Consider the following 115,343-nt stretch of genomic DNA (forward strand, 5'->3'; position numbering starts at 1 on the left):
TGGTGTTAAAACAGTATGAACAATACGTTCAAGATGCGAACAACTAAGTTAAAAATAGTCATTAATTGCATATTTTTAATGAGGTTTGATACAAAATTACGCGCCCAGCGCAAGCTGTGCAACTAGTACGGTTCAGGATAGCGCAAGGCTATGTTGGATTTTTTTTAACCTAACCCAGTTTGATTCACCTGAGTCTTATTTAATAAGCCGCTTGTGCAACGAACTGCTTACTACCTACAAATCACATTATGGCAACAGTATTTATGTCGCAAGACCACGCTACCGGTTCCGATAGCTTCGCAGCTCTGTTTGAAGAGTCCCTGTCACGTCAAGATATGCGTTCTGGCGAAGTTATCTCCGCTGAAGTGGTTCGCATTGATCACAACTTCGTTATCGTTAACGCCGGTTTGAAATCCGAAGCGTTCATTCCTCTGGAAGAATTCAAAAACGATCAAGGCGAATTAGAAGTAGTTGTTGGCGATTTCGTTTCTGTAGCGATTGATTCGCTGGAAAACGGCTTCGGCGACACTATTTTGTCACGCGACAAAGCCAAGCGTTTAGCGTCTTGGTTGGCACTAGAAAAAGCCCTGGAATCAGGCGAAATCGTTATTGGTACAGTTAATGGCAAAGTTAAAGGCGGTTTGACTGTCTTGACTAACGGAATTCGTGCCTTCTTACCAGGTTCTTTGGTTGACACACGTCCGGTGAAAGATACAACACCGTACGAAGGCAAAACCATGGAATTCAAAGTAATCAAGTTAGATCGCAAACGCAACAACGTTGTGTTGTCACGCCGCGCTGTTGTAGAAGCGTCAATGGGCGAAGAGCGCGCTAAATTGATGGAAACATTACGCGAAGGTACAGTTGTTACCGGCGTGGTTAAAAATATCACCGACTACGGCGCGTTCGTGGATCTGGGCGGCATCGATGGCTTGTTGCACATCACCGATTTGGCATGGCGTCGTGTACGTCATCCGTCAGAAGTATTGACAGTTGGCCAAGAAGTGACTGCAAAAGTATTGAAATTCGACCAAGACAAGAACCGTGTTTCATTGGGTGTAAAACAATTGGGCGACGATCCTTGGACAGGTTTGTCACGTCGTTACCCACAACACACTCGTTTGTTCGGTAAAGTAACTAATTTGACCGACTACGGTGCGTTCGTTGAAGTTGAACAAGGTATCGAAGGTTTGGTTCACGTTTCCGAAATGGACTGGACTAACAAAAACGTGGCTCCAAACAAAGTGGTTCAATTGGGCGACGAAGTTGAAGTCATGGTTCTGGAAATCGACGAAGAACGTCGTCGTATCAGCCTGGGCATGAAACAATGCAAAGCAAATCCTTGGGATGACTTTGCTGTGACCCATAAGAAAGGTGACAAAGTTCGCGGCGCGATCAAATCGATCACCGACTTCGGCGTGTTTATCGGCTTGTCTGGCAACATCGACGGTTTGGTGCATTTGTCTGATTTGTCTTGGACAGAAACAGGCGAAGAAGCAGTTCGTCGCTTCAAGAAAGGCGATGAATTAGAAGCCATCGTGTTGGCAATTGATGTTGAACGTGAGCGCGTTTCGTTGGGTGTTAAACAACTCGAAGGCGACCCATTCAATAACTACTGCGCAATGAACGACAAGGGTGCTGTTGTAACTGGTACCGTTAAATCAGTGGAGCCTAAAGGCGCAGTGATTCAATTGTCAGACGAAGTTGAAGGCTACTTACGTGCTTCAGAAATCTCACGCGACCGCGTTGAAGATGCTGGTACACATTTGAAAGTTGGCGACAGCGTTGAAGCATTGGTATTGAACATTGATCGCAAAGCTCGCAGCATTCAATTGTCCATCAAAGCAAAAGATAGCGTTGATACAGCAGATGCAATGCAAAAAATGACCGCAACTGACTCGAGTGCAGCATCAGGCACAACAAGTTTGGGTGCGTTGTTAAAAGCTAAACTTGATAGCAAAAACTAATCACTTTATTCATTAAGTGGGTAATTTTAGGGGCAACATTGGTTGAAGTCGTAGTTGATCAATGTTGCTCACTTGCTAAAAAGTGAGGTTTCCTAATGACAAAATCAGAGTTGATTGCTTGTTTGGCTGAGAAGTATCCGCAACTTGTTGCAAAGGATGCCGATTTCGCAGTTAAAACCATTTTGGATGCAATGTCCGAAGCCTTAGTAGTTGGGCAGCGGATTGAAATAAGAGGGTTTGGTAGTTTTTCTCTTAACAGTCGCCCACCCAGAATCGGTCGTAACCCTAAATCTGGCGATAAAGTGATGGTGCCTGAAAAACGTGCGCCGCATTTCAAACCTGGCAAAGAGTTGCGCGAACGAGTAGATGCGATGGTTGGTCAGCCCATTAAAAATGACTAGTAATTAGCGAATGTGATTTGGAAGACGGTATATTGGGTAACTAATATGCCGTTTTTTTATTAGATTAGGCCTTGATAATCGATAAAAATAAATAAAAGTGATCAAGACGGCAAGACAGTTTAACTGCTGTTTCACGTACAATGCCGGTTGCTTATAAAAAGTTTTCGTCGAAAAGGTATGCCATGAAAATTATTTCGAAAATCGTCGCCATATTATTGTTTGTCGTATTTTTTGGTTTTGCCTTAAATAACACGGAGACCGTGACGCTGCGATTTTTCTTCGGCTACGAGTTTCCCGGCCCGCTGGTGTTGATGCTGTTAATCTTTTTTATTGCCGGAATTGTGTTGGGTGTGTTTGCCATGCTTCCAACCGTATTTAGACATCGCCGCGATTTGTCCAAACATCGCAAAAACGTTTCCGCGTTGGAGCAAGAAGTAGCAAAATTGCAGAATGAAAACAGCCGTCCGCCGCAGCCAGACAGCGTGTAATACATTAGGTGCTCTTCCTTTCTTATTCTTCTTAAAAACTAAAAGATAAACTCAAATGGAATTTGAAATTTGGTGGTTGTTATTCATCCCAGTATTCTTTGTGCTGGGCTGGATTACCGCGCGCGTTGATATTAAACAGTTATTGTCCGAATCACGCAGTTTGCCGCGTGGTTATTTTAAAGGCCTTAATTTTCTGCTCAACGACCAACACGATAAAGCGGTTGATGCCTTTATCGAAGTCATGCAATTGGATCCCGAAACAGTAGATTTGCATTTTGCCCTTGGTAATTTGTTCCGTCGTCGAGGCGAGATCGAACGCGCCATTCGGGTGCATCAAAATTTATTATTGCGTGGCGATTTACCGATTGAGCAGCAAGGTCATGCCCAATTTGAACTGGGACATGATTACCTCAAAGCGGGTTTATTGGATCGCGCCGAGGAAACGTTTGGGCTGCTGCTTAATTCAACTTATAGCGTAGACGCGCGTCGCGCCTTGCTAGAAATTTATCAGCTTGAGAAAGAATGGTTGCGTGCCATTGAAGCGGCACTTGCTTTACAAGAATCGGGCGCTGGAACGCGGCAAAAGCAGATCGCTCAGTTTTATTGCGAATTAGCTCAAGATGAAATTCTCAATGCGCGTAACGATGCAGCAATTGAGTTGCTCGATAAAGCACATGCCGTTGATCGCAGTAACGTGCGCGCCACGATTCTACGCGGCGATATTTATTCCGCTCAAAATCAACCCGAATTGGCAATGCAAACTTGGCGTCGGGTTGAGCAACAAAGCGTGCCACACGTATCTCTCGTGGCGCAGCGTTTAATGGATGCGTATAACTCATTGCAGCGCTCGCAAGAGGGCATTAATTTGCTCAAAAATTATCTTGAACAAGCACCGTCAATTGACTTACTCGAAGTGCTGTACCAAGCGAGTTTAGAAGTCGAAGGCCGTGAAATTGCGACCCAAATTGTGTTGGAAGAAGTGCGTCGCACACCAACACTGCTGGGCTTGGACAAGTTGCTCGATGCGCGCATGCTGTACGTCGCTCCCGATCGGCTGCAAGAATTAGCGATGGTGAAAAATTTGGTGCACGGTTACGCCAAAAAATTGGCGCGCTACCAATGCTCCCATTGCGGATTTAAAGCGCGTCAATTCTATTGGCAATGCCCAGGATGCAATCGCTGGGAAACCTATCCTCCGCGCCGCACCGAAGAATTAAATGTGATGAACTAGCCGAACTGTTGAGCCAAATCGGCATCAATTGTGCCCAGTACTTTTTAGCTTACAGCGATCGATTAGATTGCTAGCTTCAAGGCAATTGGGCATGGGTTTAAAGTGATAAATGAATTAGGAAAAAAATGAAAATTACGATTATTGGAACTGGCTATGTTGGTTTGGTTACTGGAGCTTGTTTAGCGGAGCTGGGTAACGATGTGCTGTGTCTCGATCTGGATGCAAACAAAGTCGCTATTTTAAATAATGGCGGTATCCCAATTCATGAACCTGGCTTAGATGTGATCGTCGCCAGCAACCGCGCAAATGGGCGCTTAAAATTTACCACCGATATTGAGCAAAGCGTTGCTCATGGCGATATTCAGTTTATTGCGGTGGGAACCCCACCGGATGAAGACGGTTCAGCCGATTTGCAATACGTTTTGGCAGCCGCGAAAAATATTGGTAAATACATGCATGGCTTTAAGGTTGTCATCGATAAGTCAACCGTCCCAGTGGGAACTGCTGAAAAAGTAAGCAAAACAATTGCTAGCGAACTGCAACAACGTAAGCTCGACACAGCCAGTTTCTCCGTAATCTCTAATCCAGAATTCTTAAAAGAAGGTGCCGCAGTCGAAGATTTTATGCGTCCTGATCGGATTGTCATTGGCAGCGATAACGATGCCTTGGGCCTAAAAGCCAAAGCGGTGATGAAGCAACTATACGCGCCGTTCAACCGCAATCGTGAGCGCACTTACTGGATGGATGTGCGCTCCGCAGAATTCACCAAATACGCCGCCAACGCCATGTTAGCGACTCGGATTTCATTCATGAATGAGCTGGCTAACTTGGCTGATCGTGTTGGCGTCGATATTGAAGCCGTGCGTCATGGCATAGGCTCTGATCCACGCATCGGGCATAGTTTTTTATATGCTGGTTGCGGGTACGGTGGTTCTTGTTTTCCAAAAGATGTTCAGGCGTTGGAGCGCACCGCGCGCGAATACGATCAAGATTTGCTGATTTTGCGCGCCGTGGAATCGGTCAATGATCATCAAAAACAGGTACTCGGCAAAAAGGTCGTTGCCCGTTTTGGTGCCGATTTAACAGGCTTACATTTTGCGTTATGGGGCTTGGCATTTAAGCCGAATACCGACGATATGCGCGCCGCTTCTTCCCGCGTTTTGCTGCAAGAGTTGGTTAGTCGTGGCGCAACGATTGCGGTACATGACCCAGTCGCTATGGATGAGGCACGTCGCGTGTTGGCGCTCGATTTTGCTGCAACACCAGATCAATTGGCCCAAATTCATTATGTTAAACATCCAATGGATGCCCTTGATAATGCGGATGCGTTATTAATTGTGACCGAATGGAAGGCTTATCGCAGCCCTGAGTTTTCGCAATTAAAAGCCAAGCTCAAAAATCCAATCATCTTCGACGGCCGTAACCTGTTCGATCCTATCGACATGGCCGATGCGGGCATTGAGTATCACGGCATTGGCCGTTCAGTGCTTACCCAAGTTGAATAGCCTTTTATAGTTAGTTCATCACTTAGTTAAATTTATGAATAAATTAGCTGCTTCAAGTATGTTGGTCGTCGGTGACGTAATGTTGGATCGCTACTGGTTCGGTGAGGTCAATCGTATTTCTCCAGAGGCGCCAGTGCCGATTGTGCGGATTGATCGCCGTGAAGAACGCTTGGGCGGCGCGGCCAACGTAGCGCGGAATGCGGCTGCGCTTGGCGTAACAACTTCATTGCTGGGCGTGGTGGGCAAAGACGAAGCCGGAAATATCGTTGAAGATTTGCTGCGCGAATCAAACATCAACAGCTATTTAAACCGCGATAGCCACATCTCGACAATTATTAAATTGCGCGTCATTGGACGACAGCAGCAATTGATTCGGGTTGACTTCGAAGAAGCACCAACAGAAGACGTGCTGCGCGATAAATTAAGCCAGTACAACACCTTGTTGCCGAATCATAGCGTAGTGATTTTGTCGGACTACGCTAAGGGCTCATTAGTCAATGTGCGCGACATGATTGGTGCTGGCATCGCGTTGAAAAAAACGATATTGGTCGATCCAAAAGGCTCCGATTTCACACGCTACACCGGCGCGTCGCTGTTGACGCCAAACAAATCGGAGTTGCGGCAAGTGATTGGCGAGTGGAAGACGGAAGCGGAATTGACTGAGAAGGCGCAGAATCTGCGTCGCGACTTGAAGTTACGCGGATTATTGGTGACCCGTTCCGAAGAAGGAATGAGCTTGTACACCGAAGAATTCGTGCATCACGTCCCCACCATGGCGCGCGAAGTTTTTGATGTCTCCGGTGCTGGTGATACGGTGATTGCAACGTTGGGAGCGATGTTAGCGGCAGGCAAAGACTTAATCGAATCCGTCGAAATCGCAAACCGTGCCGCTGGAATTGTCGTGGGTAAATTAGGAACAGCAACCGTCACATACGATGAATTATTTTCACATAATGCTTAAAAATCAACTTCTCTCGTTTGACTGTGTTAAATTTGATAACGCAGTTGAAGGTGTAGTTGAAGTTAGTTTTTATCTTTATTTGAGGAGTCTCTTATGTTGAAAAAGTTATTTGTTGCCTTTATCGGTTTGATTGTAGCAGTCAGTTTTGCTGTGGCCGCGGTGGTTGATGTGAATAAAGCTGATCAAGCCGGTTTGGATGGTATCAAGGGAATTGGCCCGTCGCTATCCAAAGCAATTCTGGCGGAACGCGCCAAAGGTGAATTTAAAGACTGGGCTGATTTGCAAAGCCGCGTTAAAGGCATTGGCGAAAAAAATTCCGTTAAATTCTCGGCCGAGGGTTTGGTTGTTAATGGTCAACCAAAAGCAGGTGCGGCTCCAAAAGAGTCAGCAAATTCCAAAGCGGCTGCGGCTGCTAAGGCTCCCGCAGACAGCACAACTAAAAAATAATTGGTAGAATTGTCGCAAAGTAAAACCCCAAGGTAAGCCTTGGGGTTTTTGTTTGATTTCAAGTTTATCGATCAAGTTGGTCACGCTTGGATTATTGATCGCGCAGCAAAGGAAAAATATGTCATACATGACGATAGAAGATACGGTTGGGAACACGCCGCTAGTGCAATTAAAACGCCTCCCAGGGAGCATAGCTCAACAACGTAATAACATCATTCTCGCCAAGCTAGAAGGCAATAATCCAGCCGGTTCGGTAAAAGATCGGCCAGCCTTATCGATGATCTTAGGTGCCGAAAAACGCGGTCGTATCAAGCCCGGCGATACATTAATCGAAGCTACAAGCGGTAATACAGGCATTGCATTGGCCATGGCTGCTGCGATGCGCGGATACAAGATGGTGCTCTTGATGCCAGAGAATTTGAGCGTTGAGCGTCGCCAAAGCATGGCCGCTTATGGTGCTCAAATTGTCCTGACTCCTAAAACAGGCGGCATGGAATACGCCCGTGATTTGGCGGAAAAAATGCAATCCGAAGGTCAGGGAATTATCTTAGATCAGTTTTCAAATCCAGATAATCCATTAGCGCATTACACCGGAACCGGTCCCGAAATTTGGCGCGATACCAACGGCACCGTGACGCATTTTGTGAGTGCGATGGGAACGACTGGCACGATTATGGGCGTATCGCAATTTCTTAAAGAAAAAAATCCAGCGATTCAGATTATTGGCGCGCAACCGGAGGAAGGTTCGCAAATTCCAGGAATTCGGAAATGGCCAGAGGCGTATCTACCTAAAATATTTGATGCAGCGCGTGTTGATCAAACTATTTCTGTCAATCAAGCTAATGCCGAGCACATGGCGCGCCGACTGGCGATTGATGAAGGAATTTTTTGCGGGGTTTCTGCGGCGGGTGCTTGCGAGGTGGCGCTCAAAATGTCCGAAACCGTTGAGAATGCAACGATTGTTTTTATCGTTTGTGATCGCGGTGATCGATACTTGTCTACCGGAATTTTCCCGGCGTAAATCTCACTCCAATGTTTCGACGCTGTAAACGAAATAAGCAGACTTTAAGTCTGCTTATTTGTTATTGGCAACATAAAAACTAGAATCAATCTGTGCCGTCAGCTTTTGGCTTGAACTGCTTGTCGCTAATACGGAATTTAGCGCGGCGATCGCCCATCAGAGCACGTAAGTCTTTGATGCTTAAATCGCTGATTTCGTGCATACGGATTAGCAATGATGCGCCAACAGGCAAACGACGGTGACGGATTTTACTAATGACCGGCGGAGCAACTTCTAATGCACGCGACAACGCTGCATCATTTTTCAAATGCAATTGTTTAATCAGTGTATCTAAAAGATTGTTTGGATCGTAATCAATCTCGTCTGACTCAAGTTCTAAAAGGTTAGTCATAATCGTCCTATCTGTTGTTTATTAAATTTGTTGACAAAATCTGCATTTCCAATTTTCTGTTAACAATTGGGTAATATTATATATTGTTTTTACAATATATTGATCAGCTAAAAGGAAAACAATTGCTAAAACATCTTGCTCTTCTATTTTTCAGCGGCAATTAAATATGATTTCAATAATAAGGTAGGAGATTTTATTTATAAATGCAAACTTTTATGTGCATTATTTTTTACGCAGAGCATTATTTTTTAGTTTCTTTGGCGCAATCTCTGTTAACTATTATAACTAAATAAAATTTAATTTCCACCAACTTCATTTCTTTTTAGAAATTTATTTTAATAAATAAATCTCCATGACGGTAAAGCAACATAAATGATGTAATTTGGCAACAATTATTTTTATGAACACGTTCCTTTTAAACTTCTCACGTGGCAAACCGCTTTTCCTAGCTCAATTACTGACATTGCGTAAAAGTAACTACGGTTGTATTTAGTTATAGCAAAGAAATTTTGTGTCGCCAACCAATATTCCGTAGGATTTTCACCATTTTGTAAATCAATTAAGCCGTAGAGCAAATCTGGCGGAGTAACTTTGTCGCTGGGCTGGGCTACTTCAGCCAATTGGGCGAGCGTATACGTCGCGTTTAATTCCTTCGCCAGCATTGCATCTGGGTTGCCATTAACGATGGTGGCGGGGTATGCGAAAGGCTGACCGCTCACCCAGCCATGTTGCGATAAGAAGTTGGCGACGCTGCCGATTGCATCTTCGGGCGATTTGCGTAGATCAATCTTGCCGTCCCCGACAAAATCAACGCCATATTGCCGAATACTGGACGGCATAAATTGCGGCCAGCCAATTGCGCCGGCGTATGAACCTGTCAGCGTAAATGGGTCGATGCCGGATTCACGTGCTAACAGTAAGCTTTGCTCCAATTCTCCGCGGAAGTACGCCATGCGACTTTCTCTAGTTGGCGTGTCGGGATAACCGAATCCGAGCGTACTTAATACATCGATGACGCGGAAAGTACCGACTTGTTTTCCATAAATAGTCTCAATGCCGATAATGCCGACGATGATCTGCGCTGGGACGCCATAGAGTTTTTCGGCGCGCACTAATTCAGCTTGGTATTTGTTCCAAAATTCGACACCGGCCTTGATGCGGCGCGGTTCAATAAATCGAGCGCGATAGACTTGCCAATTTTTGGGCTTGGTGATCGGGGCAGGTTTGATTAGTTGAATGGCTTTGTCACTAAACTTCACTTGGCTAAAAATCTGCTCCAGCTCAACGCGCGCAAAGCCATGGCGCGTGACCATGTAGTCGATGAACTCGTTGACTTCTTTGGAACGTTGAAAGTCAACTGCTTCGACTTCGGATTCAATGACCACTGGTTTGGCATCTTGCGCATGGACAGCCGAATTGATTAGCCCGGCGCACAGAAAACAGAGCGCGATTTTGCCGCAGGCTAGGATGAAACGGGAACGATGTTGAGTTGCATGCATAAGCGTAATAAATTTTTCAGTGATTGGTATTGCTCCGAATTGTAACCCTTACCGTATTTGCATCGGCTATATAAGGCTAAAAATGTATTGATCTCCTGAGAATGGTGCAACGCCTTTGATAAACGCTGGGCATAATCTAGCGCACCTTCATTCGGTAGTCTCGGATAGCCTTGATTTTCCATGCGCTTGCAAAAGCGCAGGTAAAGTTTATCCAAATCGCTAACGGGTTCTTTTTTATTGAGTAGTAATAAGGACAGAATGGCGACCACAAAACTCGCCGCAATCATCATCGCCACACCGATGTCGGCGGCTTGGAGATTCTGAATTCCAGTAATCGATGACAGCAGATTTTTTTGCTTGTCGAGGTTGTAATTGAGCGCCCATAAATTCCATGCGCTGTTAACGGCATCCCAGCGCGAGCGCAATTGTTGACCGAGGTTGGTAATCCAATTTTGACGCTCAAGCCCTAAAAAATTACCAATGCCACGGTTCGGAAAACTGCTGGCAATTCCTCGTTCAACGCGGCTCGGTGCAACGGCTGCGGTTGGATCAACGCGTATCCATCCTTGTTGATCAATCCAAATTTCTGCCCACGCGTGTGCGTCGGCTTGGCGCACGGTTAGTAGCCCGTCGACCGAGTTGGTTTCGCCACCTTGATAGCCTGTCACGACCCGCGCCGGTATATGCATGGCGCGCATAATGACAACGAAAGCGCTGGCGTAATGTTCGCAAAATCCAGCTTGCGTTCCAAACATGAAATCGTCGATTTGATTCACCCCCAAAGGTGGCGGCGATAAGGTATACCGGAACGGTTGTTCGTGGAAAAAGCTCAATACTCGATTCGTGAGTTCAATCGGATTATTTGATGCTTGGCGCAATTGTTGGGCCCAGTTGAGCGTCATCGGGTTGAAGCCAATCGGCAGTGGAAGGGACTTTTCTTGCGCTTCTAGTCGCTCTAACTTTGACACTGGCCGTGGGTTATTTTTAGCTAATGGAACGATTAAATCACTGGTGATCGTGTACCGAATACGTTCTTGAATAGGTGCTCCAGCGCGCATTTCTCCGTGCTGCGTGACAAAACTTCGTAGCTCATTTCCAGCCGTGGAGTTTGTCACCTCGATTGGACGATCTAAACCGAATAACCAAGTTTGATCGTGCGGCTCCATGATGATTTCTTGCGAGAGTAGGGCGCCAGTCGCGGGAGCGCTGTCCACGGTAGGAGCACTTTTGGCATCGGTAGTCCAGCGCCGACCATCGAATTTGTCTAACACAACCGCACGCCAATACAACTGGGATGGTGCGGGTTTTATACCGTTAAATTTAACCCGAAACGCGATTTGATCCGACAGCGCCAAATCGGCCACATTGCCCATTTCCATGCTATCCGATAAGCCTGTGGTAGCGTTCGAGCCGCCGGGCTTGCCCCATAGCGGTGATTGAATTCGGGGGAATAGTAAAAAGAAGATCAGTGCTAACGGAATCGCTAACCCAATCACTTTAAATCCACTAAAAAAACGGGTTAAAAAACGTGGCGCCATTTGCTGGTATTGCAGCGCTAGTTGGGTGCTGACTAATACGCTAATGCAAACCAATAAATAGATCGCGCTGAGCAGACTTTGTGAATACAGTAGCTGACCAATGAGTAAAAAATAGCAGACAAAAACGACCGCCATGCCATCGCGGCGCGCATGCATTTCGAGCATTTTTAAACAAGCCAAAATCACTAAAAAGGCAATGCCCGCGTCTTTGCCTAACCATGTGTGAAAGTGCAAATAGACGCCGCCAACCAATACGGCGGTAATTAAAGTCAGCAGCCATTTCGCTGGCTGAGCCTGGCCTTGCAGCGTAATCCAGACACGCCACGCAACAACTAATGCAGCGCTTAAATTTAACCATAAGGGATTGTGTTCCGCGAATGGCAGCAGGACTAAAACGCATGAAAAAACTAATAGCAGCGTGTCGCATTTATCGCGCGGTAAATCGTTCAGGCGATGCATAAAACTGGGAGTTGATGCGGCCATCATGATTGATGTGCTCCCAAAGGTGTATTTTGCAGATTGGATAAACCATACAATGCTAATGTTTTCAGGCAGGCTTGCTGGTGATCGTCGCCCGAATTTTGCGCCAGATGAGTGTGTTCGATTTTTAGCGAGTAACGCACTTGGTCTTGTTCGGCTTTGATAATCCACGCGCACAAGCGCGAAAGTTTTTCTTCAACACCTAAATGATTGGGCAGCGCGGCGAAATCAAGGACGCAAACCTGCCGCTCGCCACCTTCAAAATTCTTGCTTAATAAAACCTGATTATCGTCGCTGCTTTGTCGTGCCATTTGACGCCAAGCTAATTGTTTTAATGAGTCGCCCGCTTGGTAATTGCGCACGCCACTAAATTCTTCTTGCCCTGCTATATGCTCAATGCCGCTGCCGCCGTCGCTCGCGTAGGGCAGTGGTGGAGGATGTTTTTCCGGCGAAGGGTAAATCAAAATTTGTTGTGCGGTTTGCCAATAAGACCACGCCGTTAATAAACCAAACGGAAAAGTCGTCTCGATCCGAATTCGAGGACACGTCATCCAGCCACGCTGCAAGGCTTTGCTCGCTAACGATAAATTATGGTTACTGTTCGGTGCGACATCGAAAAATTGCATGGCGCTGTTAGTAAAGCCGATCTGGATGGCATAGCGAAATCGTTTGGTGTAATTGGCGACGTGAATATTAAAGTGCGCCAATTCACCCGCAAAAACCGAATTACTGGGCGATGCGCTTAACCCGAGTCCGGATAAATTTCGATAGGTAAAGTTAATGCCCAACCAGCCGCTGCTGACCAAAATAAAATTCAGAGCATAACCGAGGCTGAGGCTGTAATTAATCGAGGAAATAAAGATCGTCAGCAAAAGAGCTGCGTACACAAAGCCGGTTTTATTGGGCAAGGTATAAATACGGCGACGATCTAAAATCAGTTCTGTTTTACTGGGCGCTGGATGCTGCCAAAAACTGATTTTACGTTTGATTAGTGTCCACATTAGCTTCAACACTAAACGGCGACTTGTTGAAGTAGTTTAGCCAGTAATACCTGGCTTGATAAAGTATTGCCCGAGGTCGACGCCAAAGGATGTAGCCGATGCGCTGCCACTGGAATAAATACCGCCTGCACATCTTCAGGAATCACATGATCGCGCCCCTCAAGTGCAGCCCAAGCGCGGGCGGCTTGCAGCAGAGCTAATCCAGCGCGGGGACTTAAGCCGGTATTGAATAATCCATTGCGACGCGTTTCTTGCAACAGCTTTTGCAAATAATCCAGTAGCGACGGGGAGCAATGAATTTGTTTGATCGCTTTTTGGGCTTCGATTAATTCACTCACTTGCATCACCGTTGGCAAGGTTTGCAGCATCTGGCGACGATCATTGCCCATCAATAATGCGCGTTCGGCGGCGGCATCGGGATAGCCTAACGAGATGCACATTAAGAAGCGATCGAGTTGAGATTCAGGTAAGGGAAAAGTGCCCACTTGGTTTAACGGATTCTGGGTTGCCAATACAAAAAAAGGATGGGGCAGGGGATAAGTTTTACCTTCAGCAGTGACTTGACGCTCTTCCATTGCCTCTAACAAAGCGGACTGGGTTTTTGGCGTGGCGCGGTTAATTTCGTCGGCTAGTACAACTTGTGAAAAAACGGGGCCGGGGTGAAATACAAATGCGTTTTTCTCGCGCTCGTAAATCGAAATCCCAATCACGTCCGCGGGCATTAAGTCGCTCGTGAACTGCAAGCGGTTCATTTTTAAGCCCAAGGTGATGGCTAAAGCATGGGCTAGTGTGGTTTTACCGACGCCGGGTATGTCCTCGATCAATAAATGTCCGCCGGCTAACAGGCATACTAAAGCCTGTCTGATTTGACGCGGTTTGCCGACGATTACGTTATTGAGTTGTTCTGCTGCGTTATGTAGCTTAGAAAACATAGAAGCGCCTTATCGGTTGAATTTGGCACATTTTATGCGAAAATCATTCTTTACTTCATCACGATCTCTATAAAGCGAGCTTTTCATGACCACAGCGATATATACCCATCCCGCTTGTAAGCTGCATGAAATGGGCTGTGATCATCCCGAGTCGCCCGAACGCTTGATCGCTATTGAAGATCATTTGATTGCCAGCCGGATTGATGATTTGCTCACGCACTGTGTTGCGCCACTCGCCTCAGAAGAACAATTAGCCTCAGTGCACACGCCCGAAGTGGTTAGTCGGATTAAAGACCTCACACCGCAACAAGGCTATTACCCGCTGGATGGCGATACCTTGCTCAATCCGTCGAGTTGGACCGCTGCGCGCGCTTCGGCGGGTGCCGCTATTGGTGCGACTAGCGCCGTCTTGGGTGGTGAAATTGAAAACGCGTTTTGCAGTATTCGCCCACCCGGACACCACGCCACGCCTGACGAAGCGATGGGATTTTGCTTATTCAATAACGTTGCGCTGGCGGCTAAATACGCCTTGGATGTGCACGGACTTGAGCGCGTAGCGATTGTGGATTTTGATGTGCATCATGGCAACGGCACCGAAGAAGTGTTTAAGAGCGATCCCCGCGTGCTTATGGTGAGTTTTTTTCAGCATCCGTGTTATCCCTATTCGGGTCTCGATCATCCTGCTCCCAATATGCACAATTTGCCCGTTCCAGCGTACACGGATGGCGCTCTAGTGCGCGCTCTGGTGGAGCAGCATTGGCTTCCCGCCTTGCATGCACATCAGCCGCAGATGATTTTTATTTCGGCAGGATTCGACGCGCACCGCGAAGACGCGATCGGGCAGATGCGTTTGGTGGAGGCCGATTACGCCTGGATGACGTCGCAAATCATGTCGATTGCCAAACAATATTCCAAAGGGCGGATTGTGAGTTGCTTGGAGGGCGGATATAGCCCGTCAGCGTTAGGACGCAGTGTCGTCGCGCATGTCAAAGTACTGGCTGGCTTGGATTGATGTGACTAAATTTAACTAAATTGCCAACAAAATTGCGTTACAAATAAAGTGCTTCTCGTTATTATTCGCACATATTGGTTTAGTAGAATGCTGGCTTTCTATATTGGAAATCTACTAATTTTTAAGGAGAAATGCATGTCCTACCTGAACACCAAAGAACGTTACGGCACCTTGTCGATTGCATTGCACTGGCTGATGGTGCTGTTGTTTATTGGCGTATATGCGGCCATTGAGTTCTCAGATTCGTTCCCTAAGGGAAGCGAGACACGTGGGCTACTGAAAAGCTTGCATTTCTCGTTTGGTATGAGCATCTTGATTTTAGTTTGGCTGCGATTAATTGCTCGCTTGATTGCCCCGACTCCAGATATCGTTCCCGCGATTCCGGCTTGGCAGCATATGTTATCTAAGCTAATTCACCTCGTTTTGTATATTTTTATGATCGCCATGCCATTTGCAGGTTATATCGGTCGGATGCTGGCGGGTAAAGTGACGTATTTATTTGGAATTGCTCTGCCAGTTTTCTTGGACGTGAATAAAGACTTGGCAGAAAATATTTTTGACGTGCACGAAACCATCGGCAATATCGGCTACTTCTTGATCGGCTTGCATGTGGTCGCTGCATTATTTCATCACTACTTTATGCGCGACAACACGCTAACCCGGATGTTGCCTAAACGCGCATGAACTCTAGGTCGTATTAATCAACGTTTTAGCTAGGTACGAATGCAAATGCCCCTTGGATTAGCCGCAGGGGCATTTTTTATGCTCAGTCAAATTCTCGCCGTAGTTCAATTTGTCGTCAGAAAGTAGCCATAACGTTAATTTTGATGCAAAAAAGTCTTTAAAAATGCCGATTTTGCTGGCATTTTCCCGTCAAAAAATCAAACAACAGCCGCGATTTGACGATAAATCCGTACAATAGCGGTTTGATTTTTGCCAGTAAAGAAACGCATGTCCATACAATGGTTCCCCGGTCACATGAACGCCGCCCGCAAAAAAGCGGCGGAAACCATGGAGAACACCGATCTCGTCATCGAAGTCCTTGATGCGCGGATACCGCAAGCCAGTTGCAACCCGATGGTTGAGCAGTTGCGCAATTTTCGCCAACGCCCTTGCTTAAAAATTCTCAACAAAAGTGATTTAGCTGACCCAGAAGCAACCGCCGCTTGGTTAGCGTTTTATAACGCGCAAAAAGGCGTTAAGGCAGTCGCACTGAGCTGCAAAAAACCGTCTGACGTGAACAAAATTACCGGCTATTGCCAAGCCTTAGCGCCGCATCGTGGCGTGCCGACCAAGCCGTTACGCATGATGATTATGGGAATTCCCAACGTCGGTAAATCGACGATGATGAACGCCTTGCTGAAAAAACGTGTTGCACCGGTGGGCGATGAACCAGCCGTCACCAAAGTACAGCAACGTTTGTATCTCGGCAAAAACATGATTTTGACCGACACGCCCGGTATGCTGTGGCCCAAAATCGCCCACCCGACTGACGGCTTAATGTTGGCTGCCAGCCATGCGGTTGGTGTGAATGCCTTGATCGAAGAAGAAGTCGCTACATTTTTGGCTGATATGTTGTTGCAACGTTATCCGCAGTTTTTGCAAAACCGGTACAGCATTAATGCGGAAGGTATCGACGCGGTGAGCGTGATCGAAGGCGTCGCCAAAAAGCGCGGTTATCGTCTTAAAGGCGGTGAATGGGATTTTGAGAAAGCTGCACACACTCTATTGCTTGATTACCGCAGCGGCGCATTGGGTCGCGTAAGTTTAGAGACGCCACAAAGCCGCGAGATTTTATTGGCGAATTACGTGCCTCCGGTGTTGCTTGGTCAGGGTAAAGTGACCGATACCGAAGTCGGTGAGCAGGGCAAAGATACGATTTTTACAGATTCTGGTCGCGATTAATTAGCCGTTTCGTCGCATTTGTTGGCTCTATAAAGTGCCGATAAATTCGCGTAAAATGGCGCAAAAATTTCAACGAATGGTGGGGAATAATGAGTATTAAATCAGATGCATGGATACGCCGCATGGCGCAAGAAACCAAGATGATTGAGCCGTTTGAACCGGGGCAAGTACGTGTTGAAGGCGGCAATAAAATCGTTAGTTATGGCACCTCTTCCTACGGTTACGATATTCGCTGCGCCGATGAATTTAAAATTTTTACCAATATTAATAGCACCATTGTTGACCCGAAAAACTTCGATGAAAAATCATTCGTCGATTTTAAAGGTGACGTTTGCATCATTCCACCAAACTCGTTTGCCTTAGCACGCACGGTTGAATATTTCCGCATTCCGCGCAATGTGCTCACCATTTGCTTAGGTAAATCAACTTACGCACGCTGCGGCATTATTGTTAATGTGACGCCGTTTGAGCCAGAGTGGGAAGGTTATGTCACCTTAGAGTTTTCCAACACGACGCCATTGCCAGCGAAGATTTATGCTGGTGAAGGTTGCGCGCAAGTGCTGTTTTTTGAGAGCGATGAAGTGTGCGAAATGTCCTATAAAGACCGCAACGGTAAATATCAAGGACAAGTTGGCGTGACATTGCCTAAGGCTTAATCTAAGTCATTTCTGCTTAACTAGAAGGCGTTAAAAAATAAAAAACCAACCGATACAATCCGGTTGGTTTTTTTATTTCAACAGACCAATCTCAAGCGAGAGAAAATTAAGCCAAGCTCAATGTAACGTCGATATTGCCGCGTGTGGCGTTGGAATATGGGCAAACTTCGTGCGCTTTGTCGATTAAGGTTTGCGCTGCCGCTTTATCTAAGCCTGGCACGTTCACCAATAAATCGACTGCTAAACCAAAACCACCTTTATCGTTCGGACCAATTCCTACGGTCGCCGAGACCGTCGCATCTGCGGGTACGGCGATTTTCAATTGGGTCGATACAAACTTCATCGCGGATAAAAAACATGCGGAATAACCCGCCGCAAATAATTGTTCTGGATTGGTTCCTGCGCCGCCCGCGCCGCCTAATTCTTTTGGTGTGCTCAACTGCACGTCTAAATGTTGATCGCTGCTGGTAGCGCGGCCTTCGCGACCGCCGGTTGCTGTTGCTTTTGCTGTGTAAATGATCGCCATGTTAGTTCTCCTTGAAAGAAGACGGAAATCCCCGTCAGTGAAAACATTGTAGCTAGCAATTAAATTGTACGCAATTTAAATTTTTAAATTAACTCGATTAGGAAAAACTATTTATTGGTATTAATGCATGAAATAAGGATGAAACGAATTGAGTGAGATCAGTTTGTCGCGAGATGGGCGTGCAAAGCACCCCGAACATCATTGAGTTGGCTACGCAGGTTGAGCAGCGCTTCGGGTTGCAAACCGCTGGCGCACATGATTTGCAGTGGTATTTCTAGCGCTTTGGATTTTAATTCTTGCCCGATTGGTGTGAGAGAAATCGTCACCTGGCGTTCATCTTCCATACTGCGTTGGCGCGTGATGAAGCCAGCCGCTTCGATCCGTTTGAGTAGCGGAGTGAGCGTGCCAGAGTCGAGAAATAGCTTTTCGCCGATTTGATTAACCGACAAACCGTCTTCTTGCCAAAGTACTAGCATCACCAAGTACTGCGGGTAGGTCAGGCCAATTTTTGCGAGCAAAGGCTTGTACATTTTTGTCATCGCCAGCGACGTTGAGTACAGGGCGAAGCAAAACTGATTATCAAGGGCGAGCGGGTCAAAAGGCTTGTTGGACATGATGATTTTGTTAAAAAAGCGTTAAATTGTGTCGAGATGAATTCATTATCGTGGCTACGCATGGGATAATCAACCACCACAAAATAGGAACGGAATAATGCGTCAGTATTGGCTACTTTTGATCACCGCGTACAGCTTATTTTTTGCGCAGCCAAGCTTGGCGCAAGAATTACCCGCCAATGTTATCCAAGCCTTACAAAAATCCAAAGTACCGTTAAATGCCGTTGGTGTGTATGTTCAAGAAGTTGGTCCATCCAGCGCCGCTGCGCAAGCAGTGCTGACTTGGCAGGCCGATCAAGCGATGCAACCCGCCTCCACAATGAAGCTGGTGACGACTTACGCAGCACTGGATATGTTGGGAGCTGCCTACCGTTGGAAAACGTCCGTGTGGATGACCGGTCAGCTCGATGGTGAGGTATTGCGTGGCGACTTGATCGTGCGTGGCGGGGGCGATCCGCGCTTAGTTCTTGAAAATTTTTGGTTGTTATTGCGTCAAATTCGCGCGCAAGGAATTCGTGAAATTCAGGGAAATTTGATTCTGGATTCATCGTGGATGGAGCCGCAATATTTTGATGCTGCCGCGTTTGATGGCGATCCAACTCGCCCTTACAATGTTGGCCCCGATGCATTGCTGGTCAATTTTAATGCACTCAATTTGCAATTGCAGAAAACCGAGCAAGGTTTGCAGGTGACGACCTTAACGCCGCTGGCGCTGCAAACAACGGTGAGCGTCAAGTTGACCAAAGGCGCCTGCGGTACTTGGCGCGATAAACTCACGCCGAGCTTTAGTCTGGTGCAGCAGAAAGTAAATCTGACCTTAACAGGCACGTATCCAACTAGCTGCGGCACGCAAACATGGTTGTTGCAACCTTATCCGTTGTCGCATGCTGATTACGTAGGGGCCTTATTTCGCCAATTGTGGAGCGAACTTGGGGGTCAGTTTAATGGCGAAACTGTGTCGGGCGTGGTTCCACCGAACGCTGGATTAGTCACCGAAATGGCGTCGGCTCCGCTGCCTGATATTTTGCGTGACATGAATAAATACAGTAACAACGTGATGTCGCGTTTGGTGATGTTGACGATCGATAAGGAAGCCAATCAAGCACCGGCAAACGCGACTCGCGCTGCGCAAATTGTTCAAGCGTGGATGAATCGCAATGGAATTAGCACCACTGGTTTGTTGCTCGAAAATGGCAGTGGTTTATCGCGTGTTGAACGCATCAGCGCCGCGCAAATGGGGCAGATCTTGCATCATGCTTTTGACTCTGCGGTGATGCCAGAATTGATGTCGTCATTACCGGTGTTGGGCTTGGACGGCACGATGAAAAAGCGCGCCATCAATCAAGCTGTGGCTGGTCACGCGCATATTAAAAGTGGCAGCTTAGAAGGTGTGCGGGCGATAGCCGGTTATGTGTTGGCAGCGTCCGGTAAGCGATATGTCGTGGTGTGTCTCATCAATCATAAAAATGCCGAACAAGGCAGCGTAGCGCAGGATGAATTGCTAGAGTGGGTATTTGAGCATGGTTAGGCGCTTTGAAGCTGACTTAGAAATAATGGATATAGCATGAAGATTGATAGCATTTTGTGGGATAACGACGGTGTGCTTGTGGACACCGAACGACTATTTTATTTGGCTAATCAGCAGTTGTTTTCTGAGTTTGATATTACGCTGACTGAACAACAGTTTTTCGATTGGTTCTTGGTTAAAAATATCGGCGCGTGGCATTTGTTGGAGCATCATTCGGCGCAAGAAATAGCGCAGTTAAGAGCGCGTCGAGATCGTATCTACACTAACTTATTACACGCTAGCGCAGGACTTGCGATGACCGGTATGCAAGAGGTCGTTGAGCAATTAGCAGCGCAGCGTCCGATGGGAGTTGTCACTTCAGCGCGCAAAGAACATTTTGATTTGATTCATGCGCGTTTGGATTTTGTGCGGCATTTTCAATTTGTGCTAACTGATGAAGATTACAGTGCAAGTAAGCCTTCACCAGAGCCCTATTTGTTAGGTGCGAAGACCATGCGCACGCCAGTTGAAAATTGCTTAGTCGTCGAAGATTCGCCGCGCGGATTGCAAGCGTCACGCGCTGCAGGAATGCCGTGTATCGTTTTACGCCATCCAATAATGGCAAATTACGCCTTTGATGGCGCATACCGAGTAGTCGATTCGGTGCAAGAGTTAGAGCACGAAATCAATAAATTACTGTAATTATTTTTAAAAAAAAGGATATTCATGTCGACCTCACACCCAATTATCCAAAGCGGAATTCTTCAAGCTATTCCAGCGCACGCTAATTTCTTGTCGTTTAATTTAAAACCAAACGCCGATTACGCCACAGCACTCAATAAATTAGTGGCTTTGGTCGATGGCGATAAAGTCGTGTTGGGTATCGGCGCTAGTTTAGTAACTGCATTGAATAAGGAAATCGCTGGATTGCGTGATTTTCCTGTTTTCGACAAAGCCAAAGTCGCTCTGCCGGTCAACAAAGCAGCACTGTGGATTTGGTTGCGCGAAGAGCAGCGCGGCGCATTGGTGAAGCAATCGCAGCGCGTGATCAATGCGATTGGCGATGCGTTTGAATTAGAGCAAAGCATCGATGGGTTTAAATTTGATACCGGGCGCGATTTGACCGGCTATGAAGACGGCACCGAAAACCCGCAAGACCAAGCGGCGGTTGAAGCGGCCATCGTAGATCATCACGGCGCGGGTTTGGACGGCGGCAGCTTTGTCGCAGTTCAGCAATGGCTGCACCACTGGCATAAATTTTACGCGATGAGCACCGATCAACAGGATAATGCGATTGGGCGTCGAATCAGCGACAACGAAGAACTTGACGATGCTCCCGAATCTGCGCATGTTAAACGCACAGCGCAAGAAAGCTTTGACCCCGAAGCCTTTGTAGTACGTCGCTCCATGCCTTGGTCACAGGGTGAGAAATCAGGTTTTTATTTTGTGGCTTTTGGTCGCACGCTGGATGCATTTGAAGCCCAACTAAAACGCATGTCGGGCGCGGAAGACGGTATCGCGGATGCGTTATTCAAATTTAGCCAGCCGCAAACGGGTAGCTATTTTTGGTGCCCGCCTATGCGCGCTGGGCAGATCGATTTGTCGCGCATTTTGGCGTGAAATGCCGATTTGATTTTTCAATAAAAACTGATTTTAGCGAATCGGTTTTCGTATTTTAAACAGAACATAACTAGCACTGCGATGACTTCCGTGACTACTACCTATATCTCAAAACTCAATCAAGCTTGGTCCAACAATAACTCGCTGTTGTGCGTCGGATTAGATCCTGATTTAGCCAAATTGCCAGCGCAATTTCAAACGAGCCCGAATGGCATTTTTGACTTTTGCCGCGCCATTATTGATGCCACTGCCGATTTGGCCTGTTCATTTAAGCCACAAATTGCGTATTTTTCGGCGCTACGAGCTGAACCGCAATTAGAGCAAATCTGCGCCTACTTACGTGATAATTATCCGCATCTGCCAATTATTCTCGACGCCAAACGTGGCGACATTGGCGCCACAGCCGAGCAATACGCGCGCGAGGCATTTGAGCGCTACGGCGCCGATGCCGTGACGGTGAATCCTTACATGGGTTTCGACTCGGTCGCGCCGTATTTAGAGTGGAAGGACAAAGGCTGCATCGTGTTATGCCGCACCTCGAATGCCGGCGGTTCAGACCTACAATTTTTACAGGTAAATGGACGCCCGCTGTATCAGCATGTAGCCGATCTGGTTGCCAATAAATGGAATAGCAATGGCCAATGCAGTTTGGTGGTCGGTGCCACTTTCCCCGAAGAGATTAAACAAGTACGCCATATCGTGGGCCAGATGCCGCTGTTGGTGCCGGGTATTGGTGCACAGGGTGGCGATATCGCGGCGACGGTAGCCGCCGGTAAAACGGCAAATGGTGGAATGATGATTAACTCGTCGCGCGCGATATTGTTTGCAAAAACTGCTGAAGGTGAAGATTTTGCGCAAGCGGCGCGTCGGGTGGCTCAGCAAACTCGTGATGAGATTAATTTGTATCGTTAGTCGATACGGCGCCGTGCTTAGATAGAACCTCAAGAAATGCAATTACTGGATCACGTATCGATAACCGTTAAAAGCTTAGCCGCTGTTAAACCGTTTTATCGGGCAATCATGCATGTTTTGGGTGCAGAGTTGGTGTATGACGAAGCCGACGCAATTGGCTTCGGAGAGAGGAACACAGCGTTGAGTGATCGGCATTCTTATTTAAGTATTTTTGAGTCTGAGCATGCAAGCGTTGATCCGCGTCGCCATTGGTGTTTTCGTGCCAGCTCGATTTTCCAGGTGGATGAATTTCATGCACTTGGTTTGAGTCGTGGTGGAAGCGATGCTGGCCTACCGGGATTGCGCGATTATCATGCTGGCTACTATGCCGCCTTTTTATTTGATCCCGAAGGCAATAAAGTCGAAGCAGTTTTTCATTGTGTCAAATAATTTGTCTACATTTAACTGAAAGGAAACTCGCCATGCCGCTCGTCACCATCACTGTAAAAAAGCCAAAAACCGCTCAATTTAAATCCACCGTTTTGGATGCTGTGCATTCGGCCTTAGTCGCTGCTGGCGTTCCCGCAACGGATCGTTTTCAACGGGTATTGGAATTGGATGCGGATGATTTTCGTTATGACGCGGGGTATCCCGATGTGCAGGGTGCGCGTGATGATAATTTTGTGTTGATCGAAATTTTATTTTCGGTTGGGCGCAGCGTGAAAGTGAAGAAAAGTATTTTGGCGCATTTGATGGAGCAACTGAGTGTAGCGCAGTTTAATCCCGAAAACGTCATGGTCTGCTTCAAAGAAACTGCTTGGGAAAATTGGTCCTTTGCTGGCGGTCGGATTATTCACGCGCCTTAATGCTGTAGCTTGTTATGTTATGGCGAGCAAGTTAGTCATTTTCTTAGTTCGGGTAACTTGCTCCGCGTCCCTTTCGATTTAACCATCGCACTGAAACCTTCGTCACTCCTACTTTTTAGCTCGGTTACAAAGCGCGGTTGCGTTCGCAATCGCACCTCCTTTATGATGTCTTTTTAGTTAATTATTTATTAATTTTAACGCGCTGCTTTGGGGCCTGAGGTCTGAATTTAAGCGACACGTTATTACCTAAAAAGGAGCCATCATGTCACCAAAATTTTCGTTGCGGATTATTCCATCCATGCTTTTGTTGTGTGGAATGTTGTCCTCGTTTAGTGTGATTAGCGCTGCATATTCAGCGGATTATCTCAGCGATGCCAGGTCTGCCAATGCCGCCAAGCCCGAGTTATTGTTGGCGCAGACCTATCGCGCTAATGTTGATCTCGCCGCCTATTTGGTGAGTGAAAAGCTCGACGGCGTGCGTGCGATCTGGGACGGCAAGGTTTTGCGTTTTCGTAGCGGCAAACTTATTCCCGCACCCGCATGGTTTAGCGCTGGCTTTCCAGATCATCCCATGGATGGCGAATTATGGATGGGGCGGGGCCGATTCGATCAGGTATCAGCCGCAACACGGCGCGAGATTCCTTCCGATGACGAATGGAAGCAGATCAGTTATCAAGTGGTCGAGTTGCCGCGCGGGCAGGGTAGTTACAACGAACGACTGTCTAGCTTAGCAATATCGATTACGAGTGCAAAAGTCCCTTGGCTGCAATTGCTCGATCAATTTCAGGTGACCGATGAGGAACAATTGCAATCTACGCTGAAAAATATCGTGCAGAACAAAGGCGAAGGCTTGATGCTGCATCGCTCGGACGCGCTTTGGCAAACCGGTCGATCCGACGTGTTGCTGAAACTCAAATTACAATCCGATGCCGAAGCGACGGTGATCGGCTATGTGCCTGGCAAGGGCAAATATCTTGGCCTAACGGGCGCTTTGCTTGTCGAGATGCCCAATGGCACGCGGTTTAAACTTGGCAGTGGCTTGCGCGACGAGATGCGTCGCAATCCTCCGGCGGTTGGCGCCATTGTCACTTACCGCTATCGCGACATTACACCAAAGGGCATCCCTCGGTTCGCCAGTTTTTGGCGGGTTCGGGAGGATGAGTAAATTTGTCGCCTAGGACGAGCGGGCGACTTCCGCGCAAATGCCCACGGTAATTGTTTTACAGCAGTGGCTTGATAGACACGCGCGACTTTATTTCTGCTCTAGGTTGTTTAGACGCTAAATTAGTTGATTGATCGTCCGTGTTTGATCCGCTCTCCGTTCCGGGGAGCTGAGAATGAATTATTGTTAATGAGATCGTTGCCAAGTGATTTTTAGAATCAATTTGCTTCACAATCACAACGCCTTTGCGCTGCTGTTCTGATAGTTCTAGCGTGATTGCGTTATTCGATTGTTCTATGCTGTTGATGATCGTTTGGGCGATTTTTGTAGCGTCTGAGGCTTTGGTGTTGGACTTGTGTTGCTGAACCGAAGTGATAATTTGTTCTTTTAATTTCTCGGAATCAACTTGGTTTAAAAAGTAAATGATTTGTTGTCTGGCAGCTTTTTCGGCTCTGTTGCTTGCTTGCATTTCTGCGGCAGCCGAAATGCCATGAATCCTCAGCGTTACCGATGTGGTGAGGCGCGTCCACTTGCCGCTTAACTGATCGAATTCAATATCCAATTGTTCCTGCGGCTCCTCCCCGACTACTGTCACTGAGTTTTTTGATGCCAGATTATCTGGATTTTCCGTCATCTGTGTGAACAGGGCTGATATCCAGCCATGTTGGATGATTAAGAACGCGAGGCACAGAAAAATTGCCAGCGCTGCATAGATTAGATTTTTTTTCATCGATGATTCGAGCTTTGCAAAAAACGTTAAGCGTGCACAGCCCAATGTTGGTGGTTTAACACTCCATTCCTGTTCGCGCATGTTGAGCAGAAAATTGTATCCAGTCGAGCGATACAAAAATCCCACGCGCAACCTTAATTTGCTTTCCAGCTTTTTTGTATCGTCTATTTGGACTATTTTTGTGCGATAGAGCGCAACAGCTTGAAATTTTGATCACAGTGTTATGTGAGGCATTAATGTTGAAGGCCGTCTTAGATGTATAGAAATTCAACAATGGTAGAAGCGGCACGCTGAATTCGCATCGGACTATGGAGCATAAATGGAGAACTTCCGATAACTGCAAATCGGCCCGGAATCCTTGCATGTGGTGATCCACGATGCTTTGAGCATTTGGGTCAAGCGATGGATGAATGTGTTTGGAACGGGGAGTAAAACTTAATTGGCGTAAGCCTAAGTGGTATTGTTTTTTTGAATTGGCAATAAAAAAACCGCAACGTACACATTGCGGTTTTTTGTATCGAAACGGGTAGAGCAGAATTGCCAGAATAGTTCAAAAATCTTGCAGAGCCATTCCGGCAATCTAGGCAATTACATCATGCCATCCATACCGCCCATGCCGCCCATACCACCCATGCCGCCCATACCACCGCCGGCTGGTTTTTCTTCGGCTAATTCAGACACCATGCAATCGGTAGTCAACATTAACGAAGCGATAGACGCCGCGTTTTGCAATGCTGAACGAGTTACTTTTGCTGGATCCAATACGCCCATTTCAACCATGTCGCCATAAGTGCCGTTGGCTGCGTTGTAACCGAAGTTGCCTTTGCCAGCCAACACTGCTGCTACAACAACAGATGCTTCTTCACCAGCGTTTTGAACGATCATGCGTAATGGCTCTTCCATTGCGCGCATAACGATCTTGATACCAGCGTCTTGGTCTGCGTTGTCGCCTTTAACGGTAACTGCTGCACGAGCGCGTAACAGAGCCACGCCGCCGCCAGGAACGATACCTTCTTCAACTGCTGCGCGAGTTGCGTGCAATGCGTCTTCAACACGTGCTTTTTTCTCTTTCATTTCAACTTCAGTAGCAGCACCAACTTTGATCACTGCAACGCCGCCAGCCAATTTCGCTACGCGCTCTTGCAATTTTTCACGATCGTAGTCAGAAGTCGCTTCTTCGATTTGAACGCGAATTTGTTTTACGCGTGCTTCGATAGAAGTTGTTTGGCCTGCGCCGTCGATAACGATGGTGTTTTCTTTGCTCACTTCGATACGTTTAGCTTGACCTAAATCTGCCAAAGTTACTTTTTCCAAAGTCAGACCAACTTCTTCAGCGATCACTTGGCCACCAGTCAAGATAGCGATATCTTCTAACATCGCTTTACGACGATCACCAAAACCTGGCGCTTTGACTGCGCAAGTTTTCAAGATGCCGCGGATGTTATTGACCACCAACGTTGCCAATGCTTCGCCGTCGATATCTTCAGCAACGATCAACAGTGGGCGACCAGCTTTGGCCACTTGTTCCAATGTTGGGAGCAGATCACGGATGTTGGAGATTTTTTTGTCGTACAACAAAACAAATGGATTGTCCAAAATCGCGACTTGTTTTTCTGGTGTGTTGATGAAGTATGGTGACAAGTAACCACGGTCAAATTGCATACCTTCTACGATATCCAATTCGTCGTTCAATGATTTACCGTCTTCAACAGTGATCACGCCTTCTTTACCAACTTTGTCCATCGCTTCAGCGATACGGTCACCGATTGATGAATCGCTGTTAGCAGAGATCGAACCAACTTGAGCGATTTCTTTTGTTGTTGTGCATGGCTTAGCGATTTTTTTCAGTTCTTCTACAGTTGCTGCAACCGCTTTGTCGATACCGCGCTTCAAATCCATTGGATTCATGCCGGCAGCAACGTATTTCATTCCTTCGCGCACAATCGCTTGCGTCAATACAGTTGCCGTAGTTGTACCGTCACCTGCGTTATCGCTAGTGCGTGAAGCAACTTCTTTTACCATCTGTGCGCCCATGTTCATGAGCTTGTCTTTGAGTTCGATTTCTTTAGCAACCGAAACACCGTCTTTAGTTACGGTTGGCGCGCCGAATGAACGCTCTAACACAACGTTACGGCCTTTTGGACCCAAAGTAACCTTAACTGCGTTAGCCAGAATATTTACGCCTTCAACCATCTTAGCGCGCGCTGCGTCGCCGAAAATAACTTCTTTAGCTGCCATGTGAAACTCCTAATTTGTTAAGAAACTGCTTGTGCAGTGTTCTGAATTTGGGTGTTGGTAAAACTGGGGAGCAGATTACTTCTCAACGATTGCCATGATGTCTTCTTCGCGCATCATCAACAATTCAACGCCATTGTCTTTGAATGCTTGGCCTGCATATTTGCCAAACAAAACGCGGTCACCAACTTTAACTTCTAATGGACGTACTTTGCCGTCATCTAAAATTTTGCCTTTGCCTACAGCCAAAATTTCACCTTGATCTGGTTTTTCAGCAGCGGCCTCTGGAAGCAAAATGCCAGATGCTGTTTTTGTTTCTTGATCCAGACGCTTAACGATAACGCGATCGTGCAAGGGACGAAGGTTCATACACACTCCTCAATATAAGTTCAATGGGTTAAAAAATTTGGAACAGGATGCAAAAGCAAATGGAGTTAAGCCGTTTCAACGCTGCTTCAACGTTTAAGAGACTTTAAAAGGCATTGTTAGCACTCTATCCTGTTGAGTGCTAATTATATGGGCGCAGGTCAACTTTTTCAAGGATGGGGGATGAAGTTAAATTTGAAATGTCGCTAACTTGTTGATTGTGAACAAATTAGTGCTAATTTAAAAAATCATCCGACATAGTTTGATTTCTAAGTGGAAATTAGAGGATAACCTTTAAATTGTTGTTATTTGGTAATCCGTCATCGTTTGGTAATAAGTAATTCGCATACTTCGGCCGCGAAGGAGCGAATTGTCGACGCGTATTGCGTTGGGCACCTAACGGTAAGAACGGTTAAGACCAAATTCAAACAATGTAAAGGGAATCTATGAAATTGCATCAACTAGCATTGGCATGTGCCGCGCTTGGACTTCTGAGCGCATGCAGCGGCAGTGGGAGTTCATCGTCCACTCAAATTATGAACATGAGTGGTATCGCCTCAGTTGGCGCTCCGCTGGTCGGTGTGGTTGTCACTGCAACGGATGCAAATGGCAACGTAACGCAGTCAACGACGACAGATTCGACTGGTAAATTTTCAATGACGTTAACGGGTCATGGTCCGTTTATCTTGACCACGCCGATTAATGATGCCGACGGAAGTCCAGCGACGTTGTCGTCTGTTTATGCTCCTAAAGCTAATTTTGCAGGGTCAGTGCAAGCCAATATTAACCCGCTGACCTCGTTAGTCACCGCTCGGGTATTGGGGACGATTCCAACTGGCTCGCTAACGGCTGCCCAAATTCAAAGCGCCAATATCACTCCGGCAACAGTGGTTAGCGCTGAACAAGATTTGGCGACATTGTTTCAACCGGTGTATACCGCTTTATCGATTCCAGCCACCGAGTCTGCCGATCCAATTGGCTCAACCACCTACAAAGCGGCCAACACCGACCCGTTGGATAATTTCTTTAGCACTGCGCATTTTATGGTGCATACCGGACAAGTTATCATTGGCTCCGACGCTAATCGCAGCGTAGTTACGGTACCAACGGCTGGCCCGATCACAAGCACGATCCCGGCTGCCGCTGTGACTTCGTTGGTCGCACTCAATACCGGCGCAACGACTACTCCGATTACTAACGTCATTGTTGTCATTGGTGAGAATCAAACATTCGATGCGGTATTCGGTGCCTACCAAGCACCTGCTGGCCAAACGGTAAATAACTTGATTTCGAAGGGAATCATTAATGCCGACGGCACTCCGGGGCCTAACTTTAGCTTAGCGTCACAAAGTCAAGGTACTTCACAAACTGCGTACACGATTAATCCAACTCGCGCTGCGCCTTACGCAACGTTACCGCAGCCATTGCAAATTGGTGAGTTGACGCCGTATTTGCAAACCTTGGGTGGCACGCCTGATCCGCATTTTCCGGCTACTTTGGCCAATGGCCCGTTCCAACTTACTAAATATGTTCCTTACGCTGTGACGGCCACTAATCCAATCGGCGTGACGACCGGTGATCCGGTGCATCGCTTCTTCCAGATGTGGCAGCAAACTGGCGGTAACAACGCCAAGTTGGATATGTACACTTGGGTTGCGGACACGGTTGGACAGGGCGGCGATACCACCGGCATTACGCCTGCCAATCCCTCTCAAGGCGGCGAATTGATGGCGTTTTTGAATGTGAATACCGGTGATGCACCATTTTTGAATTCATTGGCGCAGAAATATGCGATGAGCGACAACTATCACCAATCTATTTTGGGTGGCACTGGCGCTAACTTCTTTACCATCGCAACAGCGGATTTGCCGGTATTTAACACAGCCGGTGCTGTCGCAACTCCACCAGCCAACCAAATCGAAAACCCAAATCCAATGGCCAATACGCCGAACTTCTATACCCAAGATGGTTATAGCGGTGGTTCGTATGTCAATTGCTCGGATTCGACTCAACCCGGCGTTGCCCCAATTTTGTCGGCATTAGCTATCGTAAACGTACCTAGCAACTGTGCAGCGGGTGCGTATTATCTTGTTAATAATTACGCTCCGGGTTACGACATGAATGGTAACGTTCAACCGATCGGGCCGAATAACTATAACTATCCACCGCAAACAGTGCCAACAATTGCCGAATCATTGGCTAACAAAGGCGTATCGTGGAAGTGGTATACCGGTGGACGTGAATTGGCTGACGTAGCCGCTGATGCCGCAGCATTTGGAATTCCCGCTGTGTACGCGCAAGCAGCGCAATACAATGCAATTGGTGACCCACTGGTTGCATCGTCTAAAGTCATGACGACACCCGCACTCAAAGCTGGCTTGGCAGGCTTAACAACGTTCTTTAACGACGTTAAAAACAGCACATTGCCAGCGGTATCGTTTGTGGTTCCGAAAAATTTGGATAGCGGACATCCAGGTTATTCGGTCGAAATGAAATACGAGTTATTCCTGCAAAACTTAATCGCGAAAGTGCAAGCCAATCCAACTCTGTGGGCTCACACGGCCATTATTATTACTACCGATGAAGGTGGCGGTCATTTCGATACTGGTTCGATTCAAAACCAAGACTTCTTTGGTGATGGTCCACGTATTCCGTTGATCTTGGTGTCGCCGTATGCCCGCACTAACTATATCGATCACACTTACCATGATCATGCATCGGTATTGAAGTTTATCGAACGTAACTGGAAGTTGGCACCGTTATCAGCTCGTAGTCGCGACAACCATCCAAATCCTGTGACGACCTCGGCGAATCTCTACAAGCCAGTCAATGCAACGCCAGCCTTGGGTGATTTGATGACCATGTTTAATTTTTGATTTGTTGTAAATAGCTAGTCGTTTTGTTTGACGGAGTAGGCAGGCGCGAATTGGATTCCTGCTTATTCCGTTTTTGCTTAAGAATTTTAAGATCGGTAGTGAAAATGCAGCGTCGGGTTAATTTTGCGGTGTTATTGGTGTTATGTGGTGTGTTGGTGAGTGTGGTGGCGTGCCAAAAAAAGGAAGCGGCGTCGCTTGAACAAGGCAAGCCCGCTGCCGCAGTTCCACATAAAAAAAATGCTTGGGTCAACTATCCCAAACAAGCTGCAAAATTAAGTCCGCAGGCCGAACTTGGGCGACAGTTGTTTTTCGATACCAATCTATCCGCCTCCGGCAAAATGTCCTGCGCCACTTGCCACCAGCCCGACCACGCGTATGCGCCAGCTAATGATTTGGCGGTGCAAATGGGCGGTGAAAAAATGGATCAGGCTGGAACGCGCTCTGTTCCATCGTTACGTTATTTAAGCTACACGCCTTTATTTACTCGGCACTTTTATTTCCCGACCTCCGAAGGGTTGGAAGACGAAGGACCTACAGGTGGATTTACCCACGATGGCGCGGTCGCAAGCTTGCACGAACAGGCCAGTGTTCCACTTTTGAGTGCTAACGAAATGGCTAACGCGAGCGCACAAAGCGTGGCACAAAAAGTGCAAGCCAGCGCTTACGCAAAACAATTTCAGCAAGTATTTGGCGAGCAAATTTTTAGTGATCCGAACCAAGTAGTAAACCAAGTTGGGCTAGCGCTAGAAGCGTTTCAGTTGGAAGAGGTGAGCTTCCATCCATACACCAGTAAATTTGATACCGTGATTTCTGGCAATACTACTTTTTCCGAACCTGAATTACGTGGCTATCGGGTATTTAAAGATCCAAGCAAAGGCAATTGTGCTAAATGCCACGTGGATAATGTTGGCGCTGGTGGCAAGCCCGCTCAATTCACGGATTTTGAATTTGAGGCCATCGGCGTTCCACGCAATCCAGCTATTGCGGCGAATAAAGTCGCGAGTTATTTTGATTTAGGATTGTGCGGACCGTATCGGCATGACTTGAGTAAAGAAACCAATTTTTGCGGCATGTTTAAAACACCCACATTACGCAACGTCGCCACGAGAAAAGTGTTTTTTCATAATGGGTTTTTCCACAATCTAGACGATGTGATGCACTTTTATGTGGAGCGCGATAGTCAGCCGCAAAAATGGTATTCCAGCAAAAACGGCAAAGTGCAGATGTACGACGATTTACCCAAGCAATGGCGCAGTAATGTGGATCACATCAATGCACCATTTGATCGCAAAAAAGAAGCAGCCCCAGCGCTGACCGAAGCAGAAATCAAGGATTTGATTGAGTTCTTAAATACACTCACCGATGGCTACAGCAAAACGCCGGGCGGAGAATAACTGTTGGGTGATGTTGCGTGGACGCTGTCGGCGGAACTGAGTTATTCATTCTAATTTGCAACAAACTTCGCTCGGCGCGTATGATCGAAGGTATTGCAACTTGACTTAGCTCATGCAGCTAACAGACTCGATGAAACTTTATTCTTATTTTCGCTCATCTGCCTCTTTTCGCGTCCGAATTGTCCTTAATTTAAAGCAACTTCCTTATGAAACTGTTCCAGTACACCTCGTCAAAAATGGCGGCGAACAGTTTGCTCCCGCCTACTTGGCATTAAATCCACAAGGTGTGGTGCCTAGTTTGGAAAACGATGGCGAAATACTTCTTCAATCCAGCGCAATTTGCGAATACCTCAACGAACTGCAACCGGAACCTGCCTTATTACCCTCCGATTTAGCCCAAAGGGCATGGGTGCGTTCGGTATGTAATATGGTCGCTTGCGACATTCATCCGGTCAATAATCTGCGCGTATTAACTTACTTAACAAAAACGTTGGGACACAGCGAGGAGCAAAAAATGGCGTGGTATCGCCATTGGATTGCCCAAGGATTTGACGCTCTGGAAAAAGTGTTAGCGCAAAAAGCAGGGCGCTATTGTTGGGGCGATACCGTGACGTTGGCTGATGCATTTGTCATCCCGCAAATTTGGAATGCCAATCGGTTTGCCTGTCCTTTGGATGATTTTCCGACGCTGCGTCGTGTCTATGAAAATGCAATGATGTTGCCGGAGTTTGTGCAAGCCGCTCCCGCCTCGCAACCGGACGCTGAGTGACATTGCGCGTGTTATTATTGCCACTTTGGCAGGTGAACGCCATTCTTAGCAGTCAGTTTTGGATAAACTTCTTGAATAACGCGTGTCATAACTACCGATCACAATAATTGAACTTCAACGATTTACCATTTTTTGAAATTTAGTCAGGAGAAAACATGAATAAACTTTACCCAGATGCCAAAACGGCGCTGCAAGACATCGTTGCAGATGGGCAAACGATTGCGGTGGGTGGTTTCGGATTATGTGGTATTCCAGAAGCCTTAATTGCAGCGCTGCGGGATTCAGGCGTGCAAAATTTAACGGCTATCTCCAACAATGCCGGTGTGGATGGTTTTGGGTTGGGCCAATTACTAACTACCCGTCAAATCAAAAAGATGATCTCGTCCTATGTTGGCGAAAACAAGGAATTTGAGCGTCAGTATCTGGCAGGCGAGTTGGCGTTGGAATTTACACCGCAAGGCACCTTGGCCGAAAAATTACGCGCTGGTGGCGCCGGCATTCCGGCATTTTTTACTAAAACTGGCGTCGGCACGATCGTGGCTGAAGGCAAAGAAATCCGCGAGTTCGACGGACATAAATACGTCATGGAACGTTCGTTGGTCGCTGACGTTTCTTTGGTTAAAGCGCTCAAGGCCGATAAAGCTGGTAATTTGGTCTATAACAAAACGGCGCGTAACTTTAATCCTAATGTCGCAATGGCCGGAAAAATTACCGTGGTTGAAGTCGAACAAATCGTTGAAATCGGTGAGCTTGATCCCGATGAAATTCACACGCCAGGAATTTACGTGCATCGCATCGTGCTCAACACGGCCCCAGAAAAACGCATCGAGCAACGCACAATCACAGCAACTAACAAGGCAGGAGCATAACCATGGCATGGACTCGCGATGAAATGGCTGCGCGTGCAGCTTTAGAATTACAAGACGGTTTTTACGTCAACTTGGGAATTGGACTGCCGACAATGGTCGCCAACCACGTGCCGGCCGGTATGGAAGTGTGGCTGCAATCGGAAAATGGTTTGCTTGGAATTGGCCCTTTCCCGACCGAAGACCAAGTTGATCCTGATTTGATTAATGCTGGTAAGCAAACAGTCACCACCTTGCCAGGATCTTCGATTTTTAGCTCGGCCGATTCATTCGCCATGATTCGTGGCGGCAAAATTAATCTGGCGATTTTGGGTGCGATGCAAGTCAGCCAATTTGGTGATCTGGCCAACTGGATGATTCCCGGAAAAATGGTCAAAGGTATGGGCGGCGCGATGGATTTGGTTGCCGGCGTTGGTCGAGTCGTGGTGTTGATGGAGCATGTAGCTAAAGGCGACGCGCACAAAATCCTCAATAACTGCAATTTGCCGCTGACCGGTGTTGGCGTGGTCAACCGCATCATTACTGATTTGGGTGTGCTCGATATCACCCCGAACGGCTTAAAGCTGGTTGAGCTAGCGCCAGAAGTCAGCTTGGATGAAATCATTGCCAAGACTGAAGCAGCGATTGATGTCAGTGCATTTCATTAACGAATTGGAGCTTTGCGGGCAACTCATTTGAAGCTGCCCGCGACGTGCAAATAAATGTTTGCTTTAAACCTGATCTAAATCAATGCGCTGCATCCCTAAACATCCCATTCACTATGTACTATCATTTTGGAGTGAACTGCTAGGTTCCCTCGTCATGGAAGATTGAAAGGTCTTGACTATCTCGATGGTGACTTTAGTCGAGAAAACGGAATAAATTCATGTGTTTTAGTCCTCTACGATCTCTAACATTACGTTTTTATTTTCATTTTTTTAATAAAAGTCGCTATTATGTTAACTTAAAGTAATCATTCTGATTACTTGTGTTGGTGAGCTCTTCGTTAATAATTTAAATGTTTTGGTATTAATTCCATTGGCTAGGCGGTACAGCTTTTGCCTTTGATGGTTTTGCTAAAACGTTATCACATAGGAATCAAGATGATACGAAAGTCTGCCCAGGTTCGCAGCGAGTCAGTTCAATGCCTCTCTCCCGAAGGCCTTCATACGATGGCTTACAAGGATTGGGGGGAGGTCGATAATCCCAATGTTTTAGTGTGTGTGCACGGTGTCACCCGGGTCTCGGATGATTTTGATGATTTAGCGCGCGAGCTGTCGTCGCAATACCGTGTAATTTGCCCTGATATTGTTGGGCGAGGCCGATCTGGTTGGTTGAAAAATCCCCAGTACTACCAAGTGCCGCAATATGTGAGTGATATTGTCACGCTGCTAGCGCGGATTAATGCCCCAAATGTGGCCTATCTTGGGACATCGATGGGCGGCTTAATAGGAATGGGTTTGGCTTCGTTGCCAGAGAACCCGATCAAGCAGTTAATTTTGAATGACATCGGTCCGGTACTCAACATTGAAGCATTGAGTAGAATTGGCACTTACATCGGTCAGCCGATGCGCTTTGCTAAATTAGAAGACGGGGAAGATTTTGTGCGCAGTATCTCGCTGACTTTTGGAGAACACACTCCCGAGCAGTGGCATAAATTTTGCAGGGATGTGTTGAAGCAAGATAAAGACGGTATGTGGATCAGGCATTACGATTTAAAAATCGCGATGTCCTTTCAAGCGATAAATCCCGATATCGCCCAAGCGATGCAGGTGATGATGTGGGCGGCATATGACGCCATTACTTGTCCTACTTTATTATTGCGCGGGGCCGATTCGGATTTATTTCCAAAGGAGACGGCTCTAGAAATGACCCATCGTGGTCCCAAGGCTAAGATTGTTGAATTTAGAAATGTAGGACATGCGCCCACTTTGGTGCACCAAGATCAGATTGACGCGGTTAGAAATTTTTTAGTTGGGTAATTTGTTTAATTTTAATTAAGGAATGTAATGCAGAATCACGAAATAAAGCGCTTTCATGTTGGACCTCGGATATCAGAAATGGCCGTATACAACGGTACTGTGTATTTAGCAGGTCAAGTTACAAGTGACGAAAATTTAGATATCACCGGTCAAACGCAGAATGTATTGGATCAAATTGACAGTTTGCTAGCGCAAGCTGGAACCGATAAATCGCACATTTTAATGTGCCAAATATTTATTTCTGATTTGGCCAATTTCCCCGCAATGAATCAGGTTTGGGAACGCTGGGTTTCCGCCGGCCACACACCGCCACGTGCCACAATACAGGCACCATTGGCCAATCCGAAATGGTTAGTTGAAATTGTTATTACCGCTGCGCTGAAAGCGTCCTAACGCCACATGGTATCAATCGCCGCCGCTAATAGTGAAAATCTAGATAATTTGGTTGCAGGTCTTTCACAAGAGGACGCGCAACGGGTATTGTCTGCGCTCGAATTTGTCGCGCCGCATTACGATGGACAGGAATTAATCACCGGTCAAAATGCGCTGCAATTTGTGCGTGGCGTGGCGGCGACTTTAGGCGCCTTGCGCAGCGATGCCGATACGCGAATTGCGAGCTTGTTGTTCGAATTGCCCCAGCTTGATCCGGTGGTGGCAAAAAGTATTGAGCCGCGCTTTGGCAAAGAAATCCTCGATCTGGTTGGCGGTGTGCGCGGCCTCATGCGACTAAGTGCACTGCATCTGATGCAACAAGCAGCGCAGCCAGAAGCGGTGCGTAATAAGAACGCTGCCCAACAGGCATCAACCCAATTAGAAACGCTGCGCAAAATGTTGTTGGCGATGGCGTCAGATATGCGCGTTGTCTTAGTTCGGTTAGCGTCACGGCTAACGACGCTGCGCTATTTCGCCGAGCAAAAGCGCTTCGATGAAACCAGCCGCCAATATGCGCGCGAGACATTTGATTTGTACGCGCCGCTAGCAAATCGGCTCGGCGTTTGGCAAATGAAGTGGGAACTCGAAGATTTATCGTTCCGATTTCTTGAGCCAGATTCTTATATCAAAATTGCCAAAATGTTGGAGGAAAAACGTGCCGAGCGCGAAGAATTTATCGCGAAATCTATCGAGCGGCTCCAACACGAAATGAATGCCGTCGGCATTAAAGCCGAAGTGTACGGACGGCCAAAACACATCTACAGCATCTGGAACAAAATGCGCGGCAAGTCGATTGATTTCGATGAGCTCAATGACGTGCGCGCCTTCCGAATTATTGTTGACGACATTAAAGCTTGTTATACCGTTCTTGGAATTGTTCACAATATTTGGACACCAGTCACCGAAGAATTCGACGATTACATTGCGCGCCCCAAACCAAACGGCTACCAATCTTTGCACACCGTAGTGATTGCCGATGATAATCGCGGCTTTGAAGTCCAAGTCCGCACCAAAGAAATGCATCACTTTGCCGAATACGGTGTGGCAGCGCATTGGCGTTACAAGGAAGAAGGTAATTCCAATTTCGCAGGCCAAGAGTACGATGAAAAAATCGCTTGGTTGCGCCAGTTATTGGCCTGGAAAACAGATATTACTGAGGCGGTTGTCGCTGACGATGATGTGCAGCGTGAATGGGTAGAAAAACTGAAATCCACCACCTTGGATGATCGGATTTATGTCCTTACGCCGCAAGCTCGCGTCATCGAGTTACCCAATAATGCAACTCCCATCGATTTTGCCTATCACCTGCACACCTCGGTCGGCCATAGCTGTCGTGGGGCGCGTGTCGATGGCGTGATGGTGCCACTGAATACTCCACTGAAAAACGGTCAAACGGTCGAAATTATTACCGCTAAGGCCGGAGCCGACACGGGACCATCGCGTGATTGGCTTAGCCCAGAATACGCGGCCGGTACACGTACGCGCTCAAAAATTCGGGCTTGGTTTAATGCCTTAGACCAGCAAGAGACGCTCAATAAAGGGCGCGCACATGTAGAAAAAACATTGCAGCGCGAAGGTAAAACCGCCTTCAATTTAGATGAGCTGGCACGTAAATGCGGCTTTGATAAAGTCGATGAATTGTTTTTGTCGGTCGGCAAAGAAGAATTTAGTTTGCGCCAAGTCGAACACGCCTTGCATGATGAGGTAGTGCCGCCAGTCTCGGACGAAGTGTTAATCAATAAAAGCCGTGCATCCAGTGTAGTCCAGGGCGCGAAGTCGGGCGTGCTCGTGGTTGGTACGGAAGGTTTGCTCACGCTATTAGCTAAATGCTGCAAACCGGCGCCGCCCGATGTGATTGTTGGGTTTGTCACGCGCGGCAAAGGCGTTTCGATTCATCGCGCCAATTGCAAAAATTTTGCCGAGATGCGTAAAAAATCACCGGAGCGGGTGATCTTAACAACTTGGGGCGAGCAGGGACGAGAGACCGTTTATCCGGTTGATATCTACGTGTTGGCGCAAGATCGCCAAGGATTATTGCGCGATATTTCTGAAATTTTCTCGCGCGAGAAAATCAACGTCATTGGTGTTAGTACCCAAAGCGCCAAAGGCCAAGCGCGCATGTCGTTTACCGCTGAGATTGGTTCGACCGCGCAATTGCAAAAAGCGCTGACGGTGTTGCGCGAGGTGAGTGGTGTACGAGACGTTCGGCGTCAATAACGCACATCCATCATTGAGATTTGCAACGACTTTGTGCTTAGATAAATGTTAATTTCTCAGATTAACTCGTGATCACTTTCCATGAAATCTTGGCGGCGATTGGTGCCGATTGCCTTAGTCGTTCAGCATAAAAAGTAATTAATTAGCCTGAAATTATAGAAAAATGCTTTACGCTCAAGATGAACTTTGCTATAGTCTCGGCTCTTCGGGGCGGTTAGTTCAGCTGGTTAGAATACTTGGTCGACATCCAAGGGGTCGGGGATTCGAATTCCTCACCGCCCACCACCAATTTTTGATAAACGTTACATCTCTTTTTAAGAGCGAGAAAGGCACCTTGGTTATGACACCGCGAACTACCACCTTGCTTGGTACGCGACTCTAGTCGAGGATCTTTTTCGTTTGTACATGTTTTTTATCATCTGAAAAAGCGCGGCTAGTCCGCGTTTTTTTTCGTTCTCATTTTCGTATTCCCGTCGATTTATCCCGATTTAGTTAAATTTGAATTTCCAGTTTCATCCACACACTCATGGTTTTGGAGAAAATAATGATTTCAGTCCGCCTTCCAGATGGTTCGCAGCGTCAATTTGATGCTCCTGTTACAGTCGCCCAAGTCGCCGCTAGCATTGGCGCGGGCCTTGCTAAAGCTGCGTTAGCCGGCAAAGTGAATGGTCAATTGGTGGATACGTCGTACCTAATCGGTGTTGATTCCGATTTGGCGATTGTTACTGAAAAAGACCCAGAAGGGCTAGAAGTCATTCGTCATTCCACGGCTCACTTATTGGCTTATGCGGTAAAGCAACTCTATCCGGATGCGCAAGTTACCATTGGCCCGGTCATTGACAACGGTTTTTACTACGACTTCTCCTACAAGCGTCCCTTTACTCCAGACGATTTAGTGCTGATTGAAAAGAAGATGCAGGAATTGGCTAAAAAAGATGAGCCAGTAACGCGCCAAGTTTTGCCGCGCGATGAAGCGGTGGCTTACTTCAAATCGATCGGCGAAGCTTATAAGGCTGAAATTATTGCCTCGATTCCGGCCGATCAAGACGTATCGTTGTACACAGAAGGTAGCTTCACCGACTTGTGTCGCGGTCCGCACGTGCCATCGACTGGCAAATTAAAAGTATTTAAATTAATGAAGTTGGCTGGCGCGTACTGGCGTGGCGACTCCAATAACGAAATGTTGCAGCGCGTGTACGGCACAGCGTGGACTAAAAAAGAAGATCAGGAAGCATATTTGTTCATGCTCGAAGAAGCTGAAAAGCGCGATCATCGCAAATTGGGCAAGGCCTTGGATTTGTTCCACATGCAAGAAGAAGCGCCCGGTTTGGTATTTTGGCACGCGAAAGGCTGGACGATTTGGCAGCAAGTCGAGCAATACATGCGCCAAGTGTACAAAGATTGCGGTTATCAAGAGGTCAAGACTCCGCAAATCTTGGATCGTACTTTGTGGGAAAGAACTGGCCACTGGGAAAACTACCGCGACGCCATGTTTGCGACCGAATCGGAAAACCGCAATTACGCGTTGAAGCCGATGAATTGCCCAGGCCATATTCAAATTTTCAATACAGGTTTGCGCAGCTATCGCGAATTGCCATTGCGTTTCGGTGAATTTGGTCAGTGCCACCGCAATGAAACTTCCGGCGCTTTGCACGGCATCATGCGGGTACGTGGTTTTACCCAAGACGACGGCCATATTTTCTGTACCGAAGAGCAAATCGCGCAAGAAGTGATGGCGTTCCATCCACAGGCGATGAAGGTCTATTCGGATTTCGGTTTCCATAATATCGATATCAAAATTGCCACTCGTCCAGAAAATCGTATTGGTACAGAGGAAGCGTGGGATAGGGCCGAGGAAGCATTGCGCTCGGCATTACGCGCATGCGGCTTAACTTGGGAAGAATTGCCGGGTGAGGGCGCGTTTTATGGTCCAAAGATTGAATACCACTTAAAAGATAGCTTGGGCCGTTCTTGGCAGGTTGGTACTGTCCAGATCGATCCATCGATGCCTGTTCGCTTGGGTGCTGAATATGTGGCCGAAGACAATTCGCGTAAAATCCCGATCATGTTGCACCGCGCCATTGTTGGCTCAATGGAACGTTTTATTGGGATTTTGATTGAAAATTTCGCTGGAACCTTCCCATTATGGTTGTCACCAGTGCAAATCGCAGTAGTGAATATTTCGGAATCGCAGTCCGAATATGCGCAAAATGTTGCCGAAAGCCTAAAGAAACAAGGGTTTAGAGTAAACCTCGATTTGCGTAATGAGAAAATAACCTATAAAATACGCGAGCATTCCGTTCAAAAAGTGCCTTACATCATCGTTATCGGCGATAAAGAGCGCGACGGAAACACAGTGGCCGTGCGTACGCGAGGCAATCTCGATTTGGGTGTAATGCCCTTATCTGCTCTAGTAGAGCGACTCAATCACGAGATTTCTACCAAAGCTTAATTGACCTAACAGCGATTGAGCGCGGCTAATTTATTGGATTTTAAAAGGAAACTGCAATAGCTACTGATAAGTCAACACATCGCATCAACGGCGAAATTACTGCACTAGAAGTGCGTCTTTCGGGCGTCGAAAATGAGCCACTTGGCATTGTTAAACTTGCTGAGGCAATTCGATTGTCCGAAGAAGCGAACGTCGATTTGGTTGAAATTGCGCCAAATGCAACGCCGCCTGTATGCCGTTTGATGGATTACGGTAAGTTTAAGTACCAAGAGCAAAAGAAGGCGCACGAAGCCAAGCTGAAGCAAAAAGTTGTGTTGGTCAAAGAAGTGAAATTTAGACCTGGTACGGATGATGGTGATTACGGAATTAAATTACGTAATCTGATTAAATTTCTCGATGATGGCGACAAGACTAAGATTACCTTGCGTTTCCGCGGTCGTGAAATGGCTCACCAAGACATCGGTATGCGTATGCTAGAGCGCCTCAAAGCTGATCTTGAACCGTACGGACAAGTAGAACAGTTTCCCAAGATGGAAGGTCGCCAAATGGTCATGGTGTTGGCGCCGAAGAAGAAAAAGTAAGTTTAAGCAATACAAAGAATTTATTGGACACAGCAATGTGTTCAGTTAAATAGCAGTGAACTCGATTTCACTGCTTTAAATAAGTGAGAGTGGGCATCCAAGTGTAGCGAGTGCTACCACCTACAATCACGTTAAAATTGGAACTGTCCTTAACCGACAGTAATGTTATGCCAAAAATGAAGACCAAAAGCTCTGCCAAGAAACGCTTTCGCGTTCGCCCAGGTGGAACAGTTAAGTGTGGCCACGCTTTCAAACGCCACATCTTGACAAAAAAGACTACCAAGAACAAACGCCAATTGCGCGGTATCACGAACGTTCATGCTGCTGACGTAGTATCAGTCATGCGTATGATGCCTACCGCTTAACCTCATACTCAATATTAAGGAGTTATCATGCCTAGAGTAAAACGTGGGGTTACAGCTCGTGCCCGTCATAAGAAAGTTCTCGATTTAGCCAAGGGTTACCGTGGTCGTCGTAGTAAGGTTTATCGTATTGCTAAGCAAGCTGTTATGCGCGCTGGTCAATATGCTTACCGCGATCGTCGTAACAAAAAACGCGTATTCCGCGCTTTGTGGATCACTCGTATCAATGCCGCGTCACGTTCACACGGTATGACATACAGCGTGTTCATGAATGGCCTCAAAAAAGCTTCTATCGGTTTGGATCGTAAGGTCTTGGCTGATATGGCTGTGATGGACAAGCCAGCATTTGCTGCGATTGTTAATCAAGTTAAAGCTACCTTGGCTGCGTAATAGTTGTACACGATGTTGGCTTAACCAAGCATCGTAAAAGAAGCAGGGCAAAGGTCATACTTTGCCCTGTTTTATTTTGTTAGTTTAGTTTGTTGGTTTGATTTTCAATTCACTCAGTTTTTGACTGAACCACTGTTTTGCGCAAGAACAGGAACAATTCGCATGAACTCATTAGAGCAACTCGCTACGACCCTTGCAACACAAGCTGGCGCAGACTTCGCCGCCGCCCAAGATGCAGCCGCATTAGAAAATGCCAAGGCAAAGTTTCTTGGTAAAACCGGACAAATCACTGAGCTGATGAAAGGCTTGGGTAAATTGTCGCCAGATGAGCGCAAAGCGCAGGGCGCTATCATTAATGCGATCAAAGTCCAGATTGAGGATTTATTAGGAGCGCGCCGCGACCAACTCGCGAACGCCCAAATGCAAGCGCGTTTAAACGCCGAAGCAATTGATATCACGTTACCTGGCCGTGGCCGTAGTAAAGGCGGTATCCACCCCGTCATGCGCACATGGGAACGAGTAGAAGAAATTTTCCGCTCGATCGGATTTGATGTGGCCGATGGCCCAGAAATCGAAACCGATTGGACCAATTTTACCGCCTTAAATAGCCCCGAAAATCATCCTGCGCGCTCGATGCAAGATACCTTCTACATTGAAGGTAACGATACGTCAGGCAAGCCACTTTTGTTGCGCACTCACACGAGTCCGATGCAAGTGCGTTACGCCAAAATGAATTCGGCGCCGATCAAAGTTATCGCACCGGGTCGCACTTATCGTGTGGATAGCGACGCAACCCATTCGCCAATGTTTCACCAAGTTGAAGGTTTGTGGATTGCCGAAGATATTAGCTTTGCTGATTTAAAAGGTGTGTACCTGAATTTCGTCAAAGCGTTTTTTGAAACGGACGATTTGCAAGTGCGTTTCCGTCCTTCTTATTTCCCATTTACTGAGCCTTCCGCGGAGATCGATATTGCCTTCGGCAGTGGTCCACTAAAAGGCCGTTGGTTGGAAGTGTCCGGTTCCGGTCAAGTGCACCCAAGTGTTGTACGCAATATGGGCTTGGACCCTGACAAACATATAGGCTTTGCATTCGGTTCTGGTTTGGAACGCTTAACCATGCTGCGTTACGGAATCAATGATTTGCGCTTGTTTTATGAAGGCGATTTACGCTTTTTAAAACAATTTAACTAATTACAGCAAAGAAGAATTTAATCATGCAATTTTCTGAAAACTGGTTGCGCACCATGGTGAACCCTGACATGGGTTCGGATGCATTAGCTCATTTATTAACGATGTCCGGTTTAGAAGTCGAAGAGACCGAGACGGTTGCACCTCCGTTTACTAACGTGGTTGTTGCTTCTGTCGTGTCGTTGGAGAAGCACCCAAACGCGGATCGTTTAAACGTCTGCCAGGTCGATGCGGGAACTGGTCAATTATTAACCATTGTCTGTGGTGCGCCGAACGTGCGCGCTGGTATGAAAGTGGCTTGCGCTAAAGCCGGAGCGATCTTGCCTCCGGGCGTTGATGGTAAACCATTTGAAATTAAAGTCGGCGAACTACGTGGAGTGCAATCACAGGGCATGTTGTGCTCGGCGCGCGAATTAAAATTATCCGAAGATCATGCGGGCTTGATGGATTTACCTAGCGACGCGCCTATCGGTACATCAATCCGTGACTATTTGGATTTGGATGATATTAAATTCACGATTAAATTAACCCCGAATAAAGCGGATTGCTTGTCCGTATTAGGTGTCGCGCGTGAAGTTGCCGCGCTGACTGGCGCTGCATTGCACGTGCCAAGCGCAAAGCAAGTGCCTGTCACCTTATCCGACGTGTTGCCGGTTAAAGTTAGCGCCCCCGATCTTTGCGGACGCTTTGCTGGTCGCGTAATTCGTGGCGTAAATGCAAAAGCTCCCACACCAGATTGGATGAAGCAGCGTCTGGAGCGCGCCGGTCAGCGTCCGATTTCGGCCTTAGTGGATATTTCGAATTATGTGATGCTCGAATTGGGGCAGCCTAGTCATGTTTTTGATTTAGATAAACTCAGCGGCGGTATTGAAGTGCGTTGGGGTAAAGAGGGCGAGACAATCAAATTATTGAACGGCAATACCGTCAATGTTGATCCTTGGATTGGCGTAATCGCTACCACGGACGAGCCGCCGATTTTGGAATCGTTGGCCGGTATTATGGGCGGTGACGCGACCTCAGTAAGTTTAGATACGCAAAACATTTATTTAGAAGCCGCGTTCTGGTGGCCGAGTGCCATTCAAGGGCGTGCGCGCCGCTTTAATTTCTCCACCGATGCGGCGCATCGTTTCGAGCGCGGTGTTGACTTTGGTACGACCTTGGCGCACCTAGAACGGATTACCGATTTAATCGTCACGATTTGTGGCGGCCAAGTTGGCCCGGTTGATGATCAGATCATTAATTTACCTACTCGTCCAGCCGTAAAGTTGCGCACGGCGCGTGCGGTTAAAGTCATTGGCGTACCGCTAACGGATGCACAAATTGCGGATATTTTTAATCGCCTAGGTTTGGAGTTCACGCAAGAAGCCGATGGTTTCTTGGTTAAGCCACCGACCTACCGTTTTGATATTGAGATCGAAGAAGATTTGATCGAAGAAGTCGCGCGCGTGTATGGCTTTGAAAACATACCCGCATTGCCTCCAGTCGCTGCGTCAGCGATGCGAATCTTGCCGGAAAATACCCGTTCATTATTTAAAGTACGCCGTCAGATGGCCGATTTGGATTACCAAGAAGTGTTGAACTACAGCTTCGTTGAAGCCGCTTGGGAAATCGATTTTGCGAATAATTCCAATCCGATTAAAGTACAAAATCCAATCGCTAGTCACATGAGCGTCATGCGCAGTAATTTGATCGCCAGTTTGGTTGCCAATGCGCGCTACAACTTGAACCGAAAGATAAGTCGTGTTCGGATTTTTGAAATCGCGTCGATTTACTTGCGCGACGAATCCATCCAAGACGGCGGCTTAACTGTTGCTGGTTACAACGAACCGAAAAAATGTGCAGGATTAGCATATGGTCCTCAAGCCGACGAGCAATGGGGGCAAGCCACTCGCCAAGTTGATTTCTTTGATGTTAAAGCCGACATCGAACTGCTGTTCGCACCAAAAGTTTTACGGTTTAGTAAAGTTGAACATCCGGCTCTGCATCCAGGGCGCTCGGCTAAGATTGAGTGCGAAGGCAACGTTGTCGGCTTTTTAGGCGAACTCCATCCTGCTTTGCAGCAAAAATACGATTTGCCGTTAGCGCCAGTGGTATTTGAATTGGATGCGGCAGCGTTGCAAGCGGTCGATGTTCCAGTATTTCAAGAAATTCCTAAGTTCCAAGCGGTTACGCGCGACTTAGCATTGCTGGTCAATCAGAGCGTAAGCGTTCAAAACGTGCTCGACGTATTCAACCAAGAATGCCGCACTAATCCAGCCTGCCAGCATGTGCAAGCTATTGTTTTATTTGATGAATATCGTGGAAAAGGATTGCAAACGAATGAAAAAAGCCTTGCATTCCGTTGCACCTTACAAGATACTCAGTCTACTTTGCAGGACGAGGTTGTTGAAGCCGCGATTGCAGCGTTATTGGCGGCAGCACAAACTCAATGTGATGCCAAATTACGTTCCTAATTTGATGGATAGTATTCTCAGCAACGAACTCACGATAACAATATGAATGCAATTGTGCATAATTTAGACGAGCTAGATGTGGGACAACATAGTGCAATGATGAGCGACGAAATTTCTACCGAACCACAATCCGAATTAGATGCGAATTTGAGCCGCGCCATGCAAGAAGCGCGTGCTCGGATGCTGGCCGCAAAACAATTGTCCACACTCACCAAAGCAGAGCTGGCGGAGTTACTGTTTGAGCAGGTCGGCTTGAACAAGCGTGAAGCCAAAGATATGGTGGAAACTTTTTTCGATGAAATCCGCAATGCGTTGGAGCGCGGTGAAGCCGTGAAATTATCCGGCTTTGGTAATTTTCAACTGCGTGATAAACCGCAACGTCCAGGCAGAAATCCAAAAACCGGCGAAGAAATTCCTATCTCCGCGCGCCGCGTTGTGACCTTCCACGCAAGTCAAAAAATGAAAAACATGGTTGATCAAATGTCCGATCAATTAATTTCACATGATTCTGTTTAAATCTTAATTGGATGGCTGAGATGATTGAAGCTTTGCAGAAAGACGAATCGTTTGTATTGCCAGCCATACCGGCTAAGCGTTATTTCACCATAGGCGAAGTCAGTGATTTATGTGGCGTGAAAGCGCATGTTTTACGTTACTGGGAACAAGAATTTTCCCAATTAAAGCCCGTCAAGCGTCGCGGAAATCGTCGTTATTATCAGCACCATGAAGTTTTACTGATTCGCCGTATCCGCGAGTTATTGTATGAGCAGGGTTTTACAATTAACGGCGCGCGTAACCAACTAGGCGGCAATCTTGGAATGGAAATGAAAGCGCCTAAGCAAACGCCAGAATTAAAATTATCGGGTGAAGAAGTCGAAGAATTGAGAACCGAGTTGCTTGATATTGTGCAACTGTTGCGTTTATAGCAGTGAAAAATGGCCTTTTAATATTTTTTGTGGGAAATTAAATTTATTCTCATAAATATCGTGGCGTTTTTAGTTTATGCAGTATAATTGTTTATCGTTGAAATTCTAGGTAGTAGTGCAGTATCAGTCTGTCATTTCTTACTTGGTTGAAACGATCTAACGGGCATATGCCCACTTAACTGAAATAGGAAATTGTAATGGCAACAGGTATTGTTAAATGGTTCAATGATTCTAAAGGTTTTGGTTTCATTACTCCAGACGAAGGCGGCGAAGATTTGTTTGCTCACTTCTCAGCTATCCAGTCAGCTGGTTTTAAAACTCTGAAAGAAAACCAACGCGTTTCTTTCGAAGTAACTACTGGCCCTAAAGGCAAACAAGCTTCAAATATCCAAGGTATCTAAGCTTAGGCTTTTATCTGGTATTAAAATTTGTGGAAAATCCCTGCTTCGGCGGGGATTTTTTTTGCCTAAAACTTTTTGAACTTGACTCAAATTCGCTTTGCGTAAGCAAGACGGCTTTGCTGTCCGTCAATGCAATTGAGATGGCGCAACGATTAGCTTTCTTGATTCCAGTAATTTGGCGCGCTATACGCATGCCGCAAAAAATCAACAAACAGCCGGATGCGCAAAGGCAAATGTCGTTTTTGGGCGAACACCGCGTAAATGTCGTGATCTGGTGCTGTAAATTCATCTAACACAGACACCAACTTTCCCGTGGCCAATTCGGCGCCGACTTCCCACATCGAGCGCCAAGCTAAGCCTTTTCCAGCCAAGGCCCAATCGTGCAACACTTCCCCATCGTTGCAAACCATATTGCCGGATACTTTGATCGTAATATTTTTGCCATTTTGACGAAACGTCCAGCCGCGTTGGCTGCCATCATTATTAAAGGCTAGGCAGTTGTGTTCAGATAAATCGGCTAATGTTTTTGGTGTCCCATAACGTTTTAAATAAGTTGGCGCAGCGACGACGACGCGTTTGTTGTCGGCGAGTTTTACCCCGATTAAATTCGAATCATTTAATGCGGCGATGCGAATGGCAATGTCCACGTTGTCGCCAATTAAATCCACGAATCGGTCATTGAGATTTAACGTAACATGAACTTGCTGATGTTCGGCTAAGAAGGATGGGATTAGCGGTGCGACATGCTGGCGACCGAACCCTGCGGGGGCAGATATAGTGAGTTGGCCAATCGCGCTTGTGTTGCGCTCAGAAACAGCGGCTTCGGCTTCTTCCAGTTCGGCTAAGATGCGCTGGCAATCTTCTAAGAATGCTAGGCCTTCGTTGGTGAGTGCAATTTTTCGTGTGCTACGCTGTAATAGCTTTACCCCCAAACGTTGTTCCAGTGCATCGATCCGGCGGCCTATCATTGAAGGGGCGACACCTTCGGCGCGGGCTGCGGCGGATAAGCTACCTTTGGCGACGACTTCGGAGAAGGTTGAGATTTGTTTAAATTGGTCCATTTGATTCCATTCCTAAGGCAGCAACGACAAACACTATCATCGCTGATTCATCACTTTTATGCAAAGATGATTTTATAAAATTAGTTATTTAACCTATTTGGTATCGAATATACTTTACTAATACTAATGGGAATTCCCCGCCATAAACGCACTAAATTAAGCTAAATCAAATCACGCATTCGCATTACGTTTATATTTTTCATAATAACTTTGGAGCACCTACTATGACGCAACTTCAACTTCCCGCAGGAATGGAAATTACCGGCGAAATCAAGCCAGGTTTTGCCGACATTCTCACGCCAGATGCATTGGCCTTGATCGCTAAATTGACGCGTGCTTTTGAGCCACGTCGCCAAGAATTATTAGCCGCTCGCGTCGTGCGCGCAGCGCGAATGGATGCTGGTGAACGCCCTGATTTCTTGCCTGAAACGGCGCATATTCGCAATGGTGACTGGAAGATCGCCCCGATTCCAAAAGCGTTGGAATGCCGCCGAGTAGAAATTACTGGCCCAGTCGAACGCAAAATGGTGATCAACGCCTTGAACTCTGGCGCCGATAGCTATATGACCGATTTTGAAGATTCCAATACGCCAAATTGGGATAACCAATTGACCGGCCAAATCAATATGCGCGACGCCGTGCGCAAGACAATTAGCTTGGAACAAAACGGTAAATCGTACAAATTAAACGACACGACCGCGACCCTGGTGGTGCGTCCACGCGGTTGGCATTTGGATGAAAAGCATGTGTTGGTGGATGGCAAGCGTATCTCTGGCGGTATTTTTGATTTCGCCTTGTTCATGTTCCATAACGCCAAAGAGCAATTGGCGCGCGGTGCTGGCCCGTATTTTTATTTGCCAAAAATGGAATCGCATTTAGAGGCGCGTCTGTGGAACGATATTTTTGTCATGACACAAAATGAACTTGGTTTGCCACAAGGCACGATCAAGGCAACCGTGCTGATCGAGACGATAGTGGCGGCGTTTGAGATGGACGAAATCCTCTATGAATTGCGCGAACATAGCTCCGGCTTAAACGCAGGTCGTTGGGATTACATTTTCTCGTGCATTAAGAAGTTTAAAAACGACAAAGATTTTTGCTTAGCCGATCGCGCCAAAGTCACCATGACTGCGCCGTTTATGCGCGCTTACGCTTTGCTGCTGCTCAAAACCTGCCACAAACGCAATGCCCCAGCGATTGGCGGTATGGCAGCGCTAATTCCTATCAAGAATGATCCTGAGAAAAATGATGTTGCCATGGGTGGCGTGCGCACCGACAAAGCGCGTGACGCGACCGACGGCTACGACGGTGGTTGGGTTGCGCATCCGGGCTTGGTTGATTTGGCGATGACTGAATTCAAAAAAGTGTTGGGCGACAAGCCAAATCAAATCGACAAGCAACGCCCTGACGTCAATGTTGTTGCAGCTGATTTGCTCAACTTCCAACCAGAAACACCGATCACTGAAGCCGGTTTGCGTTACAACATTAACGTCGGTATTCATTATTTAGGCGCTTGGTTGGCCGGTAACGGTTGCGTTCCTATTCACAATTTGATGGAAGATGCGGCGACGGCGGAAATTAGCCGTTCTCAAGTCTGGCAGTGGATTCGCTCGACCAAAGGCGTGTTGGAAGATGGTCGTAAAGTGACCGATGCAATGGTTCGTGCGATGATTCCTGAGGAGTTAGCCAAGGTAAAAGCGTTGGTGGGCGAGGGCGCAACGTATGATCGTGCAGCGCAAATTTTTGAAGAGATGTCGACTTCCGATAGCTTTGCAGAATTTTTGACATTACCGTTATACGAAGAAATTTGATTCGCTTGTAGTGGGTTGTTATAAGACGCGCCAGTTACTTGGCGCGTTTTTTTTCGTCTGCTTGAACTCGATTGCTTGAGATTACTGTTAATTCGATTATTAAATTACGTTAAATTTTTGTGAAAATGGAACTTTATTTAACAAAATAATGTATCTTAGGCACGATTGTCTGGCGGCAAAATTGCTCGGCAATAACGTAAAAGCCCAATTCAAGGCAGATCAACATACCCCGATTCAATCGAAAGGCATACATCATGAAGCAATATGGAGCAGAATTTTTTGGCACGTTTTGGCTAGTGTTAGGCGGCTGCGGGAGCGCGGTATTGGCGGCGGCTTTTCCGGGCTTAGGAATTGGATTTGTCGGTGTTTCACTGGCTTTTGGTTTGACGGTGCTGACGATGGCTTATGCGATTGGGCATATCTCGGGTTGCCATTTAAATCCTGCTGTTTCGATTGGACTGTGGGCGGGTGGGCGCTTTCCAGCATCTAAATTGTTGCCGTATATCGTGGCGCAAGTTTTGGGCGGCATTGCTGCGGGCGGGGTGTTGTATTTGATTGCCAGCGGCAAAGCAGGTTTTGATTTGACGGGCGGGTTTGCTTCTAACGGTTACGGTGAACATTCTCCCGGTAAGTTTTCATTGCAATCGGCCTTCATCTGCGAAGTTGTGATGACGATGATGTTTTTGGTGGTCATTTTGGGCGCGACCGATAAGCGCGCTCCAGCTGGATTTGCGCCGTTGCCGATTGGTTTGTGCCTAACTTTGATTCACTTAATCAGTATTCCGGTGACGAACACGTCGGTTAATCCTGCGCGCAGTACCGCGGTGGCTTTGTACGTGGGTGATTGGGCGGTATCGCAGTTGTGGCTGTTCTGGGTTGCTCCGATCATCGGCGCGTTGTTGGGCGCGGTGGTGTATAAATTTATTGGTAGCGAAGAGTAAGCGGCGTTCGTAAAGTTTCTTTAAAGTTGGGTACAGAGCAGGCTCCAAATTGAGCCTGTTTTTATTTAACGGCTTCCAGTTCGGTGGAGCCTGGCGCAGTAGTGTAGACTTGGCGATCTTTATTTTTTGGGCTGAGTAATCATGACAACCAACGACAATAACGCCTCGCATGCTGAATCCGGCAACGACCGTGCGGCTGTTTTAGCGCAGACTCAAACTTGGGTGGAAAAAGCGGTGATTGGCTTAAACCTGTGTCCATTTGCCAAAGCAGTGCAAGTCAAAAAGCAAATTCGCTACACCGTGACCGAGGCGACGTCAGTCCGTGAACTGCACACTATTTTGTCGGATGAAATTCAATTGTTGCTGGAGGCGGATCCGGCCTTAATTGAAACCACCTTGCTGATTCATCCACATGTGTTAAATGACTTCTTGGATTTCAATGATTTTTTGGATGTGGCCGATGAATTATTGGAAGAGCTCGATGCGGACGGTGTTTTGCAAATTGCCAGTTTTCACCCAGACTACCAATTTGCCGGTAGCAAGCCCGATGATATCGAGAATTACACCAATCGTTCACCGTTTCCGACCCTGCATATTTTGCGCGAAGAAAGCATCGATCGGGCAGTGGATTCTTATCCTGATACGGACGACATTTTCCAAAAAAATATGGATACATTGAATAAGCTCGGATTGGATGGCTGGAAGAAATTGTTTGTTGAGCCAAGCGCTGAATAATCTAAGCGCATAGGCGTAAAAAAAGCGTGTGTAATTTGATTTACACACGCTTTTTTTATTCGTTAGATACGATTACTTTTGGTGTTCAGGACCTAATTTGAATATCTTGTAAATCGCGACCAAGATAAACAAGAAAGTAAAACCAACATACAGTGCAACGCGCGTTTCTTCAAACCATGCTAGCAAGCCAACCACAAAAGCTAGGAAGGACAGCGTGAAGTAAGAACTGAAAGGCCACAACCACATGCGGTATTTCAATTTCGCGTTTTCGTCAGCGGACAAGCTACGACGGAATTTAAGTTGCGCTAACAAAATCATGATCCAAGTCAAAATACCGGAAAACGTTGCAATCGAAGTTACGATGGCGAACACTTTTTCTGGCATCACGTAGTTCAAGAACACGCCAATCATCAAAATGATGATGGTTGAAATCAACGCGATGTGTGGCACGCCGCTGCGGGAAATACTGGTAAAACTCTTCGGTGCATGACCGTTTTGGGCCAAGCTAAACAACATCCGACCAGTGCTGAAAATACCGCCATTGCAGGAAGACAGGGCAGCAGTGATCACGACAAAGTTAATAATACCAGCCGCTGTTTTGATACCTAAACGCTCAAACGTCATCACGAATGGGCTGCCTTGTGTACCGATTTGGTTCCAAGGATAGATCGACAAGATCACGAACAACGCGCCGACGTAGAACAACAAAATACGCCAGAACACTGAGTTAGTTGCTTGTGGAATTGTTTTTTCTGGGTTGCGTGCTTCACCAGCCGTTAAACCGATCATTTCCACGCCAAGGTAGGCAAAAATCACCATTTGCAGCGACATCAACACACCTTGAACACCGTGTGGCATAAAGCCGCCGTTAGTCCACAAGTTAGAAATACCTAATGCCACGCCATTGTTACCAACGCCAAAAGCGATAATGCCAATACCACCGAAAATCATGGCGATAATAGTGACGACTTTGATGAGCGCGAACCAAAATTCAAATTCGCCGAACGCTTTAACAGCGATCAAATTGACACTACCCATCGACAACAACGCAGCCAACGCCCAAATCCAGCGCGGCATGTCGGGGAACCAGAAGCCCATGTAAATCGCGACGGCCGTGATTTCTGCCACACACGATACGATCCACAAGAACCAGTAATTCCAGCCAGTGATGTAACCTGCCATAGGACCTAAATAATCCTGCGCATATTTACTGAACGAGCCAGCGACAGGAGTATGCACTGCCATTTCGCCCAAAGCGCGCATGATGCTCAAAATGGCGATACCACCGATTAAGTACGACAACATAATGGCAGGACCGGCCATCTCGATTGCCTTCGCGGAACCTAAAAATAAACCAACGCCAATACAAGCGCCCAAGGCCATCATACGAATATGACGCTCACTTAGATCGCGCTTTAATTCCCCATCCCCAGCGGACGTGTTTCCAAGATTGCTCATGTCTATTTCCTATAATTTTTATGAAAAAACGAGACGGATTGTAACTGATTTGGGTATTTCTACCAGTAACTTTTGCAGCTAATAGTTCTTTAACGTTGGCACGTACTCTGATTTACAACGCCATTTTGATGCTTTAACTTTGTTAACGAATTTAGTGCGGTCAAGCGCTGATATTGCCTAATTTTCTTGACCTCACGAGCAGAGTTTGGACTGTCTATTTGGTTCACGTTCGACAGTCCATTTATTGCTTATTTGCTCTTACTGTTGCTGTTGTCGGGCAATACTTGCAACACGACGCCGGACGGCAATTCGGATGTATGGAATACCCGCTGTGTCGCCTTTTGGAAATCTTCCGGTTTGGCGTGCGGAATATCGACGAAGGTTTGAGGATTCAAATCAATCAACGGGAACCACGAACTTTGGATTTGCACCATGATGCGATGTCCGCGTCGGAAAGTGTGATGCACGTCGGCCATGTTGTAGCTAATGGTCTCCACTTTGCCGGGCGTAAATGGTTCTGGTGTTTCGAAGCTATGACGGAATTTGCCGCGCAGTGGATCGCCGCGCACCAATTGTTGGAAACCGGCTAAATTGAAGGCAGGGGGCGGCACATCTTTACCGCGTTCCTTGGCGTCAGCGTTAGGATATTCGGATGGATAAACGTCGATTAGTTTCACCACCCAATCGCTATCGGTGCCAGTAGTGGATACAAATAATTTTGGTGAAACTGGACCAGCCAAGGTGACATCCTGTTCTAACGGCTCAGTGCGATAAGTGAGTACATCGGGACGGCTGGACGCAAAGCGTTGGTCTGAGACCATGTATTCCTGCGGCACGCCGGTGGCGACATAACTAATATACGGAACTGGTTTTTTAGGGTCGCTCACGTATTCGTCATACGAGGTATCTTTGGTCCCTTGTGGAGCTTGCCAAGTCAATTCGCCATGAGCGCCAAAATACAGCGTCTTGCTTTGTGCTTCTTGCGGTGGCCAGGCCGAATAATTGCGCCAAACGTTGGTACCTGTCTCGAAGGCAAATACTTCCGGAGTGGATTTATTTGGCACGCCTTTTAAGTTCTGTTCGAAAAATGGGAATTGAATTTTTTTACGGAAATAGTCGCCAGTCTTGCTATCAAAACTCACGTTACCCAAACTAGCACCATCGTTACGCGCCCAGCCGCCATGTACCCACGGGCCCATTACCAAGCCGTTATAAATGCCGGTGTTATTGCGTTTGATCGATTTGTAGGTGGTGAGTGGGCCTTGCAAATCTTCCGCGTCGTACCAGCCGCCCACCGTCAACACGGCTGCGTGGATATTCTTTAAATGCGGCGCGATGTTGCGCGTTTGCCAGAATTGGTCGTAAGTGGAATGTTCAATCGTTGGCTGCAACAACTCGCGTTGATTCGGTGTGAGCGTACTAAGAATATTAGGCAAGTTTTGATGCGCTAAAAAGAATTCGTAGCCGTCGCTGGTACCGTAATCAAATCCGCTCCAGTGTTTTGGCAGTGGAGTTGGATTTTTTTGCTCGGTGAAGGCGGAATAAAAATCAAAGTTCGCCGCCAACATAAACGCGCCGCCATGATATGAATCGTCGTTCATGAATAAGTCAGTCACTGGTGCTTGTGGCGAGGCGGCTTTAATTGCCGGATGCGAATTAATAATGCTGGCGGAGGTATAAAAGCCCGGATACGAAATGCCTAAAATCCCGACTTTGCCATTGTTGTTGGGTACGTGTTTTAGCAACCATTCGACCGAGTCATACATGTCTTCGCTCTCGTTACCTTCGCCTTTTTCTCGCTTAGGATTAACGTGCGGCGTCATTTCTTGCCACTTGCCTTCGGACATATACCGTCCGCGCACATCTTGCTTGACGAAGATGTAGCCGCTTTTTTCAAACTCGACGGAAGGGCCAATTGATTTTGGGAAGTAACTTACTCCGTAATGCAGCTCGCCTTGCGAATTTACCCCTGCGCTATAGGGCGTGCGTTGGAATAAGAAGGGATAGGATTTGGAGGAGTCTTTAGGGAGATACACGACTGTGAACAGATGAACTCCATCGCGCATCGGTATGTTGAATTCGTATTTGGTGTAATGCTCTCGGACAACGTAATTGGGCGATGCGGCATCGTCATCTTCATCCTCAGCGCTGGTGGCAACGGTGGCGGCGTGTTTATTATTTTCGGCGGCATGCGCCTGAGCATAAAACTGCGCTATGCTTAATAGGATGAGAACGGCCAAGCTCTGGGTAAGTCGCTTTTTTAGGCTTATGGTTAAAGTCATCATTTTTCATTTCCGATAAGAAAGATTCACATATTGCCAGAAAAAAACGTAGTTTGGCTAAGTTCTTGGTGTGATTCGAATTGACGCCCCGTTTGCCGTGGCGGGACTGAGGAATTGCTGTGAATGAAATGTAGGGAAATGTGTCAAATTGTTTCGCACTGTTTAAGTTATGTGAAGTTGTAATTGATGGCGCGAAACATTTTACGATTAAACTGGTTCGGGCATAATTCTGCCAGCTTTGTGGATGTCAACCATTCAAACAGTGGCCCGTTAAGTGGCCATGCATGAACATTGTCAAACCAACTCATGCATTCATTTTTCAATCTTTACTACTTATTGAATTACTTAATAAAGGGAAGTGTTATGAACAAAATAGCAAAATACATCGCAGCCGTTGCATTAGTTGTAGGCTGTGTTCCGCTGACTTCAATGGCTTACGATTTACCAGGCAAACATCCAGGCTATTTGCATTCCTTGACGGACTTGCGCACCGCACGCTGGTTCTTGGAGCACCAAGCCGGTGACGCCAAGGTGTACGCCGGTGAAGATGTCGCGATTAATGCCATCGATGCTGCAATCAGCGAAATCAAAAAAGCGTCTATCGATGACGGCAAAGATTTGCACGATCACCCACAAGTTGACGTGAAAGAGCACGGCAGCCGCTTATTGAAAGCGATCGAGACTCTGAAAAAAGCGCACGCTGATATCGATAAGGAAGAGGACAATCCAAATGCACGTGAATTACGTCATCGCGCATTGGAGCACATCGACCGTGCGATTCACGCAGCCGAATCTGCACACGCTGAATGGTTGAAAGAGATGCACTAATCGGTGACATCGTTTGCTGCCACATGAATGGGTGGCAGCAGAAATAAAAACGCGGTCAGAGTGAATTCTGACCGCGTTTTTTATTGCCCTAACTGACGACTATTGAAGCGTTACAGCACTTCACTCGCATGATCGGCCAAGCGTGAACGCTCGCCGCGTGCCAAAGTAATGTGGCCACTATGCGCCCAACCTTTGAAACGATCCACGACATAGGTCAAGCCGCTGGAACCTTCGGTTAAATACGGCGTGTCGATCTGCGCGATATTGCCTAAGCAAATAATTTTGGTGCCGGGACCTGCGCGGGTGACCAAGGTTTTTACTTGTTTCGGCGTCAGATTCTGTGCCTCATCGATGATCAGGAATTTGTTCACAAATGTGCGACCGCGCATAAAGTTCAGTGATTTGATTTTGATCTTAGAACGAATCAAATCTTGCGTTGCTGCGCGTCCCCAATCACCGCCGTCGTTGTCGGATTTGTTGAGCACTTCTAAGTTATCGTCGAAGGCGCCCATCCACGGCGACATTTTTTCTTCCTCGGTGCCGGGCAAGAAACCGATGTCTTCACCAACCGGAACGGTCACGCGCGTGACGATGATTTCGTTATAGGTTTTGGTTTCCAAAACTTGCGCTAAACCCGCGGCAAGGGCCAACAAGGTTTTACCCGTTCCAGCTTGACCGAGCAGGGTGACGAAATCGCATTCGGGATCCATCAACAAATTGAGCGCAAAGTTTTGCTCGCGATTGCGCGAAGTCACGCCCCAAACACTATGACGCGCATTGCCGAAATCACGCAGCGTTTGCAGCACCGCTGTTTTGCCATTGATTTGACGTACTTGGCCGTAGAACGAGGATTCGCCGTTGTTCGGTTCCAAATACACGAATTGGTTGACCAATAAATTGCCGATAAATGGGCCGGTTACGCGGTAGAAGGTGTTGCTAACTCCATTGCGGCTTTCTTGCCACGATTCCATCCCTTTGCCGTGTTTGTTCCAAAAGTCGAGTGGCAATTGGACTAATCCTGTGTAGAGCAAGTCAGAATCTTCCATGACGTGGTCATTGAAGTAGTCTTCTGCTGGCAAACCTAAGGCGCGCGCTTTGATGCGCATGTTGATGTCTTTGGACACCAGCACAATCGGGCGATTGGGGTATTCAAGCTCTAAGGCGCGTACCACCGCCAAAATTTGATTGTCGGCTTTGCCAACTGGCAAACCTTGCGGCAGATTGATGTTTTGTAGCTTGGTTTGGAACAGCAAATGGCCTTTGGCTTCTTTGTTGCCGAGCTTGGATAAAGGAATACCTTTGCTGATTTCATCGTTGTCATCGTCACCGACCAACGCATCCAATGAGCGCGACACTTGGCGCGCATTACGCGCCACTTCGGACATGCCTTTTTTGTGATTATCCAGTTCTTCCAGAGTAATCATCGGTAAATACACGTCGTGCTCTTCAAAACGGAATAGGCATGACGGGTCGTGCATCAATACGTTGGTATCGAGCACAAACATTTTCGTCTTGCCCGATTTGTCGGCGGCTTTGCTGGCACCGGATTTATGGCGCGTTGTGACCGATGCGTTGACTGCTGCGGCGTCGGCGCTCGTTGCTTTGTCCGCTGGAGCTGCTTTAGGCGTGGCAACGGGAGCTTTGGCAATTGGTGCAATGTTGTGGTTGATGGAAACAGGCTTGGTCAATACGGCAGGTTTTGATCTTGCTTTAGCAGGTTCATTGGCAACTGAGAGATTCGCTTTGGATGCTGATTGAGAATTAACGGATTTCGCTGCCGATTTTGTACTAGCCTTTGGATAGTCTTCTTTGGACAAAATCACGGCTGGTTTAGTTGGCATTTTAGGAAGTGGCATTAGGACCCCAATTTACACAGTTGGAAATGAAAAAAAGCCGTTCAGAACATGCTGGCATGTCCCGAGTACGGCCTTTCGATAGGTGGTTTTGTTGTTCAATTAATTAGAGGCACTCACAAATTCCAGAACATCATCTACATGCCCATTTACTTTGACTGCACGCCATTCTTTCACTAATTTAGTATTGCCGTCAATCAAAAAAGTGCTGCGTTCAATTCCGCGAACCTGTTTGCCGTACATGCTTTTCATCTTCATGACGTCGAACATCGCGCACAGAATTTCTTCTGGGTCTGAAATCAACTCGAAAGGCAATTCCAGCTTGGCTTTGAAGTTCTCGTGGGAGCGCAAGCTGTCGCGGCTAATGCCAAAAATTTCGGTATTAGCGGCTTGAAATTGCGGATACAGTTCGCGGAACGCAATACTTTCAGTGGTGCAGCCGGGCGTATTGTCTTTTGGGTAAAAATACAAGACGATGTTTTTGCCAGCATAGTCGGATAAGGTAAAAGTTTTTCCGCTCGTCATTGCAGCGGAAAAGTCGGTCACGCTTTTGTTGAGGCTAACTGTCACCGTGTTCTCCTGTGGGTAGTAGTTGATGTGTTATTCAGTTTGCCGCTTCCGAACTAGTTTTATCCCTTGGTTATGCCACGATCAATTCACCTGATCGGCCGGGGAGTTCTGCCCAGTGGAGTGGACGGCTTGGTAATTCGGTGTGTTGCTGTGCAATTGCTTGAGCATATTCGGCCATCGAGGTGCACTGATAACCTTGTGCTTTCCATCCAATCAGCAATTTTTCGAATATGGGGGCAAGTTTTTGCCCTTCAAGCTCTGCGTGTAAGGTAAATACGTGGTCTCTCGGCTGCTCGGTCAGTTTTAAAATGTGTTCGGCAATGTTATCTAGCTCAATACTGCTGCCATTGATGTTGCGGCCTAGCAGCTCGTCTAGCGTTGGCAGCGTAGTCGGCATTTGGATGCAGTGCAATATTTTATCGTCAATGGCTAGGCGATAAGGACCTATTTCCGGTTCAAACAAACTGCCGTCGTCATTTAACTGGGCGCGACCATCGGAGGCATAGTCCATGCCTAATTTGTCCAATTCAGCAAACGCATAGGGATTCATCTGCCAGCCAGCCGCGCCATGGGTTTTTGGGGCGAAGCCGAAAATTTCTTGAAAGCGCTGGGCCGATTTTTGCATCTGTTTTTGGGTCCAAGCCGCGCCGCGGTTGCGGACATTGTCCTGCCAATACACGTGATCCCACGTATGAATACCACATTCAAAGCCGGCTTGCGCCACTTCACGCAGTTGCTCGGCGCAGGTCAGGCCAATATCCGGTGCGGGCAATAACACGCCATACATCAGCGTTTTCAGGCCGTAATGTTCTACTACCGAAGTACGCGATACTTTTTGAAAAAAACCTGGCTTAAATGCGCGGCGCAGCGCCCATCCGGTGTGATCGGGGCCGAGCGAGAATAAAAAAGTGGCATTCGCTTGATGTTGGGTCAATAAACGCACCAAATTAGGCGTGCCTTCGCGGCTGCCTCGATAAGTATCAACGTCAATTTTTAGCGTAATGGTGGGCATGGTGTTCCGAACTGAATTTTAACGACGGGATAAAAAAACGCTGCTGGAATACGTTGTAAGCGCATTCGAGCAGCGTTGATTGCGGCACAGAATTAATCCATCAAGGCGCGCGCTTGAGCGACTTGGCTGCGGTAAGCGTCGAAAATATTACGCATCGTGTCTGGCATCGTGGTGTGCGGCGCCCATTTCAATTCTTCTTTGGTATTGGTGATTTTTGGTACACGGTTTTGGACGTCTTGATAGCCCTTGCCGTAGTATGCCGCCGATGTTGTTTCCACGATTTGAACTTTTTTCGCGGTATCAGCGTATTCCGGATATTCCGCCGCCAACTCCAGCATCATGGTCGCTAATTCGCGGATCGAGAAGTTGTTGTCTGGATTACCGATGTTGTAAATCTTACCGGTGGCAACGCCGCCTTCGTTAGCGATAATTTTCATCAACGCATCAATACCGTCGTCGATATACGTGAATGCACGTTTTTGATGACCGCCATCAACGAGCGAGATGTTTTCACCGCGCACGATGTGACCAAAGAATTGGGTTACAACGCGTGAGCTACCTTCTTTTGGTGTGTGGATCGAATCCAAGCCAGCGCCGATCCAGTTAAATGGGCGGAAAAGAGTGAAATTCAAATTGTCTTCCATGCCATAACCCCAGATCACGCGATCCATCAGTTGCTTGGCACAGGAGTAAATCCAACGTGGCTTGTTGATTGGGCCGCAGACTAATTCGGATTCTTCTGGATCGAATTCCTCGTCGTGGCACATGCCATAGACTTCGGAAGTTGATGGGAATACCAAGTGTTTGCCGTATTTGGCTGCGGAACGCACTATAGGTAAATTGGCTTCAAAGTCCAATTCAAAGACGCGCAATGGTTTTTTAACGTAGGTCGATGGTGTTGCAATCGCCACCAATGGCAGGATGACGTCGCATTTTTTAACGTGGTACTCAACCCAATCTTTATTGATGGTGATGTCGCCTTCAAAAAAGTGCATACGTTCGTGGTTGAGAATGTCACCGATGCGATCGGTTTGCATGTCCATGCCATAAACATGCCAATCGGTCGTTTCTAAAATACGCTTAGAAAGGTGGTGACCGATGAAACCATTAACGCCAAGAATGAGGACTTTTTTCATGAGGAGCTCTTTTTAAATTGAAATTGGGCTGCGTAGGCAACGTTGGGTTAGCTAGCGCTAAATTAGCTTGATTCTAGTAACTGTTTGCATGTTTCGGGGCTAATTACTTTGCCCTCATAGATCAGTTCAGCGATGTTAAGCGCTTTCTCGTCACCACATACGCCAAAGATGACATTATCCACTACACATATGCCTTGCGGCAAATTTGCTTTCGGTAAAGCTGTTAAACGTGCTTTTTTAATAATGAAGCGGTGGCCGTTTTGATCAGTAAATGCACCGGGGTAGGGTGGAGCGACTGCGCGGTGCAAGTTATAGACTTGCTGACCAGTTTGTTGCCAATTGATACGGCCATCTTCTGGCTTACGTCCGCCAAAATAACTACCTTGGCTTAATTCATTGGTAATTGTCGGAGCCGTTCCGGCCAATAATTGCGGAATCGCATGCCAAAGTGTTTGCTCGGAAGCAACGGTTAATTTACCGAATACATCAAACGCGGTGTCGTCGGGCAGAATCGGGACAGCGGTTTGGGCAATGATCGCGCCGGCGTCGGGTTTGGCTTCCATCGCGTGCAAAGTTGCGCCGGTTTCGGTTTCGCCGTGCAATACCGCCCAATTAACTGGAACGCGGCCGCGATATTTGGGCAGCAATGAACCATGCAAGTTGTACGCGCCGCGTTTTGCCAGGGCTAATAAGTCCACTGGCAGCATGTTGCGGTAATAAAAGCTAAAGATGAAGTCGGGCGCTAATTCCTTGACGGCATTAAATAAGGCATCGGCTTCTGGCTCAAATAAGGTGGGAATACCGTGTTCAGCGCACAGCGCCGCAACCGACTCAAACCAGATCGTTTCATTTGGATTGTCATTGTGCGTGACGACCAAAGCAATATCGATTCCCCGCGCCAGCAATACTTTGATGCTATGAACACCAACGCTGTGGTAGGCAAACACCACAGCGCGATTGGCTAAATGCGCGTCAGTCATTCTGTTCCAAGATGGTTTGCACTACAAAGCGTGGTCGACCGCGCACTTGCTGGTAAATGCGACCAACGTATTCGCCCAATAAGCCGATCCCGAATAGCACGGTACCAATTAGGAAGAATGAAATGGCGAATAAGGTGAACACGCCTTCGGCTTCCGCGCCCAGCACAAATCGGCGGATCAGGAGCAAGAAAACCAAGGCGCCGGAACCCGCCGAAAGTATCATTCCAAACATGGAGAAAAGTTGTAATGGCACGATAGAGAACCCCGTCATTAAGTCAAAGTTGAGACGAATTAAGCTGTAGAGCGAGTACTTCGATTCTCCGGCTGAGCGTTCCTCGTGCTCGACAGTGATTTCAGTCGGATTGCGTGAAAAGGTGTACGCCAACGCAGGAACAAAGGTATTCATCTCGCTGCATTGGTTAATCAAATCGATCACATTGCGGCCGTAGGCGCGCAGCATATTGCCTTGATCGGTGATTTTGATGCGGGTGATTTTTTCGCGGAAGCGATTCATGGCTTTGGAAGCCCACGTACGCCACACGGAATCTTGCCGTTTGCGTCGAATGGAGCCGACGTAGTCGTAGCCTTCTTGCATTTTTCTGACCAAGGCACCGATCTCTTCGGGCGGGTTTTGTAAATCCGCATCGAGGGTGACGATAATGTCGCCGCGTGTGGCCTGAAATCCCGCCAAGATTGCCATGTGCTGACCGTAATTGCCGTTAAACAGCACAACCCGCGTCACGTCGGGGCGCAAGCGGAATTGGTCGGATAAGATTTCAGCGGATTTATCACGGCTGCCGTCATTGACGAAGACAACTTCGTAGCTCACGCCTTCTGCCGCTAGCTTGTCGAGCGCGGGATACAGGCGCGCAAACAGTTTAGCAAGACCGGCTTGCTCATTGTAAATAGGGATGACAACAGAGAGTTCTGGTTTCATTGAGTGCATTGTTGTTGTGAACAGGGACATTGCCTTGCCGAGTTTAGATTGAGCTTAGATGAGCGCGGCGTTTTGATTAAACGCCGTCGCTAAACACCATTGCACAACTCAATCTTTAGACCAGTATAGTAAGCACTTTTGAAATGACAACTAGGCTGAAATTTCTCTTTGGCAATGTTTCTATTTAGAACTAAATTTTAATAAAGGCAGGATTTTACCGCAGCTACCACTCTTTCGACATCTTCCTTTTGCAGGGCGTTAAACATTGGCAACGTTACGGTTTGGTAGCCAATATGCTCAGCGACGGGGAACATGCCCTCTTTAAAGCCGCGCTCGCGGTAAAGCGTGAACAAGTGAATTGGCGAATAGTGATAGCCCGTACCGATGTTGAATTCGGCCATTTTCTTCATAAAGTCAGCGCGCACGATACGTTGTGGCAAAATGATTTGGAATAAATGCCAGTTGCTGTTTTCTTTATCGGCCACCGGCAATTGCGCGCCGCTCTTTGCTTCAAAATCCGGCCCAAAGCAGTCGAAATAATGATGCGCCAAACTGCGGCGGTGCGCGGCAATCGCATCGATGTGCGGCAATTGACCTAAGCCTAAGGTCGCAGCAATGTCGGTCATATTGTATTTGCCGCCGAGCACGTCAACGTCGATGCCATCGACGCCGCTACGGGTAACGCCTTGCAAGCGGTATTTCTCGGCCAAGCGCGCTTCTTCGGGCGTATTGACTACCAAACAGCCGCCTTCGGAAGTGGTGAGGTTTTTATTGGCTTGGAAACTAAACGAGACGAAATCACCGAACGAGCCAATTGGTTTGCCGTTCCAGCGTGAACCCAGCGCTTGCGCCGCATCTTCGACGATACGTAAGTTGTATTTCTTCGCCAGCGCGTACATTTTATCCATGTCCATCGGCAAGCCCGATAAATAAACCGGGATGAACGCTTTGGTGCGCGGTGTGATGGCGGCTTCGACTTTGTCTAAATCGAGATTGCGCGTCACTGGATCGATGTCGGCAAATACCGGTGTCGCACCAACTTCAATAATCACGTTTGCCGTTGCAACCCAAGAAATTGGGGTGGTAATGACTTCATCGCCGGGGCCGATGCCTGCGATACGCAGTGCGATTTCCATGGTGCAGGTGCCGGAGTTAAACGTGCGCACGATGCGTCCGCCAAGATATTCGGACAACGCTGCTTCAAACGCCTGTACTTTTGGGCCAGACGTGAGCCAGCCGGAGCGCAATACATTGCCGACTTCGGTAATCGTGGCTTCATCAATAGAGGGGCGGGAGAACGGCAAAAAAGGTGGTTTAACTTCGTTTGTCATAAAAAATCCTGGTGAGAATTAATCATCGTTGAGCGACTCGGTGCATCGCCCAGCGTCTTAGTTAGTTGGTGTTGTTGGATTCGGTGCGGCAAGTTTGGACGAAACAATAATGCGCCGCGGGTCTTGCGCAATGATGCGCATCGTCATTCCTTGCTTGATCAACTCAGGGTACACATCGGGATTGAGAATCGCCATGGCGGTGACATTGCTGGTTTGGAGTTCGCGCCATTTGGTGACGAAATCGTCTAACTTAGGAATCCACAACTGCGGCTCTTGTTGCAAGCCGAATTCCATTTCATCTGGGTGTTTAACGAGGATCGTGGTGTGGCGCAAATAGAACGGCAAGGCTTGTTCGTATTGATCAACCGCATAGAGCCGCATCTCGGGCGTCAGCTCTGCTTTAATTGCCGCCAGATGCTTGGTTCCAGCTCGGTATGCACCTAGCGGTTCGTAGCCCAGCATCAGAATTTGACCGCTCAAAAAACCAGCCCAAGCTAATACCCAAACGGCTTGATGTTGTTTATCGCGCACTAGACGCCAAGCGCCAATTCCAGCGCCTATCATTATTAGCGAGGCGACTAAGATGTAGGGTAAATAGGCTTGGTGCAGCGGCTGTTCGAAATTATTTTGATTAATGAAGGACAGCTTGTCGGAGAACATCCACATGCCAAATCCTCCCAGTCCAAATATCGTCATCAATGCGCTTGTCGCCGTAATTGAACGCAAAGCTGGGCGCTCCAAATACATCGCAATCAGTAACGCTAAGGCCGGGAAAATCGGCAGGATATAAGACGGTAATTTTGAGCTAGAAATGCTAAAGAAAAAGAAAATAAACGCGGCCCAGATCAGCAAAATTTTACCCGGTTGGAAGGTGCTAGCCTGTTGTTTAACGCCGCCCCACAGGCTTTGAAATACGATTCCCAACCAAGGGAAGATCCCGACGATCAGCATAGGAATAAAGTAGTATGCCGGTCCATCGCGGTGATGCACTTTGCTGGTGAAGCGTTCCCAATGTTCGTGGATAAAAAAGAAATGCGGGAATTCAGGATTGGCTTGCGACACCAACACAAACCAAGGCGTTGTCACCACAAAGAATAGCAATAAGCCTTTGATCAAATGTAAGCGCAACCAAATACGCCAATCGCGTGCAGCAACGGTGTATAACACCAACACGGCGCCGGGCAAAACAAAACCCATGAGACCTTTTGACATCGTCGCCAACGCCATTCCGAGCCAACATAACAACATGCCGTTGCGCTGCTCCGCTGGGCTTGCACCATCGCGTTGACCAAGCAGAAGTCCGCACAAAGCGAGGGTCATCATTCCAGATAAGCCCATGTCGAGCGTATTGACGTGACCAAAACCAGCCCACCAAAACGACGAAGCCAACACTACCGCCGAGGTGACGCCTACGCGTTGATTGACTACTTTGGTGCCGGTATAGCCGACCAAAAAAATCCCAAATAAGGCCGATAAGCCAGTCCACAACCGCGCTTGCCATTCACCTAAACCAAAGGCTTCAAACGTTAAGGCGTTCATCCAAGTTTGTAGTGGTGGTTTTTCAAAATACTTAATCGCGTTTAAACGCGGAGTAACCCAGTCACCGGTCGCCACCATTTCTCGCGCCATTTCGGCGTAACGGCCTTCGTCGGTTGGCACTAAAGTGCGTGCGCCCAGCATGTAAAACCAAATACCTAAAAAGACAATGACGCTAAGCCAAAACCAGATCGAAAATAGTTTGGAGCTTGTTCCGGGAAGGGTGCTGGCGTGGGATGGATTGGTCATTATTGTGCGGCTTCCTCATGGTTGATGATGAGTGCTAAGGCCACCTTGCGGCCCTCGGTCATTAAAATATTGTAGGTGCGACAGGCGGCCTGGCTGTCCATACATTCCACACCGATGCGCTGATTAATTAGGCTGGCGGTGAGTTTAGGATGGGCGAAGCGTTGTTTGTTGCCAGTTCCCAAAATCACCACATCGGGTTTGAGCGCGGCAATGGTTTGAAAATCTTGCTCAGTCAATTCGGCAAAGCTGCGCACTGGCCAAACCACTGGAGCTGACTCCGGCAAGACCAATAAGCTGTGTTTAAACGTGATTGCGTTGATTTCAACGCTGTGCGCATCGTAAGCCGTCACTGTTTGGTATTTTTGATTGATGGTGTTATGGAGCTTCATCGGGTGCCAATTCCATTAATTCGCTTGCGTTCGTAGTTGACTAGTTGCGTTCGAGCGGCGCGCGTGTTTTATAAATCACCACGCTCCCAAGATTTAACATTGCCTAGACGGAATGCCGCGGCAACGAATTGCGCTGTCAATTACACATAAAATAAATGCGCATTGTAGCGTTTTTCCGAATAAAAATCGGTAATCCCCTCACACAATGCTTGATTTAGCGGCTTCACACGGTCACAATTGACCGCTCCAATAAATAGGTGCAGCGCAGCATTTTTGCCGCGCACTTGTGTAAGGAGCCGTGTTGAAATCCCCGAGACTACAAGGAATTGCTGTGCGTTTAATCCAAAAATCGAAAAAATTAGACAATATTTGCTATGAAATCCGCGGGCCAGTCCCAGAGCGGGCGCGCCAGTTGGAAGAAGACGGCCACAAAATCATCAAGCTCAATATTGGTAATTTGGCCGCATTTAATTTTGATCCGCCCGATGAAATCGTGCGCGACATGATTTTGAATATGCCGCAGGCCGCTGGCTACACCGATTCCAAAGGGATGTTTGCGCCGCGCAAAGCAATCATGCATTACACCCAAAGTAAGCAAATCCGTGGTGTCACGATTGAAGATATTTATATTGGCAATGGCGCGTCAGAATTAATCGTGATGGCCATGAGCGCCTTGTTAAACGATGGCGACGAAGTCTTGGTGCCAGCGCCGGATTATCCGCTCTGGACCGCCGCAGTGAGTTTGTCGGGTGGCTCGCCGGTTCATTACGTCTGCGACGAAGTTGCCGACTGGATGCCCGACATTGAAGACATTAAACGTAAGATCAACCCACAAACGCGGGCGATTGTGATTATCAATCCTAATAATCCGACCGGCACGCTATACCCAGTTGAAGTTTTGCAGCAAATCGTTGAGTTGGCGCGTAAGCATCAATTAATTATTTTTGCAGACGAAATCTACGACAAAGTGCTCTACGACCAAGCCAGCCACACTTCCATTGCCTCGCTGGCCGACGATGTGTTGTTCCTCACATTTAATGGTTTATCAAAAAACTACCGTTCTTGCGGTTATCGCGCGGGTTGGATGGTGGTGTCTGGCGAAAAACGTCACGCCAAAGACTATATTGAAGGCTTGAATATTCTGGCAACCATGCGTTTATGCGCGAACGCGCCGGGTCAATTTGCGATTCAAACCGCGCTTGGCGGCTATCAAAGTATTCAAGAATTAGTCGGCCCCGGCGGACGTTTATTGAAACAACGCGATTTGGCTTATAAACTGCTGACTGAGATTCCCGGTGTAACTTGCGTCAAGCCCAAAGCGGCTTTGTACATGTTCCCTAAGCTCGATCCTGTGATGTATCCGATCAAGAACGACCAAGACTTTGCCTATGATTTACTTGATCAAGAAAAAGTGTTAATCGTGCAAGGAACGGGCTTTAACTGGCATTCGCCCGATCATTTTAGATTGGTATTTTTGCCGAATTCGGATGACTTGACTGACGCCATTGGCCGGATCGCGCGTTTCTTGGAAGGTTATCGCCGCAAACACGGAACCGAATAAGCTAATAAGAATTTTGCATAAGCATCAGGGTGGTCTTGCCTGCCCTGATCATGATATAAAGCAAGACCGTTTTTAATCAGATCTCACTTCGAACCAACTTATCTCTTTTATATGAAATCCATCAAAGTAGGCTTACTAGGCTTGGGCACCGTTGGTGCTGGCACATTCCATGTTTTACGACGTAATCAGGCTGAAATTATGCGCCGCGCTGGCCGTGGCATTGAAATTAGCATGGTGTCAGTGCGTAATCTTGAAAAAGCCCAGCCTATTATTGATGGCGCTTGCGAATTGGTGGGCGACAGCTGGTTGGTGGTCAACAATCCGGACATCGACATCGTGGTCGAATTAATCGGCGGCACCGAGTTGACCAAAGAGTTAGTTTTGCAAGCCATTGCCAACGGCAAGCACGTTGTGACCGCCAATAAAGCGTTGCTGGCAATTCATGGCAATGAAATTTTTAAAGCCGCGCAAGACAAGGGCGTGATCGTCGCGTTTGAAGCGGCTGTGGCGGGCGGTATCCCAATCATCAAAGCATTGCGCGAAGGTTTAACCGCCAATCGGATTGAATGGATTGCCGGCATCATCAACGGCACCACCAACTTTATTCTGTCTGAAATGCGCGATAAGGGTTTGGATTTTGCGACCGTGTTAAAGCAAGCGCAAGAATTAGGCTATGCCGAGGCCGACCCGACTTTCGATATCGAAGGCGTCGATGCCGCGCATAAAGCCACCATCATGGCTGCGATTGCGTTTGGTATTCCGATGCAGTTCGACAAAGCTCACATCGAAGGAATTAGCAAGCTAGAAGCAATTGACATTAATTACGCAGAGCAGCTCGGCTACCGGATCAAGCTATTAGGTATCACCAAGCGCACCGCTAAAGGCATCGAGTTGCGCGTGCATCCAACCTTGATTCCATCTAAACGTTTGATCGCCAATGTCGAAGGTGCGATGAATGCTGTGTTGGTGCAAGGCGATGCGGTAGGCGCTTCTTTGTATTACGGCAAAGGCGCGGGCGCCGAGCCAACGGCTTCTTCTGTGATTGCCGATTTGGTCGACATCACACGCTTGGCAACCGCTGACCCAGAACATCGCGTTCCGCATTTGGCGTTCCAACCGCAATCGATTAATCAAGAAGTGATTTTGCCAATGTCCGAAATCACGACTAGCTACTATTTGCGTTTGCATGTGGCTGATCAAGCGGGTGTCTTGGCCGATGTGACGCGCATCATGGCTGACTTCGCGATTTCGATTGATGCGATGCTGCAAAAAGAACCCGCAGTCAATGAAAATCAAACCGATATCATCATGCTGACACATCAAACGCAGGAAAAAAATGTATTAGCGGCGATCGCTAAGATTGAACAATTGAGTTCGGTTTTTGGTTCGGTGACTAAGATTCGCTTGGAAGAGTTGAGTTAATTGGTTGAGCTAATTCGTTGAGTTAATAAGTTACGCACAAATCAAAAACGGTGCCAGCGTTAAAACTGGCACCGTTTTTTATTGGCGGAATGGATTGAATAAGTTTCGCTCGGCTGCTTACATCCCATGCTCCACAAATTGCGTAGGTCGCCATTTTAGTAATCGGTTTTCCAACGCAGTTAATAAATACTCCGCTAGCAACGCCACGATCGCCAAAATAATCATGGACGCAAATACACCCGAAGCGTTGAACGTCCCTTGCGCGGTAGCGATTAACAATCCGATGCCGTGTCGCGCTCCCAAGAATTCACCGACCACCGCACCCACCAAGGCAAAGCCGAAGCTGACATGCAGGCTGGCTAAAATCCACGTCAAGGCAGAAGGGAAGATGACTGAATAAGTCACTTGCCGTCTACTGGCGCCGAGAATATAGGCGTTGGCGATCAAGTTTTTATCGGCTTCGCGCACACCCTGGAAAGCATTACCAAACACCACAAAGAACACCATCACAACGGCCAGCGCGATTTTGGAGCCCAAGCCTAAGCCAAACATGATGATGAAAATTGAGCCGAGCACGATACGTGGAATGGCGTTGGCAATTTTGATGTAAATGCTAAACACATCGGACAGTAATTTGTTACGGCCTAAAGCCACGCCAAAAAAGATTCCTAAGAAGCTGCCAATAAAAAAGCCGATCACCGTTTCTTGCAGTGTTACCAGCAATTCTTGCCATAAGGGGCCTTGCTCGGTGCCTTCGGTAATCCAGCTATACAGTTGTTCGATGATGTGCGAAGGGCGTGAAAAAAAGAACACATCTAAATAGCCAAAGTGCACCAATAATTCCCAACCCGCTAAGCCCACAACAGCGACCGATAGACGTAACAATGAAACCAGTCGTTGATGTTGGCGTGCTTGAATAATGGCACGTTGTTCGTCGTCGCCTAAGGCGGCCGAAGCGAATCTGTCGTTTGTAGTAGTCGTCATAGTCATCCTAAATCTGAACTTCGTCTTTTAAGTCGGACCAAATTTGCTTGGACAATTCAATAAATTCGGGCGAATAGCGGGCGCTGGAAACGTCACGCGGGCGGGGTAAATGAATGTCATAACTGCTCTTAATTCTGCCTGGTCCTTTGGTCAGCACCACCACGCGATCCGCCAAGGCGATGGCTTCCTCAATATCGTGCGTGACAAAAACAACCGACGCTTTATTCTCCGACCATAAGCCCAATAATTCGTCCTGCATCAGCGCGCGGGTTTGCACGTCCAAGGCAGAAAAAGGTTCATCCATGAGTAAAATCTTGGGCCCATTAATAAAGGTTTGCGCCAGCGCCACGCGTTTGCGCATGCCGCCCGAGAGTTGATGCGGATAATGATGTTCAAAACCTGCCAAGCCGACGCGCCGCACCCAATCGGCGGCTTTGTCGTGGGCTTGTTGCTTATCCATGCCGCGAAATATAGGCCCAATGGCGACGTTTTCGATCACGCTTTTCCAAGGGAAAACCGCGTCGGCTTGGAATACAAAGCCGATATTTGGATCGATCTTAGTCACCGCTTGATTGAACACTGTGACCGTGCCGGAGGACGGTGGGCTCAGCCCGGTAATCATGCCCAACGTTGTGGATTTGCCGCAGCCAGTTGGCCCGACGATGGCGCAAAAATCACCTTCGTAAATCTTCATGCTGAAGTCACGTAATGCCACCGTTGACTCTCCTTTGGGGCTGATAAATTTGCGCGTTACGTTGTTGAGTTCGATGGCGACGTTGCGAGTTGTTGGTTCATTGAGTGCATTCATCATTTGGCCGCCTTGACAAATTCGGTGGTGTAAGTGTTAGCCAAGTTAATCTTTTTGCCTTGTACCGATTTATTGAACCCTTGTAAGACTTTAAGCACGGTTTCTGGGCCATTGTCTGGCATGACGCCGTCGGCGGTGAACATGTCTTTACTTGCGGCGAGTGCGTCGATGTATTGCTGTTTGTTGGCGGAAGAATATTCGGGCGGCATGACTTGGGTGAGTTCTTCGGCGCTGTGGGTGTTGATATAGGCCAGTGTTTTGACGAAAGCGTTGGCGATTTTTTGTACTTCGGCTTTATGCGAATTGACCCACGCGGTGGACATATACAAGCAAGCGGCGGGATACGGGCCTCCTAAGGCTTCCTCGGTCACTTTGGGTGTGCGCAAATCAACCAAGATAGTCGCACCACCGCTGGAGGTTAGACGGGAAATAGTAGGTTCGGTAGTCATTCCTGCATCAATCTTTTTTTGCGTCATCGCGGCAATAAAGGTGGAGCCAGAACCAACCGGTAGCGTGACGTAGTCGCTACTTTTAACACCGTGTTTGCTCGCTAAGAATTGCGTTAAGAAATTGGTCGAGGAACCTAAGCCGGTCACGCCAAGGTGCTTGCCTTTGAAATCAGCCGGGGATTTTATGCTAGCCGCAGCACTGGTGGATACCAAAATCGCTTCGCCCGGAGAGCGACTAAATTGCACCACCGATTGCACTTGTTTGCCGCGTGCTTGTAAATCGATGGTGTGATCGTAAAAACCCACTACGCCGTGCGCAGCGCCTGAGAGCATTTCGGTCACAGCGTTGACGCCCGACGGCTCGCTGAGAATCTCGATATTGAGACCGGTTTCTTTTAAATATCCCAAGCGTTCGGCCAGTTTAACCGGGAGGTAAATTTGCTTTTCCGCTCCGCTGACAATGATGACGATTTTTTCTGCCGCAAAGCTATTGAAACTAATCGAGGTAAGAAGCAGTCCGAAAATTAGGCGTGAAAATAACTGAATGTATCGTTGCATAGTGATCTCCTTGGTCGATGTTGAACAATCCAAATGGATGGATTTTGTTGTGCTCGTGCAATGCGTAAGCGCGCCAGTTTTAGGTAAACGGCGCGATGAATGTAGCAGGGCGTAGCCTTCAATTGACCTTCAACGTTGATCGATAGTTTTTCTTTGCGCTACAAATTGATGCCCTAACCAAGCTGGGGGAGTAAGGATGAAACTGTTATTGGTAGAAGATAATCGCGAACTATCAACGTGGCTTACGCGCTTGTTGCAGGCCTCTGGTTATGCTGTAGAACAGGCGTTTAGCGCCGAAGATGCCGAGCTGCTGCTGGTGACGCAAACCTACGACGCAATCTTGTTGGATTTAACTTTGCCGAAAGCCAACGGCCAAGTTGTATTAAAACATTTACGTCGCAAAAACAATCAAGTGCCGATACTAATTATCAGTGCGCTTGATAGCTTGGTCGATGTGATTGAAAACCTGAATTTGGGTGCGGATGATTATTTGGCCAAGCCGTTTGACATTGCCGAATTAGAAGCGCGCTTGCGCTCACTGTTGCGTCGTTCTAATGGAAAAACAAATCCAATCATTACGTGCGGGCGATTGCACTACAACAGCAATTCCAAAGTATTTAGTGCAAATAATAAGCCGCTGAATTTAACGCCGCGCGAACACGCGGTGCTAGAAATATTAATTCATCGCTCCGGCAAAACGGTCGATAAAAAGCAGTTGGCCGATAGTTTGTGTACCTTGGACGATTCAATTTCGCCGAAAGCCTTGGAAATCTATATTTTGCGACTACGCAAAAAAATCGAACACTCGCAGGCGCAAATTATTACCTTGCGCGGATTGGGCTATATGTTGAGTCAAGTGCCAAGTCATCATGCGTGAGCTTTTCAATAGTCTAAAAAGCCGGCTGTTTATGCTGGTCTTTATTCCGATCTCTGTGGTGTCGGTATTCGATTTAATTGTGACCTACAGCAGCTCCGACAAAATCGCGACCTTAGTCCAAGAACAAATTCTGAAAGGTTCGGCAAAAATAATGTCGGAGCAAGCCAGTATCACCAATGGTGATATCGAGATAAGTATCCCACCTGCTGCATTTGAAATCTTTTCTAGCCCTTATCAAGATCGAATTTATTTTGCGATTCGTCAGTTAGAGGGAAAACTGATCGCAGGTTCCGATGAGATTCCTGCCTACACCAATTCCTTGGCGCTGGAACAAGCCCAGTATTATTCATCAATCTTGCGTGGCGAACCGGTGCACGTCGTGGCCTACGCTCATGCTTTGTCGAACGGAACTGATGCCGATGTGGTGGTGACGCAAATTGCACAAACCAAAAAAGGCCAAGCCGCATTTCGCCAAGAGTTATTTATGCTCGCCATCCGCAAACATGCGCTATTGATGTGCATCGTGTTACTTGGTTTGCTGGCGGCATCGCGCTGGTCGTTGCGACCTCTGCTAGTCTTCAGTAAGAAAGTCACGCAGCGTCAATCGGGTTCGCTGGAAAAAATAAATTTGCAACACGTTCCAACTGAATTATTGCCGGTAACTGTGGCGATCAATGATTACGTTACTCGACTTGATCAAACCTTGTCGTCTTACGAACAATTCGTTGCTAGTTCAGCCCACCAATTACGCACAACGTTTGCCATTATCACGTCGCAATTAAATTTTGCGCGCCATCATCAGCGCAGCGATCACCGCAGCGATCAAGGGAATAAACAAGCTGATTTGCAGTCTGAAATTTTGGATGCGATTCAAAATACTGTTGCACAAGGTAGCAAGGTCATTAATCAACTACTTATCTTGGCGCGCCTAGAGCGGACTCAAACAATTCCTACGCCGGCGCATCCCACTGTGTTGGCCGATATTGTTAAGCAGGTGATGGATGAGCTTGCACCGATTGCACAACAAAAAAATATTGAGTTAGGTACTGATGGCTTAGACCATTCTGTAACATTAGTCGCACCAGCCTATTTATTGCATGAGATGGTACTCAATGTCGTTGAGAACGCGATCCTTCATATGGGGCAAGCCGGTGTGGTTACCATATCGGTATTTAGGAAAGACGCTTACCTGTATTTGCGGATTGTCGATAATGGCCCGGGAATTCCCGCAGCGGAGCGCAGCAATGTGATTAAGCGCTTTTATCGGATTGAAACTGACCGAGCGACTTATTCAGCGAGTTCTGGTTTGGGCTTGGCGATCGTTGCAGAAATTGTGCAAAGTTTGAATGGTAGACTCATCTTGTCGGAGCCAAGGAGCAAGCGCGGATTGCAGGTCGATATTAAGTTCCCCAATGGCTAACGTTGATCTGTGTGGAGAATTAGGAATCATCGAGCAACGCAATGTCCTTGTTCCATGGGATACATCTAATTGAAACGGCGCGCTTATTGACGAGTACACCGTTTATATCTCATACAAAACACACACTTTATTTCTTCCCGATTCCTTTGCTTTGTAGGTGGCTTTGTCAGCGCGCTGGATTAACGCTGATGGATCGTCTCGGTTGATGGCTTGCGTTACGCCAATGCTCAGTGTGATGACATCGGCAACCGGCGAGTCAGCGTGGCGCAATTGGTATTCGGCTAGTCGTGCGCCGATATTTTCTGCGACGTGCTGTGCTCCTTCTAGATTTGTGTTGGGCAAAATGATGGCGAATTCTTCCCCACCGATACGCGCCGCCAAGTCAGCAGGGCGATTGGCAACTTGAGTCAAGATTGCGGCAATCGTAACCAGCACTTCGTCGCCCGCTGGATGGCCATAATAATCGTTGTAGCGCTTGAAATAATCGACATCGATTAAGATCAACGTCAGTGGAGATTGGGTGCGTTGATGTTGCTGCACTTCCAGCGCTAAACGTTGATCAAAGGCGCGCCGATTGGCGATTTGAGTCAGCGCGTCAGTGTGCGCTAGCGATTCCAGTCCGATAAACTGTTTTCGAATCAAGGCCAACATCCGGTTAATTGAGCGCGCTAGGTGATGCAGTTCGTCGCGGTTTTTTTGTAGCGGTAGGCGATCAGACCAACGACCGTTGCGCCAAATTTGAATCAGCTCTTTGTCTAACTGCCGCAAGCGACGAATCACCAAATAATGCACGCCAAATAGCAACATCAGGCCATTTAAGGCGGTAACGAGTAATAGCGCCCAAATCACTTTCCAGATGATTGCATCACCACGTTGACTAACGCTGGTGGAATAGTGCAAGCGGACTGAATAAATCGCTTGCCCAACAATATTGCGTAATTGTGCGGTTAGCAGTGCCGCTTGATTAGGATCGAATTTCACCGTATTCGGATCGAGCGCCGTATAAAGTAGGCGCGCAGGTTCGTCGCTCAAGGTGATTGGCTCGATCTCAAACGCGATGCCACTTTGCGCATGGATGCGGTTCATGACGACGCCTTCAAGCATTTGTCCAACAATTAATGTGCCGTTGAATTGACCCGAATGATCGGTTCGGTGGATGGTTTGCCAGCAGACTAGAATTGGTCCGATGGGCGAAGTATCTAAACCGCAGTTGGTGCTTGAGCGGTTATCGGATTGCTCGATACGCTGTTTGATTCGATTGATCGTTTCGATAAAGTTAATCGGGTCTTCTGAGTCACCCGATGTCATGTTGGCGGAATCGGAGAAAATAATCTCGTTTTGCTTATTTAAAATGGTGGCAAATTTAAGCCCCACGGTTTTCATGGCCTGAGCGTTAATTTGACGGTCGGTAAACTCGCGGGTCGGGTGGCGCAGATAATCGTACATCTCGTCCCAGTTGGCCCAGTCGCTATTAATCTGGCTGAGTCTGTCCAGTTCGTTGGTGATGTTGTGCGAAATTTGCGTCATTTGGCGCTGGGCTTCTTCGCATTCAATCGAGTTGAATCCTTGATGCAGATTGGTTTCGAGCAGGGCGATGGCGACTGCAGTCATGAGACTGAAGCCGACAAAAAACAAACTAATAATTTTTCCGCGTAAGCCCATCGGAATACGAATTCCCAAGTGTAAAGTTGATCAAGCCAATGTTGAATATCGGGTAAGGCAACTTTATTGGAGCTGTTTTACAGCGTTGCACTTAACTTATGAGCGGATTTGCATCATTGAAATATCAACTATTTGGTTTGGATTGTAATACTTAAGCACCAAAAGTTGCCTTGCGTCAACAATAATTAACAAATTTTTATATCGAAGTTGAAATTTAAGATGCAATTTATCCTTAGCATTTCGGGGTAATGTCGCGTTTTTGGTAAAAATATCGGCTAAAATTCCCGTCCAGTATCAAACTTACCTAGATCAAAGGCTGAAGATGAAATTAAGCGTAAAGAATTTCCTTGTTGTGTTGGCATGCTGCGTTCCGTTGTTGTTAGCAGGATGTAAAAAAAGTAGCTCCAGTAATTACAACGTTAGCGTCACAGTTAGTGGATTGGTCGGGACTGGTTTGGTATTGCAAAATAACGGCGGCAATAATTTATCGGTGGGCACTAATGGTGTTGTAACCTTTACCAATGAATTAGCTAACGGCGCTGCCTATGCGGTGACCATTTTGAAGCAACCCGCAACTCCTGCTCAGGTTTGTAGTTTGAGCAATGCAGGCGGTGTCGTGACTTCAGCCAATGTCACCACGGTGACTTTGGTATGTCTGCCACCTGAATTCGCTTATGTTACCAATACTGGGAGCAATTCAATTGCCATCTACAACGTCGGTGGCGGCACGGGCGCGCTCACTAGCGCTGGTGCAACAACCGCAACCGGCAATGCGCCAATCGCTTTTGCAATCGATTCAACAGGCCGTTATGCCTATGCACTTAATTCTGCCGACAATTCCATTTCAACTTATTTAGCCAATTCGACTACTGGTCTGCTGCTAAGCGCTGGTTCAGCGGTAACAGGTTTATCGACCCCAACGGCCATCACGGTTGATCCGTCGAGTAAATACGTTTATGTCACTAACTCGGGCAACAAGACTGTGGCGGGTTATACGATCAACACGACTTCTACCACTGGTGCGTTAGCCACATTGACTTCGATCGGTAGCACGCCGACCGGCAACGCGCCGACCAGTATTGCCGCTGCTAGCGTATCGGGCGCTGAGTATGTCTACGTCACGAATGCAACGGACAATTCGGTCCAAGCATTTACCGTTGGTAGTTCAGGTGGCTTAACAAATTCTGGTTTGGCAAATACTGGCAACAACCCAGTGGCTGTCGTAGCAACTCCTAACGGCAAATTCGTCTATGTCGCAAACAAAACGGACGGGACAGTTTCTGCCTTTGCAACTAGCGCTGGAACACTGACTGCCATCGCAACACCAGCCGCTAGCGGCGCTGCACCGGTCTCTATTGCGGTGGCTCCTTCGGGTAACTTTTTGTACGTGGCCAATTCCGGCGCTAATACGGTTACGGCGTTTAGCATAGGTGCTAACGGGGCGTTGACTAATCTCGGTTCGATTGCTGCCGGCAGCAATCCAGTCTCAGTTAGCGTGGACCCATCGGGCGCGTTTGCGTATGTTTCTAATAAAGCCGATAGCACGATTTCGACTTATTCGATTAACGCGACGACCGGTGTTTTAAGTGTTGCGCTGTTGCCGACTGCAGTGGGTACTTCGCCAGCGAGTGTGATTACTGTCGCTAAATAATGCGGTAGGTTGTATGAGTTGGAATTGCCGCCAAATGACTCGGCAATAAAATAAAAAAGGAATGCACGTTACGTGACATTCCTTTTTTTATTGCTGGGTTGGTTTCAAGCTATCCTAGGTAGTTCATTGTTATGCAGTGTTAGCTTGGGCTTGAACAGCTTGAACTTTATTATCAAATGATTTGACTTGCCCGATCCAAAGTATGGTGAAGGTGATTAAGCCAACAGCCAACCAGCCATTGGTGCCATAGCCAACAATATGACCATCCGCAGTCGTGCTCAGTAACAAGCCGCCTATCCACGCGCCGCAGCCAGTTCCCAACGATTGAATCGCACTATTGACACTCAAAAACGCACCGCGATGTGCAGGTTCTGGCACGGTGGTTAGTAGCGCTTGCATAGGAATCATGCGACTCGAGACCAGCACCATGAAGAACGGGAAGAACGCTAATAACCCAAGAAATGGCAGCATTGGTAAATGAGTTAAAAATAAAATAGGCAGCATCGAGAGCACCGCAGCGATGCGGAATAGATGATGTTTGCCGTATTTATCCGAAAGCCGCCCCACCAGCCGCGAGGTGAAAAATGTCGCTGCGCCAGCCACCATATATAGCCACGATAATTGCTGCGGCGCGACGCCGTGATTGGCCACGATCATTGGAGAAATAAACGGAATGACCAGCATGTGCGAGATCATCATCACAAAGGTGAGGGTAAAGGCGCGCAAATGACGGGGTGTGCGGATTAAGTCAACTAAATCCGGCAATGCTCGCGCGAGTGACTTCGATTGTTTGGCTAAGTGCGCCGTTAACGATGGAATCAAACCAGCGCCAATTCCCCAAATAATGAGCGACAACACCACCAATAAATAAAACGGTGACGACCAGCCAAATTTTGCTCCTAGCACGATTCCCGCAGGCACTCCGGCAACGGCGGCCAGCGAGAACGAGGTCATGATTATTCCGGTCGCTGCACCGCGCCGATTCTGCGGAATCACATCGCCCAAAATCGCCATGATGATCGAGCCCAACACGCCACCAGTTAGTCCGGCGAAAGCGCGTGCTACCAACAACAGCACAAATGTTGGCGCAGCCGCGCAGATAAAGTTTGATAACGCAAATAGTGCATACACCACCAGTAATAATTTGCGTCGGTCAAAGCGATCAATATAGGTGGCGGCGAACAAGCTCGATAAACCAGAACACCACGCATAAGCAGAAACGGCGGTCGCAAACGCCGCTGGCCCGATGGCGAATTTCGCCATGATTTGCGGCCCCAGCGGCATCATCACCATGAAATCCATAATGATGGTGAACTGCGTCAGCGCCAGCAGCCACAGCAGGCCACGTTCACGCGCCGGCGTGAGTTGATACAACGAAGTTTGAGACATGATTTCCCTGAGTGATTTTGGTTTGGTTGGTCTGGTTGGTATGGTTATTTTCGGCTCAGGCGGTTGAGCCGATATTCACCTGTTTGCTATGCGCTTTTACTAGCCTCATTTTTTTAAAATGGCGTTAATTTGTTCGGTCGCGGCCAGCAGTATTTGCGCGACTTGCAATTGCTGCTTCTTAGTTGCATTACTGGTGTCGATCAGCGCCGATTTAATCGCGCGCCGCGCCTGAATCAACTCGGGTTGCCATTCTGATTCTGCTTGATCGCCTTCGTGCTCGGTATCGTTAGATGAGGCGCTTGGATCAGTGTTTGAATACGCTCTGCGCAGCGAGTCCATTTTGGCGGCAATGTGCGCAATTTTATCGAACATTCGCGTTACGCGCTCTTGGTGCTGGGCCAAATAGGTTTTACCTTGCTCAGAAACAGAATAGCTTTTGCGGTTGCCATGCAATTCCACGGCCACGTAAGCTAATTCCTCTAAGTAGGTCAGTGCTGGATAAACCATGCCCGGGCTTGGTGTATAAAATCCATTGGTGCGCAGTTCTAGCGCCTTAATCAATTCGTATCCATGCGCAGGTTTTTCTGCCAAGAGCGACAGTAGCAGCAGTTGCAAATCCTCGGAACTGAACTTGCGACCACGAGTAAATCCATCGCGACTGCCAAAGCCATCGCCGCCGAAATCTCCACCTCCCCCAAAACCGCGCCCGCTGCGCCCGCCGGAATGATCGCCATGCTGCTTCATGGCGTGGATGCGTCTTGAGGCGTGCTCGGCTAGCCGCGGCAAAAAGCCGATGTGATCGCCCGATTGCTTGAAGTGATGGTGATGCATAGTAATCTCCAGATATATTTTAAAACATATCGTAAGATATATATTTGACTTGATGGTGTCAAGAAACTTGTGCGGCTTTTTGCTGTTTTGCGCGGATTTCTAGGTCTTCGCCTTGGCCAGTTGCGACGTGGATTTAGTCGGAGTTGCTAACTCAAGCTAAATAAAGCCGACCGTTAAGTTATAATCTCGCCTCTTTTGAGCTAAATTAACCTAATTAAGCTGACAGCATTCACCCCAAGGCAAGCTATGAACAAAGATTTAAGTATTGATGAATTCGACGCGCTCGAGCAAATTAGTCGTTTATCAAAACACGTTAAACCGACAGCTTGCGTCAATCGGAATGCCAAGCGCTTGTGCGGAATAAAATTCGCTGCTTATCGCAAAGATGGGCAACTAGAATTAACCGAAGAGGGCAGAGCGGTGCTGTTTTCGAAACACTGTATCGAAGGTTTGCGCTCCGTTGCCGCCAAAGTCGGTGCGCCGTTGTCACCCGATGTGATGGGATTTTTGAGTAAGAAAAGTTATATCGCGGACACGCCAGACGGTCATCAAATCACCGCACGTGGATTGGAATGTTTAGCTGATATTGACGCGCAGCGTAAATGAGGTTCATCGATTGGCTAAGCACTTCGTTGGTCAATTCACGGAAAAATTAACCAGCCCGATTTAACCAAGGTATCGGCGAACCTAACCTAGCAATTTACCTTAGCCCGGCAGGTTATTTTTAGGCGCGTTACGTTGCACTACCAACTTAACCATCGCTTTATTTTTGTCGGCATTATTTGCTGTTCTTAATCCTTCTAACACACCGGCTTGGTCGGCTGCTGATCTGTTTTGACTCACCTTCCATTTGCCAGAAATCTTAGTAATCACAATCTCAATACCAACAATGTTGTTGAGCATTTGGGCTATGTAGTCGTTGGGCGCGTCGGTGATTTTCCATTGTGATCCGACTTCGGATTCATGGCGCTCGGTGAGCTGATCTAACAATGCGCGCAGCCAAATCGGGTCCTCGATGGCATGTAATTTTCCCCAAGCATGCACGGTCGCATAATTCCAGGTCGGAACGACTTTGCCATGTTCCTGTTTGCTGGGATAAAACGAAGGGCTGACGTAACTGTCAGGCCCCTGAAATACTGCTAGCACATCAAGCTCTTTAGGATGCTCCTGCCACACCGGATTGGCGCGCGCCACGTGACCGCGCAGAACACCGAATTCACCTTGATCTTCAATTAAATACATCGGAATCGCGTTGGCATTCGGCATGCCAGCGATGCCGTCGGCATTGGTGGTAATGAGAGTACATAGCGGATGGTCGCGCATTAATGCGTGCATGATGTCTAGACGGGGTTCGGCGAAGTGGCGTGGTAAGTACATAATGTGTTGGTCCGATTAAAAATCGATTGGATGCGACGTTTTACCAAGGTAAAACAGCAAATCGCTCAATAAAAAAATCCAGCAAGGCGCGCACTGCCGGAGCGAGTTGGCGGCGTGAAGGATAGAGTGCGTAAATGGTAAAGCTTGGTGGACGCCAATCGGGTAAGACTATGCGCAAATTACCTTGTGCGATCTCCGCATTAACTAAGTAGGTCGGCAGCATAACAATCCCGCCGCCACTCAGAGCGGATCGAAGCAGAATGGTTGTTTCATTCACGCGCAAGTAGCACTCGATATTGATGTCGAGTTCTTCATTCTCGTTGGTTAAACGGAGCGCGTTTTTACCGACGTGGGCGTGCGTCATGCAGCGATGTTTTGCCAGTTCTTGCGGGTGTTTGGGGTTGCCATGTTGGGTTAAATAATCGGGCGACGCGACCAAGAATGATTCGCACGTTGCTAGAGGGCGGGCAATTAACATCGGGTCAGGTTCGTTACTAATTCGGATAGCCAGATCGATGCGTGATTCAACTAAGTTTAGCGCGCCATCGCTCACGTTTAAATCGATCTTCAAAAGTGGGTGATTTTTTAAAAACGCATTGAGCAAACTCGCTACTTGGGCATAGGCAAACGATGTGCTGCAAGTGAGTCGCAGTTGCCCGCGCAACTCGTCGCTGCTGGAGGTGGTTTCGTCCTCCATGTTTTCCATTAATTCCAGCATTTGCTGCGCGCGGCGCAAACAGGTTTCGCCCGCATCGGTTAATGTCACGCGGCGCGTTGTGCGTTGTAATAATCGCGCTCCTAACCACTTCTCCATTTCCTCGACATAGCGCGTCACCATGGCGCGCGAAATATCAAGCTTATCGGCGGCGGCGCTAAAGCTTCCGCTATTGGCCACTTCCACAAACACTTGCGCGGCGGTGAGTCTATCCATTATTTGCTCGATTTAAGAAATAGTGATGTTCGGTTAGTGGGGTTTATCGCTGTCAAAAGTAGTTCTACACTGCGCAGCATCATCAATCACTTCAAGGAATTATTATGTTTCGCACCTCAATTATTGCCGCCACACTTGCCATCACATTTAGCGCTGCGCCAGCCGCAGAAGTAAAGCCGATACAGATCAAAGTCTACAACGCTGGTGACGCCAGCTTTAACGTAAATTCTACCTTGGTCTATGGTCAAACAGAAGCCATTGTGATTGACGCGGGATTTACTCGCGCCGATGCATTGCGTATCGCCGCCAATGTGCTCGATAGTGGCGTTAAGCTCAAGACGATATTAGTCAGCCAAGCTGACCCTGATTATTATTTTGGCGTGGCGACCCTTAAAGAGTTTTTCCCCGATGTGCAGGTCGTGGCAACACCGGCTGTGCTGGAAAAGCTCACTGCAAAAGTGAACGATAAGTTAGCGTTTTGGGGGCCTAAAATGGGCGCGAACGCACCCAAGCTCGCTGTCATTCCGACCGCATTGCAAGGCACTACGTTGACGGTTGATGGGCAGGTTTTGGAGATCAAAGGTACACAAGGTTTGCTGGCCCATCGCCCTTATGTTTGGATTCCGTCGATTAAGACGATAGCGGGTAGCTTAGGCATATTCGGCAATCTGCATGTTTGGACGGCTGACACGCAGACGGTTGCTGAACGCGCCGCGTGGATTAGTCAGTTGGACGAGATGGCCGCGCTGCATCCCGCTGTGGTTGTGCCTGGCCATATGAACGCTGGCACCAAGTTGGATGCAAATTCGATTACCTACACCCAGAATTATTTACGCTTCTTTGAGACCGAGATTGCCAAAACCAGCAACAGTGCAGAATTAATCGAGGCCATGAAATCCGCTTATCCCAATGCACCGGTGGGTGTTGCATTAGAAATCGGCGCAAAAGTAAATAAAGGTGAGATGAAATGGTAACGACGGCTTTCAGTGTTAGAAATACCACAGCCACTTTTGTTAAACCGACTGGATTTAAAAAGTAAATAGTGAGTACCCATGCGCCTTGGACTGGACGATAAGTGACTGTGTTGATGAATTATTCACTTTGTAGATTATTGTCAATTGTCAGAAAAACGACGGAACATCGACAGTAAAGTATGCAGAATGAAGCTGCTCAGTTGTCGATTGATGTTGGTTTTTTTATCGGTGGTGGAGTGTCTACCGTTTGCAGCACACTGCGACGGTTAGGCACTTGCCAAACCGAGCCAGCTAGATCAAGCGCTTACAAAAAAAGGTGAATGATGCATCAGCCTACCCATGTCAATTATCTTTTTGATCCTTATTGCGGATGGTGCTACGGCGCATCGTCCGCACTTCAAAAAATACAAAAGCTAGAGAATGTCGCGCTTGAACTGACGCCCACCGGTTTATTTGCCGATGCCGGTGCGCGCCCGATGGATCACCGTTTTGCGCAATATGCTTGGTCTAACGATCAACGAATTGCGCAATTAACCGGTCGAGTTTTTAGTGAAAAATACTGGCGCGATGTTTTAGGAAATCACGATGTCCGATTTGATTCCACTAACGCGACCTTAGCACTGACTGCCGTTACGCTAAGTCAACCGAAGCGCGCGCTCAAGGCGCTGTTGGCAATTCAAGAAGCACGGTTTATTCATGGGCTCGATATAAATTCGATTTCAGTTTTAACCGACATATTGGATGAAATCGATTTAACCGAGGCGGCCTTGCGCCTGCGCAATCGGGATGGTGAATTGATGGCGATTAACGCAAGGTCAATTTCTTCAGCCCAGAAGAAAATGCACGAGTTTGCGATTCAGGGCGTACCGAATCTTATTGTTACTAAGGGGCCTGAACAGAGAATAGTCGATGGCTCATATTTGTACGCAAATACGACTCCGTTGCTCGATTATCTTAAGTACGATTGAGCTAGCGGAACCAAGCGGAACCAAGCGTCATTAGCGTTCTATTTTAAAAAATGAAAAATCACGTCGCAGATCATGCGACGTGATTTTTATTAATCAAACATCGATATTCGCTATTAAGCCGACAACCGTTTCAACCTATCCAACGCAGTTTCATTGGCTGTATCAGCTTGCGCGACTGACTTTCTGATTGCATCGATCTCAGCAGCTTGGTCGATTGGTTTTTGTCCAATATCTGCCACGATTTTTAGACCGGCGGCTTGGTTGCTGACTGTTTGTGCGCGGCGGGTTAGGGCGCTTAATGCTGTTGATTGGCCGCCTAATCCCTTTAATCCATCTAACTCGCTTTGGCGCTCCATTCGCATTTCTTGCAAGTCTTTTTGTGCTTGGGCGGTGGCTAAGGTTTGCAAAGCCTTTTTCGCGGCACTGTCGAAGTCGGCTAATTGTTTGGATAAGGCATCCATGATTTGTTGAAGCTCGTCGGCGTATTGCTTAGCGTCGGCCTCCTGTTGCTGCTCAGTCGGTAGCTTGGCCTTGTTGGCTTCGAGTTCATCGCAGAATAAAGTGACAGTGGCTTCGCTAATCGTGCCGGCTTGTAGGCGTGCCATTAACGTTTCGGTGGCTTTTTGGTCGTTGGCGATGAGGTTTTGTAAGTTGACCACATCTTGATGTTCCTTATTGAATGAGGCGCGTGCAGCAGCTAGTTTTTGTGCTGTCTCGCGCAAGGTGCTTTGCAGCCGATCGCGGTCAGCTTCGGTGGCTGTTTCTGGGTCAAAATTGGCGATGGTTTCGGATAATTTATCGCCTAGCACGCCGAAGTGTTTAGAAATCAAACGTGCTGTCAAACTCCATCCGCTGGTATTGCTCATGATGTATTTCCCTTTAATGAAAATGTGTACGTCGGTTAAGTTGTTGCTCAGTTGTTACGGTGTTGCTAGGTTGGTTCAACTACGTGCTACTGAACTGTCATACGTTCTAAATCAAGCGCTAAGCCAAGCATAAAATTGACGTGGATAGCGCGTTTGCTTGGATCGCCATTTTTGCTTTCAACGATGTCGGTGCTGATGAATAAATATTCCTTGGTTTGCTGATCGCGCAGCGTGCGTACATAAGGCATGTAAAAAATCTGTTGGCGTAAGCCTTGTTCGCCATTGCTGTCATCGATGCGGATTTCTGTTCCTCGGAACGGCGCGATAAATTGTTGTGCTTCGTTACCGACATCGCGTTGATAAATGAGCTGATCTTCGTCGCCAAAAATGTTGTCGAGTTCATCTGCGCTGTAACCCAACTCGCTTAATTGATGCTTATAAATTGTGTAGCTAGGCTCACCCAAACCGGCGCCGTTGCTACCCATGTAAGCGGCTTGCTGTTCGCTGCTTTGAGGGATGAAGCGGGTAAGTCGGGCGCAATACATGACTTCGCTAATTGTTCCGACTTGATCTTGATAGAGCTGGACATAGACTTCGGCTTCATCGTCTTCGTCTCCGCGCCAAAAGTAGTAGCGCAGCAGTTGTCCATCAGCGTCGAATCGGACTCGACCAATGGAGCAAATTTGATTGGTGAGCTGATCCGGGATATCGACTATGGCACCGTTGCTGTTGGCACGGATAAACGGTGTTTGTTGCAAGCTGATCAGACCGCCGATGCGCGCACCGAGAGGTAAATTTTCGTCTGCCGAATGGTCGGTATTTGGCGCAATGCCTTGCTGCGCTAACATCGCTTTGCCGTAATTGATGGCATCTTTCCAGCTCATGATTTTTCCTGGTGAGTTTGTGGTTGAGGGAATTTTTTGGGTTTATAACGTGTAATTTCTTGGTCTTGCGGCTTGGCGCGTTTGCCTCCAGTGCGAGACGATCAAGCCCGTGACACCAGCGCCGATCACGACCCAAATCACAATGACTAACCACGATGTGCCGGATTGCTGCGCAGTGGCTGGCCCATTGGTTGTGGTTACGCTAGTAGTGTCATCGATTGCACCAATTTGGTTTTGAGCAGGGTTGCTGTTATTGACATACACGGTATTGTTGGAATGGCGTTCGCTCGCTTGGCCAAGCCAAAACCACATCCAGCCGCTACCCCATCCCGATGAACCGCGGTCATGCACGATGACGGTTTGGTTAATTACCGATGGTTGCGCTGCTCCGAATGGCGTTGCTGTACCTGCTGCGCCCATCGAACCTGATGCTGACGAATTTGGACGTTGCGGATGACTTGCATCGAAATTGTTTAAGGCATTTTTTTGTGCTTGCTGTTGTTCTAAATTTTTGGACAAGGCTGAACTCGATGTGTTGTTATTTACGTTGGCGGCTTTGCCCGATGAGCCGAATGTGCCAAAGCTATTTCCAGAAGTTGAAGTTGATCCCGCCCCCGTTTTTGCGCTGCCTGAATTAAAGCCACCGAATGAGCTGGAATGAGTGACGCTGCTATGTTTTGCGCCAGCAGTTCCGTGCGGCGTTGCTTGGGCAGATCCAAGGGCGCATACAAGCATGAGTGCGGCAAAAAACTGAGTTGCTTTTAACATGATGTGCTCGGCTGGTTGGTGTTGCGATTCAATGTGCAGCGGAGTGTGGCACAAGCAATTCGGCTTTTCTAAGGTAAAATTTTGCGCAAATTACCGAGATTTTTTTAACTATCTATTACAAGGATGTGGCGACATGAGCAGCCCTTCGACAATTTCAACGAATACTACTTCTCTAGCTGAGGGCACATTGGTGTCGCATTTGGGCATCAACATTATTTCGGTACAACGCGGCCAATCGCATTTGGAATTGCCAATCCAGCCTTTTCTATTAGCACCTAACGGCTATTTACACGCTGGATCAGTGATTTCTTTAGCGGATTCTGCGGCGGGTTTTGGATGCATGGCGAGTTTGCCCGAAGGCGCATCGGGTTTCACGACCATCGAGATTAAGTCGAATCATTTGGGCACCGCGCGGGATGGCGAATTAGTGTGTACCGCAACCGTTGTGCATGCCGGTAAATCGACCCAAGTGTGGGATGCGATCGTGAAGAATAAAGCGACCGATCAAACGATAGCGTTGTTCCGCTGTACGCAGATGATTTTGTATCCTAAGAAATAGGTAGTGATTTTTTTGGAATTTTTTCCCCCTTAAATACCAAGGTCCACGGCGAACACTCCAACGCAGTTGTAATTATGTTTGCCTAGCTTGGGTAGTGTCGTCATCTCATTCGCCGCAGCTATTTTCCGATGGTGCTGGTTTGATGTTGGGCTAATTCTCATTTGAATAAATCACTGGCCCTTGGTTGCCTGTCTGCCTCATCGCAGGCCCGCTAGGCGCAATCGAATGCAAGCTTTTGCTGCTCATTTCATTCGTCTGATATTTTGGATAACTAAAATTAATAAGTTATTCGTCATTTTCCGAAATTAGTTGGATTTTTTTTGTTTGCTTTTTACAAAATGCCCTAAATAGGGCATTCAGTTCTGCCGTTCTATATCCGATGATGTAGTCATGGACGCGCACCGAACATGCCGCCAAATTCACGCGAGCGTGTCAGCGTAAATCCTTTTTTCTGAAGTTTTTGCTATAAAAAGTGTAATACACCTATTGAAATGCAAAAGCGTGCACTACGATGTAAGTGATGCTAGTTGACGACGCAATTCTGGAATTATTCCGCCGGCGTTTTCTAGCAATTGAAAAGGCTACATAACAGAACAAGGTGAAGAAATTGCAAAAAAATTCATTAAACGATGCGTATATCAGGCCAGAGCAACTCTGCGTCGGCTTATACATCCATTTGGATTTGGGGTGGACTAAACATCCGTTTTCGTTTGCTAGTTTTAAAATCGAAAAGCCAGAGCAAATTTCCACAATTAAAGGTCTTGGTTTAAAGCGGATTCGCTATTCTCCAATTAAAAGTGATTGTGAACCGGCCAGTGATGTCCCCAGCGCCAACGACGATTCTCTAACATCCCCGAGCGACGCGCCAATGGCGCAAAAAACGCAGACCCAAGCGCCTGGGCAAACCGAGCCAGTTTCGGCAGCCCAAGCCAGTCTCGACGCGATTACTCATTCCGCTAGCGCGCCCGTCAATGAAGAAAAACGCGCGATGATGGAACGCATGAATAAGCAAGGCGAGAAAATTTTAGCCTGCGAACGGGAATTCCTAGCCGCTGCGCGGGCGTTGAAATCGATGTGGCAAAACATGTTCGCCGATCCGCTTGGTGTATCCGAGCAAGCCACTGAAATGGTGGATGGCATGGCAGAGTCGGCCATGATGGAAGCGGAGATTGCGATTCACTTAATGATCGATAGCAAAAACGGCAGCGATATGTATACCCATGCATTGAACGTCGCGATTTTGTCGATGATACTGGCCAAAGAAATGGGTTTCTCGATAGAAGAGATTAAGTTAATCGGCTTAGGCGCGGTGTTCCACGACGTGGGTTGCACGGACATTCCGCGTCGGATTAAAGAGAAAAACGAGCCGCTCACACCCGCAGAAGCCGAGATCATGCATCGTCACTGCAAAAACGGAATTGATATTTGTAATCGTCTGCAATTACCTTACGAAGCCTTGCTCATCGTTTGGCAGCATCACGAAAGAACCGACGGTTCGGGCTATCCTGCACGTCTGAGAGATAAACAAATTTCGCCTTTGGCCAGCATTGTTGCGGTGGCAGATGCGTTTGACGAAATCTGCAATCCGATCAATAAATCGTTGGCACATACCCCGCATGAAGCGCTTTCCCTAATCTACGCTCAGCAGCGCACAAAGTTTGACGCCAGAACCTTAACGGCCTTGGTGCATAGTCTTGGGGTTTATCCACCGGGCACGATAGTGTTGTTATCGAATGGTGTGATCGGCATGGTGGTGGCGGTAAATGCGAAGCGTCCTTTGAAGCCGACCGTGCTCATTTATGACGCCGATATTCCTAAGGATGAAGTGATGTTGATCGATTTGGATCAGGACGCGTCAGTTACCGTGACCAAGACCGTCGCGCCACATCAGTTGGCACCAGAGATTTTGGATTATTTGGCACCGGGCAAACGCGCCTCGTATTATTTCCGACCTGTGGAGACAGTCTAAGCTTAGCTGAATGGCTAAATTGCTTCGTATTTGCTAGTCCTCAAAAAGCATCGCTATAAAAAATAAGCCCGTCAAGATCTGACGGGCTTATTTTTTAACTTGCTACAACGTTGCTACTATTGCGCGTCTTCACGCACACAATCCACGTAGTAATTCTTCACGCCGTTTTCAACGCGCGTCACCAAGCCGTGTACGTCGGTATCAAAGCCAGGGAAGCGGTGGTTAAAGTCGCGCGCAAACTTCAAGTAATCCACGATGGTTTTGTTGAAACATTCGCCCGGAATCAACAGTGGAATACCCGGCGGATACGGCGTCAACAAGATCGCGGTGATGCGGCCTTCGAGTTCGTCGATAGAGACGCGCTCAATTTCACGGTGCGCCATTTTAGCGAACGCATCCGATGGCTTCATCGCTGGTTGCATGTCGGATAAATACATCTCGGTCGTCAATCGTGCTACGTCATGCGCTTGGTAAGTTTGATGGATTTGCTGGCACAAATCGCGCAAGCCGACGGTTTCATAGCGAGGATTATTCGCAACAAATTCCGGCAACACGCGCCACATCGGTTGGTTCTTATCGTAATCGTCTTTGAACTGCTGCAAGGCAGTCAGCAAGGTGTTCCAGCGGCCTTTGGTAATACCGATGGTAAACATGATGAAGAACGAATACAGGCCGCATTTTTCAATAATGACGCCGTGTTCGGCTAAGTATTTTGTGACGATGGAAGCGGGAATTCCGGTTTCACCGAATTGACCTTCGAGCGACAAGCCCGGCGTAATAATGGTCGCTTTGATCGGGTCGAGCATATTGAAGTTAGGCGCTAATTTACCAAAGCCGTGCCAATTGTCTTCAGCCCGAATAATCCAGTCTTCACGCGAGCCGATACCATCTTCGCATAAGGTGTCAGGCCCCCAAACTTGGAACCACCAATCTTGGCCCCATTCCTCGTCAATCTTGCGCATGGCGCGGCGGAAGTCTAGGGCTTCCAAAATCGATTCCTCGACCAGGGCTGTGCCGCCCGGCGCTTCCATCATGGCCGCAGCAATGTCGCAACTGGCGATAATTGAGTATTGTGGCGAAGTCGACGTGTGCATCAAATAGGCTTCATTGAAGCGATCACGATCGAGCTTATTGTTTTCGGATTCGCGCACCAAAATTTGCGATGCCTGCGACAAGCCGGCCAATAATTTGTGCGTTGATTGAGTTGAGAAAATCATCGACTCTTTTGCTCGTGGACGATTAGGCCCAATGGCGTGCATGTCTTCGTAGAACGAATGGAAAGTCGCGTGTGGCAACCATGCTTCGTCGAAATGCAGCGTATCAATTTTGCCGTCCAACATTTCTTTTAAGGTTTCCACGTTGTAGATTACGCCGTCATACGTCGATTGGGTGATCGTCAAAATACGTGGTTGTTTATTTTTAGCGGCGCGCGCAAATGGGTTGGCTTCGATTTTCTTTTGGATGTTTTCCATCGTGAATTCGGACAGGGGAATCGGCCCGATAATGCCAAGGTGATTGCGTGTCGGCATCAGGAACACGGGAATCGCGCCCGTCATGATGATGGAATGCAGAATCGATTTGTGGCAGTTGCGATCTACCACCACGATGTCGCCCGGAGCGACCGTTGAGTGCCACACCATTTTGTTGGAAGTGGATGTGCCGTTGGTCACAAAGTAGCAATGATCAGCGTTAAAAATCCGCGCCGCATTGCGCTCAGACGCAGCAACTGGGCCGGTGTGGTCAAGCAATTGACCGAGTTCTTCCACCGCATTACAAACGTCAGCGCGCAGCATGTTTTCGCCAAAAAATTGGTGGAACATTTGCCCGATGGGTGACTTTAAAAACGCCACGCCACCGGAATGCCCCGGGCAATGCCAGGAGTAGGAGCCGTCATTGGCGTAATGCACCAAGGCGCGGAAGAACGGTGGTGCTAGGCCATCCAAATACGATTTGGCTTCGCGAATGATATGGCGTGCGACGAATTCTGGCGTGTCTTCAAACATGTGAATGAAGCCGTGCAGTTCGCGCAAAATATCGTTAGGAATATGGCGTGAGGTGCGGGTTTCACCGTACAAATAAATCGGGATGTCGGAATTTTTATAACGAATTTCTTCGACGAAGGCGCGCAATGAAGTCAGCGCTAAATCGATTTCTTCGGGGCTGCCGCCGCCGAATTCTTCATCATCAATTGACAGAATGAACGCGGAGGCGCGCGATTGTTGTTGTGCAAATTGCGATAGGTCGCCATAGCTGGTCACACCTAATATTTCCATACCTTCTGCTTCCATGGCTTGCGCTAAGGCGCGAATGCCTAAACCGGAGGTGTTTTCTGAACGGAAGTCTTCATCAATGATGACGATAGGGAAGCGAAATTTCATATTTGTCTCCGAAAAGAGAGGTAAAACAGCGGAACAACTCAGAACTTAGCGGCCTAGGATAACTTGTGGAAATGAAAGGCGTATTAAATTTGCGTTGGTCTGGATTAAAAACAAAACTAAAACCTAAATGAAAGCGAACAACAAACACCGCGCCGTAAAAGCTTCAGGAGAAATCGAACTGGGTGTCGATTTCTCCTGACTTAATCTTTTGCCTACGTCAAACTCGGCAAGCGGCACTGACGTTCAGACTTAGAAGCGGTAATAGGCCGCGCCGTACAGTTGATGCAATGCTTTGTTGGATGCTAACGGACTATCGGCAGCGGCGCCCAACGGTTTCCAAACAGTGCCACCAGCAATCAATGACCAATCTTTATTCAAGGCATGATCCCAGCCAAACGACAGCTTCACTTTTTGCGAGCCTGCCGAGGCATTATAGACAGGGAAATGGTAGGCGCTAGCTTGTTCTGGTGTCACGCCGTAGTAACTTTGCATGTACCGTGCGTTAGCCCATGTCGAGCCCAAAATCAGGTAGTAGCGATCTTGATCGCTGAGTCGTTCAATGTAACGCAAACCGACATTAGCCAACGTGCCGTTGCGCTCATGTTGGCTGCCAGCGCCAGTCGATAAGGTTGATAAGAAGGTAAAGCGCTCAGTGATTAAGAAATTAAAAAACGCACCCGGTTCAACATCGGTCGGCGTGTTGCCAGGGCCGGTATCGCGGTTGGTTTTCGATTGTTCTTGGTATGCCAATAAACCAAGGCGCACGCCGTATTGCATTCTGACCGTATCAGAGAAGTTGTAGCCAAAGCCCGATACGGTGCTGAAGAACACACCGCTTTTCCACTGCAAATCCACTAATGGCAATGGCTTGATGTGTTGCTCACTTCCATCGACATATTTCGGTAAATCGATCACGCCTAAACCAACGGAGGCGGTTAAATCTTTTTGTAGATAGACGCTCGGGATGAGTTCAACAAAATCCGACGTTTGCGCTTGCGCTGCAAAGGAGGCGGTCGCCAAGAGCAACGCGAGCGGTAAAAGTGAGTTTTTCATAAATAACTAGGTAGTTAAAAAGTGAGTAGCGATAGTAATTTCAGACTAAAAACCAAACACATCCTGCCAACGCTACGCCAACGCCAGCAACGCCGTAGGAAGCAAATTGCAACCATTTTTTACGCGTCAATAAAGCGATAGCGGCCAAGGCGATGGCGACTTGCAGCGCTGTCATGGCTTGCGCCCAGCGGTGATGCTGATGCAAGACTTCGTCGGATTTTTCTTCCCATTCTTTGGAGGATTTATCGAGTTCTTCGGCTTTCTTTTTGATCTCTTCTTTTTCCGACTTGTAGCGCGCGATATCGGCTTGGTATTTAGCAGTATCAACACCTGGCAATACCAAGGCTAATTCGGCTAAGTTTTGTTTATTCGATTTAGCCTGATAAAAATTCCATTGATCGGACGCCTCGGTTTTAACGATGCCAGCCTTGTTTTTAAACATGCCTGCATCGTTTTGGGTCGAGCCAGCTTGAAATCCGAAGATCGCACCAGCGGTTGCCATGATGGCTGTCATCACCGCGATTCTGCTGGAAAAATTATCGCCGCCGTGCGCAGCATGTTCTAGTTCATGGTCGTGAGGGCCGTGTACTTCAAATTCTTCTGCCATATATCCTCCGAAAAAATTAATTAAGCGTGTTTTGTGTAGGTGACAAACGCGTAGCTAAAGGCGTTTGCTTCTGAATAATGTGTCTCGCGCTCGGTCTCTTGCCAGACTTGCGCGTCAATCGCTGGAAAGAAAGCGTCACAGGCCACATCTTGCTCGATTTCAGTGGTCAGCAATTGGCTGCAGAACGGCAACGCTTGCGCATAAATATCGGCTCCGCCAATCACAAATGCGGCTTGATCCCCAATAAGTTCTAGCGCCTGTTGGAGCGAATTAACGACTTCAACACCGGCTTGCTGCCACTGGGTATTGCGCGTTAAAACAATGTTGCGCCGGTTGGGAAGTGGGCGACCAATCGAGTCAAACGTTTTGCGTCCCATGATGATGGCGTGACCGGTGGTGATGCGTTTAAAACGCGCTAAATCTTCCGGCAAACGCCACGGCAACGTGTTGTTAATCCCAATGCCGCGTTTGGCATCAAAGGCCACGATAATAGTTAAGTCAGACATGTTCAAATGAGTTGGGCAAATCACACAGCAACAGGTGCTTTGATATGCGCGTGGGACTGATAATTGACGATTTCGAAATCATCAAACTGGTAGTCGAAAATTGAATCAGGCTTGCGCTTAATGACGAGCTGCGGTAAAGGCAGCGGCTCGCGTGACAATTGCAAATTGACCTGTTCGAGGTGGTTGGAATACAAATGGCAGTCGCCGCCGCTCCAGATGAAATCACCGACTTCTAATCCAGCTTGCTGCGCCATCATGTGGGTCAACAATGCGTAGGACGCGATATTAAACGGCACACCCAAAAAGATGTCGGCGCTGCGCTGGTACAGTTGGCACGACAGTTTGCCATCGGCCACATAGAATTGGAAAAACGCATGACAGGGCGGTAATTTCATGTTCGGGATGTCAGCCACATTCCAGGCCGAGACGATCATGCGACGCGAATCTGGCGTGTGCTTGATTTGTTCCATCACTTGGCTGATTTGATCAATGTGTTGGCCAGAAGGCGTTGGCCAGCTGCGCCATTGGTAGCCGTAAATGGGTCCCAAATTGCCGTTTTCATCCGCCCAATCATCCCAGATCGAGACGCCGTTTTCTTTTAAATACGCGATGTTGGTCGAGCCGTTGAGGAACCAAATCAATTCGTGAATGATGGATTTGAGATGCAGTTTTTTGGTGGTAACTAACGGAAATCCCTTGGATAAATCAAAGCGCATTTGATGACCAAATACCGAGCGAGTGCCGGTGCCGGTACGGTCGGTTTTTTCGGTGCCGTGTTCTTGCACGTGGCGCATTAAATCAAGATATTGTTGCATGGGCTGACGATTTCACAAGTGGACATTTGTTGGTTGGCGGCGCACCTTACAGCGCGCCTCGTTTGCAAGCTTAGGGTTAAATTTAACGGTGCAATCTCCTATGAGCCGCCGATACATTTAAGCATGCGCGATTGTACAGCATCAGTTTGGGCTTTTGATAGGGGAAGGGCTGGTGGGGTATCCTTTTTGCATCGCTAAAAATAGCAAAATAATCACGATTGAGGATTAAGGTTTGCCGTAGCGCTGCCAACCAAGGATGGGCTACTCCTTATGACATGATTTTTTGGTAAGTGTAGAAGGCAGAAAGTGCAGGCTAGGTCATGAAATCAAGGTCGGATTGGTTCGTGACTTCTTCCATGTTCGGGGTAATCATCGGAATAGTAATTGTGAAACAGCAGCCTTTGTCCGGTTCGCTAACGGCTTGGATTTCACCGCCTAATACGTTGGTGACAATGTTGTAAGTAATACTGAGCCCCAAGCCGCTGCCGCCGCGCCCAAATCGGGTAGTGAAGAATGGCTCATAGATGCGATGCAAGATTTCAGGCGGAATTCCAACTCCATCGTCGGTAAAACTAATGGCGACTTTATCGCCTTCGACTTTGGCGGCCAGCCGCATATTGCCGTAATCGCGGCCATTAAAACCGTGTGCCACCGAGTTATTAATGAGGTTGGTAAAAATCTGACCGATCGGTCCCGGGAAGCTGTCCATCTGGATATCGCTGGGAATGTCGAGCACCAAAATATACGGTGTTTTTGAAATACCGGGCATGAGTAGAGAAGTCAGCTCAAACAGCATCGTATGCAGGTTAAATTGGCGGCGCTGCACGTTGGATTGATCGACCGCGACTTGTTTAAAGTCGCCCACTAAATGAGCCGCTTGGTGCAAGCCGCGCAGTAACAAGGCGCTTGATTCGGCTGAGCAGGTAATTAATTGCTCCAACTCCGAACGTCGCACCGTCCCGCGCAGGAACGATTCTTGAAACTTTTGCACTTCTTCTTCAAGCGTACTGGCGACTAACAGGCAATTACCGATCGGTGTGTTTAGTTCGTGCGCGACACCGGCCACCATGGACCCCAAGGACGCCATACGCTCGATGCGGGCCAGTTCTTGATGCGCTTGATTAATGTTACGCAGCGCCGCTTCCAATTCCGAGGTACGCAATTGGACTTTGTGTTCTAGCGTGTTGGAGTAGTCGGTGAGTTGGTTATTTTTAATCGCCAATTCAGAAAAAATCTGCGCCAGCGCTTGGCGCGTGGCTTCCATACTTTGTGCTAAATGTCCGATTTCATCGCTGCGATCTAAGGTGATCGGGTACGTTAATTGGCCATTGGCGAGTCGTTCTGAGTGTTTAACCAGCCCTTTGATTGGCTCCACTAGTCGGCGCTGCAAAACCAACAAAATCAACATAATGGCGATTACCAGCGAAATCACGGCGGTAATGGAGTAACTGATTAAGGCGGTGCGTTCCTCTGCGATCAATATGTCGTCGGCCATGGTCAGCTCGACATCCCCGATCACTTTGTCGTCATGCAAAATGCTGCGTGAAACTACCGTAAACGGGCCTTTAAGCGTCGCCTTGCGATCGGCCAATTTGATGAACTGTTTATGATCGGGAAAACTGAATACTTCAATCGAGGCAATCCGCGGATCGGAATACACCACGTTGCTAGAAACACGCGCAATATCGGGCGTGATTTGCCATAGCGGTTCGCTTTGGATGACGGCCAAAATATTTGCCAAGCGCAGGTGATCTTGATTTTGGCGCTCGCGTGCGCTGGTTTCAATCGAGTTGGTATTTAACGGAATGAGGATCGCAGCCGATCCCATTAATCCAAAAAACACCGCCAAAATAATCGCTGAGCGCAGCGATATGCCGCCAATGTAGGCTAGCAAGCGGTGATAAACACGAGGCAATGTTTTAGTCAACATCAGGCAAGTTGTGAAGAGTTGGCTTACTGGGTTAGATGCACTTCTGTCTAAGCACGTGTTGCTTTTGCGCCAGCTTGTCTAGAGACAAGATTGCTGTTAGGAATTTATATAGTAAACCGCTTTATTCAGTTTTACTAGGTTGATGTAATTGAAATTTAACAAATAAAAATTCCTCTGAACCAGTGTTGCACTGGATCAGTAAATTTTGGTGCGGGGGAATGGTGAAAAAGATAATGCAAAGCCAGCGGCAAAGCAGAACAATAAATCCGCTTTGCCGCTGCTTGGTTGACATCAGCCGCAGGAGCCGATCGCTGAACACGCGGTGCAGAAATCGCAGCCATCGCGCTTAACGACGGCATACATATGGCATTCCGGGCATTTTTTATTGGTTTTGGTGAAGGTCGCTTTCTTGGCGTCTTTGCCGCTCTTGGTTGCCACCAGTTTTTCGCTAGGTGCGTCGAACACCCCCATTTGCTCAACCGGATAACCTTCTTCGGTCAAAATCCCCAGTAACTTATAGCGATGTAACAGCAGGGTCGCGATATAGGCCACTGTGGATGGATACGATTGTTGTTTTTCCGAGCCGGGCACTTTGGCTAAGAAATCACCACGATGCTCACTAAAGGTCAGCAGTTTGCGCAGCTTCATGCCTATCCAAGCCGGATCGATCACGCGCATGTCCATCGACAATAACTTGGTTAAGCCGTCCATCACTTTTGGATAGTCGCCCGCCAACCAGACTGAATAAGGTTGCAGTCGCCCATTGGGTAAGCGGCATTCTTTGACGATCATTAGCAAATCGTCGCCGGTGGCGGGATTTTTGATATCGACTGACCAACTCATTGTGCCGTCGGTGCCGGATTTCGGTTCTTTGCGTGAAAACAGCGCAGCGATCATGGGACTTGGTTCGTCGGTGTCGTACACGCCTAAATCTTCCAAGCGCCGTTGGATGATCTTGGCTAATCCCGCCACCAAACTCGGTGCGTAAATCGTGTGCTCGCCCAATTGCAATTCAAAGCCATCGTCGCCATTGGTTTTTGCTAACGATTCGAGTTTCATCTTCAACCATTGCGGATCACCGGTACGCATGTCCATCGACAACGTTTTGGCAATCGCACCCAAGACACGCGGTTGTTCGTTGCCGTTCACCCAAACTTCAAATGGATGCACGCTGCCGGTCTCGACTTGGCCAATCACGATAGAGAAATCGCCTTTGTGATGCTCCACCAGATAAGTCCAACTTGGATTGCCGTTTGGAATACGCGGACGACCGGGCCAACGCAAACTCGCTAACGCGGGTTGCGGCACTTCTTTCAAGCTAATGCGGCGATCTGGGTCGTTGGCTTCCAAATCATTAGGCGCTAAATTGACTTCAACTTTAGGCTCGACCGACAACACTGAACCAAGCACCGAATTGGGACGGAAAGTGGCGATGCCTTTGAGACCGGCACGCCAAGCGCTGGTGTATAAATCTTGGAAATCGTTGAACGGGTAATCGGCTGGCACGTTGACCGTTTTGGAAATCGCGGTATCAATAAAAGGCGCGACTACGGCGCACATTTGCATGTGATCTTGCGCAGAAATATCTAAGGCGCTGACAAAATAGTCAGGCAATTTGGCGAAATCGGTGACTTCGCCATGTAAATCTTCATACACGCGCAAAGCATGGTCGACTACGCGGATCGTTTTTTCAGTGCCATCTTTTTCGCGCTTGCGCCGATTATACGACCACGAAAAAGGTGGCTCGATGCCGTTCGATGCATTGTCAGCAAACGCCATGCTAATCGTGCCGGTGGGGGCGATGGACAGCAAATGGCTGTTGCGAATTCCGTATTGGCGAATGTCGGCTTTGATGTCGTCCGGCAGACGTGAGGCAAAGCGCGGTGCGGCCAAATATTGATCTGCATCGAATAGCGGGAATGCGCCGTACTTTTTCGCCAGATCAATCGAAGCGCGATAAGCATTGTTGCGCATTTCTTCTGAAATCTTTGCCGCCATTGCGCGACCTTCATCGCTGTTATAGCGCAAGCCCAGCATAATTAGCGTGTCGCCCAGTCCGGTATAACCAAGGCCAATGCGTCGCTTCTGCTGCGCTTCGTGCTGCTGCTCAGGCAGCGGCCACAACGTGGTGTCTAACACGCGATCTAAAATATGTACTGCGCCGCGCACCACTTTAGCGAACTTGTTCCAGTCAAAACTAGCATGCGCGGTAAAGGGATTAAGCACAAAACGCGGCAAAATAGTCGAGCCCAAATCGCAGCAACCGTAAGCGGGTAAAGGCTGTTCGCCGCAAGGATTGGTCGATTCAATAATCTCGCAATAGGACAAATTATTATCGCGATTAATCTTGTCGATAAACAGCACACCAGGCTCGGCATGATCGTAGGTGGAGGCCATAATCTGGTTCCACAAATAACGCGCCTTGACCTTGTGATACACCCACAATCCATCGGCCCGTAAATAAGCCTCTTTGAAGGTCGCGTCGGGCTGGGCTTTGTGAACCAACTCCCAGTCAGAATCGCTCTCAACGGCGCGCATAAAATCGTCGGTTACCGCCACGCTAATATTGAAGTTGCGTAGCTTGGTAAAGCCTTGGCGCATTTTGTCGGCAAAGCTGTAATTGTTGACCATCAGTTCTTGCAGCAATTTTTTGGTCTGATCATCGACTGGCAATTCGCCCACTTGCAAGCCATCTTTGGCGTGAATAAATGCTTCCACATCCGGATGATCAATTCGTAAGACGCCCATTTGCGCGCCGCGCCGCGAGCCGGCAGATTCCACGGTCGAGCAAGATTGATCGAACACATACATATACGAGAGCGGGCCGCTGGCGATCGATTGCGTTCCATTGACCATCGCACCTTTAGGACGAATGCGTGAAAAATCATAGCCCACGCCGCCGCCGCGCCGCATCGTTTCGGCGGCTTGTTTTAAGGCGTCATAAATGCCGGGAGCGTGCGGATCATCGCTAGAAATGCAGTCGTTGACTTCTTGCACAAAACAATTGATTAAGGTTGCGGCAATGTCGGTTCCACCGGCTGACATAATGCGCCCGCCGCCGACAAAGCCGGTTTGAAAAGTGTCCAAAAATTCGACTTGCTGTTGCTGGTCTTGCCCCAATCCTTTTGCTACGCGCTGCAACACATCAAACTGCGTGGTTTCGCTTCCTTTGCAATATTTTTCTTGCAGAATGATGGTGGTGATTTCTTGTTGGGATGGATTTTTATTGGGAATAAATCCGTCTTTGGTCGTATTCATTTTGTTCCTTAGTTGGAGATGAATAGGTAACTTTGCCGCAGGTTTTTTTAATGCGCGAAGAATGCGTGCAAATGAAGATAATACGCCTCAATGTTTGAAATAAATTGGGCTAGATCAAATTTTTCTGGTACGAAAACGGTGCGCGTTGTAGCGAAATACTGCGGGACAGAAGTGATCGATAAAAGAGTAATAAATTTACTAATTTATTCGGTTAAATCGGTAAGGATTTGATAAGACGAAAAGAGTTTTTTTGATGCTGAATTAACACGGTGTTAACTCAGCAAGGCAGGCATGACGGGCAGAACTAACAATTAATGATTTTCACGAGCGTGGTTAATTGTGTATTTTGGAATTTCAATCACTATCGGTTGGCTGCTGATGCGGACTTGGCAGGATAAGCGTGAAGTCGCTTCTAAGCCCCAAGCAGCATCGAGCAAATCTTCCTCATTTTCTGTTGAATCGTTCAAGGAATTAAAGCCTTCGCGCACAATCACGTGGCAGGTCGTGCAGGCGCAAGACATTTCGCAGGCATGTTCAATCGCGATATTGTTATCGACTAATACTTCGCATAGGGAAGCGCCTTCTTCGGCTTCTAATACAGCGCCTTCGGGGCAAAGTTGTTGATGCGGCAGGACGGTAATTTTAGACATGATGGCTCTTTAATTCTGACTTGGGTTCGGGGTTACATTGGCGCTCAAATTTGATCGAGATTCTTACCAGTTAACGCGGTACGCACACTCTTATCCATGCGGCGTGCGGCGAATTCTTCGGTGCCTTTGGACAGTGCTTGAATCGCTGCTTCTATCGCTTGGCGATCGTCGCCTTGGGCGATATTTTTTAAGGTGCTAATCAAGCTTAATAAAACACTGTGCTCTTGTTCACTGAGCAGATTTTTATCGCTACTAATGGCTGATTCGGTCGCCAAAATAATGCGTTCGGCTTCGACTTGCTGCTCTTTTAAAGCGCGCAATTGCATATCCACATCGGCGGTGGCATTGGACTCCTGCAACATGCGGGTAATGTCTTCATCGGCTAGACCATACGAAGGTTTAACGGTGATTGATGCCTCTACATTAGAGCGTAACTCACGCGCTGAAACTGACAGCAATCCGTCCGCATCAACTTGATAGGTAATCCGAATTCGCGCCGCGCCAGCGGCCATCGGCGGAATGCCGCGTAACTCGAAGCGCGCCAAGGAACGGCAAGCGCTGACTAATTCGCGTTCACCTTGTACAACATGAATCGCCAACGCAGTTTGGCCGTCTTTAAACGTGGTGAATTCTTGTGCGCGAGCGCAGGGAATAGTCGAATTACGGGGAATAACTTTTTCGGCTAAACCGCCCATAGTCTCGATTCCGAGCGACAGCGGAATCACATCAAGCAATAACCAATCGTCGCCCGAAGCGCGATTACCCGCTAATAGATTAGCCTGAATTGCCGCGCCCAAGGCCACGACTTTATCTGGATCAAGATTGGATAACGGTGTCGTTTGGAAAAACGCGCCAACGGCTTTGCGTATCTGCGGCATGCGCGTAGCACCACCGACTAAGACAACACCATCGACATCTTCAATTTGCAAACCTGCGTCGCGCAATGCTTTTTTGCACGGCTGTATCGTTTTCTGCACCAAGTGCTGAGTGATTTCGGCAAATGTTTCCGCGCTAATGGCTAAATGCACGCGCTCGCCCGAACCGAGCGCGACATCGATATGGGTCTCGCCTTTGGTGGACAGCAGTTCTTTGGCTTCGCGCGCTTTGACCATCAAGATGCGCGTATCGGCATCCGACAAGGGTGCTAACTTCGCTTGCTCGCTAATCCAGCACAACAAACGGTGATCAAAATCGTCGCCACCCAAAGCAGAATCGCCGCCAGTGGATAAGACTTCAAAGACGCCTTTGCTCATTTTTAAAATGGACACGTCAAACGTGCCACCACCCAAGTCATAGACGGCGTAAATACCTTCGGAGCCATTATCCAAACCGTACGCGATGGCTGCTGCAGTGGGCTCGTTCAATAAGCGCAGTACATTTAAGCCAGCTAGTTTGGCCGCATCCTTGGTTGCCTGACGTTGCGCATCGTCGAAGTAAGCCGGCACAGTAATGACCGCGCCGACCAATTCATCGCCAAGAGAATCTTCGGCGCGTTGGCGTAGGGTGGCTAAAATTTGTGCCGAGGTTTCTACCGGACTTTTGACTCCGGCCACGGTTTGGATTTGCACCATGCCGGGCGTGTCTAAAAAGTCATAAGGCAGATTTTCGGCGTAAGCGATATCTTTTAATCCCCGTCCCATGAAGCGTTTGACCGACAAAATCGTATTCTTAGGATCGGTTGTCTGGGCAGCTTGTGCTTTGTAACCAATATGCGCATGACCGTTAGGTAAATAGCGCACGATGGAAGGGAGCAGCGCGCGGCCTTCGTCGTCGCTTAAAATTTCAGGAACGCTATTACGCACAGTAGCAACCAGCGAATTCGTTGTGCCCAAGTCGATGCCAACAGCCAAGCGATGTTGGTGCGGCGCGGTGGACATGCCAGGTTCTGAAATTTGAAGTAGTGCCATGTGGTTTCTTTAATTATTTGAGTTTTATGTCGATTCGACGCTGGATTGAATAAATCGGGTGAGTTTGAACGTTGGTCCAGTCAGCGCATTTGATGTAACTCAATCCCGGTTAATTCTGCTGCGCTTAATCCTGAGCGTTTGCAACGTCTTCACTAAATTTTTCTAAAAACATCAATTGCCGTATCGATTTTGCGGCTTGGTGGTAATCGGCTTGCGAAAACTGTTGCGCGATGTGTTCAAGTTGTTCTTTGCGCGCCTTGGCAACATTTCTTTCTAATTCATCTAATGCGGCGTTGTCGTTGCGGGACTCGTCCAATTCTTCACGCCATTCCATTTGCTGCATTAAAAACGCGGCTGGCATGGCGGTATTGGATTCAGCTTGCACATCTACGCCATTGATTTCGCATAAATAAGTGGCGCGTTTTAAGGGGTTTTTGAGTGTTTGATACGCTTCATTTGCGCGTGTAGCCCATTGCATGGCGACGCGCTGTTCGGCGCTGCTGGCACTTACAAATTTATCAGGGTGCACTTGCGCTTGGACTTCGCGAAAAGCCTGGTCCAAGCTAACAAGATCGATATCAAACTGCGGGGCTAGCTGGAATAACTCAAAGTGATTTTGCATGTGCTTGCGTGGTTAGGTGCTGCTTGATTGTGCTACCTGAATTGCTGCTTGATTAGATTCGGAAGCTTTCGCCACAGCCGCATTCGTCTTTCACGTTCGGATTATTGAATTTAAATCCTTCGTTCAAGCCTTCGCGCGCAAAATCGAGTTCGGTACCGTCGATGTAGGTCAAGCTTTTTGGATCGACAAATACCTTGACACCAAACGATTCAAAAATCTGATCGTCGGGCGCGACTTCATCTACGTATTCAAGTTTGTAAGCCATGCCAGAACAGCCCGTGGTGCGCACACCAAAGCGTAAGCCTATGCCTTTACCACGTCGCTCCATGTAGCGAGTAACGTGGCGTGCAGCTTTTTCTGTCAGAGTAATGGCCATAATGATTACACCGTTGCGTGTTTGGTTTTGTAATCCAAAACAGCGGCTTTAATCGCATCTTCGGCCAAAATCGAGCAGTGAATTTTAACTGGCGGCAGGGCGAGTTCTTCGGCGATTTGGGTATTTTTGATATCCAAGGCTTGATCCAATGTTTTGCCTTTCACCCATTCGGTCACTAATGATGACGAAGCAATCGCTGAGCCGCAACCGTAGGTTTTGAATTTGGCGTCTTCGATAATGCCATCTGCGCCTACTTTGATTTGCAGCTTCATCACGTCGCCGCAAGCTGGTGCGCCGACCATGCCAGTGCCGACCGATTCATCGCCTTTTTCGAAAGCGCCAACGTTACGAGGATTTTCGTAGTGATCCATTACTTTGTCTGAATATGCCATGTTACTTCTCCCGTGTTCAGCTCACTAAAATAAGCGCGCTGGATAATTTAAATGTTTGGTAATTGCGTCAATTAGTAGGACTTAGTGCGCCGCCCATTGGATCGATGAAATATCCACGCCGTCTTTATACATATCCCACAGCGGCGATAGTTCGCGCAGCTTAGCGACTTTTTCTTTCATCAATTGGATGGTGAAGTCGATGTCTTTTTCGGTGGTAAAGCGTCCAATGGTAAAGCGAATCGAGCTATGCGCTAATTCATCGCTACGACCTAAAGCGCGCAATACATAAGACGGTTCCAAACTAGCTGAGGTGCAGGCTGAACCTGAAGAAACAGCGATATCTTTAATCGCCATAATCAAGGATTCGCCTTCGACGTAGTTAAAGCTCACGTTCAAGTTATGCGGTACGCGGTGATCTAAATCGCCGTTGATATAGACTTCTTCGATTTCTTGTAAGCCAGTCGCCAAACGATTACGCAGAGCCAAGATGCGTTTGTTTTCTTCTGCCATTTCTTCTTTGGCGATACGGAACGCTTCGCCCATGCCCACGATTTGGTGGGTAGCTAATGTGCCGGAACGCATACCGCGCTCATGGCCGCCACCGTGCATTTGGGCTTCAATCCGGATACGCGGTTTGCGACGCACGTACAATGCGCCGATGCCCTTTGGACCATAGGTTTTGTGAGCGGTTAAGGACAGTAAATCGACTTTGACTTTTTCCATATCGATTTCGACGCGGCCAGTGGCTTGCGCTGCGTCGCAGTGGAACACGATGTTTTTGGAGCGACAGAATTCGCCGATTTCAGCGATTGGTTGGATGACGCCGATTTCATTATTGACCCACATTACCGAGACCAGAATTGTGTCTGGACGTACTGCGGCAGCTAATTGTTCAACCGTGATCAAGCCGTCTTCGCCGGGTTGCAAATAAGTGGCTTCAAAACCTTGACGCTCCAATTCACGCACTGTGTCTAACACCGCTTTGTGTTCAGTTTTAACAGTGATGATGTGCTTGCCGCGTGTTTTGTAAAACTGAGCCGCGCCTTTTAAGGCTAAGTTGTTACTTTCAGTAGTGCCAGAAGTCCAGACGATTTCACGTGGATCAGCACCAATCAAGGCCGCAACTTGAGCGCGTGCGTCTTCGACTGCTTGTTCTGCGGTCCAACCGTACATGTGGCTGCGGGAGGCGGGATTGCCGAATTGCTCGCGCAGGTAAGGAATCATTTTGTCGGCAACGCGCGGGTCGATAGGCGTGGTCGCGGAATAATCCATGTAAATCGGGAAATGGGGAGCTGATGCAGTTTCTAACAAGCTATTTTTAATAGGATTGTTCATAAATCATTCCGGTTAGGCTAAGTGATGTTGATGTTGCGAGGTGTGCAGCACCACGATTTTTTGTTCGGATGCTTTTTGTTGGTTGACTAAATCTTGCAATGATACGGAGTCCAGATAATCCACCATTTTAGCATTTAGCGTCGCCCACAGTTCGTGGGTCATACAACGTGCGCCGCCGACGTGTTCGCTGCTGTGGCAGTTTTCTTTCCCGCCACATTGGGTCGCATCGATCGGCTCATCGACGGCGATGATGATGTCGGCGACGGTAACTTTGGCGGCAGGGCGGCCTAAGTTATAACCGCCGCCGGGGCCGCGCACGGATTCAACGATTTCATGGCGGCGTAACTTACTAAATAATTGTTCGAGATAAGAGAGTGAAATTTCTTGGCGCGCACTGATTCCGGCAAGCGTAACTGGGCCATCTGCTTGGCGCAGCGCCAAGTCGATCATGGCAGTGACGGCAAAACGGCCTTTGGTGGTGAGTCGCATGCAATGGCTCCTGAATTGATTCTGTTCGCTCGTTGCAGCTTAATTTGTGAGTAATTTAAAAACACTCATTAAGGCAAACCAGCTATTGAATAATTATTAATTCCTACTGAATTGCTCAAGTATAGCAAACTTGAGCAATTCTGTCAGGTACTGCTCCAATTCAGGATTTGATGTGGGAGGTTGGCAAAACGCTGGAAGATCGCATTTACATTTTGCGGCCAATATTTTTGATGTCGCGCATCCACACATATACCGGCAGGAAGCGCCAAGCTATAACCAAACCGATGGCGCTGTAGATGATGGGACTGATGGACGATGCAACACGATGAAGCAGCAGCGGCAGGATAAAAATTGAAAGCACCACCGGCGCTAAAGTTTGCTGATTGAGCCAACCAGCGGTGATGGCACGGTGCTCGCTGAGTTTGTTGATGTTTTGCACAATGGCGTGCAGGTTGCGTTCTGGTTTGAGTGCTGATTTACGCATTTCCATCCATTCTACATCGACCCGACCAGATGCGCGTATTTGGGCGATTGTTTGAAAATACTCGTCACACAATCGGTTCAATTCCTCGCATGTGCTTTCCGTGGCCCAACGATTATTAATGATGGTACGTAATTGAGCGAGAAGTGAGTTGATCTGCTTGCTGGTCGCTTGGCAATCTTCTTTTAATTGCAACTCATTAGCGGCTGATTTAGCCAACTGTTTTTCGGCGGCTTTACGCGCCTCGGGCAATAAACTTTCGACGACCAACAATTCAATTCCACTCATTGTTTGTGGGTTGCCTAATTCGGTAAGCCACGGACATTGCAGGCTTAAATGTGTGAGTTCGGCGTTAATGCGGACACGCTTTTTTTCTCCCCAGTTTTGGTCGTAACAAAACGCCAGAATTTGGGCGTGCATCGTGGACAAATATGGTCGGTTCAGTTGCTGATTGCCATACATCAGTTGATCGATGTTGACCGGCTCATGGCTATTTTTTTGTGCCGATTTGCTGATGATGTTGTTATAGATTTCCCAGGTCGAATAGAACTGATCGCAGGCGACATTCCAGCGTTGCACAATTTCAGCGGCGGCTTGATTGCCCGCTTTGGCGTAAATTTCTAAGACGCGATATTGATACAGGTGATTGAGCCACTGAATCGCCTTTTCGTCGCCCTTAATCGCGCTCTTGGTTTGCTCCAAAATCGCGGATAACGCAATGCTTTGTCCGTGCCACACCGCAGGAATTCCGGGTGCTAAATGTAAGATTAAATTCAATAACTGCACATCCACCGACATGCGCGGATCGCTGCGTTGGTCGAGCAATAAGCGAACCACGTTTTGATCTTTTTGCACATCTCTAAACCACGCCAGCAATTGTCCGTTGAGAATGTCAGCAATCCCCAATTCCCAATGATTGGCCAAGGCGACACCGAGTTGTTCGGGGTGATAGCAGCGTTGCTCGCCCAAGTGATAAGGCTGGTTGTAGGTGCGACCGGATTCGCTTGCTTGGTTGAGCTGTGGATCGGGCAAAGTCGCATCGTTTGCTAACCAACGCTGGATTTCCGATGCTCCCCAACGTTGTTGTGGATCGCGTTGTAATAATCCCCGCGCTAGCTTGGCAATGTTTGGATCGCTGATCTGGGAGGTGTTGATATTGCGCGTGGTAAGCGTGTGCATGATTACTGCATCCGACAAGGCGCTAAACGGATGTTGGCCGGTGGCAGCTTCCAACACGATCATTCCCAATGCCCAGTAATCGGCTTTGGCATCAATCACGCCGGATAAACTTTCTGGCGCAGCGTAAGGCAGAGTGTGTGCAACACCGGTGTAGCGTTGGGTGGTGTCGAGGATGGATGCAATACCAAAATCGGTCAGTACCAGATCCAGCGGTTGGGTGCTGCGGATTAAGATGTTCTCGGGCTTTAAGTCGCGGTGTACTAAACCATGCGCATGCACATCCGCCAAAGCAATCGCGAGTTCCTGCGCAATCGCGCGAACAAGTTCCGATGTGAGTGGCTGTTTTTTTCCGCCCGAATCCAATAAATTGCGCAACGAACCGCCTTGGCAATATTCCATTAATTCGTAGGCATAACCGTCGGAAACGCCTGCTTCGATCACCTCAACCCGATGGGCTCGATCAATGCGCGCTATGCGTTCTTGTACCGATGCTTTGGGCAGGATTCCGTGGCGATAAATTTTTGCAACTAGCGCAGTTGCGCTTGCGGTGCTATCCGTGATGGGCTGCACCAACAGTAATTCGGCTTCCGCGCCTTTGGCTGGCATGGCTTCGGTAATGCGATAGCGAGTTTTTAAGGCGCTCGGTAAGTTGATTAAACTCGCGGGCAATTTTTGTGAAGTTGGCGAAGTTGCTTTTGGCGCAGCAGTTAAAGGCCGGTCGCAATAGATACAGTTGACACTTCCCGGTGGATTCGGTTGGGCGCAATCTGCGTGGCTGCAAAGTAGGTTGGCAGACTCCATTGCCGCAGTTGGCACGGCTAGCGTGGGTGATTGAGGCGTTTGATCTTCGCTGCTTAAGTCGATTCCAGCCAGCAACGTACCGCACGCGCAGCGCAACACCTCGGGATTGTTTTTAATAGCGCAACTGGGGCAACGGCGGTAGTAAGAAGTGGTCATTAGTTAGTCGAAAATAGGTTCTAGGTGCGCCACGAAGCTTGGGTAAATTCGATCCCCTGTTCCTGACAGCGCGCCTCCAATGCTTGCATATCGCCACGTTGTGGAATGCCGATGTACCAGACTTTTTGTCCATCCAACATGACTTGAATGTGTTTGTTCGGCTGCGCTGGCGTTTGTTCGACAACAGTAGCGTATTTAATTTGGGCGCGGTTGGTGAGCAATTGCAATGACTGGTTTTCCGAGCCGCGCCAGAGTTGCTTGGTCGGCTTGGTATCGATATACGGTTCGGGTATCAATGCATCCAATTTAGCTAAAATTGTCGGATACTTTTTCTGCAAAATTGTGAGGGGATAGCCGCTATAACAGAGCACATCAAAGTTGCTTGCTGGCGGATTTTTTAATGTATTGCGCCATTTGTTAAGTGCATCTAACAAGGCAGAAAGCGCTTCGGGTTGATCAAATGGTTCACCGCCAGAAATCGTAACGCCATCAAAACCTAGTTTGTCGCTGCTAACGACTTGCTTGCACCACGCCAGCAATTGATCGACCGACATAATTCGATTAACGTTGGCATCCCACGTATCCTGCGAAACACAGCCTTTGCAGCCGATGGCGCAGCCTTGCAGCCAAATACCGATGCGCCGCCCGGGGCCCAAAACCGTGACCGGATAATGAGCTTTGTTGATGTTAATGGCGAGATTTTTTTTGAGCATTGGGTCTGTTTAACTTATGAAAGCGCGAGCGTTAAGTCAATCACCTTATCGCGCTCTTGCAAGTCGCTCACCAACAGCTTTTGCTTACCTTCTAAGTCATGTTCAAACAAAGCGCGCGACAAGGGATTGATGAAGCTGGCTTCCAAGGTGTTGCCAATCCCACGGCCACCGTTACTTAAATCGTTGGTGCAGCGATTAAGCAGCGCAGTTCGTACATTGGGCGACATGCTCAGGCGCAGTTTAAATTCCTCGAACAAACGCCGTGCGACATTCTTCAACATGCCATCAAAAATGCGCTCGGCCACATCAGGCGTGATGAAGTTGAACACGACAATATTGTCGCCAATACGGTTCAAAATCTCAGGGCGCGCCAGCTTAAATTTAAAGTAATCTTCAATCGATGCGCGTACCTTGGTTTCGACGAATTCATAGTTGTCACCTGCTTTGACTTGTTGAGTTCTTACTCCTTGGCGGTCTTCGACAAAGATACCGAGATTGGAGGTGAAAACTAAAATCGTTTCCGAAAAATACGCCGTTTCGCCGCGCCCATCGGTCAAGCGACCGTCTTCTAAAATTTGTAGGAATTTATCTAAAATTTGCGGATGCGCTTTTTCGATTTCATCGAATAACACCACCGAAAACGGCTTCTCGCGCACCGCATTGGTCAACTCGCCACCGGCATCAAAACCAACATAACCGGGTGGTGCGCCGAGCAAGCGCGCTCCGCTGTGCGGTTCGGCAAATTCGCTCATGTCAAAACGCAGATAGGCGCGCTCATCCCCGAAAACCAATTGGGTCAACGTCTTGGCCAATTCTGTTTTGCCGACACCGGTGGGGCCAGCAAAAAACAACACGCCGCGTGGACGATTGCCGCCCGATTTAGCTTGCGCGCCGGTCATGCCCATTACTGAGCGCTTTAAAATGTCCAACGTCTTGACGACGGCCGGATGTTGCCCTTTCACGCGCTCCTCAATAAATGGCATGGCATCGCGGATTTTTTCGCGTAAATAATCTTTACGCCACGGATTATCCAGTGCACCTAATTGATAGCAGCGCACCGCGTCGTCAATGTCGTGAATGCCTAATTTTTGTCTATCAGCGAGTTCGGTAATGTCAGATAACGCGGCCAAACTCAATCCCTCGCAGCCCTCCGCAAAGCGCTTTAAAAACTGTTCACGCTGGGCCGCGTTGGCGTCGTTAAATCCAGCAAACAGTGGGGCTAATTGCTGCGCGCTGGCGTAGCGAGTTTCGTAATCTGGTTTGCCTATGATTAAGCTGGCGACCCGCTCATTGTCTAGCGTGTACCAGCTAGGTAAATCTTGCGCCCGATTGACTAACCATAAAACCGGATTAAAAAGTGGGCGGCTGTGCGGATGGGATGCTGCAATCGGTTCTAACGTCACAATCGGTGCTGCGGACAGCGCGCATTTTTCGGCGGCGATAAAAAAGCGGTATTCGGCTTCACTCAAATGGCTCGCTTCGCGGCTAATGCGCGAGGCAAAATTAATGACTAAGGCGCAGCGCACCGTGCGTTGTGTGGCGCAGTTTTTCATTATCGCGGTGAGCGTTTCCAAGCTAATGATTTGGCTGCCGTTTTTGAGTTTGAGATCGAATAATTTTTCCGCTTGTTCGCGCGCCGCCAATTCATCGGGATAAACCCGAATTCCATCGGTTGGGTCGTACACCAATAGGAAGGCGTATTCGCGCTTTTTGAGCGATTCCCATAATGCGCGGATGAAGGGTACGAGCGCCAAGCCACTGCTGGTTTGCGCCAAAAAACTATCATGGATACTGCCCGAAATCACAAATTGCGAGCGTATCGGTAACAGCCGTTCTAAATCAATTTGCCAGCGAGGAGTGGGATTGCTCATAGCGATAGTGTTAGAAAATTTTTAGGGTGTTTGTTAAGCGCTTATTTGATTTCACGCGCCAACAACGGCTGTTCAATCCGGCGCTGTTCTTGTTCGGTAAATTGCGGTAACTGATCGCGATTGACTAATTGCACCGGCAATTCGCCGGCCTCTAACCGACGCGTGACATTCATGGATAAGCCGCGCGCTTCCATGGCTTTAAGCAGGGTGGGGAACTCAGTGCACCAGCGATCTTCAGCTAAATGATCGAGCACCGAGCGTTCGTTGTTGCCTTGTTGAACCGCGCGAATGACGTTGAAATTAATCGTGTTATTGGCCTCATTAATGCGCAAGCGCACCATGTAATCACCCCAATCGTGCCGCCTAAAATGCGCCACGCCGCCCTCGATAAATAAGGTGGAGCTAAATTCTTCGACTTGATAGCCTAAGTCGATTAAGGACTGGCGCAGAATCAATGCGCTGGCTTCTTGCAGTTGCTGCTGTTGAACTTGTTCTAGGTGCAGTTGAATTTGGTGGCGTAATTCGTTGAGTAGCAATTGCTCGCGCTCAAGCGGCAAATTCGATGCTAATTCTTGCGCCAGTAGCGCGATCTTGTCGGGTGCTTGGCCTAAATGTGCAATGCGTTGCAGCAGGCGCTGTACATTAGTTGCCGCTGCTTGCTCGTTCGCAAGCAAAAATTCTGGCGCAGATAAATGCTCATCGGTTGACGACATTTGCCTCGCTGCGTCGGTGAGTAAAATTGATTTTAATTCGGCGTTATAAGTTTGGATGGCCTGTAAATAGGCTGCTAATTCGTTGTTGTTGAGTGCTTTGTTCGCTGCTGTAGCTGTTCCGTGGTCAGCACCAGCGTTGACTGGTCGCTCAGCTTTAATGCGCACATCGTTGCCGCTGCGTTGGGCGATCAGACAGAGTTGTTCAAACTCGGTGTCGGCTGCTGCGATCCGCTCTTGCAAAGCTTGTTGACCTTGGAGGGCGGCGGATTGCTGCTGTTTGAGTTGTTCGTTACGTTGCTCGTGGTGCTGCGCTTTTAAAATCGCGCTGTCTTCGTAGCCTTGTTGGATTGCCATTGCCGCACGAATGGCCGCTGCTGACAACAGCACCGCCAAGGGATCAGCTACTAAAATCGCTGTAGTTGGGCCGCTCATAAAAAGGCTGAGATTAGACTTAATTTAAACATAAGGATTAGCCTAGCATGTAAAGATGCATTGCGGCACTATTTTTGTAGAGTGCTGGCAAACTTTCAGCTTAGGTGAGGATTTGGCAGTTGGGGCGGATTTACGCGGCTTTATCCTATTTATCGCTCAATTTGACAGTCTGGCAAGTTCATTCACCCAATAAAAAACAGCCCGATCTTGACTAAAAATCGGGCTGTTTTAGTAGGCAGATTGCAATAACGAATCTAGTACATCAACCTTCTTTAACGCGGTTGGCAATGTGCGCCAAGGATTCTTCCACTTGATCGACCAAAATCAAACACAAATCGCCTTCGTTCAATGCAGCCAGCGCGGTATCAATGGCTAAAAATTCGCCTTGAATTTCACTGATTTGCTTGGTGCGTTTAGCGTTAGCTAAGCCGGAGCGCAGCAAGGCAACCACTTCACCATCTGCGCGTCCACGTTGGCATTGGTCTTGGTATAGAACCACGTTATCAAAGGCCGCGCCCAAGATTTCGGTTTGTTGGCGAATGTCTTGATCGCGACGGTCACCGGCGCCGCTGATGACGACGGAGCGACGTTTAGCTGGCATGGTTTCCACTGCGTTGACCAAGGCCAAAATCGCATCTGGATTGTGACCATAATCCGCAATCAGGGTCGCGCCGCGGTAGTTGAATAGATTAAAGCGACCTGGTGCATTGTCGGTGTCGTTGGCAAAGGACTTTAAGCCCTTCTCGATGGCTTCCCAGCTAATCCCAACGCCCCACGCAGCGGCAACGGATGCCATCACGTTTTCAACTTGGAAGGCGATTTTGCCGCCGAATGTAATCGGGATATTAGCCAGCGGGATTTTGTGTTTGAATTCACCTTCTGCCGCAACCAACATACCGTCATCCACGTACACCACGCGGTTACCTTGTGCGCGATGAGTGGCCATGATCGCTTCTTTACGATCAGCCGCGAAGAAAGTAACTTTACCTAAGCAATTGTTCGCCATGCTGGCGACGATTGGATCAGCCGCGTTTAATACTGCCACGCCAGCGTCCGCTACGTTTTGCACGATCACACGTTTTAAGACTGCTAAGTCTTCCACGCTGGTGATGTAATTCAAACCTAAGTGGTCGCCGGTGCCGATATTGGTAATCACGGCCACTTGGCAACGATCGAAGGCTAAGCCTTCGCGCAATACGCCACCGCGCGCTGTTTCAAATACGGCGGCATCGACGTCAGGATGCAACAACACATTGCGCGCACTGCGCGGGCCGCTGCAATCGCCACTATCAATTTGTACGCCTTCGACATACACGCCGTCGGTATTGGTCATTCCGGTACGCAAACCAGAAGCGGTGAGCAGATGCGCGATTAAGCGCACGGTTGTCGTTTTGCCGTTGGTGCCAGTGACCGCCACGATAGGAATGCGCCCATCGTTGCCATCTTCAAACATGGTCGAAATAATCGCTTCACCAACTTGGCGGCCTTTACCAAACGACGGTGAAATATGCATACGTAAGCCAGGGGCCGCGTTGACTTCAACGATGCCGCCGTTTTGTTCTTCGATCGGTTTTAATACACTATCGCAGACCAAATCGACGCCGCAAATATCCAAACCGACCATTTGGGCCGCAGCGACGGCGCGTGCGGCGACTTCGGGATGCACATCATCGGTTACGTCAGTTGCCGAGCCGCCAGTGGAAAGATTGGCGTTATTGCGCAATGTCACGCGACGACCTTTAGCGGGAATGGATTCGGCGTTAAAACCTTGTAAGGCCAAGCTCGCAATCGCGATATCGTCGAAGCGGATTTTGGTCAACGAGGTGGCGTGACCGGAGCCGCGTTTTGGATCGAGGTTGACTTGATCGACTAATTGGCGCACGGTTTTTACGCCATCGCCAACGACTTGCGGTGGTTCGCGGCGTGCCGCGGCGACCAATTTATTGCCGATAACCAGCAAGCGATAATCGCTGCCCGGCAAATAGCGTTCGACCAAAATATCATCGCGGAATTCGCTGGCCGTGGCATAGGCCGCAAACAATTGCTCTTTGGTGGTGATGTTGACCGTAACGCCTTTGCCTTGGTTACCATCTTTTGGCTTCACAACCACTGGTAGGCCAACTTCTAAAGCAGCTTTCCAACCATCTTCTGGATCGGTGACTGAGCGTCCCATTGGAACAGGCACGCCAGCGGCGTTTAATAATTTTTTGGTCAGTTCTTTATCTTGCGCAATCGATTCGGCAATCGCGCTGGTGCAATCCATTTCAGCCGCTTGAATACGCCGTTGCTTGCTGCCCCAACCGAACATGACTAAGCTGCCATCAGTTAAGCGGCGATAGGGAATATTGCGGGCCACAGCGGCTTGTACGATCGAGCCAGTTGATGGGCCTAAACGCACGTCTTCATCGAGTTCGCGCAGTTGGCTTAATGCGCCCTCTAAATCAAAAAAACTGTCTTGTCGAGCAGCGATACATAGTTTCTCGGCTAATTCAAATGCCAAGCGACCAACGGCTTCTTCGGTATATTCAACGACTACTTGGAAAACGCCCGCTTCAACTGTTTGATTGGTGCGGCTAAAAGTCACTGGGCAGCCAGCGGAGGATTGTAAGCCGAGCGCGACATGTTCAAACACGTGCGCCATGGGAATCGCATCGTGATAACCGGTAGGTTGCAGGGCGCTCAACGCGGGGAAGCGGGCGCGCAGGCGGGTTTCAAAATCGGGAAGATTAACGATATTGAGTTCTTCTTGGCTGCACGTCAAAATCGCCTCAATCGCTGTGTGATGACTCCACAGATTAGGGCCGCGCAATGCTCGGATTCGTGAAACTTCCATAAAATAATTGTCCTAAGTCTTTTGTATGGCGAAATGGCGTTTGATGATTAAATCAAGCGCCATTTTCTAATTTTAATAAGGTGTTTTTTTCGGAGTCGATTCAAACGTTCTTAAACCCGCTTCAATTAAATCCGGTGAAATCGACAAAGCCCAAGCGGCGGCAACGGCGGCCATCACATTTTCGGGTTGCGCTGCTTTGACTGGTTTTAAGGATGAAAGCGGTAACAGGGCAGTTTCTTCTTTGCCGAGCGCCAAGACGATGCAGTTGTCGCGCAAAAATACGACACGTTCGCCTTCCGCGCGATGATTAGCGATGACGTCCGATGCGGAATTTTTACCGTAGAAAATCACTTTTCCATCGCACAATTCGGCCAGTTCAACAATGGTTGGATTGTCGGCATTTAGAACCGCAACGCCGCTAGGCAAGACCACATCGATTTGTGTGCGGACAACGTTAAATAATTTATCGGCATCCGTGATGTATAAATCGCTGAGATTTTTTAACTCGGTTTTTTCATCAATTTCGCTAACCACGCCAACCGCGCATTTATCGTAGACCAAACCTTCGGTCAGAATCATCCGATTACTGGTTTCAAACACGGCGGCTTC

General features: G+C 48.0%; 104 protein-coding genes and 1 tRNA gene (2 of these 105 only partly in view). 52 read left to right on the top strand and 53 right to left on the bottom strand.

Going from position 1 to position 115,343, the window contains the following annotated elements; all coding sequences use genetic code 11:
* The 9 genes from cmk to cysM all read left to right on the top strand — a co-directional run.
* Nucleotides 1–47, top strand: partial view of a (d)CMP kinase gene (gene cmk, locus E2I14_RS00805; protein WP_133324476.1) — the 3' end only. It extends 625 nt beyond the left edge of the window; only the last 47 of its 672 coding nucleotides appear in the window; its start codon lies beyond the left edge, outside the window; its stop codon occupies nucleotides 45–47.
* 201 nt (nucleotides 48–248) lie between these two features.
* On the top strand, nucleotides 249–1,967 hold the full coding sequence (rpsA, locus tag E2I14_RS00810; RefSeq protein WP_227544546.1) for a 30S ribosomal protein S1: 1,719 nt from the start codon (nucleotides 249–251) through the stop codon (nucleotides 1,965–1,967).
* A gap of 95 nt (nucleotides 1,968–2,062) precedes the next feature.
* Complete coding sequence (locus E2I14_RS00815; RefSeq protein ID WP_133324478.1) at nucleotides 2,063–2,368, top strand: integration host factor subunit beta; 306 nt, start codon at nucleotides 2,063–2,065, stop codon at nucleotides 2,366–2,368.
* A 182-nt stretch (nucleotides 2,369–2,550) separates the two neighbouring features.
* Nucleotides 2,551–2,856: a LapA family protein gene (locus E2I14_RS00820; protein ID WP_165967713.1), complete on the top strand. Its 306-nt coding sequence runs from the start codon at nucleotides 2,551–2,553 to the stop codon at nucleotides 2,854–2,856.
* Nucleotides 2,857–2,911: 55 nt separating this feature from the next.
* Entirely contained in the window at nucleotides 2,912–4,087 is a 1,176-nt protein-coding gene (lapB, locus tag E2I14_RS00825) for a lipopolysaccharide assembly protein LapB (protein ID WP_133324482.1), read from the top strand.
* 125 nt (nucleotides 4,088–4,212) lie between these two features.
* A complete protein-coding gene (locus E2I14_RS00830; protein ID WP_133324484.1) occupies nucleotides 4,213–5,592 on the top strand; it encodes a UDP-glucose dehydrogenase family protein in 1,380 nt (459 codons plus the stop codon).
* A gap of 34 nt (nucleotides 5,593–5,626) precedes the next feature.
* Entirely contained in the window at nucleotides 5,627–6,553 is a 927-nt protein-coding gene (rfaE1, locus tag E2I14_RS00835; protein WP_133324486.1) for a D-glycero-beta-D-manno-heptose-7-phosphate kinase, read from the top strand.
* 93 nt (nucleotides 6,554–6,646) lie between these two features.
* The gene (locus E2I14_RS00840) at nucleotides 6,647–7,000 is read left to right on the top strand and encodes a ComEA family DNA-binding protein (RefSeq protein WP_133324488.1); all 354 of its coding nucleotides are present in this window, start codon (nucleotides 6,647–6,649) and stop codon (nucleotides 6,998–7,000) included.
* 118 nt (nucleotides 7,001–7,118) lie between these two features.
* Nucleotides 7,119–8,021 (top strand): cysteine synthase CysM, encoded by a 903-nt coding sequence (gene cysM / locus E2I14_RS00845; protein WP_133324490.1) that lies wholly within the window; start codon nucleotides 7,119–7,121, stop codon nucleotides 8,019–8,021.
* An 85-nt stretch (nucleotides 8,022–8,106) separates the two neighbouring features.
* On the opposite strand, the gene E2I14_RS00850 is transcribed toward cysM, so the two are convergent.
* The 5 genes from E2I14_RS00850 to E2I14_RS00870 all read right to left on the bottom strand — a co-directional run bounded on the left by E2I14_RS00850 (nucleotide 8,107) and on the right by E2I14_RS00870 (nucleotide 13,862).
* Nucleotides 8,107–8,412 (bottom strand): hypothetical protein, encoded by a 306-nt coding sequence (locus tag E2I14_RS00850; RefSeq protein WP_133324492.1) that lies wholly within the window; start codon nucleotides 8,410–8,412, stop codon nucleotides 8,107–8,109.
* Between the two features lie 398 nt (nucleotides 8,413–8,810).
* Nucleotides 8,811–9,911, bottom strand: coding sequence for a lytic murein transglycosylase B (gene mltB, locus E2I14_RS00855; protein WP_133324494.1), 1,101 nt, complete (start codon nucleotides 9,909–9,911; stop codon nucleotides 8,811–8,813).
* Nucleotides 9,875–11,935, bottom strand: coding sequence for a transglutaminase TgpA family protein (locus tag E2I14_RS00860; RefSeq protein WP_133324496.1), 2,061 nt, complete (start codon nucleotides 11,933–11,935; stop codon nucleotides 9,875–9,877). The genes mltB and E2I14_RS00860 overlap by 37 nt, the downstream gene beginning before the upstream one ends.
* Nucleotides 11,932–12,930 (bottom strand): DUF58 domain-containing protein, encoded by a 999-nt coding sequence (locus E2I14_RS00865; RefSeq protein ID WP_133324498.1) that lies wholly within the window; start codon nucleotides 12,928–12,930, stop codon nucleotides 11,932–11,934. The genes E2I14_RS00860 and E2I14_RS00865 overlap by 4 nt, the downstream gene beginning before the upstream one ends.
* 11 nt (nucleotides 12,931–12,941) lie before the next feature.
* Entirely contained in the window at nucleotides 12,942–13,862 is a 921-nt protein-coding gene (locus E2I14_RS00870) for an AAA family ATPase (protein WP_133324500.1), read from the bottom strand.
* Nucleotides 13,863–13,947: 85 nt separating this feature from the next.
* Between E2I14_RS00870 and E2I14_RS00875 the strand changes: the two genes are divergently transcribed.
* The 4 genes from E2I14_RS00875 (at nucleotide 13,948) to dcd (ending at nucleotide 17,435) form a co-directional block, all read left to right on the top strand.
* Nucleotides 13,948–14,874: a histone deacetylase family protein gene (locus E2I14_RS00875; RefSeq protein WP_133324502.1), complete on the top strand. Its 927-nt coding sequence runs from the start codon at nucleotides 13,948–13,950 to the stop codon at nucleotides 14,872–14,874.
* Between the two features lie 135 nt (nucleotides 14,875–15,009).
* Nucleotides 15,010–15,558 carry a cytochrome b gene (locus E2I14_RS00880; RefSeq protein WP_133324504.1) on the top strand — a complete coding sequence of 183 codons (549 nt, stop codon included), beginning with the start codon at nucleotides 15,010–15,012 and terminating at the stop codon, nucleotides 15,556–15,558.
* Between the two features lie 267 nt (nucleotides 15,559–15,825).
* Nucleotides 15,826–16,779, top strand: coding sequence for a ribosome biogenesis GTPase YlqF (gene ylqF, locus E2I14_RS00885; protein ID WP_133324506.1), 954 nt, complete (start codon nucleotides 15,826–15,828; stop codon nucleotides 16,777–16,779).
* A gap of 89 nt (nucleotides 16,780–16,868) precedes the next feature.
* On the top strand, nucleotides 16,869–17,435 hold the full coding sequence (gene dcd / locus E2I14_RS00890) for a dCTP deaminase (RefSeq protein WP_133324508.1): 567 nt from the start codon (nucleotides 16,869–16,871) through the stop codon (nucleotides 17,433–17,435).
* 106 nt (nucleotides 17,436–17,541) lie between these two features.
* Here dcd and E2I14_RS00895 read toward each other — a convergent pair whose 3' ends face one another.
* The gene (locus E2I14_RS00895) at nucleotides 17,542–17,961 is read right to left on the bottom strand and encodes an organic hydroperoxide resistance protein (RefSeq protein ID WP_133324510.1); all 420 of its coding nucleotides are present in this window, start codon (nucleotides 17,959–17,961) and stop codon (nucleotides 17,542–17,544) included.
* 158 nt (nucleotides 17,962–18,119) lie between these two features.
* Entirely contained in the window at nucleotides 18,120–18,575 is a 456-nt protein-coding gene (locus E2I14_RS00900; protein WP_133324512.1) for a MarR family winged helix-turn-helix transcriptional regulator, read from the bottom strand.
* A 97-nt stretch (nucleotides 18,576–18,672) separates the two neighbouring features.
* Here E2I14_RS00900 and dacB point away from each other — a divergent pair, with 97 nt between their 5' ends.
* From dacB to E2I14_RS00935, 7 genes are all read left to right on the top strand, one after another.
* Nucleotides 18,673–20,103, top strand: a complete 1,431-nt coding sequence (gene dacB, locus E2I14_RS00905; protein WP_133324514.1) for a D-alanyl-D-alanine carboxypeptidase/D-alanyl-D-alanine endopeptidase — start codon at nucleotides 18,673–18,675, stop codon at nucleotides 20,101–20,103.
* A 36-nt stretch (nucleotides 20,104–20,139) separates the two neighbouring features.
* On the top strand, nucleotides 20,140–20,784 hold the full coding sequence (locus E2I14_RS00910; RefSeq protein ID WP_133324516.1) for an HAD family hydrolase: 645 nt from the start codon (nucleotides 20,140–20,142) through the stop codon (nucleotides 20,782–20,784).
* A gap of 24 nt (nucleotides 20,785–20,808) precedes the next feature.
* Nucleotides 20,809–21,702, top strand: coding sequence for a Dyp-type peroxidase (locus tag E2I14_RS00915; RefSeq protein WP_133324518.1), 894 nt, complete (start codon nucleotides 20,809–20,811; stop codon nucleotides 21,700–21,702).
* 81 nt (nucleotides 21,703–21,783) lie between these two features.
* Nucleotides 21,784–22,614, top strand: coding sequence for an orotidine-5'-phosphate decarboxylase (pyrF, locus tag E2I14_RS00920; protein WP_133324521.1), 831 nt, complete (start codon nucleotides 21,784–21,786; stop codon nucleotides 22,612–22,614).
* A gap of 36 nt (nucleotides 22,615–22,650) precedes the next feature.
* The gene (locus E2I14_RS00925; RefSeq protein ID WP_133324523.1) at nucleotides 22,651–23,043 is read left to right on the top strand and encodes a VOC family protein; all 393 of its coding nucleotides are present in this window, start codon (nucleotides 22,651–22,653) and stop codon (nucleotides 23,041–23,043) included.
* Between the two features lie 32 nt (nucleotides 23,044–23,075).
* The gene (locus tag E2I14_RS00930) at nucleotides 23,076–23,459 is read left to right on the top strand and encodes a tautomerase family protein (protein WP_133324525.1); all 384 of its coding nucleotides are present in this window, start codon (nucleotides 23,076–23,078) and stop codon (nucleotides 23,457–23,459) included.
* A gap of 262 nt (nucleotides 23,460–23,721) precedes the next feature.
* On the top strand, nucleotides 23,722–24,624 hold the full coding sequence (locus E2I14_RS00935) for a DNA ligase (RefSeq protein WP_133324527.1): 903 nt from the start codon (nucleotides 23,722–23,724) through the stop codon (nucleotides 24,622–24,624).
* Nucleotides 24,625–24,679: 55 nt separating this feature from the next.
* Here E2I14_RS00935 and E2I14_RS00940 read toward each other — a convergent pair whose 3' ends face one another.
* From E2I14_RS00940 to E2I14_RS00950, 3 genes are all read right to left on the bottom strand, one after another.
* A complete protein-coding gene (locus E2I14_RS00940; protein WP_133324529.1) occupies nucleotides 24,680–25,351 on the bottom strand; it encodes a hypothetical protein in 672 nt (223 codons plus the stop codon).
* 588 nt (nucleotides 25,352–25,939) lie between these two features.
* Complete coding sequence (gene groL / locus E2I14_RS00945) at nucleotides 25,940–27,589, bottom strand: chaperonin GroEL (RefSeq protein ID WP_133324531.1); 1,650 nt, start codon at nucleotides 27,587–27,589, stop codon at nucleotides 25,940–25,942.
* 75 nt (nucleotides 27,590–27,664) lie between these two features.
* Nucleotides 27,665–27,955, bottom strand: a complete 291-nt coding sequence (locus tag E2I14_RS00950; protein ID WP_133324533.1) for a co-chaperone GroES — start codon at nucleotides 27,953–27,955, stop codon at nucleotides 27,665–27,667.
* A gap of 443 nt (nucleotides 27,956–28,398) precedes the next feature.
* Between E2I14_RS00950 and E2I14_RS00955 the strand changes: the two genes are divergently transcribed.
* The 18 genes from E2I14_RS00955 to E2I14_RS01040 all read left to right on the top strand — a co-directional run bounded on the left by E2I14_RS00955 (nucleotide 28,399) and on the right by E2I14_RS01040 (nucleotide 47,220).
* Complete coding sequence (locus tag E2I14_RS00955) at nucleotides 28,399–30,828, top strand: alkaline phosphatase family protein (RefSeq protein ID WP_133324535.1); 2,430 nt, start codon at nucleotides 28,399–28,401, stop codon at nucleotides 30,826–30,828.
* Between the two features lie 104 nt (nucleotides 30,829–30,932).
* Nucleotides 30,933–32,222, top strand: a complete 1,290-nt coding sequence (locus tag E2I14_RS00960; RefSeq protein ID WP_133325684.1) for a cytochrome-c peroxidase — start codon at nucleotides 30,933–30,935, stop codon at nucleotides 32,220–32,222.
* Nucleotides 32,223–32,352: 130 nt separating this feature from the next.
* A complete protein-coding gene (gene maiA / locus E2I14_RS00965; RefSeq protein WP_133324537.1) occupies nucleotides 32,353–32,991 on the top strand; it encodes a maleylacetoacetate isomerase in 639 nt (212 codons plus the stop codon).
* 155 nt (nucleotides 32,992–33,146) lie between these two features.
* Nucleotides 33,147–33,860, top strand: coding sequence for a CoA transferase subunit A (locus E2I14_RS00970; RefSeq protein ID WP_133324539.1), 714 nt, complete (start codon nucleotides 33,147–33,149; stop codon nucleotides 33,858–33,860).
* A gap of 2 nt (nucleotides 33,861–33,862) precedes the next feature.
* The gene (locus tag E2I14_RS00975; protein ID WP_133324541.1) at nucleotides 33,863–34,504 is read left to right on the top strand and encodes a CoA transferase subunit B; all 642 of its coding nucleotides are present in this window, start codon (nucleotides 33,863–33,865) and stop codon (nucleotides 34,502–34,504) included.
* Between the two features lie 435 nt (nucleotides 34,505–34,939).
* Nucleotides 34,940–35,818 (top strand): alpha/beta fold hydrolase, encoded by an 879-nt coding sequence (locus E2I14_RS00980; protein ID WP_133324543.1) that lies wholly within the window; start codon nucleotides 34,940–34,942, stop codon nucleotides 35,816–35,818.
* 27 nt (nucleotides 35,819–35,845) lie between these two features.
* Nucleotides 35,846–36,211: a RidA family protein gene (locus E2I14_RS00985; protein ID WP_133324544.1), complete on the top strand. Its 366-nt coding sequence runs from the start codon at nucleotides 35,846–35,848 to the stop codon at nucleotides 36,209–36,211.
* Between the two features lie 6 nt (nucleotides 36,212–36,217).
* Nucleotides 36,218–38,467, top strand: coding sequence for a RelA/SpoT family protein (locus tag E2I14_RS00990; protein WP_133324546.1), 2,250 nt, complete (start codon nucleotides 36,218–36,220; stop codon nucleotides 38,465–38,467).
* A 208-nt stretch (nucleotides 38,468–38,675) separates the two neighbouring features.
* A tRNA-Val gene (locus tag E2I14_RS00995) sits at nucleotides 38,676–38,752 on the top strand.
* A 259-nt stretch (nucleotides 38,753–39,011) separates the two neighbouring features.
* Entirely contained in the window at nucleotides 39,012–40,919 is a 1,908-nt protein-coding gene (gene thrS / locus E2I14_RS01000) for a threonine--tRNA ligase (RefSeq protein ID WP_133324548.1), read from the top strand.
* 56 nt (nucleotides 40,920–40,975) lie between these two features.
* A complete protein-coding gene (gene infC / locus E2I14_RS01005) occupies nucleotides 40,976–41,500 on the top strand; it encodes a translation initiation factor IF-3 (protein WP_133324550.1) in 525 nt (174 codons plus the stop codon).
* 167 nt (nucleotides 41,501–41,667) lie between these two features.
* Nucleotides 41,668–41,865 (top strand): 50S ribosomal protein L35, encoded by a 198-nt coding sequence (gene rpmI, locus E2I14_RS01010; protein ID WP_133324552.1) that lies wholly within the window; start codon nucleotides 41,668–41,670, stop codon nucleotides 41,863–41,865.
* 27 nt (nucleotides 41,866–41,892) lie between these two features.
* The gene (gene rplT, locus E2I14_RS01015; RefSeq protein WP_133324554.1) at nucleotides 41,893–42,252 is read left to right on the top strand and encodes a 50S ribosomal protein L20; all 360 of its coding nucleotides are present in this window, start codon (nucleotides 41,893–41,895) and stop codon (nucleotides 42,250–42,252) included.
* 162 nt (nucleotides 42,253–42,414) lie between these two features.
* The gene (gene pheS / locus E2I14_RS01020; RefSeq protein WP_133324556.1) at nucleotides 42,415–43,443 is read left to right on the top strand and encodes a phenylalanine--tRNA ligase subunit alpha; all 1,029 of its coding nucleotides are present in this window, start codon (nucleotides 42,415–42,417) and stop codon (nucleotides 43,441–43,443) included.
* Nucleotides 43,444–43,466: 23 nt separating this feature from the next.
* Entirely contained in the window at nucleotides 43,467–45,893 is a 2,427-nt protein-coding gene (gene pheT / locus E2I14_RS01025; RefSeq protein ID WP_133324558.1) for a phenylalanine--tRNA ligase subunit beta, read from the top strand.
* Nucleotides 45,894–46,052: 159 nt separating this feature from the next.
* Nucleotides 46,053–46,409 carry an integration host factor subunit alpha gene (locus E2I14_RS01030; RefSeq protein ID WP_454877242.1) on the top strand — a complete coding sequence of 119 codons (357 nt, stop codon included), beginning with the start codon at nucleotides 46,053–46,055 and terminating at the stop codon, nucleotides 46,407–46,409.
* Between the two features lie 20 nt (nucleotides 46,410–46,429).
* Nucleotides 46,430–46,819, top strand: coding sequence for a MerR family transcriptional regulator (locus E2I14_RS01035; protein ID WP_133324560.1), 390 nt, complete (start codon nucleotides 46,430–46,432; stop codon nucleotides 46,817–46,819).
* 197 nt (nucleotides 46,820–47,016) lie between these two features.
* Nucleotides 47,017–47,220: a cold-shock protein gene (locus tag E2I14_RS01040; RefSeq protein WP_105532692.1), complete on the top strand. Its 204-nt coding sequence runs from the start codon at nucleotides 47,017–47,019 to the stop codon at nucleotides 47,218–47,220.
* Between the two features lie 152 nt (nucleotides 47,221–47,372).
* On the opposite strand, the gene E2I14_RS01045 is transcribed toward E2I14_RS01040, so the two are convergent.
* Entirely contained in the window at nucleotides 47,373–48,281 is a 909-nt protein-coding gene (locus E2I14_RS01045; protein ID WP_133324562.1) for a LysR family transcriptional regulator, read from the bottom strand.
* Nucleotides 48,282–48,505: 224 nt separating this feature from the next.
* On the opposite strand from E2I14_RS01045, the gene aceB reads away from it, so the two are divergent.
* From aceB to E2I14_RS01060, 3 genes are all read left to right on the top strand, one after another.
* The gene (gene aceB, locus E2I14_RS01050; RefSeq protein ID WP_133324564.1) at nucleotides 48,506–50,092 is read left to right on the top strand and encodes a malate synthase A; all 1,587 of its coding nucleotides are present in this window, start codon (nucleotides 48,506–48,508) and stop codon (nucleotides 50,090–50,092) included.
* A gap of 254 nt (nucleotides 50,093–50,346) precedes the next feature.
* Complete coding sequence (aqpZ, locus tag E2I14_RS01055) at nucleotides 50,347–51,033, top strand: aquaporin Z (protein ID WP_133324566.1); 687 nt, start codon at nucleotides 50,347–50,349, stop codon at nucleotides 51,031–51,033.
* Between the two features lie 141 nt (nucleotides 51,034–51,174).
* Nucleotides 51,175–51,768, top strand: coding sequence for a DUF1415 domain-containing protein (locus E2I14_RS01060; protein ID WP_133324568.1), 594 nt, complete (start codon nucleotides 51,175–51,177; stop codon nucleotides 51,766–51,768).
* A 72-nt stretch (nucleotides 51,769–51,840) separates the two neighbouring features.
* Here the strand turns inward: E2I14_RS01060 and E2I14_RS01065 are convergent, their stop codons facing one another.
* Together E2I14_RS01065 and E2I14_RS01070 are read right to left on the bottom strand one after the other, a co-directional pair.
* On the bottom strand, nucleotides 51,841–53,226 hold the full coding sequence (locus E2I14_RS01065; RefSeq protein WP_133324570.1) for an amino acid permease: 1,386 nt from the start codon (nucleotides 53,224–53,226) through the stop codon (nucleotides 51,841–51,843).
* Nucleotides 53,227–53,474: 248 nt separating this feature from the next.
* A complete protein-coding gene (locus E2I14_RS01070) occupies nucleotides 53,475–55,511 on the bottom strand; it encodes a CocE/NonD family hydrolase (RefSeq protein ID WP_227544547.1) in 2,037 nt (678 codons plus the stop codon).
* A gap of 360 nt (nucleotides 55,512–55,871) precedes the next feature.
* On the opposite strand from E2I14_RS01070, the gene E2I14_RS01075 reads away from it, so the two are divergent.
* The gene (locus E2I14_RS01075; protein ID WP_133324572.1) at nucleotides 55,872–56,336 is read left to right on the top strand and encodes a hypothetical protein; all 465 of its coding nucleotides are present in this window, start codon (nucleotides 55,872–55,874) and stop codon (nucleotides 56,334–56,336) included.
* Nucleotides 56,337–56,446: 110 nt separating this feature from the next.
* On the opposite strand, the gene E2I14_RS01080 is transcribed toward E2I14_RS01075, so the two are convergent.
* The 9 genes from E2I14_RS01080 to E2I14_RS01120 form a co-directional block, all read right to left on the bottom strand.
* On the bottom strand, nucleotides 56,447–58,192 hold the full coding sequence (locus E2I14_RS01080) for a PhoH family protein (protein WP_133324574.1): 1,746 nt from the start codon (nucleotides 58,190–58,192) through the stop codon (nucleotides 56,447–56,449).
* Nucleotides 58,193–58,291: 99 nt separating this feature from the next.
* Complete coding sequence (locus E2I14_RS01085; protein ID WP_227544548.1) at nucleotides 58,292–58,759, bottom strand: peroxiredoxin; 468 nt, start codon at nucleotides 58,757–58,759, stop codon at nucleotides 58,292–58,294.
* A 70-nt stretch (nucleotides 58,760–58,829) separates the two neighbouring features.
* Nucleotides 58,830–59,771 carry a polysaccharide deacetylase family protein gene (locus E2I14_RS01090; protein ID WP_133324576.1) on the bottom strand — a complete coding sequence of 314 codons (942 nt, stop codon included), beginning with the start codon at nucleotides 59,769–59,771 and terminating at the stop codon, nucleotides 58,830–58,832.
* Between the two features lie 92 nt (nucleotides 59,772–59,863).
* A complete protein-coding gene (locus tag E2I14_RS01095; protein WP_133324579.1) occupies nucleotides 59,864–60,907 on the bottom strand; it encodes a bifunctional UDP-4-keto-pentose/UDP-xylose synthase in 1,044 nt (347 codons plus the stop codon).
* 62 nt (nucleotides 60,908–60,969) lie between these two features.
* The gene (locus E2I14_RS01100) at nucleotides 60,970–61,887 is read right to left on the bottom strand and encodes a formyltransferase (protein WP_133324581.1); all 918 of its coding nucleotides are present in this window, start codon (nucleotides 61,885–61,887) and stop codon (nucleotides 60,970–60,972) included.
* On the bottom strand, nucleotides 61,880–62,824 hold the full coding sequence (locus E2I14_RS01105) for a glycosyltransferase (RefSeq protein WP_133324583.1): 945 nt from the start codon (nucleotides 62,822–62,824) through the stop codon (nucleotides 61,880–61,882). The genes E2I14_RS01100 and E2I14_RS01105 overlap by 8 nt, the downstream gene beginning before the upstream one ends.
* A gap of 197 nt (nucleotides 62,825–63,021) precedes the next feature.
* Entirely contained in the window at nucleotides 63,022–64,155 is a 1,134-nt protein-coding gene (locus E2I14_RS01110; protein WP_133324585.1) for a DegT/DnrJ/EryC1/StrS family aminotransferase, read from the bottom strand.
* 57 nt (nucleotides 64,156–64,212) lie between these two features.
* Nucleotides 64,213–65,940, bottom strand: a complete 1,728-nt coding sequence (locus E2I14_RS01115; protein ID WP_133324587.1) for a glycosyltransferase family 39 protein — start codon at nucleotides 65,938–65,940, stop codon at nucleotides 64,213–64,215.
* The gene (locus tag E2I14_RS01120) at nucleotides 65,940–66,329 is read right to left on the bottom strand and encodes an Mth938-like domain-containing protein (RefSeq protein ID WP_133324589.1); all 390 of its coding nucleotides are present in this window, start codon (nucleotides 66,327–66,329) and stop codon (nucleotides 65,940–65,942) included. The genes E2I14_RS01115 and E2I14_RS01120 overlap by 1 nt, the downstream gene beginning before the upstream one ends.
* A 331-nt stretch (nucleotides 66,330–66,660) precedes the next feature.
* Here E2I14_RS01120 and E2I14_RS01125 point away from each other — a divergent pair, with 331 nt between their 5' ends.
* The gene (locus tag E2I14_RS01125) at nucleotides 66,661–67,890 is read left to right on the top strand and encodes a pyridoxal phosphate-dependent aminotransferase (protein ID WP_133324591.1); all 1,230 of its coding nucleotides are present in this window, start codon (nucleotides 66,661–66,663) and stop codon (nucleotides 67,888–67,890) included.
* A gap of 111 nt (nucleotides 67,891–68,001) precedes the next feature.
* Nucleotides 68,002–69,312, top strand: coding sequence for a homoserine dehydrogenase (locus tag E2I14_RS01130; RefSeq protein WP_133324593.1), 1,311 nt, complete (start codon nucleotides 68,002–68,004; stop codon nucleotides 69,310–69,312).
* A 117-nt stretch (nucleotides 69,313–69,429) separates the two neighbouring features.
* Here E2I14_RS01130 and E2I14_RS01135 read toward each other — a convergent pair whose 3' ends face one another.
* Genes E2I14_RS01135 through E2I14_RS01145 form a run of 3 tightly spaced genes read right to left on the bottom strand, consistent with a single transcriptional unit; the run spans nucleotide 69,430 to nucleotide 72,111 of the window.
* Nucleotides 69,430–70,302, bottom strand: a complete 873-nt coding sequence (locus tag E2I14_RS01135; protein WP_406675691.1) for an ABC transporter permease — start codon at nucleotides 70,300–70,302, stop codon at nucleotides 69,430–69,432.
* Nucleotide 70,303: 1 nt separating this feature from the next.
* Nucleotides 70,304–71,104 (bottom strand): ABC transporter ATP-binding protein, encoded by an 801-nt coding sequence (locus E2I14_RS01140; protein ID WP_133325692.1) that lies wholly within the window; start codon nucleotides 71,102–71,104, stop codon nucleotides 70,304–70,306.
* The gene (locus E2I14_RS01145) at nucleotides 71,104–72,111 is read right to left on the bottom strand and encodes an ABC transporter substrate-binding protein (protein ID WP_133324597.1); all 1,008 of its coding nucleotides are present in this window, start codon (nucleotides 72,109–72,111) and stop codon (nucleotides 71,104–71,106) included. The genes E2I14_RS01140 and E2I14_RS01145 overlap by 1 nt, the downstream gene beginning before the upstream one ends.
* Before the next feature lie 196 nt (nucleotides 72,112–72,307).
* Here E2I14_RS01145 and E2I14_RS01150 point away from each other — a divergent pair, with 196 nt between their 5' ends.
* A complete protein-coding gene (locus E2I14_RS01150) occupies nucleotides 72,308–72,988 on the top strand; it encodes a response regulator (protein ID WP_133324599.1) in 681 nt (226 codons plus the stop codon).
* Between the two features lie 31 nt (nucleotides 72,989–73,019).
* Nucleotides 73,020–74,408 carry a sensor histidine kinase gene (locus tag E2I14_RS01155; RefSeq protein WP_165967714.1) on the top strand — a complete coding sequence of 463 codons (1,389 nt, stop codon included), beginning with the start codon at nucleotides 73,020–73,022 and terminating at the stop codon, nucleotides 74,406–74,408.
* Between the two features lie 102 nt (nucleotides 74,409–74,510).
* Here the strand turns inward: E2I14_RS01155 and E2I14_RS01160 are convergent, their stop codons facing one another.
* Nucleotides 74,511–76,019, bottom strand: coding sequence for a sensor domain-containing diguanylate cyclase (locus E2I14_RS01160; protein ID WP_165967715.1), 1,509 nt, complete (start codon nucleotides 76,017–76,019; stop codon nucleotides 74,511–74,513).
* A 373-nt stretch (nucleotides 76,020–76,392) separates the two neighbouring features.
* Here E2I14_RS01160 and E2I14_RS01165 point away from each other — a divergent pair, with 373 nt between their 5' ends.
* Nucleotides 76,393–77,721, top strand: a complete 1,329-nt coding sequence (locus tag E2I14_RS01165) for a lactonase family protein (RefSeq protein WP_133324605.1) — start codon at nucleotides 76,393–76,395, stop codon at nucleotides 77,719–77,721.
* Between the two features lie 129 nt (nucleotides 77,722–77,850).
* Here the strand turns inward: E2I14_RS01165 and E2I14_RS01170 are convergent, their stop codons facing one another.
* Together E2I14_RS01170 and E2I14_RS01175 are read right to left on the bottom strand one after the other, a co-directional pair.
* Nucleotides 77,851–79,110: an MFS transporter gene (locus E2I14_RS01170; RefSeq protein ID WP_133324607.1), complete on the bottom strand. Its 1,260-nt coding sequence runs from the start codon at nucleotides 79,108–79,110 to the stop codon at nucleotides 77,851–77,853.
* A 105-nt stretch (nucleotides 79,111–79,215) separates the two neighbouring features.
* Nucleotides 79,216–79,941 (bottom strand): PadR family transcriptional regulator, encoded by a 726-nt coding sequence (locus E2I14_RS01175; RefSeq protein ID WP_133324609.1) that lies wholly within the window; start codon nucleotides 79,939–79,941, stop codon nucleotides 79,216–79,218.
* Nucleotides 79,942–80,187: 246 nt separating this feature from the next.
* Here E2I14_RS01175 and E2I14_RS01180 point away from each other — a divergent pair, with 246 nt between their 5' ends.
* Nucleotides 80,188–80,547: a hypothetical protein gene (locus E2I14_RS01180; RefSeq protein WP_133324611.1), complete on the top strand. Its 360-nt coding sequence runs from the start codon at nucleotides 80,188–80,190 to the stop codon at nucleotides 80,545–80,547.
* A gap of 99 nt (nucleotides 80,548–80,646) precedes the next feature.
* Here the strand turns inward: E2I14_RS01180 and E2I14_RS01185 are convergent, their stop codons facing one another.
* Nucleotides 80,647–81,318 (bottom strand): FMN-binding negative transcriptional regulator, encoded by a 672-nt coding sequence (locus tag E2I14_RS01185; protein ID WP_133324613.1) that lies wholly within the window; start codon nucleotides 81,316–81,318, stop codon nucleotides 80,647–80,649.
* A gap of 40 nt (nucleotides 81,319–81,358) precedes the next feature.
* Nucleotides 81,359–82,249 (bottom strand): LysR family transcriptional regulator, encoded by an 891-nt coding sequence (locus E2I14_RS01190; protein ID WP_133324615.1) that lies wholly within the window; start codon nucleotides 82,247–82,249, stop codon nucleotides 81,359–81,361.
* Nucleotides 82,250–82,353: 104 nt separating this feature from the next.
* On the opposite strand from E2I14_RS01190, the gene E2I14_RS01195 reads away from it, so the two are divergent.
* Nucleotides 82,354–83,223 carry an MBL fold metallo-hydrolase gene (locus E2I14_RS01195; RefSeq protein ID WP_133324617.1) on the top strand — a complete coding sequence of 290 codons (870 nt, stop codon included), beginning with the start codon at nucleotides 82,354–82,356 and terminating at the stop codon, nucleotides 83,221–83,223.
* 320 nt (nucleotides 83,224–83,543) lie between these two features.
* Nucleotides 83,544–84,191: a DsbA family protein gene (locus tag E2I14_RS01200; protein ID WP_133324619.1), complete on the top strand. Its 648-nt coding sequence runs from the start codon at nucleotides 83,544–83,546 to the stop codon at nucleotides 84,189–84,191.
* A 113-nt stretch (nucleotides 84,192–84,304) separates the two neighbouring features.
* On the opposite strand, the gene E2I14_RS01205 is transcribed toward E2I14_RS01200, so the two are convergent.
* The 3 genes from E2I14_RS01205 to E2I14_RS01215 all read right to left on the bottom strand — a co-directional run bounded on the left by E2I14_RS01205 (nucleotide 84,305) and on the right by E2I14_RS01215 (nucleotide 86,709).
* A complete protein-coding gene (locus E2I14_RS01205) occupies nucleotides 84,305–85,057 on the bottom strand; it encodes a coiled-coil domain-containing protein (protein ID WP_133324621.1) in 753 nt (250 codons plus the stop codon).
* A gap of 86 nt (nucleotides 85,058–85,143) precedes the next feature.
* Complete coding sequence (locus E2I14_RS01210) at nucleotides 85,144–85,941, bottom strand: DUF2491 family protein (protein ID WP_133324623.1); 798 nt, start codon at nucleotides 85,939–85,941, stop codon at nucleotides 85,144–85,146.
* Between the two features lie 42 nt (nucleotides 85,942–85,983).
* The gene (locus tag E2I14_RS01215) at nucleotides 85,984–86,709 is read right to left on the bottom strand and encodes a hypothetical protein (protein WP_133324625.1); all 726 of its coding nucleotides are present in this window, start codon (nucleotides 86,707–86,709) and stop codon (nucleotides 85,984–85,986) included.
* Nucleotides 86,710–86,842: 133 nt separating this feature from the next.
* On the opposite strand from E2I14_RS01215, the gene E2I14_RS01220 reads away from it, so the two are divergent.
* Both E2I14_RS01220 and E2I14_RS01225 read left to right on the top strand, forming a co-directional pair.
* Nucleotides 86,843–87,268 carry a PaaI family thioesterase gene (locus E2I14_RS01220; protein WP_133324627.1) on the top strand — a complete coding sequence of 142 codons (426 nt, stop codon included), beginning with the start codon at nucleotides 86,843–86,845 and terminating at the stop codon, nucleotides 87,266–87,268.
* 607 nt (nucleotides 87,269–87,875) lie between these two features.
* Nucleotides 87,876–89,237 carry an HD-GYP domain-containing protein gene (locus tag E2I14_RS01225; RefSeq protein WP_165967716.1) on the top strand — a complete coding sequence of 454 codons (1,362 nt, stop codon included), beginning with the start codon at nucleotides 87,876–87,878 and terminating at the stop codon, nucleotides 89,235–89,237.
* Between the two features lie 116 nt (nucleotides 89,238–89,353).
* Here the strand turns inward: E2I14_RS01225 and E2I14_RS01230 are convergent, their stop codons facing one another.
* From E2I14_RS01230 to E2I14_RS01325, 20 genes are all read right to left on the bottom strand, one after another.
* Complete coding sequence (locus E2I14_RS01230; protein ID WP_133324631.1) at nucleotides 89,354–91,615, bottom strand: arginine/lysine/ornithine decarboxylase; 2,262 nt, start codon at nucleotides 91,613–91,615, stop codon at nucleotides 89,354–89,356.
* Nucleotides 91,616–91,864: 249 nt separating this feature from the next.
* The gene (locus tag E2I14_RS01235) at nucleotides 91,865–92,668 is read right to left on the bottom strand and encodes a MipA/OmpV family protein (protein WP_133324633.1); all 804 of its coding nucleotides are present in this window, start codon (nucleotides 92,666–92,668) and stop codon (nucleotides 91,865–91,867) included.
* A 40-nt stretch (nucleotides 92,669–92,708) separates the two neighbouring features.
* Nucleotides 92,709–93,275: a DUF4337 domain-containing protein gene (locus tag E2I14_RS01240; RefSeq protein WP_133324635.1), complete on the bottom strand. Its 567-nt coding sequence runs from the start codon at nucleotides 93,273–93,275 to the stop codon at nucleotides 92,709–92,711.
* Nucleotides 93,276–93,295: 20 nt separating this feature from the next.
* Nucleotides 93,296–93,781 carry a dihydrofolate reductase gene (locus E2I14_RS01245; RefSeq protein ID WP_133324637.1) on the bottom strand — a complete coding sequence of 162 codons (486 nt, stop codon included), beginning with the start codon at nucleotides 93,779–93,781 and terminating at the stop codon, nucleotides 93,296–93,298.
* 20 nt (nucleotides 93,782–93,801) lie between these two features.
* The gene (locus E2I14_RS01250) at nucleotides 93,802–94,596 is read right to left on the bottom strand and encodes a thymidylate synthase (RefSeq protein ID WP_133324639.1); all 795 of its coding nucleotides are present in this window, start codon (nucleotides 94,594–94,596) and stop codon (nucleotides 93,802–93,804) included.
* Between the two features lie 313 nt (nucleotides 94,597–94,909).
* The gene (locus E2I14_RS01255) at nucleotides 94,910–96,526 is read right to left on the bottom strand and encodes a sensor histidine kinase (RefSeq protein ID WP_133324641.1); all 1,617 of its coding nucleotides are present in this window, start codon (nucleotides 96,524–96,526) and stop codon (nucleotides 94,910–94,912) included.
* A 291-nt stretch (nucleotides 96,527–96,817) separates the two neighbouring features.
* Nucleotides 96,818–99,784, bottom strand: coding sequence for an adenosylcobalamin-dependent ribonucleoside-diphosphate reductase (locus E2I14_RS01260; RefSeq protein WP_133324643.1), 2,967 nt, complete (start codon nucleotides 99,782–99,784; stop codon nucleotides 96,818–96,820).
* 311 nt (nucleotides 99,785–100,095) lie between these two features.
* Nucleotides 100,096–100,434: an ISC system 2Fe-2S type ferredoxin gene (gene fdx / locus E2I14_RS01265; RefSeq protein WP_133324645.1), complete on the bottom strand. Its 339-nt coding sequence runs from the start codon at nucleotides 100,432–100,434 to the stop codon at nucleotides 100,096–100,098.
* 44 nt (nucleotides 100,435–100,478) lie between these two features.
* The gene (gene hscA, locus E2I14_RS01270; RefSeq protein ID WP_133324647.1) at nucleotides 100,479–102,341 is read right to left on the bottom strand and encodes a Fe-S protein assembly chaperone HscA; all 1,863 of its coding nucleotides are present in this window, start codon (nucleotides 102,339–102,341) and stop codon (nucleotides 100,479–100,481) included.
* A 124-nt stretch (nucleotides 102,342–102,465) separates the two neighbouring features.
* Nucleotides 102,466–102,963: a Fe-S protein assembly co-chaperone HscB gene (gene hscB / locus E2I14_RS01275; RefSeq protein WP_133324649.1), complete on the bottom strand. Its 498-nt coding sequence runs from the start codon at nucleotides 102,961–102,963 to the stop codon at nucleotides 102,466–102,468.
* 52 nt (nucleotides 102,964–103,015) lie between these two features.
* Nucleotides 103,016–103,339 carry an iron-sulfur cluster assembly protein IscA gene (iscA, locus tag E2I14_RS01280; RefSeq protein ID WP_133324651.1) on the bottom strand — a complete coding sequence of 108 codons (324 nt, stop codon included), beginning with the start codon at nucleotides 103,337–103,339 and terminating at the stop codon, nucleotides 103,016–103,018.
* A gap of 5 nt (nucleotides 103,340–103,344) precedes the next feature.
* On the bottom strand, nucleotides 103,345–103,731 hold the full coding sequence (gene iscU / locus E2I14_RS01285; RefSeq protein ID WP_133324653.1) for a Fe-S cluster assembly scaffold IscU: 387 nt from the start codon (nucleotides 103,729–103,731) through the stop codon (nucleotides 103,345–103,347).
* Nucleotides 103,732–103,812: 81 nt separating this feature from the next.
* A complete protein-coding gene (locus E2I14_RS01290) occupies nucleotides 103,813–105,066 on the bottom strand; it encodes an IscS subfamily cysteine desulfurase (RefSeq protein ID WP_133324655.1) in 1,254 nt (417 codons plus the stop codon).
* 12 nt (nucleotides 105,067–105,078) lie between these two features.
* A complete protein-coding gene (gene iscR, locus E2I14_RS01295) occupies nucleotides 105,079–105,555 on the bottom strand; it encodes a Fe-S cluster assembly transcriptional regulator IscR (protein WP_133324657.1) in 477 nt (158 codons plus the stop codon).
* A 205-nt stretch (nucleotides 105,556–105,760) separates the two neighbouring features.
* On the bottom strand, nucleotides 105,761–108,172 hold the full coding sequence (locus E2I14_RS01300) for a serine/threonine-protein kinase (protein WP_133324659.1): 2,412 nt from the start codon (nucleotides 108,170–108,172) through the stop codon (nucleotides 105,761–105,763).
* A gap of 20 nt (nucleotides 108,173–108,192) precedes the next feature.
* Entirely contained in the window at nucleotides 108,193–108,885 is a 693-nt protein-coding gene (locus E2I14_RS01305; RefSeq protein WP_133324661.1) for a 4Fe-4S single cluster domain-containing protein, read from the bottom strand.
* Nucleotides 108,886–108,899: 14 nt separating this feature from the next.
* Complete coding sequence (locus E2I14_RS01310; protein WP_133324663.1) at nucleotides 108,900–110,756, bottom strand: AAA family ATPase; 1,857 nt, start codon at nucleotides 110,754–110,756, stop codon at nucleotides 108,900–108,902.
* A gap of 41 nt (nucleotides 110,757–110,797) precedes the next feature.
* Complete coding sequence (locus tag E2I14_RS01315) at nucleotides 110,798–111,901, bottom strand: hypothetical protein (RefSeq protein WP_133324665.1); 1,104 nt, start codon at nucleotides 111,899–111,901, stop codon at nucleotides 110,798–110,800.
* Between the two features lie 262 nt (nucleotides 111,902–112,163).
* Nucleotides 112,164–114,734 carry a cyanophycin synthetase gene (gene cphA / locus E2I14_RS01320; RefSeq protein ID WP_133324667.1) on the bottom strand — a complete coding sequence of 857 codons (2,571 nt, stop codon included), beginning with the start codon at nucleotides 114,732–114,734 and terminating at the stop codon, nucleotides 112,164–112,166.
* Nucleotides 114,735–114,806: 72 nt separating this feature from the next.
* Nucleotides 114,807–115,343, bottom strand: the final stretch of a protein-coding gene (locus tag E2I14_RS01325) for a cyanophycin synthetase (protein WP_133324669.1). It continues 1,650 nt past the right edge of the window; only the last 537 of its 2,187 coding nucleotides appear in the window; the start codon falls outside the window, past its right edge; the stop codon is at nucleotides 114,807–114,809.

The sequence above is a fragment of the Sapientia aquatica genome (genome assembly GCF_004358105.1).
In the GTDB taxonomy this organism is placed as follows: Bacteria; Pseudomonadota; Gammaproteobacteria; order Burkholderiales; family Burkholderiaceae_D; genus Solimicrobium; species Solimicrobium aquaticum.

Coding starts and splice junctions, on each gene's coding strand:
- pheT (WP_133324558.1), top strand. CDS start 43,467: ATGCAATTTTCTGAAAACTGGTTGCGCACCATGGTGAACCCTGACATG.
- E2I14_RS00895 (WP_133324510.1), bottom strand. CDS start 17,961: ATGGCGATCATTTACACAGCAAAAGCAACAGCAACCGGCGGTCGCGAA.
- E2I14_RS00865 (WP_133324498.1), bottom strand. CDS start 12,930: ATGTGGACACTAATCAAACGTAAAATCAGTTTTTGGCAGCATCCAGCG.
- E2I14_RS01290 (WP_133324655.1), bottom strand. CDS start 105,066: ATGAACAATCCTATTAAAAATAGCTTGTTAGAAACTGCATCAGCTCCC.
- E2I14_RS00950 (WP_133324533.1), bottom strand. CDS start 27,955: ATGAACCTTCGTCCCTTGCACGATCGCGTTATCGTTAAGCGTCTGGAT.
- E2I14_RS01215 (WP_133324625.1), bottom strand. CDS start 86,709: ATGTTAAAAGCAACTCAGTTTTTTGCCGCACTCATGCTTGTATGCGCC.
- E2I14_RS01235 (WP_133324633.1), bottom strand. CDS start 92,668: ATGAAAAACTCACTTTTACCGCTCGCGTTGCTCTTGGCGACCGCCTCC.
- E2I14_RS00970 (WP_133324539.1), top strand. CDS start 33,147: ATGAATAAACTTTACCCAGATGCCAAAACGGCGCTGCAAGACATCGTT.
- E2I14_RS00925 (WP_133324523.1), top strand. CDS start 22,651: ATGCAATTACTGGATCACGTATCGATAACCGTTAAAAGCTTAGCCGCT.
- E2I14_RS01220 (WP_133324627.1), top strand. CDS start 86,843: ATGAGCAGCCCTTCGACAATTTCAACGAATACTACTTCTCTAGCTGAG.
- rpsA (WP_227544546.1), top strand. CDS start 249: ATGGCAACAGTATTTATGTCGCAAGACCACGCTACCGGTTCCGATAGC.
- E2I14_RS01090 (WP_133324576.1), bottom strand. CDS start 59,771: ATGCCCACCATTACGCTAAAAATTGACGTTGATACTTATCGAGGCAGC.
- iscA (WP_133324651.1), bottom strand. CDS start 103,339: ATGGCCATTACTCTGACAGAAAAAGCTGCACGCCACGTTACTCGCTAC.
- E2I14_RS00875 (WP_133324502.1), top strand. CDS start 13,948: ATGACCACAGCGATATATACCCATCCCGCTTGTAAGCTGCATGAAATG.
- aqpZ (WP_133324566.1), top strand. CDS start 50,347: ATGAAGCAATATGGAGCAGAATTTTTTGGCACGTTTTGGCTAGTGTTA.
- E2I14_RS01260 (WP_133324643.1), bottom strand. CDS start 99,784: ATGAATACGACCAAAGACGGATTTATTCCCAATAAAAATCCATCCCAA.
- E2I14_RS00980 (WP_133324543.1), top strand. CDS start 34,940: ATGATACGAAAGTCTGCCCAGGTTCGCAGCGAGTCAGTTCAATGCCTC.
- E2I14_RS01255 (WP_133324641.1), bottom strand. CDS start 96,526: ATGTTGACTAAAACATTGCCTCGTGTTTATCACCGCTTGCTAGCCTAC.
- E2I14_RS01200 (WP_133324619.1), top strand. CDS start 83,544: ATGATGCATCAGCCTACCCATGTCAATTATCTTTTTGATCCTTATTGC.
- E2I14_RS01130 (WP_133324593.1), top strand. CDS start 68,002: ATGAAATCCATCAAAGTAGGCTTACTAGGCTTGGGCACCGTTGGTGCT.
- E2I14_RS00930 (WP_133324525.1), top strand. CDS start 23,076: ATGCCGCTCGTCACCATCACTGTAAAAAAGCCAAAAACCGCTCAATTT.
- E2I14_RS00830 (WP_133324484.1), top strand. CDS start 4,213: ATGAAAATTACGATTATTGGAACTGGCTATGTTGGTTTGGTTACTGGA.
- E2I14_RS01075 (WP_133324572.1), top strand. CDS start 55,872: ATGAACAAAATAGCAAAATACATCGCAGCCGTTGCATTAGTTGTAGGC.
- ylqF (WP_133324506.1), top strand. CDS start 15,826: ATGTCCATACAATGGTTCCCCGGTCACATGAACGCCGCCCGCAAAAAA.
- mltB (WP_133324494.1), bottom strand. CDS start 9,911: ATGCATGCAACTCAACATCGTTCCCGTTTCATCCTAGCCTGCGGCAAA.
- iscR (WP_133324657.1), bottom strand. CDS start 105,555: ATGCGACTCACCACCAAAGGCCGTTTTGCCGTCACTGCCATGATCGAC.
- E2I14_RS01155 (WP_165967714.1), top strand. CDS start 73,020: ATGCTGGTCTTTATTCCGATCTCTGTGGTGTCGGTATTCGATTTAATT.
- E2I14_RS00870 (WP_133324500.1), bottom strand. CDS start 13,862: ATGTTTTCTAAGCTACATAACGCAGCAGAACAACTCAATAACGTAATC.
- E2I14_RS01115 (WP_133324587.1), bottom strand. CDS start 65,940: ATGACCAATCCATCCCACGCCAGCACCCTTCCCGGAACAAGCTCCAAA.
- E2I14_RS01100 (WP_133324581.1), bottom strand. CDS start 61,887: ATGACTGACGCGCATTTAGCCAATCGCGCTGTGGTGTTTGCCTACCAC.
- E2I14_RS01035 (WP_133324560.1), top strand. CDS start 46,430: ATGATTGAAGCTTTGCAGAAAGACGAATCGTTTGTATTGCCAGCCATA.
- rpmI (WP_133324552.1), top strand. CDS start 41,668: ATGCCAAAAATGAAGACCAAAAGCTCTGCCAAGAAACGCTTTCGCGTT.
- E2I14_RS01180 (WP_133324611.1), top strand. CDS start 80,188: ATGAACAAAGATTTAAGTATTGATGAATTCGACGCGCTCGAGCAAATT.
- E2I14_RS01150 (WP_133324599.1), top strand. CDS start 72,308: ATGAAACTGTTATTGGTAGAAGATAATCGCGAACTATCAACGTGGCTT.
- cysM (WP_133324490.1), top strand. CDS start 7,119: ATGTCATACATGACGATAGAAGATACGGTTGGGAACACGCCGCTAGTG.
- aceB (WP_133324564.1), top strand. CDS start 48,506: ATGACGCAACTTCAACTTCCCGCAGGAATGGAAATTACCGGCGAAATC.
- E2I14_RS00900 (WP_133324512.1), bottom strand. CDS start 18,575: ATGTCCAACAAGCCTTTTGACCCGCTCGCCCTTGATAATCAGTTTTGC.
- maiA (WP_133324537.1), top strand. CDS start 32,353: ATGAAACTTTATTCTTATTTTCGCTCATCTGCCTCTTTTCGCGTCCGA.
- fdx (WP_133324645.1), bottom strand. CDS start 100,434: ATGTCTAAAATTACCGTCCTGCCGCATCAACAACTTTGCCCCGAAGGC.
- E2I14_RS01120 (WP_133324589.1), bottom strand. CDS start 66,329: ATGAAGCTCCATAACACCATCAATCAAAAATACCAAACAGTGACGGCT.
- E2I14_RS01175 (WP_133324609.1), bottom strand. CDS start 79,941: ATGCATCACCATCACTTCAAGCAATCGGGCGATCACATCGGCTTTTTG.
- E2I14_RS00820 (WP_165967713.1), top strand. CDS start 2,551: ATGAAAATTATTTCGAAAATCGTCGCCATATTATTGTTTGTCGTATTT.
- E2I14_RS00850 (WP_133324492.1), bottom strand. CDS start 8,412: ATGACTAACCTTTTAGAACTTGAGTCAGACGAGATTGATTACGATCCA.
- E2I14_RS00860 (WP_133324496.1), bottom strand. CDS start 11,935: ATGATGGCCGCATCAACTCCCAGTTTTATGCATCGCCTGAACGATTTA.
- hscA (WP_133324647.1), bottom strand. CDS start 102,341: ATGGCACTACTTCAAATTTCAGAACCTGGCATGTCCACCGCGCCGCAC.
- pyrF (WP_133324521.1), top strand. CDS start 21,784: ATGACTTCCGTGACTACTACCTATATCTCAAAACTCAATCAAGCTTGG.
- hscB (WP_133324649.1), bottom strand. CDS start 102,963: ATGCAAAATCACTTTGAGTTATTCCAGCTAGCCCCGCAGTTTGATATC.
- E2I14_RS00910 (WP_133324516.1), top strand. CDS start 20,140: ATGAAGATTGATAGCATTTTGTGGGATAACGACGGTGTGCTTGTGGAC.
- E2I14_RS01305 (WP_133324661.1), bottom strand. CDS start 108,885: ATGCTCAAAAAAAATCTCGCCATTAACATCAACAAAGCTCATTATCCG.
- E2I14_RS01165 (WP_133324605.1), top strand. CDS start 76,393: ATGAAATTAAGCGTAAAGAATTTCCTTGTTGTGTTGGCATGCTGCGTT.
- E2I14_RS00915 (WP_133324518.1), top strand. CDS start 20,809: ATGTCGACCTCACACCCAATTATCCAAAGCGGAATTCTTCAAGCTATT.
- dacB (WP_133324514.1), top strand. CDS start 18,673: ATGCGTCAGTATTGGCTACTTTTGATCACCGCGTACAGCTTATTTTTT.
- E2I14_RS01040 (WP_105532692.1), top strand. CDS start 47,017: ATGGCAACAGGTATTGTTAAATGGTTCAATGATTCTAAAGGTTTTGGT.
- E2I14_RS01185 (WP_133324613.1), bottom strand. CDS start 81,318: ATGTACTTACCACGCCACTTCGCCGAACCCCGTCTAGACATCATGCAC.
- rfaE1 (WP_133324486.1), top strand. CDS start 5,627: ATGAATAAATTAGCTGCTTCAAGTATGTTGGTCGTCGGTGACGTAATG.
- E2I14_RS01070 (WP_227544547.1), bottom strand. CDS start 55,511: ATGATGACTTTAACCATAAGCCTAAAAAAGCGACTTACCCAGAGCTTG.
- E2I14_RS01135 (WP_406675691.1), bottom strand. CDS start 70,302: ATGACTATGACGACTACTACAAACGACAGATTCGCTTCGGCCGCCTTA.
- groL (WP_133324531.1), bottom strand. CDS start 27,589: ATGGCAGCTAAAGAAGTTATTTTCGGCGACGCAGCGCGCGCTAAGATG.
- E2I14_RS01310 (WP_133324663.1), bottom strand. CDS start 110,756: ATGAGCAATCCCACTCCTCGCTGGCAAATTGATTTAGAACGGCTGTTA.
- E2I14_RS01300 (WP_133324659.1), bottom strand. CDS start 108,172: ATGACCACTTCTTACTACCGCCGTTGCCCCAGTTGCGCTATTAAAAAC.
- E2I14_RS01245 (WP_133324637.1), bottom strand. CDS start 93,781: ATGTCTGACTTAACTATTATCGTGGCCTTTGATGCCAAACGCGGCATT.
- E2I14_RS00815 (WP_133324478.1), top strand. CDS start 2,063: ATGACAAAATCAGAGTTGATTGCTTGTTTGGCTGAGAAGTATCCGCAA.
- E2I14_RS01140 (WP_133325692.1), bottom strand. CDS start 71,104: ATGAATGCACTCAATGAACCAACAACTCGCAACGTCGCCATCGAACTC.
- E2I14_RS01230 (WP_133324631.1), bottom strand. CDS start 91,615: ATGAAATTTCGCTTCCCTATCGTCATCATTGATGAAGACTTCCGTTCA.
- E2I14_RS00990 (WP_133324546.1), top strand. CDS start 36,218: ATGGTATCAATCGCCGCCGCTAATAGTGAAAATCTAGATAATTTGGTT.
- pheS (WP_133324556.1), top strand. CDS start 42,415: ATGAACTCATTAGAGCAACTCGCTACGACCCTTGCAACACAAGCTGGC.
- dcd (WP_133324508.1), top strand. CDS start 16,869: ATGAGTATTAAATCAGATGCATGGATACGCCGCATGGCGCAAGAAACC.
- E2I14_RS01095 (WP_133324579.1), bottom strand. CDS start 60,907: ATGAAAAAAGTCCTCATTCTTGGCGTTAATGGTTTCATCGGTCACCAC.
- cphA (WP_133324667.1), bottom strand. CDS start 114,734: ATGGAAGTTTCACGAATCCGAGCATTGCGCGGCCCTAATCTGTGGAGT.
- E2I14_RS01210 (WP_133324623.1), bottom strand. CDS start 85,941: ATGAGCTGGAAAGATGCCATCAATTACGGCAAAGCGATGTTAGCGCAG.
- E2I14_RS01110 (WP_133324585.1), bottom strand. CDS start 64,155: ATGACAAACGAAGTTAAACCACCTTTTTTGCCGTTCTCCCGCCCCTCT.
- rplT (WP_133324554.1), top strand. CDS start 41,893: ATGCCTAGAGTAAAACGTGGGGTTACAGCTCGTGCCCGTCATAAGAAA.
- E2I14_RS01190 (WP_133324615.1), bottom strand. CDS start 82,249: ATGGATAGACTCACCGCCGCGCAAGTGTTTGTGGAAGTGGCCAATAGC.
- E2I14_RS00975 (WP_133324541.1), top strand. CDS start 33,863: ATGGCATGGACTCGCGATGAAATGGCTGCGCGTGCAGCTTTAGAATTA.
- E2I14_RS00880 (WP_133324504.1), top strand. CDS start 15,010: ATGTCCTACCTGAACACCAAAGAACGTTACGGCACCTTGTCGATTGCA.
- E2I14_RS00955 (WP_133324535.1), top strand. CDS start 28,399: ATGAAATTGCATCAACTAGCATTGGCATGTGCCGCGCTTGGACTTCTG.
- E2I14_RS00940 (WP_133324529.1), bottom strand. CDS start 25,351: ATGAAAAAAAATCTAATCTATGCAGCGCTGGCAATTTTTCTGTGCCTC.
- E2I14_RS01160 (WP_165967715.1), bottom strand. CDS start 76,019: ATGACTGCAGTCGCCATCGCCCTGCTCGAAACCAATCTGCATCAAGGA.
- E2I14_RS00840 (WP_133324488.1), top strand. CDS start 6,647: ATGTTGAAAAAGTTATTTGTTGCCTTTATCGGTTTGATTGTAGCAGTC.
- E2I14_RS01060 (WP_133324568.1), top strand. CDS start 51,175: ATGACAACCAACGACAATAACGCCTCGCATGCTGAATCCGGCAACGAC.
- lapB (WP_133324482.1), top strand. CDS start 2,912: ATGGAATTTGAAATTTGGTGGTTGTTATTCATCCCAGTATTCTTTGTG.
- E2I14_RS01315 (WP_133324665.1), bottom strand. CDS start 111,901: ATGAGCGGCCCAACTACAGCGATTTTAGTAGCTGATCCCTTGGCGGTG.
- E2I14_RS01240 (WP_133324635.1), bottom strand. CDS start 93,275: ATGGCAGAAGAATTTGAAGTACACGGCCCTCACGACCATGAACTAGAA.
- E2I14_RS00935 (WP_133324527.1), top strand. CDS start 23,722: ATGTCACCAAAATTTTCGTTGCGGATTATTCCATCCATGCTTTTGTTG.
- E2I14_RS01205 (WP_133324621.1), bottom strand. CDS start 85,057: ATGAGCAATACCAGCGGATGGAGTTTGACAGCACGTTTGATTTCTAAA.
- thrS (WP_133324548.1), top strand. CDS start 39,012: ATGATTTCAGTCCGCCTTCCAGATGGTTCGCAGCGTCAATTTGATGCT.
- E2I14_RS01080 (WP_133324574.1), bottom strand. CDS start 58,192: ATGCCACTTCCTAAAATGCCAACTAAACCAGCCGTGATTTTGTCCAAA.
- iscU (WP_133324653.1), bottom strand. CDS start 103,731: ATGGCATATTCAGACAAAGTAATGGATCACTACGAAAATCCTCGTAAC.
- E2I14_RS01145 (WP_133324597.1), bottom strand. CDS start 72,111: ATGCAACGATACATTCAGTTATTTTCACGCCTAATTTTCGGACTGCTT.
- E2I14_RS01030 (WP_454877242.1), top strand. CDS start 46,053: ATGCAAGAAGCGCGTGCTCGGATGCTGGCCGCAAAACAATTGTCCACA.
- E2I14_RS01170 (WP_133324607.1), bottom strand. CDS start 79,110: ATGTCTCAAACTTCGTTGTATCAACTCACGCCGGCGCGTGAACGTGGC.
- E2I14_RS01065 (WP_133324570.1), bottom strand. CDS start 53,226: ATGAGCAATCTTGGAAACACGTCCGCTGGGGATGGGGAATTAAAGCGC.
- E2I14_RS01045 (WP_133324562.1), bottom strand. CDS start 48,281: ATGGACCAATTTAAACAAATCTCAACCTTCTCCGAAGTCGTCGCCAAA.
- E2I14_RS00985 (WP_133324544.1), top strand. CDS start 35,846: ATGCAGAATCACGAAATAAAGCGCTTTCATGTTGGACCTCGGATATCA.
- E2I14_RS01250 (WP_133324639.1), bottom strand. CDS start 94,596: ATGCAACAATATCTTGATTTAATGCGCCACGTGCAAGAACACGGCACC.
- E2I14_RS00960 (WP_133325684.1), top strand. CDS start 30,933: ATGCAGCGTCGGGTTAATTTTGCGGTGTTATTGGTGTTATGTGGTGTG.
- E2I14_RS01195 (WP_133324617.1), top strand. CDS start 82,354: ATGTTTCGCACCTCAATTATTGCCGCCACACTTGCCATCACATTTAGC.
- E2I14_RS01105 (WP_133324583.1), bottom strand. CDS start 62,824: ATGAAACCAGAACTCTCTGTTGTCATCCCTATTTACAATGAGCAAGCC.